Source organism: Nocardioides sp. JS614 (assembly GCF_000015265.1).
In the GTDB taxonomy this organism is placed as follows: Bacteria; Actinomycetota; Actinomycetes; order Propionibacteriales; family Nocardioidaceae; genus Nocardioides.
Window position 1 is genome coordinate 1,073,758 of record NC_008699.1, and the last position, 115,343, is coordinate 1,189,100.

The following is a 115,343-nucleotide window of genomic DNA, read 5'->3' on the forward strand; positions in this document are numbered from 1 at the left end:
AGCGCACCGGCCTGACCACGTTCACACTGGTGCCGCACCGCCACCGGATCGTCCTGGCCAAGGTCGCCGCGTCGGTCGCCGTCGGCATCTCGTCGATGCTGTTCGCCCTGGCCGTCGGGATCGCCGGCAACATCGTCGGGACCACCGTCGCCGGCACCGACCAGGTCTGGGACGTGTCCCTCGCCCACGGCGTGGAGATCATGGTCGGCAGCCTGCTGTGCCTGCTGACCGGGACCATGCTCGGCATCCTCTTCCGGAGCTCGCCGGTCGCCCTGGTGATGTACTTCGTCTCCTCGCTCCTCGTCCCCACCGTGTCCGGCATGCTGGCCACCACGCAGGGTTGGTACCAGGACCTGCAGCCCTGGGTGGACCTCAACCTGGCGCAGGGCACCCTCTTCGACGGGACCATCGCCGGCGACCAGTGGGCCCACCTCGCGGCCGCTGCGGCCGTCTGGTTGATCCTGCCGGGGCTCCTCGGGCTGCGCCTCGTGATGCGAGCCGAGGTCAAGTAGCGGTCGAGCGCCCGGGGAGGACTGCGGATCTGTCCGTGTCCTCCCCGGGTCTTGGCGTCCGGCCGAGGCACGTCCTCGCCTGGGCGCCTCTCCTCACCGTGCCTCGGCCGCACGGCTAGCGTGGCCAGGTGCCCAACCGACTGGCGTCCGCGACGTCGCCGTACCTGCTCCAGCACGCCGACAACCCCGTCGACTGGTGGGAGTGGGGGCCCGAGGCGTTCGCGGAGGCCCGGCGACGGAACGTGCCGGTGCTGCTCAGCGTCGGGTACGCCGCGTGCCACTGGTGCCAGGTGAGTGAGCTAGCGCTCATGAAGCGCTGACCGACCCAAACCTGCAGGTCAGCAACGCGGCGCCTTCGTTCCTTGGCGCACCGTGGTGCGCGAAGATTCGGCACGGCTTGCGCGTTGCAGTCCGCGGGCGAAGGGGCGGATGCTGAGGGGTTCGTCGTGGTCGACCCCGGATACTCTGTGGTGCTTGCGAGCCTGTAGGTCAGCATGGTGGTGGAGGGCTTCCACGGGAACCGTGGATTGGTGCCAGCGAGCCCGAGCGTCAGACTTTCGAATCTCCCTGCCCTCCTCACGACGGACGCCTGGATCCGATCGCGAGGAGGAGATGGCCATGGAAGTGATCCACGTCCGGTGTGCGGGCATGGACGTGTCGAAGAAGGACGCCAAGGTCTGCGTCCGACATGCGGGAGCAGGTCGGCGCAAGACCGTGGAAACGGTCACGACCTGGACCTCAATGACCGGCCAGATCCTGGCGCTGCGCGAGCATCTGATCGCCGAGCAGGTCACGTGTGTGGTGATGGAGGCAACCGGTGACTACTGGAAGCCGTTCTACTACCTGCTCGAAGACCTGCCCGGTGTCGAGGTGATGCTGGTCAACGCCCGCCATGTCAAGACCCTGCCGGGACGCAAGAGCGACGTCGCCGACGCGACCTGGCTGGCCCAGCTCGGTGCGCACGGCCTGGTCCGGGCCTCGTTCGTGCCACCCGAACCGATCCGGCAACTGCGGGACCTGACCCGGGCACGGACCGCGATCACCCGCGAACGTGGCCGGGAGGTCCAACGGCTGGAGAAGCTGCTGGAGGACGCCGGGATCAAGCTGTCCGCGGTCGCCTCCGACATCATGGGCGTCTCAGGACGGGCCATGCTCGAAGCGCTGATCGCCGGCGACCGCGATCCCGCCGGGCTTGCCGACCTGGCCAGGCGTCGACTGCGGTCCAAGATCCCTGAACTGACCGAAGCGCTCGCTGGCCGGTTCACCGAACACCACGCGTTCCTCGCCCGGGTCCACCTGGATCTCATCGACCGACACACCGCCGCCGTCGAGCAGTTGACTGAGCGGATCGAGGTGGTGATCGAGCCGTTTCAGGGCTTCCACGACCTGATCTGCACGATCCCGGGAATCTCCACGATCACCGCCGACATCATCACCGCCGAGACCGGCGCGGACATGACCCGGTTCCCCACTGCCAAGCACCTCGCCTCTTGGGCCGGGACCACACCCGGCAGCAACGAGTCCGCCGGGAAGGTGAAGTCCTCACGGACCAGGCCCGGGAACCCCTACCTGCAGGGCGCACTCGGGGCGGCCGCGATGGCGTGCTCACAGAACCGGACCACCTACCTCGGCGCGCGCTACCGGCGGATCGCCAGCCGGCGCGGCCCGCTGAAGGCCAACGTCGCGATCCAGCACTCCATGCTCATCGCGATCTGGCACATGGGCACCACCGGCACCCTCTACGACGACCCTGGAGGCGAGTTCTTCAACCGCCTCCACCCCGACCGCACCAAGATGCGAGCCATCAGCCAGCTCGAAGCCATGGGCTACCGCGTCACCCTCGACCACGCGAGCTGAAGACCTCTGACGCGAAGGCCCACCCGCTGGGGTGAATCTTCGCGTCAGCGGCACTGTTTCAGGTCTTTCGGGTTCGGCGTTGGCCGCGCTTGGCCGCGGATTACACAGTTCTTTGTATCAATTTCTTGTATCACGCCTTGTCGCCTTGAACGCTGCCTTGGACCACTAATTTGCCGGTGACGACGGCGCTCAGGAGGTTCAAATCCTCCCCTTGCATGCCCTTCGCGCGGACCCAACCAGAATCGGGAGCAGCAGTCGACCCGCTTTCGGAGACACTTGTCGCCGGCAGTCACCTAGTCGCGGATCTGCGGCCGATTCGTTGACATGGAGTTCAGAAGCGCTGCGCCTGAAGGCGTGTACGCCTGTTGTGCGGGATTCGGAGCCCAGCGGCGAGCACACTCGTCAATCAACTGGGTGGCGATGCCTTGGCGTTGACGATCAGGGCGGACGTACACGTTGACACTCCCGGCAACCTCGTCGTCGTTATCCATCGGGTAGTGGTTCAGGATCCCGATGAGTTCGCCCGTGGCGTCGTAGTAGAGGAGACAGTCGACCCAGACGGTTGGCGATAGGTCACCCTTGAAGTACTGGATGCCTGAGAGCCCAGGCTGGGGATACTGACGCACCTGCGACTCCCACGAATACGCGAGGAAGGGAATGGTTGGTTGGTACTGTTCCTCTTGGTTGACTGAACGTGTCGCTAGGGGCTGGCCCGTTGACAGGTCGAGGATCTCGATCCACTGACTACTTTCGATTGGGCGTTCGCTGACCCACCAAGTCCCGCTGCCGCCGGCACGAGCCAGTTCGTTCATCCAGTCGCTAGCGATGCCACGGGCCTTGGCCCACGCGCGCCATTTCTGGACTGAACGTCTGTCCACATCGACAGTGAACCGCACGCGCTTCTTGTCGTTCCTGGAACCGGAGAGTCCATGTCCAGCGGCCGGAGTCGGGGACGAGGTAAGCCATACGACATCCGGTCCCGCGTGCTCGCGCGATCGCGAGATGTTCGACTCAACCAACTTTAGGTATCCAGCCTCCACGATGAGTGGAAGGTGGTCGGGGGATGTGTAGTGATAGAGCTTCATAGACCAATTCCAAGCCGCATCGGGCGGAAAGCCACGAGAGGACCCCTGCGTGCCAACGAAGCACACCGGGTCCGAGTGGACCCGCATACGTGCGTCTTTGGGTGGAGCGAATACCGCCGCATCAAGTTTGGCCTAGAGCCATTGCACAGCAGCATTCTCGACCTCGATGTCCGGCGTCAAAGTTGGCCTGGATTCTGCCATGGCTAGAGGTCTCACCGACCGTCGCGGACAAACATGAGGTGACGTTCAGGCGTGGGATCTAGTCCGATCCCACGAATGAGAGCCTCGCGGCCGGCGGCCCGGAGCTTAGCCAGGGTCCGAAGACCGGCGTGCGGCTCGGCGTCCATAAAGTTGAGATGCAGCTGCGCGTGCGTCGTCGCAGCCCTGGAAAGAGCAGCGGAGCACCGCCCCAGGCCGGTGACCTGGTGAACGTGGAGCCCACGACGCCGAGCTTCGATCGCGAGGTCCTCGAACATGCCGTCGCCGCTCGCGATGACCACGCGGTCGAACCGGTCGGCCGCGTGCGTCAGATTTAGGCCATCTAGGAGTGCGAGTTCCGCGCCGTCCTCGCCATCCCGGACGAGTAGCTGGGCGCCTAAACCGGCGAGGGCCGGGAGGACGTTTCTGAAGAAGAAGGAGCTTCCCGCCAGAACGAACTGGTCACTCGTTGTGGAGACGATGCCTCCTCGGTAGACGCGCCACATCTCGATGAAGGCCTCGGGGGCTGCGTTCGGGCCGCCGAGCAGGTTTTCGGCGTCGATGAGGTGGATGGCGCGGCCGCTGAACGTGGACTGATAGCGGGGGATCTGGGTTGGGAACTTGCGGTTACGGGACATCTCGGCTCCTTCGGTTGAGGTGGACGTTGACGGAACCGATCCCGATAGACCAACGAGTCACCCGTTCGGATTCCCGAGTCGGGTTCCAGAGAAGGATCGGGAACGGTTAGAAGAGCGTCAGCCCGACAAGACGACGCAAAGGAAGAAGCAAATGGTCAGCCCAATCCTCTGTAGCTTCCGTGGCTACACCTGCCGTGGTTGCGGCACCGTCATCGCCTACCCCGAGCGTTTCAAGAAGTGCCCGGTCTGCGGCATCAAAGGTGGCTGGTAGGCACCATGCTCGTGAGGGCGGCTCGATAACGAGTCGTCCTCACCAGCGTCGACTGGATTCGGGGACGCGGGCCGACCGGAGGACTGGCCGAGGCACCCCGCGCAGCGCTCTGCGGCATCGGCCACGATCCACCCGCTGGTGGGAGACGGAGCTAATGCAGTCGACGGGTATCCCACCGCCCCTGACGTTGTGACACATCAAGGAGCCCTCAGCCGTGTCAGCCTGGGTGTTGCCCCTGGGTGGGACGAGTGCGTCCAGGCCGGCTGCAGGGGGTGCCGCGGCCCGAATCCGCGACACCCACCTGTCAGTCAGGCCTTTCCTTTCGGCTTCCCGCTCTGTCCTCGGCTGCCGCCGTTGTGGACGTTCGAGTTGCCCTTGAACTTCGCCGACCCGCGCTCCTGCTGCTTGCGCAGCCGCTCTGCGCTTTGCAGCTTGGCTTGCTGACTCTTGTTGCCCGCCATAACCATCACCCCCTCTCGGTAATGGAACCGATCCCGAACTGCGGTGGCGCGGTTGGGATCGCGGAGTTCGCTGACGACGCATCAGCTCGGCGCCGCAGTTGATCGCCGGTCGCCCGCCGCAGGGTCAGGGCGGTCCGCGTTCTGCCTGGCGATCCACTCGTCGAGGAACCTGCCGTCACCCCGCGCCGATGAGCGTTGCGTTGGCCCGTCGGCCCGAATGCGCGGGACCTCGTCGTCCGAAGACGTGTGCTCCGACTGGGCACCCAGTCGTGCGACGACGTCTGTGTCGGTGAGCGGAGGGGGACCTTCCGACGCGGCTCTGTTCGCACGCTCGGAACTCAAGAGTATTGAGGCTGCGACGCTTGAGCCGACTTTGCCGCGATTCTGGAGCTCGCGAAGGCGCTCGAAGTGATCGACATGCAGAGTGAACGGGTCGGTCACCACACCATCGCGGGAGAAGCTCGCGGCAGCAGTCAGGTTCGGAAGTCGCACGAGCTCCTGTACCGGCCACCCTTCCAGTCGCATGCTTGCTCGGCTAGCGGAGAGTAAGCCTGAGCGCAGACTGATGAACGTGCCCGTGTTGGACTCGAGCGCATCGGCGAGCTCGGCGGAGAGCTGTCCGATGTGCTGAGTGGCGATGACAACACCGACACCGAACTTGCGAGCCTGAGCGAGAAGTTGTGGCAAGGCGCCGTACTGGAACAGGTGTGCCTCATCTACGAGGAGGACGTGCGGCGACTCGCGGTTCGTCCGTTCGTGCAGGGCCGCCCAGTATCTGAGTAGCCACATCGCACCGACCATTCGCGCGCCGGATGTGCCGAGTCGGTGCATGCCCAGGTCGACAGCGAGCGAGCGGCCGGATTCCATGAGTTTGAGGACGTCCAAGCCGGCACCCGGAGTACCCAGCACAGCGCGGGTCGCAGTCGAGGAGAGGATGGGCTGGAACTTCGATGCCGCCCAGCTCGTCGTATCCCCAGCGGAGTCTTTGGACTGTCTGCCGTACTCCGAGAGCAGTCGCCTACCGATCTCGGAGCCACGTTCGATCAGCCGCTGGCTGAGCAGCCGAACACGCTCGGAGTCGCTCGCGACGGCCGCCACCGTGACCAACGTGGCCTCAGGACCGAAGTACTCCGCGACACCGTTCGCGATGAGTGCGAACCAACGTCGCCAGCGCGGACCTACGATTCCCGTGCCCTCGGGGTCCATCGCGTGCTGAACCATCTCGGCGAAGAGGTCGACCATCACGTCGTTGTCGACTGTGGTGCCGAAAATGTTCACGAGTACGTCGAGGCCCGCGATCCCGTGACGAACGACCTGGGTGGTGCCCGAGAGTCGTACAGGTGTGCGGCTGATGAGCGCCTCGACCGTGCTGCCCTCGGGATCGAGAATCGTGTAGCTGCCGCCCGCCTCCTGGATCGCGAGAGCGAGTGTCACGAGCAAGGTCGACTTACCAGAGCCGGAGCTACCCTGGATGAAGGCATGCTGAACGAGGTCGTTCAGGTCGAGCGAGCCGTCGATCCACAAGCCGCTGGCTGCCATTGCCTTGCCCACTCGAACGGCACGGTCGGGTTTGGGAGGCAGCGGGTCGAGTGGGCGCGATGGGACTGCGGTCGCCGTCGTAGCGAGGCCCGGGAACGGCTCATAATGGCTGACAGGCAAGCGCACCATCGCTGTCGCAGCACCGATCGGAACGGCGAAGCCAGCGAGGCTCTCGCCAGCCCACGCCTCGCTGCGTAGGTCGTCATCGACCTCAACCGCGGTGATACTCGTGGCCCAGCTCCGTAGGGTTGCACGCATCCGCGCCGGGAGCGGTTCCCTTGCGCCGATTAACGTCCGGACACGGAGCGCTTGTCCGAGGTAGTCCTGACGTGGGCCGCGAGCGTCAGGCCACGAGTTCTCCAGTGCATCGTCGAGCATTGTGTGCTCAATCGCCGACGCACCTTGCAACCGGTAACGGACAACGAGGCCGGGCACGCCGAGTTGGACCAGGTCCGCGAGCGGCGCGTAGTACGCCTGCGGCCACGGGCTGACCACACGGATACGGCGTTGGCGAGCGAGCTCCGCTGTGACGGTGTCCTGAGGAGTGGCGTCGGGGGCGTTGGAGTCGTACCAGCGGTCGGCACCTGGAAGATCGCGGCTCAGCCGCAGTTCGAGGAGGTGGGCCGGGGCTGCGACAACGCCGATGTTCCGTACCCTCCCGAGGTCGGCAATGCTCGCGAGTGCCCAGCGCACGTCGGCCTGCCAATGCTCGGGGATGTCACCTTGGGGGCTGATCTCAGCATGCGTCGGGCCGCTTGGCTTCGGGCGGCGGATAGTCACGTCGAGACCCGCAGTCGGGCCCCACTCCGACACGAGATCGATGAGCTTGCCCACCGCTGTCGCGTGGCGGCGCGAGGCGTCAGCGCCACGCACCAGAGTGCTCACTCGAAGGCTGGGCGCGCGGGTTCCGACGCTCATACGGCGACCACCGCCGGACTGACTGAGGAAGTGAACCAGATCAGCAGGCGTTCCCAATCGGCGGACTTCTCAAGACTCGCGCGGCCAGAGATCACGGCGTTCCTGTCGAGTTCGGTTGGCCCGCGGACGCCGTGCACGCACCTCTAACCGTGCCCTCGAGCCCTGCGGGTCGCCCAATCTCGTCCGCGAACCACGCGAGAAGGCCATCCCACTCGTCGCGCACCACCTGCTCGTATTGCGGAATGTGCTGGGCGAGGAACTCTTGGCACGTCTCGTCGTCGGCCTCGGCGTCGATGAGTGACTCGAACGCCGTGAGTTCGGGATCGGAGAGAAGGCCCGCGAGATGGTTCCCGACCCTGAGTTGCAAGCGCTCGAGCATCCCTGCGGCGAGCCTGCGGATGACATGTGGGTCGCTGTCGTCGCCGAGGATGTCCACAAGGTCCGCCTGGGGAGTGATCACGTTGGCACCGGGGCACGGCGCGCCGCGGGCAAAGGCAGGCCGTCGCGAAGGCCATATGCAACGAGGGCAGCCATCAGTGGGTGAGGGCGCTGAGAAGGCTGGACGAGATCCTTCTCGACGCCGGCCATGGCCTGTCGCGCCGGGTGTGCCGAGAGCTGCAACGCCCGCTCCCACGCCTCATCCGAGTTGACGAGGAGTGCGCCTCCCTCGCCGGCGTCAAGCGACTTCCCGGGACCGAAGGAGAGCACCGCGAAGTCACCGATCGCCCCCACCGGCGATCCGCGAAGCAAAGTGCCCAATGCAGTGGCGCAATCTTCGATCACCGGGATGCCAGGCGCGGCGAGGCGAATCTCATGAACTTGCGCCGGGTTGTCAGTGTGGTGGCGCGCGACGATGGCCTTGGTCGAATTGTTGGACCAGAAGGCACAGCCTTCAGGGATGATCGTGCGCGTCTCGGGGTCGATGGGGACGGAGATTGGCATAGCCCCGAGGAGGCGTACGACTGCCTCGGTCGCGGGCCAGTCACCCTGCGGGATCATCACTTCGTCGCCACGGCCCACCCCAATGACGCGCAACGCCGTGATGAGTGCGTACGTCGCCGACGGCGCCAGCAGGGTGTTGCGGCCCGCGTGGAGCTCGGAGATCCGTTGCTCCGCTGCGGCGATCGCGCCGAGTCCGGTGATGCTACTGGTGACGCCGTATGACGCCTCCTGGGCCTCCCACCATTCAAGTGCGGCTCGGACCCCGGTCAGCCAGATCGCGTCCGGGTGTGACTCGCCAGGAGTCCACCAGTGGGTCTCAGCCACGGTAGGCCCCCATCCGGTCGAGTTCGTCGATCCGCGCGACGATCCGCTCGCTGTCGAGGCGGCCGGAGTCCTTGAAGTAGTGATGGAGGTACATCGGCGGCTCGTACGACTCGCCCAACTCGGCCGAGGCGACCCACGGGAGCGCCCACTCCTTCTTGGCGGCAACGATCGATGTGAGAGTCGAATACTCGACGTCATGGGTCCAGTCGTCGCGGAACCGCTGTTGGAGAACGTGCGTGATGTCTTGGCCCTCGACCTTCTCACTTCCACGCGAGATGGCCGCGAAGTGCGCGTCGGCCACCACCTCGGTGGCGGTGCGATTGCTGATGACGCGTCCGTTCGCCATGTAGTCGTGGATGGCGCTCTGGATACCGTCGCCGAGGGGGACCTGCGTCTGGCGTGCGTTGATACGTACTACGTCGACGAGCTCGGACGTAGAGGCGGGGAGGACGGGGATGACCTCGAAACGGTCAAGCGCCGCCGAGTCGATGAAGCGTGGCGCGGGCACGTTCGTCGACGCGATCACGGTGAAGCCCGAGTCGTCGCTGGGGCTGGACAACGCGTCGAAGAACTTCGCGCGCTGTCCCTGGTAGGCCTCGTTGCTGGAGGACCCGGACGAATTGCGGGTCCCGCCGCCGGCCTGGTCGAACTCTCCCCACTCGACGCCGGAGGGCGACATCGCCGCAAGGGTCGCCAGCGCGGTGTCGGTGAACTCCTCGGTCTGGCCCATGAGCTCGCCTTGAATCTTCCCGAAACGTACGAGCGGAATCCCCATGAATCGGGCGATGGCCCGGGCGCTGTAGGTCTTGCCTGTTCCGGGAGGGCCTGCCAGCAGCACACGCGCGGTCGTCTTGCCGCGCGCTTGAAGGCGCGTGAGGTAGAACCGCACCGCGTGCAGACCGGCGACGTCGGTAGCGAAGTCGACCGGGTCATCGAGCAGCACGAGAGTGCCTTTGGACTGTTGCGCGAGCGCGGCGCCCTTCATTCGCGACAGGGTCAGCGGCTCCAATGGGCGCTCGGCTGAGGACAGCGCGGCGGCCTCGTTGATGCCGCGCAGCAGGAGGCCGCCAGCCAACCGGCTCGCCCGATCAACGGTCAGCGCCGGTGCGAGGTGCAGCCGATTGGTCGCGGTCGAGCTCGTCTTCTTGGCGATGAACACCTCGGCTTCGCGCTGGTCGGGTGCGTCGACGCGCACCGTGCGATAGCCAGCTTGGTGTGTGAGGTGCGGGGTGATGCCGCTACCGCGGTCTACCAGGACGAGCTGGTGGCCGTGCGTCCGCCAGTCGTGGTCGGATGCCAGCGATTGCAACTGCTCGAGGAGGGACGCGCGCAGGAGCTCGTGCCCGTCGAAGTCACTCGACAACACAAGGTCCATGTAGTCGATGACGAGGAGTGCGGGGTCTGCCTCGTCTGCGAGGTCGGTGAGGAGCCCGCGCACTGCATCGGCGGGATGTGACTGTGGGTCGACCGTTTTCACGGTCACCGAGCGTCCCTCTGGAAGCGTCGCCCGGCTTTCGGGCTCGCTCGCGAGCTGCCAGATGACGAGACCCTTCTGTCGGTCGGCGGCGTAGCTGGTGAGCAAGTCCGGTAGCCATAGTGCTCGATCCTGCGGGTCGATGAGGAGGTCGTGGACCCCCGAGCCGGTGATGACGACCTGGCATCCTGCTGCAGCGGCGTCGTCGAGCTCGCGAATGAGGCGCAGCGTGCGACGGTCTGCGGGCTGCTCGTACTCCGCAGTGGTCACTTGACCACCTGCTTCCCTGGCGCGGTCTGACGATCGCTCTCGTCGGTGATCCTGCGGATCGGTCGCCCTTCCCGTGCGCGGTGATCGAGCACCGCGCCGACGGTGGGGCTGTCCGGCGAGCTCGCGTCGGCCGGCTTGATAAGGCGCGCGCCATCGCGCTTGCCGTTGTGCTGGTCAACGCTCGTCGTCTCGAGCGCCCAGCCTCTCAGCCGGAGGCCGGCGACGACCTTCCTGTCGAGCTCGACGCAGGCGTCGCCCGAGCCGACCTCCCAGTCGCGCTCCATCTCCCCAGTTGCCCTGTCGACGCGGATGTCGAGGATGCCGTTACCGTCCGTGCTGGTCGCGCGGATCGTCGCTACGTCAGGCTCCAGGGTCCATGCGACGTGGGAAAAGCCGAGATCGGCGCTCTTCGTCACCGCGAGCGCGTCGTCGAAGAGACGTTTGGTGACTGCGCCTCGCACACGCGCCGCCGCCTTGTCGATAGTCAAATTGACGTCGGTGGTTGCATCGGGGACGAGCTGGCTCGTCGCGGCTTGGAGTGCATCGCCGTGCGTGGCGAGGAGCGCGTCGAGCTGGGTCACGTTGTTGTTCGCGCGCAGCTCTCCGGCGTGAAGCACGAGGTCCGACTGCTCAGTCGTCAGGCCGAGGCTCGTCGCGAGCTCGGCGCTGATCTGCGCCGTGACCAGCGTGCGCTGGGAGACGTACTTGCTCATGGTTTGTTCCTTAGCTGGTTTCGGTTCTCAGAGGGACTGATCGAGGTCATCGAGGTTGACCGAACGGGCGGCGTGGCGGTCGGGCATCCGAACCTCTTCGTCGACCACAGCCGGGAGGTAGCCAGTTCCCGGCGTGTTGTCGGCGGCGTACATGGCCTGCTGCTCGGCCGGGGGCGTCGGAGCAGGGGGCGTGCGATCGTCCACGACCTCGCCTGGCACGACCCGGGGTGTTGTGTCGTGGTCGTCCATCGCGTTGTCGGCCACGTTGGCGACCTCTTCTCCGGTCAGCAGCTCGCGGAAGAGGGTCAGGTCGCGCTGCCGCACGAGCGTGTCGGCGACCATCTGCTGAATCTCGGGTAGCCCGTGCCCACCTGCCGTCATTTCCCGTGTCATTGCGTCGGCGACGATCGTGACGTCAGTCCGGATGGCGTTCTCAACCTCGGCCGCGTTATCCTCCGCGTCCTGGATGCCGTGCTGTGCGAGGTCGACGTCGTACCGCAGCTGCTCGCGGCGTCGGATGAGTGGTGCAAGCATGAGCGCTTCGGCTGCGATGGCATCGCCGAGAGCTAGGACCAGGACGGCCCATTGCGCGGCGTGCTGGTAGTTCCTCTCGCGTGCCTGAAGTGTCGCGATCTGCCCAGTCTTCGGGTCATTCAGGGCGTCGATCTGAGCCTGCAGATCAGCGCTGTTCGGCTTCCGCTGGAGGTCGGCCACAGCTATCTGTGCGTCGCGAATCTGCGGGTCGTACACCTTGGCAGGGCCGGCGGGCGCCCAGTTCATCATCATCGCCGCGCTCCCGATGAAGAGCAGGGCACCGCCGGTCGCCGCGAGGCCGCGTGCGGAGGAGCTAAACGCCTTAGCCTGCTGATCGAACAGCGCGAGTCCCCAGCAGACGACGATAGACGCTAGGGCCATGAGGAGGACAAAGGCGGGTGCCAGGACGTACCCGAGCGGACCTTCGAATGCGGCTGTCGTTCCCCAGCCGTCGAGCAGGATCGCGAACCCGAACACGGGCAGGGCGAGGCGTTGGCCCCAGAGGACGACCTTCTTGCCGGTTTCGCTCGTGACCCAGCGGTTGGCCTCGTCGAAGTCGGCGAGTGCCTTAGACGCGGCCTGGTGCCTCCCTGTCGCGCGGTGGATTGCTACCGAGGCGGCCGCTTGGTCGCCGCGGCGGCGGATGATCCGCGGCAGAGCGGCGAGCATCATCCGGTAGAGGTAGCGGTGCGGGTCAGAGCGGATCTCGTCCAGCTCGAGTTGACGCTCGGCCGCAGCCGCACGGCGCGCGCGGCGGTCGACCTTCGCACTCTGGCGCTGGAGGCGGCGAGCCTCCTTGGCCTGCTGGCGTGCAGCGAGTTCTGCGTCTCGACGGCGCTTCTCGACTGCTTTCAGGAGTTCCGGTACGACAAGGCCGGTGCCCAGCACGGTAAGGCATGCGGCGAGGATGAGCAGGATCGGCATTGGGGTTCCCTTGGATAGTGAGGAGCAACTGCTGGCTTTCGAACCGTTCCCCGACGGTTCAGCGGCCGAGCCAGTCGTGCACGGCTTCGGAGGCCGCCTCGGGGCGGACGCTCTTCACCTGGTTCGAGGACATGCCGAGAGGGGTGAACCGGCCCAGGAAGGTCTCGAGCTGCTTCTGACATGCCTTCGGAACGCCGGACGGACATGCCTGCACGATCCAGAGGCGAACCCCCTTCATCGAGCCGGCGAGGTGGGCGGCACCGGGCGCTGTGAAGCGCGTGTCCTCCAAGTCGGAGGCCACGAGGATGTCGGAGTTCGGTCCGAGGATGCCCGCGAGCGCGAGCACGCAGCCGGTGACGTCGGAGCCACTGGACGTCTGCCCAACCAACCTGTCGATGGCCGAAGTGCCGCTCTCTACAGCCGACCTCGCTGCGGCGAGTTGCCGTTGAACAGTGCTGTGCTGTGCGCTGTACGTCTGACTGCGGTCGATGTAGTTCGGCTCCTCGGCCAGCGGCGCGGCCGCGTTGAGCCCAGCGACGGCAGGGATGGTCACCGATGCCGTGTGCACTGCCGCGTTCGCCGTGCCGAAGGAGTCCGCCTCGACCACACGAGCCACCAGAGTCAGACCCTGGTGAGCCGGCACCGCGACGTTGTCTGGGACGCTCCCAGGCGGCGCCCACGCTGAGACGATCTGTGCGGTCGTCTTCAGCGCCACCTTGGCCAGGGCGCCGTGGTCCCCGCCCGATCCAGAAGAGTCGATGCACTCGCCTTTCGGGCGGTCAGTCTCGGCTTTGACGATGTACGAGGCCCCAGCCACCGGCGGCGGAGCGTCGTGCTGGTATCGGTAGACCCCGTAGCCGCCGGCGATGAGCGCCAGCGCCCCGAGGAGCGCGATTGGGACAGCCGAGCCGGATCCCCTTTGCGGAGGAGGCGGCGACGTCGACGAGCGACGAGCCGTCGTGGCAGCAGGGGAGAGCTGCGGAGGATTGCCGCTCCCGGACTGGTCGTCGAAAATGTTGATCGGCACAAAAGAGTAACTGTTCCCAGAGCCGGGCCTACAAGGTGAATGACTCCAGAACGGCCATCCGTACCGGAAGCGCAAGGGCGCTTTGCTCCAGGAAAGCAAGGCGCGGGTCGCCCCGAATGTCGCGATCGACTTCGTCGATGACCGGCATGGGCGAGAACACCTTGCCTCGAGCGCTCAGGCGGGCGAGTACTCGTGCATCGACGCGCAGCCTACTGCGCACGTTCTCCTCGACGCTGCCGTTTGGGATCCCGATGGCATGGAGCGCGTCAATGCGCTCGAGATCGTCGTAGCTGTCAACCATTGGGGCCTCTCGGAGCGCGACAGGGAGCTCGAGACCCTCAGTGAGCGCCGGATCTGTGACCAGCACGAGGCCCCTTGGCGGTCTGCGAGCCAGCAGATTCAGCAGACTGCGTGCCGCACGCATTCGGAGATCGCCAGCGACAACGATGCTGAGGTCCTGAATCTCACCGACGAGTTGGCTCATCGCGAAGACGTCGATGAGAGCTTGGGTGGGGTGCTCAGAGCTCGGCCCACGATCGCCTGCGTTGATGACGACCGTTCCCTGGCGAACCAGCGGCACGACATCAGCAATGGCGCCATCGTGCCGAACGATGAGAGTGTCGAAGTACGCCGACACGACTCCAACAGTGTCGCGCAAGCTCTCGGGCATGGAGGATGCACTTGCCCGCCGCTCAAGAACCTCGATCGGCGTCGGCCACCCGAGTCGGTGCGCCGCGGAGACAAAGCCGGTCCGAGTCCGCAAGGACGTCTCGAAGAACAACAATGCCGCGTGGCGAACGGGCGCTCGAAAGCCCGGCCCTCCAGAGAGCTCCTGCGCGCGGACGAACAGAGCGTCCACGGCGTCGATCGCGAGGTCGTCGATCGAGAGCAGGTGCTGCTTCACGCCGCTCCCGTCAGCAGATTCGGCGTGTGAGCGTGCTTGCCACCTAGTGCGAACGTAAGCGTGTTGTGGGTGCAGGGATCGCAGGTTGGACCGAGGTATGCCTCGTATTTGGCCGCGATTTCACTTGCACGAAGGAACGCTTCACGCAGTTCAGCCGCGGTCGGTGGCCGATGCGCGGCCATCGGTGTCATCGGGTCGGGCCGGAATGGACTAAGGACCGGAACACACCCGCGCTGCGCGATGGCGGTCACGCCCGCAAGCGTGTCAGCCAGCGGCTCGATCCCGACCATTAGCATGGAGCGCACCCGGCTTCCACCCAGCTCAGCAGCGGCCAGTTCGAGGAAGTCGAGGTAGTGCTGCCTGCCCTGACGGAACTTGTGACGCATGACCGTGCTGGCGAGTTTCTCGCCCCAGAGTTCAAGGTTGATGGAGAGCTCATTGACACCGAGCGCGTCGAGCCGAGGCAACTCGAACAGTCCGTCGACCGGAACCATCATGATGTCGACGCCCAGGTGACCGAACTCCTTGAGCACCTGCTCGTAGGTCTCGCGGAGCGCGGCGACGTGCGACGGGCCAGGGGTCCCGCCCGAGATCAGCAGGTGGCGGGCGGGCTGGAGTGGATCCTCCACCGCCAGTCGAAGTGAGTGGAGCATGATGTCCAACGACTTGGGCCCGCCGTAGGCGATTTCATACGGCACGTCGCAGAACGTGCACTCGAAGGCGCAGCCGATGGTGGGTGAGAGACGTGCGCGATCGCCGTGGCTGACGACGTAGCTGCCGATCGGGATACCGTTCGGTGCCGTGCCACCGTGATAGCTCGGAAGTGGCCAGAACTCGGCCTGCGCCTCCTTGCCGTTTCCATGCACGAAGAAACCGTCATCGTTCAAGTCGAGAACGTAGATGCTCGAGGAAACGAAGTTGGGATTGTGGTCCTCGACCGGTGCGTTGACCCATTCCCTCCTATCGAGACGAAGGATTAGGCCAGACGTCGACGCATAGTCGGCGGGGGTGAGCTTACCGTCGTTCGTGAGGGCGCGGAGAGCCGATCGCGCTTCGTCGCTGAGCGTGACCCCGTTCGCCAGCAGCTCGAACTTGAGCTCTTGGGCACTGGTGAATGTGGTCACGCCGTTCCTCCTGATCTGCGGTACACATGAGTCTGGCAGGGTGGGGGCGACTCGATCGTACGCACGAGTCTGATCGAAGGGAGCAGCATGGCCGAGCGCGACTCAGGGGACTATACGAATCCGGTCGTCGAGACGATCCTTGGGCGGCGAACCATCCGGTTCGAGTATGACCGTTCCCGCGAAGTGCCGAGAACTGTGCTGGAAGTGGTCACGGCGTGCGGGCTCGCCGCTCCCTCATCGAAGAACGCCAAGCCGTGGCGATTCCATGTGGTCCAATATCCCAAATTGCTCGACGAGATCGCCGAGGCTGCCGAGGCTGCCCCTGACGTCGAGGCGTACGTCCCGCACGACCCGCGTACGGGGTTGCCGCATCCGCACTGGCCATCGAGCGTCGTTGAGTCGGCTGCCATGCTTCGCGAGGTGCCGGCCGCGATCTTCATCGAGAATCGTGGCGTATTCAGTGGCGGACGGAAGACACTGCGCACTGCTCACCCCGACGCGGTTCGTGAGTCGCTCACCAGCTATGCCTTCGAATGTATTGGGATCGGGACGGCGATCGAGAACATGTGGATCGCAGCGATCTCCCTCGGGCTCTCCGCGTTCTTCAGCGGTGACGTGTTGATCGCTGAGGCTGAGATTTCCAGCCGCCTCCACGTCGAGGGCGATATCGTGGGCGTACTTGGGTTGGGCTACTCGACTGCGGCACCATTACCCGCCCGGATGAGCCCAGCGGCGACACAGGTCGATGAGCCGGTCGTCTGGCACTGAGCCGTGTCAAAGAATCTCGTACGGGTGGAGCGCCCGCCCGCCAGCGTCCATGATGTCGGCGTTCCTGAACGCGACTTCCGCGACGTCGTCGCTGCCGGCCTGTTGAGCGATGGTCCCCAGGCGACTCGTGCCGGTTCCGTCACAAGTAGGTGCCCTCGTGGCGAGCGCTTCAAGGTAGTCGACCAGCACGAGTGCCAGGTTGACTTTGACCTTCCCGCGCTCGTTGGCCGCGACGGCCAGAGCTCGCTGGTAGGAGGCCCGAGCCTCCTCGAACTGATCTCTGAGCAAAAGTAGGAATCCCCGCTTCTCATGAAAGAGACGCTTCAGACTCGCCTGGCTCGGGGATCGAGGTGAGAGCTGATGACCGCTCCCCGGCCCCTGGGTGAAGCGCTCGATCTCATCCAGGATGGCGATCGCGGTCGGCGACGGCTCGATGAGGTCGAGGGTCCGGCCCGCTGCGTAATCGTGATTCACCCGAGCCAGCTCGCTGAAGGCCTCGCTCATCACGATGGCGCCGACGCCCTCGGTCCATCCGATCGCTGCGAACCGCACGAGGGCGCGTGAACGCCAGATCCGGAGTGAGTCGAAGTCGGCCTGCTTTGCTGCGGCGAGCATCGCTAGCCGGCAACTCTCGGCGTCGTAAGGGTTCGCTTCGCGTGCCCTCATCGAGTGCCACTCGGCATCTGCGAGCGCTAGGAGCGAGCGCCCGCCCTCTGGAGTGTGCGATTGCAGGTCGAGCCCAGCGACCTCCTCGTAGAGCGGCTCGGCGTCCACGTCACTCCTCCTTCGAGTCCACGGCGAGGTCGGGCACTGACTCCCGGAAGTCGATGTTTCTGCTCAGGCCCACCAGCTCAGGCGCCAAACCACCCAGAGTCTCGATACCCGCATCCGCGATCTCGATTGAGCCCTTGGGTTCCACCAGCAAATCCTTGGGAGTCTCAGCGTTGACCAAGCCGAAGTATCTTGATCGCAAGAGCGTTGGCGTAAAGGACTCGCTTGCGTTGACGAGTTGGAGAATGAGGCAGTCATCGAATGAGGCCTTGCCCTTGAGGTTTACACCGAACCAGGCATTGATTACCCGGGCACGATGAACATTGAGCGTGAACTGTCGTGGTCCGCCGCGGTTGGAGGAGGCGCCACTAGGTGCGGCTTCATCGAGGTCCTCCACGGGGCGGGTGACCGTTAGGCCTCGGATACCCGCTGCGAAGATGTCGAACGTGCCAACGCGCTGTTCGCAAATCTCCAAAGAAGTCCCCGCGATGTGGTGGAGGCTGACCGTCGCGTTGGGTCCAAGGAAGTCGCATGTGCGAAACGTGAGCGAACTTAGCCGGCCGCCGCAGACAGTGAGACCGCCGGGCTTGAGCGGAAGCGTCGGCTCCCTGGTGGGTTTTGGCGCTGGCGCCCTTCCCGACGCAGTGACTGCGGGGGTGCCAGACTCCCTTGCATACAGGTGGAAGTGAGTCGTTGAGGTTATGCGCGTCGAACTAGGAGCCTGCAGCGCGCGAAGCGCGTCAGTCAGCTCGCTCGGGGCAGCCAGTCTGAACTCGGGCGCCTTCGCGACAGCCTCGTCGGCAAGCCGGTCGAGCACTGCTTTCTCGGGCCAGGTCGGGCGCCCCTTGATGGCGCATCGCACGAAATCGACCTGGTCGAGGATGCAGTTGACGAATGTCGCTCCGTCGAAGACGCAACTCTCGAATGTTGAACCTGCAAAGTCGCAGTTCACGAAAGTCACGCCCGAGAAGTCTGTGTCGTGGATGGCGCACGAGCGCCAGTTGGCGTTCACAACTAGTCGGGTCGCGGCTGCAGAACGCACCTTTCCGCCCACATCGTGCCATGCCAGATCCTCGCCGCGGTGGGAGGCAAGACGTTCCACGGCTTCCTTGAAGCTGCCGACCTGGCTTCCGTGCCAGCGGGCAAGTCCGGCCGAGTAGCGATCGTGCGTCAGAATTACGATCTTGCTGTCGCGCTTGCTTTCTAACTGTGCGATCTTCGCGTGCTTCAGCCATTCGAGCGCGAAGAAATAGCACCGGAAGAGTTCGAACATCACATCGGTGTTTGTGAGGCCGGCCGCGGGCCCAGAACCAAGTTGGCGCGGCGACGGTCCGCCGTCGCGCATGTCGGCGCTGAAGGATGGGCGTTCAGCGCCAAGCCAGTCTGGCTGCAGGCCGTACTGATTTCCTTCGCCCGACGATGCCTCCGTCTGCACGACCTCGCGTGCACTAAGCCATTCGGGATCGAGTCCGTTGTAGAGCTTCTGAGCGACCGGCTGAACGGCAGCATGCGCAGGCCGGTGAAGGTGCCCGATGACCTCTCTCGAGAGTTCCCACATGTCTCGCGGAGTCTTGTAACCGCCGCTCGACAGATGCTCGGTGATGTCGCGGAAGATCCATTTGGTCTGATTGACGATTGCAGCCGGAACCCCCTGCCAGGTCCGCGTGCTCATGCACGCCGACTCGCAGTTCTCGACCTTCCACGACACGCTCAGCTCAAGCGCATATGCGAGCAGTGCCGCCTGTGCAGACGCGCGGCCGAGACCATGCCTCTTGGCTACTTCGCGGATGAGGCCCGTGACATCGGTGAGCGCGATGTGCCCAAGGCCATCGTCGCCGCCGGACTTTGCAGATCTACGCATCCAGAGGACATAGAGAGCGGCTTGGAGGTGCAGGAGACCGGGCCGATCCCACTTCGTTGAGTTCTCATCCGCCTGTGATGCTTGCCAGGCCTCTCGAAGAGCATCGATCGCGTCGTCCGCGATCGGAAGTCGGCGTCCTTCGGTGCTCTGCTCCGTGGACGAGTCACGGGGGCCCCCGATGATGAGTTCGATGATCCTTGGGTTCGTAATTGCCGGGATCTCGACGCGTCCGCGACGCGCGAACGGCTTGGTATACAGCCCGGCGAGCTCGTGCTCCTGCTCAGACCGAAGCGAAACGACGAATCTGGCCGAGGTCGTGCCGACTACGTCTTCGATCCAGCGAAGCACGCGTTGCGCGAACTCGGGATTGTTTCGAATCACTTCTTCGAACTGGTCCAGTACGATCACCAGTCGATCACCGAATCTAGATTCAAACTCGCCGTTCGGGAGTGAGAACGGGTCCGCCTCCAGCACACCTTCAGTGATGTGCGCAGACGGAGCCACGCTGTCATCAGGAGCATCCCAGCGATTGCAGTACACGACGGTCTTCCGTCGTCGCCTCAACTCAGGAATGAGCCCAGCTGTGAGGAGCGAGGACTTTCCGACCCCGGACGCTCCGTGGATGACAAGGAGGTCATTTGCTAGGCAGGCCACAGCGATATCGGAAACGTCGCGCTTGCGGCCACGCAACTGGGTCGGATCGTCGATTCGATTCGTGCCCGGCCAGGGCGTCTGATCGAGTTTCTCGAATGCTTGTCGCCACTTGCTCAAACTGGAGGCCATACTTGGTCGTCCAGTCATGCTGTCTCCGCCATGCTGTCCGACGGCGCGGGCAGCGAACCAGGCCAGCGCACGTCCTTGCACTTGCCGATCTTGAAGGACGCGGCGGCGTTCGCTCCCTTCAGGTGAACCGCGTAGTGGACCAGATCTGACGTGAGAGCGCTGTACTGCGCACGCACAGCGTCGAATCCCTGCCACGTCATGACGTCTGCTTCGGCAGGACTGAGGTTCCGGTTCACGATGACTCCGCGGTTCGAGGGGCTGGTACCGGTGCGGACGAGGTCGACGCCATCGCTGGAACTATCGAGGTATGAAGCAGCCATTAACCGAACAAGTGCGTCGTCGAACTGAACCCCCACGGACGTCCAGTAACGAAAGCCGTTGACACCACTTGGGTCGCGAGTCAGGTCCAGCGGAAAGGAACCGCTTGCCGACGCGAGAATGTGGTGCAACCCCGTGTACTCGTCCAGCACGAGCGACGGAATCAAGTCGACACCTTCACGCAGAGGCCCCTCCGGACCTATTTGTCCATACTCCGACTCGAGGAACTCGCGAAGTGTTGTCGGGAGATCGAATGGCTCGCCATCGACGTCGAACGCCGCGTCTTCGAGACTGGGCGCGGGCATCAGGGGGGATCCGACTAGCCGGACCACCACGAGTGGGTCATCCGACTTTGAGATGCTTCCCTTCACAAGACGCCAACGCGGAGTGAACGTTGCTTGTACCGGGCTGGGAAGAGAAGAATCGTCGCCCGCGTCGACGCGAGCGAATCCGACTTCCGACCACTTCACGTGCGTCGCGAGCCAGAGGGGCGTTGCTCGCTGAGTCGCAGCGGTGCCGTCCGACGCCTCGTGGACGTAGTAGTAGGGCATCAACACCGTGAAGTCGACTCGACGGCGTACCAACGCCATCTCCAGCTCCATGTCGAAGGAGGTCACAAAGGCGGTGGCGAGGAGGTCTTGGGGCGTGTCACGCTCCGCCTCAATTTTGAGGATCTCAGCGATCGCATCGAAGAATGCGTGGCGGTCACCGCCTTTCTCTTCGAACGAACTAAGTGTTGCTTCGCCGAGACCAGCGAGTCTGCTCCCGATGGTGCTAAGGGACTCGAGTGAGTTAACCCTCAACCGTGGCTGACGTACGTCCAACGCGTCGAGCGCACTGGTGATGTCGTCGCCGTCGCTCATCTGTACGGCCGCCGACGCCACAAGGTCACGCCATCCCGGATACACCCCAACGGGCTCGATCAAGAGGAGCCATGCGATCTCGACGAGCACGTCAAGGTCTCTACCTGAGAGGCGCATCCGGTCGTCCGTCGAGGTAGCTTCGAGTGTCGTCTTGAAGTGTTCCAGCAGCGTCCGACTTGCGGCCAAGACGGTGCTCCCTGACGTGTCGGCACCGCCTAGCGCAACTCCGAGATGGACGAGAGCGGGCTCCATCAGGTTGACTTGAATCTCGGCTGCCGCGTCTGGATTGGTCACCTGGAAGGTCGTTGTTGGGCCCACGGCGAGGCCGGACAGCGCGAGCGCCTCACGTTGCGCGCGTTGCAGCAGCGCCACGGCCTGGATGGTTTCAGCCACTGGGGACGACGCTCCGTGGCCGGCGCTATCCCATGGGGCGAAGTCGTCGAGAACCACGTCGGGAATTCTGCTTGTGATGAGCGAGGTGACCAGGCTTGCCACAAGATTCCTCGAGGACGAGCCATCGGCCAGGACTGAGTCTTCGAGTGCTTGAATCACCTCGCGTGGTCGGCGCTTCAGGCGCTGGCTCTGCTCAGGGGACAGGCCGCCAAGACACCCGCTCCCCAACACGGGAGTGAGCCAGGGAAGGCCGGTTGGCTCGGGAAGCGGCTTGACTCTCAGCTGCTTGCGCATGGGTTCAGCGAGACGACCGAGCAACGTGCAGAGATGTGCTTCGCCATCTCTGGTCAGGTTGGTCCTGTCCTTCAGCAGTGCGGTCCAGTTGTTGTTCGCGGTCGCGTAGAACTTGGACGATCCATCCGCCTTTTCGTAGAGGCGTGTCCTCGACTCGTTCGTCAAGATGCCTCCTCCGAGCGCCGCCAGCGGTCAATCAGTCGGTCTAGTTCAGGGGCAAGATCGTAGCCGGTATCGGTCACCCGCCTTCCAACGTTGAAACGGCCGACCAGGGAGCCTGGCTCGTTGGCGACGTCCGTTGCCACAACGCTGTCGCTGGTCGCTTTGGGATCGAAGTCATCCATCACCACACTGAAGAGAGCGGTTGCGTTGACCGTTGCGGCCTCTCGGCCGGTCCAGTGCACCGCTAGGTTCGCGAGATCCCGCACTGCTCGTGTGCGCTCGTACAAGCTCGGTGATTCCGGCATGGGTAGGCCCAACCAGGCGGCGACGTGCTCAAGCATCAGACAGGCTTCCCCCTGCTCGATCGAGAGTCGACACGACGAGTATGTAGAGCCTTGAAATCTCGCGTTGATCTCGGTGAACAGGGGCACTCCATCCTTGATCAGGTAGTCGACGCCAAACGTGCCGATGTAACCGTTCCCGCGCAACCAGCGCCCGACGCGCTTGGTGGACTGCTCGATCCGATCGATAGTGGACCGGTCGAGGTCGCGCGCCGCACCGAAGTCATTGCCGCAATAGCCGAACTCGCGGGTCACACATGACTTGATGCCGATGAGCTGGACCGACGGGTGGTGCACCGTCACGCAATCGTCGCCTCGAGAGTCCCGCCAAACAGTGGCACCGACATTCACGGGAATTGTGTCGGCTATGAAGGGCGCCACGCTCACGAACTCCTCGGTGCCCTTCGGCCAGTGTGGTCCAATCTCAGCGGCTGAGTCGACGCGCACGATGCCTTCACCACCCGACGTGCGACTGCGGCGCAGGACAAGAGGACCGGCGGAAACGAGGTTGCGCGCGAGGGGCTGTTCCTCGTCGGCGATATAGGTCCACGGGATGTGCGGGATTCCCAGTTGGGCGACTTCTGACTCGACGAAGGGCTTGTGCTCGAAGGCGGATTGGTGCGCGCCAAACAGGCCGAGGTTCACGCAGCGTTCCTGGCGAGCGAAGTGGATCGCCGAGAGGAAGCTTGACGGACGGTACGGAAGGAGTGCGCTTGGCTCGCTCATGGATCGGAGAAGTCCCCGCCGGAACTCCTCCGTAGCTCTTTCATGGTGGTGGAAGTCGATGTCCCAAACCTCCGGATCGACACGTACTCGAGTGAGCTGTTCGTAGGCCAGACCACGAACGTCAGAGCGACCGTTGTACGCCCCGGCGATCGAGAACGAGTACCCAAGTTGCGGTACGTCGCGTAGTGGCTCGATGTCGTCCCCACGGATCCCTGACCACACGAGTGTGCGGTCCCCGAGCTCCTCGGTCACCTTCTTGAGGACCGCCGCCCGTTCCGTCATGCGGATGCCTCGGCCCGAACGAATTCCTGTCCGGCGAACGACGGCGAAATGCTCCTTCGGTCCAGGAGCATCACACGCACTCGCCCGAGATTATTCCCCCCAAGAAACCTGGCCCTGGCAGCCTGAGCGGAGGTTAGAACAGCCCAATCTGCGAGCGCTCCATCCCGTCCGGCTCGGAGCAGGCGGGTGCCCGCCGGGCTGGTTACGACCACTAGGGCTCCGTCGGCATCGCCTGACTTCTTAACCGCGATCGCCTGCTCGCCGTCATGAAGCTCGAACTGGAGTCCCCACGGTTGCCGGGCGCCGGTAGGCCGAACAATCCCAGCCAGGCGGAAGTGACGTCCTTCCTGCTCCAGTTCGATCTCGCCGCTCGGGCCACAGAGAGGACCGGAGCTCTTGAACTCCTCCTCGCCTCCATGAGCGACCGAAGCGTCAGCATGTTTCGGCGGCGCACCCCATGCTCCGCGGGTTTCGGCGATTGCCGCGTGCACCCTTTCCTTTCCGAATGGCAGCGTGCGCTTGCGGTTGACGACGACAACTACCCCGCGGGACTCGCTAAGTTCGTATGCGTCGTAGAAGTCCGTGATCCAGGCTTGCACCTCAGGTCCGGTCCCGATGCCCTTGCAGAGCGCACCGAGGTTGTACATCGACTCGCGATCGAAGAAATCCTTTGCCTTCGGCCCCCGCCGGTAGAGCTTGGCCGACGCCGGATCCGACTTCCGCCTCGCGTCCACCTCCCTCGGTGACTTCGTATCCATCAGCCCGAAGCGCAAGAACTCGAAGGCGTGGTAGGGACCAGGGCAATCACCCCAGTCCAAGGTCCGTTCCCCCCGCTTGTCGCCTCTCCATGTCACCTTCGACTGCGGGACCTTGTCTGTCCCATTAGTCACCTTTGGGGTGCGGTCTGTGACCTGAGCGATCAAGTCGTCCGATGGGAAAGCGCCCATCGCCCACGAGATCACCTCACGAAGGGTGAGCAGGGCTGAGACGGCAGGACCGGGTTGGAAGGCCATGGACGAAGCATGGCAGGCCCAGACGCCTGGCGGCGCTCTTGCTGACCCCTCTAACCCAGGTTGCTGACCCTGCTTACCTCGCTGACCTACTCCTGCTGACCCCGGCCGCCTTCAGAGCCTCGAAGTACCGAGCGAAACACCTCGCTCGCGGTGATTTCGAGGAGCTGGAATGGAGCACAACAACACCCGCGGGAACGGGCCGGAGAGGCCCCAGAGGATTGCGGACATCATCAAGACGGCCATCGAGGCGGCCGTCAGCATGCCGGAGGTCACAGCCGAGGCGTCAATGTTGTCCAAGTCCATGAAGCCGTTCGTAGGCAGCCTCTGCCTAGGCGCCACCCGCGGACTCGGAGACTGCCCGGCCGATGGCACCGCCAGGGCCAGGCACCTCTACGTCGAGTCGCTCGGCCTTGCCCCGGCTCATGTCCGCGAGGCGCTGACCGTCGCCAAGAGCGATGGCGTCGACCCCGTCGCTCAGTCCGCCCTATACGAGGTCGCTCGACGGGCGATCGAGGGCCTCCTCCCGTTCGCGCTCGAGGCGTACAGCGAGGGCAAGGCGATCGAAGCCGCCACGTTGGCAGTGCTGCCCGCTGAACGGCGTGGTAGCTCGCACTCGACTGTCCGCGACACCAGCGCGACCCACGCCCGTGGGCGTCTCACTGCGCATGCCGCCGGGCTGAATGCTTGGCCGGTCCTGGCGTACTCGGAGACCACCCGACTACTGGGCGACGAGTCCGGGCTCCCGCTCACGGATTCGCAGGTCAACCCCGAGAAGAGGGCGAGGCCTCCAGCCACGTTCTTCGAGAAGATCGATCCGGCTGAGCTGGCCGTCCGTGGCCTGCGAGTCGCCCTGCCGCTGTGCCACAGGCGCGAGGATGCGGAGGACCTCGTCCAGGACGCTCTGGAGCGCATGTGCAAATACGGCGTCCAGCGCGATGACTTCACGTTCTCGTACTTCGCGACGACGATCCGCAATCTCGCCACCAACCGCGCGCTCGACGCGGCGAAGGGTCCGTTGACGCCTGGCGATGAGATCATCGAGATCTTCCAGCCGGCGCACGACGACCAGGAGCGCGTCGAACTCCTCGCCTGGAACGTCAAGCGCGAGATTCTCAACGAGGCCGGCTGCGGGCGCCGCTGCCGCGCCGCCAGCGTCTCCGTGTCAGGTACCCACTACGTCTCGCACCAGTCGGCGGACGTCGCGGTCGCGGCAATCCGGGAGCTCATCGCACGCGACGAGCTCGACGACCGTCCCACTAGCGGCAAGAGCCGCCGAACTGTGGCGGAGGTGATCGCCTCCGGCGCTGGCGCCTACAGCGTGGAGTTTTCCGACGAGATCGCTAAGCGAGCCACCCACCTACTCGTGACCGCTGCCCTCACTGTTGCAGGCCGTTGAGAACCCAGAGCCAGACACGGGAACGGTTAAGCAGGAGACAGCGTCCAACCCGACAGGAGACTTCCGTGAGCCTCACAACGTCTGCCCGTAACCAGTGGGAGACCTTGGTCCTCACCACTTCCGAGCATGACGTCCTCGCCGACGCGGGGGGCGCCTCGGCCCCGGACCCGTACACGGAGCCCGCGGCGTTCAGGCGCTACGCCACCGATGTCTGGGCACAGCTGAACGACAGTACCCGCGAGAGGGTACAAGCGCTGCGCCTCGGAATCTCGCCGCGGCCCGAGTTGTACATCGCGAACCTTCCTGCGGTCCCCAGTCTGCCGCCCACGCCGACGGACGGGCGGTGGGTGAAGACGACCTCAGGGCACCACAGCGAACTGCTGATGGTCGCGTTCGCCTCGGAGCTTGGATGCCCGATCTCGTACGCCGACCAGCGGTCGGGCGCGGTGTTCCACGACATCTATCCGACGCGCGCTAACGCAGCGGCCGTGTCGAGCCAGAGCCACCTCGTGGGTCTCGGCTTTCACTCGGAGATGTTCTTCCACCCGACCCCGCCGGATTTCCTTGTCCTCCACTGCCTTCGTCCCGATCCGGGGGGCGCCGCTCTCACGGGAGTCTCGGATATGGCAAGCGTCGAGTTGTCGCTGAGCCGCGCTGACATGAACGTTCTAAGCGCTCCGAGTTTCGCGCTGGATCTTGCACGGTTGCACGGCAGCTATACGTACCTCGGGCGGCCCATTGCCGAGGCGGATCCGCGGCCGTGCGTGCCTGTCGTGGGGCGCGACAGGATTCGCTTCGAGCCTGCCTTGACTACGCCGACCTCGGGAACTGCCCAGAGGGCGTTGGTGAGCGCCGAGCGCGTTGCGGAGCGCGAGGTTGCCTTTGGCGCTCTCGGTGATGGCGCCATGTTGCTTGTGGACAACCGTCGTGCGGTCCACTCGCGCACGTCTTTCCCTGCCCGGTACGACGGCACTGACCGCTGGCTCCGTCGGATGATGGTGGCGGCGGTCGATACGCCGCCTGCAGATGGCATCGTGCGGTTCTCCGACCTGGATCTCATGAGACCGTGGGAAGCGTGCGGAGCTGCATTCGCGGAGGTCCCGTACGGACGCGCTGAGGTGCTGGCATGATCACCTCGGACACCCAAGAGATTCCTGTTCTGGCGTGGAACGGCAATGCTCGCGGGGCGGTCGTCGACGCCGCCCGCGGGATACTGGCCACCGTAGGCCTCGTTCGGCTGACAGGATTCCCCGCTTCTGCAGCGCAGTTCGTGCAGTTCTTGCGCGCATTCGGACAGCCTCTCGGCTACTACGGAGACGATGCCGGGACCCACCCAGAGGACCGCGCCATCTGGCGGATCAAGTACGACCCCGCTGCGGCGTTCCGTGGCGAGACGCACGCAGTTGAAGGCCCACTGCATGCGCATTCGTCGCAGTCCATGCGTGACCCGCGGCCGCGCTTCTTCAGCATGCTGATGGTCGATGGCGGCTGGCAGGGCCGGCCATTCGGGATGAACGGAGAGTCGATTCTCGCGTCCTGGCGGGATGCACTGGAACGCATGCGGCACACGCTCGGAACCGAGTACGCAGCGACGATGGAGACCCTTCGCGCGCCGGTGCTATTCCCCGACGGCGTGCGCCGGCCGCTCGTTTACCCGCTGGCGTCGTCGAAGTCGGAGGATGACCTCGGCGTGCGTATGAAGAGCGACCTCATGCTCTTCCTCACCGGACATTGTCCCGAGGAACCTGCGGCGCAGGCTGTAGCGAGGTTGGCCGACGCCGCAGCACACACTGCCCTTCGTGTTCAGTTGCAGTCGGGAGACCTCGTCCTCCTCGATAACGACCGGTGGGGGCACGGGCGCGAGTCAGTTGTTGGTCGCGAAGCGCATGCCGACGGATCCGTTCACCTCAATCCGAGAGAGCTCTGGAGCGCTACGGTCGCGTGACGGCTCGGCCTCCCGAAGCCACGAGCAGTCGCGGACCCCGCGGTCGGTCAGCGATCTCGTGCGTGCGGAAAGGGCCCGGCGTAACACGCGCCGCGTAAGACATGGGAAGAGGCCCGGCACGGTCCTCGCCAGATCCAGTTGGCCCCTCGGTCATGGCAACGATCGCAGGTGCCCTAAGTCAGGCGCCGCTCGATGCCTTGATGACTCGTGGAGGTGCGGCGACAGAGGCGCCTCGACCTGCCGGGCCCACAGATCAGTGGGACTCGGAGGCGACCGCACGTACGCCGCGGAATGGCGGCCCGCGGTGCTCAGGTATCGCCGGCGGGAGGACGACACCGATGGCGAGCCTCGGCCCAGGGGCGACGAGCGTTCGCCGAGTTGCTTCAAGGTTCGGCTCCGTGCGGCGCGTGACCTCTCGCAATGCCTGGGTCACGCGGTCTTACGTGCGGTTCGCTTCGGCGGCGGCAGCAAGTCCGTGATCGAGGGAAACCGGGGCTGCGACAGCGCCTGCTCGGCTGACGCAATCCGGCGGTCTTCCCACGCCAACAGTTGATCGAGGCGCCACCGGTCTGGGTGAACCATGACCGGAGGCGGCACAAGGTCACGGTCCTTGAGGTTCTGGTAGCCCTTCGTCTTGCCCCAGCCGTAGCGGCGCATGACGTCGCGGGCCTCCAAGAACACGTGTCGTGGGTCGACCTGCTCAGAAAGAGGATCGGGACCCGAATCAACCTGGTTCACGGCGACGGCTCCTCTCGGGTTGACGGTTGTTGGCCCTACACGCCGAGGCCGCCGGACCGGGTCTCTGGGCGGTGGATGAGGGCGGAGTGGAGCTCGACTCGTGTCGGTCCCGGCGTGGCTGACGGCAGAGGTTCCCGAGGCCTAAGGCGCTCGCGGACAGTGCTAATGACTGCAACCTCCGCGGAATTGGCGACGGGTACGAAGCGTTCGCGAACCGGCCGGACGAGTTGCCCGCCACCGTCGACAAGGCGGGGGAGTGTGACGCGCTTGAAGTAGGCGCCACGTTCGACGCCGTCTTCGATGACATCGGCGATGCGGTTGTCGACTCGGTCAAAGAGAAGTTGGAAGCCGGAAAGAACGCGCGGTTCGACGATGGCGTCCCGGGGAATGGCACGCAGTCGCGCGACTGCGTGCTGCGGGCGATCGCGGGAGCCAAGTCCGTCCACCGTGACCTAACTCCGGTGTGGACCATGCCCGGCAACGAAGCCAAGGTCGGACACCTCACCGGGGAGTTCCACCGACTCGTCCAGGCCGCACGGATCTCAGTCACGTGTGCCACCTACAACTTCGAGAAGACCTCGCAGATGTGGACCGTACTCAAGGATGCAGCCGAACAGCCCGGCGTCGTGGTGACCGTCTACGTCGACGGCGATAAGGCCGACGCCACCAGAGTCCAGGCCCAGCTCCCGCGAGCGACAATCTACCGATCTGCGGAACTCCCATCGGGCAAGCGCGTGGTTAGCCATGCCAAGTTCATCGTCATCGACCACGAAGTCCTGCTGCTCACCAGCGCCAACTTCTCCTTCAGCGCGGAGAGCCGCAACGTCGAGTTCGGCCTGCTCGTCCGCGACGCAGCCCTCGCTGAGTCAGTCGAGTCCACCATGACGAGCAAGCATGGCTCCCTCTACGAGCTTGTTTGAGCCTTAGTCTCGGGATGACTTGCCCGTCAGCCGTTGGCGTCCGAGGTCGACGGCGGCGCGAAACTGCACCCGATTAGGGTGGTCCCTCGCTTCTAGCTCAAGGGTGAAGGACTCGGCGATCTCGAGCATCAACGCCGCGAGCAGCGCGAGGTTCGCCGGTGCCACGTTGGTCAGCACCACTACGCCACTGGCGTCAGGCACTCGCTTCCAGCTCAAGTGGGACACATTTTGGCTCGCCTCAAAACCAAAGCTCCTCAAGTTTCGCGCCTTCCCGCCCGACAGCGGGATTCCAGCGGGGCAAGTAATCGTGACGGTGAATGTCCCGCTTCTGGCGATCGTGAAGCAGGAATTCCACCAAGGTCCGCATGTGGGAGTGGTAGGACTCAAGGCAGGCGATGCCGGCCCTCGTCGGCAAAGACGAATCGTCAGTCAGTGGTACAAGGCTGCACGCCATGTCGATCGCGAAGGCAACGTGGAGTGCGCCCTGATCGAGTTGTTCCTGCGTCCGCGGCATGGACGCCAGTATGGGCGCCGAGCTTTCCTGGGGCTCGCTCGCGTTCATCGACGGCGGACCCGACACGGCGGCAAACACCGCGGATGTCCGGCTGCGTTGGCACCATAGAAGCCTGGTCACACGGCGTGACAGTTCGGGCGTGCCCTTCGGAGACAAGCATGGCGGCGAATGATTCCTTCTTCCAGAAGAAGAAGCCTGCTGCTGTGCTCAAGCACGCCGTCCTGGCCGAGTACTTGAACGTCTTCTGCGCGATGGTTGGCGGCTCGTTTTCCGGTCCCGTGTGGTTGGTGGATGGCTACGCCGGCCCCGGCACGTACGACGCGGACGACGACGGCGAGCCAGTCACTGGATCGCCGATCGTCGCACTGGAGATCGCGGAGAAGGCAGCGCAGTGGAAGTCGCCTCGCAACATCCGCTGCGCCTTCATCGAGCAGAAGCCGAACTACCTGAAGCAGCTCCGATCGAACGTCAAGCCGTTCCAGGATCGCGGCTGCCACGCCCTCGTTCTTGGCGGCGAGGTACAAGAGCAACTGCCCAAGGCGTGGGAGGAAGTCGGCACCAGCCCGGTGCTCACCCTGCTCGATCCGTTCGGAGTCTCGATGGCACGAGGCATGATGACCGGCACCCTGCTAGGGCGGAGCAAGCCACCGTCGGAGGTGCTGCTCAATATCAACGTCGAGGCTGTCTCCCGCCACGGCGGGTATCTCCAGCGTGGCGCAGGCGGCACGCCGGAGATCAAGCCGGGGCTCTCCAGCCAAGGCGTGGAGAAGGCTGACCTCTTCTTTGGCGGCGAGTGGTGGCGCGCACGGTTCCTGGATGCGCGCGACGAGACATCCTCTGCCGCTCTTGCCGCGGCCGCAGTGGTCGACGACTACCGAGCTGCGATAGCGAAGGAGACAGGGACACTCTCGATCTCTGTCCCGATCCGGCGCAGGGCGAACCGGGCGCCGCTCTTCCTCTTGACGCTCTTCTACCGACACGATGCAGCCGGATACAAGTTCGCGGATGCGGCCGCGCGGGCATCACGAAAGTGGCGGGACGCGTATCGCCGCCAGGACCTCGACGACTTCTTCGAGAAAGACGACGAGCAGGAGATGCTACCGATCATGGGCGACGTCATCCGCGATGACAGCGCGAGCAGATCAGCGGACGCCGAACGTCAGCTGGAACGTGCCAGCATCAGTGCCGTTGCCACGAACATCCAAGCGCTAGTCGATCAGTTGACCCAGGTAGCCGTCGGGCGCAACGTGGTACCGATCCTGGGGAACACCCTCTCGCTCGCTGGGGAGTCGACGATTCGGAAGGCCTGGGATCAGCTCGCTGATGCGGGCTCAGTTCATCCTCGGGACAAGAAGAAGGACCTGTGGAAGCAAGTCATCGTCACGCGGTGACGAGCTTGGGCATCTCGTCCCACAAGGTGCCATCGAGGTGACGACCGTGTTCCTTTGGTGTCCTGCCGCCCCATTGCTTGTGAAAGAACGGCACGCCTGACGCCACACAGTTGTCTCGGATCTCTCGTACCCAGTCGGGGTCGAGTGGACGTGCTCTCGGACCGGACTCGCCGCCCGTGATCACCCAGCCGATGCCATTCAGATCCAAGTCGGGCAGTGGGCCGATGAGCGGTTCGCACGAGAGGAACCGCACTGCCGCGGGCACCTGCCGGAGGTGGTCTACGCGGTAGACGTGGTCGGAGTTCTCAACGCTGACGCCCAACCAGAGGTTCGGCGGCCAATCGAGCTTGTCGGCGACCTTGGGTAGGCGCGCTGACCGCTTGGTCAGCAACTGATACGTGTGCTGCGGCGTGCGTGCGATGACATCGAAGACGTCGCGGACGAACGAGATCGGGACCTTCGCGTGGAACAGGTCGCTCATCGAGTTGACGAAGACCAATCGACTGCCGCCCCAGCGGAACGGCTGTGCGAGTGCGTCGGGGTGGAGGGTGAGTGCGAATCCTGGCCCGGAAGTGCGAGGGTCGCCGTCCGCTTGATAGCGCTCGGAGCCCATCGCCTTGAGCCGCTTGGCCATTGCGAGCGCGTAGCAGTTGTCGCAGCCTTCGCTGATCCGGTCGCAACCAGTGGTCGGGTTCCAGGTGACCTCTGTCCACTCGATCCCGGACTTGATTCGCATCGACTGCACCCTCCGTCACGTTACGTGAATCGCGTAACACGTTTCTTGTAAGATAGCACCCATGACGGTCGACACCGAGGGACTGCGTGCCATGTCGCGCGCTGCCTTCGGACAGACCTATCGTCTGGAGATCATGCTGGCCGTTGCGGAGGCCGAGGACGGCCTTGTAACCCTGACGGACCTCGCACGGTCACTGGAACTATCGACGAGCAACGTCCAAGTTGCGCTGAAAAGTCTGGTCGCCACCGGACTGTTGTCGGAGCTGCCCAAGGGCGACAATCGCCGAAGGTACCTGCTGCGGAACCCGAGCCCAGCGTGGGACTGGGCTCGGCAGATGCTCGACCAGGTGTCGGTAGTTCCGGCGGACCGATGAGCGCCCCCGGGCCGCGCGACTGAACGGTTTCACCACGATCTGTCGGTCGGCTCCCATACGGTTGCCTCGTGCTCGAGCGGACCACCATCGACGAGGTTATCGACGCTGCTTTCGCTCACGGCGGCGCGACCAAGGATGAGTTCCGCCGCCGTTACCTGTGGTGGGTTGAGGACGCATGACCGGGAGCACGGCACCCCACGAGGGCGGCGCGGAGGTCTCGGACAAGCAGATGAAGCTGCGCTACGCCGGCACGTGTCGAGTCTGCGGGACTGACCTGCCCGCCCGCGCCGAGGCGATCTATGAACGCACGACCAAGTCGGTGCGATGCGTTGCGTGCCCATCCGCCCCGCCTGAGTCGGGCGAACACGAGGCCGGGGTGACAGCGGAGGCGGAAGCAACGCCTGAGTCGGGTGTTGCTGGGTCTTCTGCGCGCCGCGAGTTTGAGCGCCGCAGAGCCAAAGACGAGGAACGGCTCCGCAAGAAGTGGGGTCGCTTCGGCGGGATCGCGGCTGCGCTTTCTGACGAGCGACAGAGTACGAAGGCTTGGGAGCGAGGAGCGGTCGGCGAGGAGCTTCTCGGTGCTCGGCTCGACTCTCTGGCTTCCCGCGACGTCGCCGTGCTGCACGATCGGCGCATCCCCAACTCGAAGGCCGACATCGACCACATCGTCATCGTGCGCAGCGGCATCTGGGTCGTGGATGCCAAGCGCTACCAGGGGCGACCCGAACTGAAGATCGAAGGCGGCATCCTGCGCCCCCGGGTCGAGAAGGTCCTTGTCGGCCGACGGGACTGCACGAAGCTCGTTGACGGGGTCATCAAGCAGGTCGACCTTGTGCGTGACCTAGTGGGGGACATGCCAGTCAACGCTGCGCTCTGCTTCGTTGACGCCGACTGGCCGCTGATTGGTGGTGCCTTCTCGACCCGTGGCGTGTACGTACTCTGGCCGAAGCGTCTCGGCAAACTATTGGCCGAGGCCCCGCCGGGCGAGCTCGACGTCGCTGCTGTGCGTGAGGCAGTGGCCTCACGGTTCAAGTCAGCCTGAGCGCCGGGGGCTAGAGCTTCGCCAACTTGCCGACTGAGTCGCGCAGCGCGTCTTCCCCGGCCCGGACGTAGTGATTAAGCACAGTTGTGAGTTTGTCGCCAAGGTACTGGGCGACGACCTCCCATGGCTCGCCCAACTCCTCGTGGAACCACTTGGTCGCGGCATGGTGCCGCAGGTTGCGGTAGACGATCGTGCGCGGCCAGGCGTTGTCCGGGTCGTTTTCGTCGACCCAGCGGCGGACACGATGCCAGCGCTCGTTGTGGAGCTCGGGCTTCACCGGGAGACCGGTCACGGTGTCGACGAAGAGCCACTGCTCCTCGGCCGCCGGCAAGGGGTAGTTCCACCACGCGATGTTCTTGTCGACACCACGCCGTGCGAGCTTGGCTCGGCGCTGGCGCTCCTCCTCCTGAGCGTTGACGACCCGCTGGAGGGAGGCGTCGGTAGGTAGCCCAAGGAGTTCTCTGACCCGCGGCAAGAGCTCGTCGTGCATGAGTGAGCGGGGGAGGGGGACCTCGTGGATGACATGGTTCTTCACCGGGCCGCGGAAGCCGTCGGAGTGGCGCGGCGTGATCCAGCTGCCGTTGACCTGCACGTAGCCGCGCTCGAAGAAGACGTCGATCGCGCGGAGACCGTTCTGCTCGCCGAGGCGCAGACCGCCGTATGCGGCGACGCGGATCTTGGTGCCGAACAGCGGCAGGCGCGTGAGCAACGGGTCGGTTCCGTCGGGCCCGCAGAGTGCGTCTGCCGCGTTGGCCATGGCCTTCACCTGCCGGGTCTCGGGTCGCAGCCGCGGGTCGACGTAGTGCGTCGTCGCGCCGTGCAGGACGGTCGAGCGGCCGATCTCAAGTCCGTCCAGCGGATCGATGCTGCGATCCAGCCAGCCGAGGCGCCAGGCCAGTTTGCGCATCGCAGCCAAAGCTCCACGCAGGTCTTCACGTCCTCGAGCTGAGTGGATCGTCTTGGATGCGTGCTCCAGGACCTTGCGGCTGTGCTCGACTCGCCACTTCGCGACCGGCACGTTGCCGATCGTAGGAACGATGTGAGCATTCACGCGGGACTCTCGACCCTGGATCGTTCGGGGCGCCTTGCCCCGCTGCTTGCTGTCTTCGATGTACTCGGCACCAAGCGCTTCGATCGTGCGGGTCGCACGAACAGCGGCGCTGGCAGGCGCGGCTTGCTCGGTGTCCAGCGCGGCCTCGGCCTGGGCGAAGATCTTGCGCGCCTCTGCCTCCGAGTTGGCGCGCCGAAGCACCTGCTTCCACGGTTCACCCTCGCCCGCCGGGACTTTGAACTTGACCTGGTACGACGTCCCGCCCGCGGGCGGGGCATAGAGCCGGACGCGCCACGGCCAGCCGGTACCGTCCAGGCGGCGGACCTTGCCCTGGGCGAGCAGCTGGGACTTCTTGCGCGTCGCCATCGCGGCCCCACCTCCTACGCTGGGAAAGGTGCGCTTCGCATGACGTCCAGCGGGGAAGCGACCGGAAGCAATTCGTATCAATAGTTTGTATCATCGGCCCCACATTGATACAAGCATCACTGGATCTGGAGCAACGCTGATGGTGAATCGTCTGGCAACCGCGACGAGCCCATACCTGCTCCAACACGCTCAGAATCCGGTGGATTGGTGGGAGTGGGGGCCGGAGGCGTTCGAGGAGGCCCGTCGGCGCGGCGTCCCGGTCCTGCTCAGCGTCGGCTACGCCGCGTGCCACTGGTGCCACGTGATGGCGCACGAGTCCTTCGAGGACGAGGCGACCGCGGCGTACCTCAACGAGCACTTCGTGAGCGTCAAGGTGGACCGCGAGGAGCGGCCCGACGTGGATGCGGTCTACATGCAGGCGACCACGTCGATGACCGGGCACGGCGGCTGGCCGATGACGGTGGTGCTGGACCACGAGGGCAGCCCGTTCTTCGCCGGCACCTACTTCCCGGACCGGCCGCGGCACGGGCAGCCCGCGTTCCGCCAGGTGCTGGAGGCGCTGGCCGACGCGTGGCAGAACCGATCCGACGAGGTGCGCCGGGTGGCGGCGAACCTGCGCGAGCACCTGTCGTCCACCAGCCTGGCCACGGCGGGCGCGCCGATCACGCGGGCGGTCCTCGACGGCGCGGTGCGCACGCTCGCGCTGGAGTACGACGCGGACGCGGCGGGGTTCGGCGGCGCGCCGAAGTTCCCGCCGTCGATGGTGCTCGAGTTCCTCCGGCGGCACGGCGAGCGCGAGATGCTCGGCGCGACCCTGGAGGCGATGGCCCGCGGCGGCATCCACGACCAGCTCGGCGGCGGCTTCGCGCGCTACAGCGTCGACACGGACTGGGTGGTGCCGCACTTCGAGAAGATGCTCTACGACAACGCCCTGCTGCTGCGGGTGTACGCCGAGTGGGACACCCCGGTCGGGGTCTGGGCCGCCGAGGGGATCGCCGACTTCCTGCTCGGCGAGCTCCGCACGCCGGAGGGCGGCTTCGCCTCGGCGCTCGACGCCGACTCCGAGGGCGCCGAGGGCACCTACTACGTCTGGACCCCCGCTCAGCTGACCGAGGTGCTGGGGCCCGAGGACGGTCCGTGGGCGGCCCGGCTGCTCGGCGTGACCGACGCCGGCACCTTCGAGCACGGCACCTCGACCCTCCAGCTGCGGCAGGACCCCGACGACCTCGACCGCTGGTTCGACTGCCAGCGCCGGCTGCGCGAGGCGCGGTCGCACCGCGAGCGACCGGCTCGCGACGACAAGGTCGTGGCTGCCTGGAATGGCCTGGCGATCAGCGGCCTGTGCCGGGCCGGCGCCCTGATCGGACTCCCGGAGTACGTCGCCGCGGCGACCGCCGCGGGCCAGCTCCTCTGGCGGGTCCACCTGGTCGACGGCCGGCTGCGGCGGGTCTCCCGCGACGGCGTGGTCGGCGCGCCCGCCGGCGTGCTGGAGGACAACGGCTGCGTCGCGGCCGGCTTCCTCGACCTGCTCCAGGCCACCGGCGACGCCGTGTGGCTGGAGCGCGCGGGCGCCATCCTGGAGCTCGCGCTCACCCACTTCGCCGCCGAGGACGGCGGCTTCTTCGACACCGCCGACGACGCGGAGGCCCTGGTCGCCCGGCCGCGCGACCCCTCCGACAACGCCAGCCCCTCGGGCCTCGCCTCGATGGTGCACGCGCTGTCGACGTACGCCGCGCTCACCGGCTCGGGCCGCCACCGCGACGCGGCCGAGGCGGCGCTGGCCTCGGTCGCCACCCTCGCGGAGCGGGCGCCCCGCTTCGCCGGCTGGTCGCTCGCCGCCGCCGAGTCGATGCTCGACGGGCCGGTGGAGATCGCGATCGTCGGCGACTGGTCCGAGCAGCGCGACCAGCTCGAGGCACGGGCCCGGCGGGAGCCCGGGGCCGTCGTCGTGGTCGCGGACCGGGCCGACGAGGCGATCCCGCTGTTGGCCGGGCGCACGCCGGTGGACGGTCGCGCGGCGGCGTACGTGTGCCGCCACCTGGTGTGTGAGCGCCCGGTCAGCACCGTCGAGGAGCTGGACGAGGCCCTGTCCCGCTGACCCCCGTCGGTTTCGGGTCGTGTGCCTGAGCACGCGCCATGGCGCGTGCTCAGGCACACGACCCGTTCCCGGGGCGACGCCGAACAGGTACCGTGACAGTGTCACTGTGACAATCGCGACGTCACCCCCAGGAGCACCCGATGACCCAGGCCCCCGCCCGCCCGCAGTCCCCTCAGCCCGCCGAGCCGGCCCCGTCCGGCTCGACGTTCGAGTCGCTGGACCCGGCGACCGGGGCGGTCGTCGGGACGTTCCCGGTGCACGGCGAGGCGGAGGTGCGCGCGGCCGTCGAGCGCGCCCGCACGGCCGCCGAGTGGTGGTCGGCGCTCTCGTTCAAGGACCGCAAGGTCTACCTGACCACCTGGAAGGCCGCGATCACCCGCCGGATGCCCGAACTCGCGGAGCTCATGCACCGCGAGACCGGCAAGCCCCGCTCCGACGCGATGCTCGAGGCGACGCTCGGGGTCGACCACCTCGGCTGGGCCGCCGGCCACGCGGGCAAGGTGCTGGGGCGGCACCGGGTCTCGCCCGGGATGTTGATGGTCAACCAGGCCGCGACCGTGGAGTTCCGCCCGCTCGGCGTCGTCGGCGTGATCGGCCCGTGGAACTACCCGGTGTTCACCCCGCTCGGCTCGATCGCCTACGCGCTCGCGGCCGGCAACGCCGTGGTGTTCAAGCCCAGCGAGCACACGCCCGCGGTCGGCGAGTGGCTGGCCCGCACGTTCGGCGAGTGCGTCGGGCGACCGGTCCTCCAGGTCGTCACCGGCCGCGGCGAGACCGGTGCCGCGCTGTGCCGCTCCGGGGTCGACAAGGTGGCGTTCACCGGCTCGACCGGCACGGGGAAGAAGGTGATGGCCGCCTGCGCCGAGACCCTGACCCCGGTCGTCATCGAGGCCGGTGGCAAGGACCCGCTGATCGTCGACGCGGACGCCGACGTCCCGGCCGCCGCCGACGCCGCGCTGTGGGGCGCCTGCAGCAACGCCGGCCAGACCTGCGCGGGCGTCGAGCGGGTCTACGTGCACGAGCGGGTGTACGACGAGTTCCTCGCCGAGATCACCCGCAAGGCGCAGGGCCTGAGCGCCCATGGCGGCGACGACGCGAAGATCGGCCCGATCACGATGCCGGGCCAGCTCGACGTGATCCGCCGCCACATCGACGACGCGCTCGAACGCGGCGGCCGCGCGGTCGTCGGCGGGGCGGACGCGGTGGGCGAGCGGTTCGTGCAGCCCACGATCCTCGTCGACGTGCCCGAGGACTCCGCGGCGGTCCAGGAGGAGACGTTCGGCCCGACCGTGACGATCGCGAAGGTGCGCGACATGGACGAGGCGATCGAGCTCGCCAACGGGACGCCGTACGGCCTCGGGGCGACGGTCTTCAGCAGGAGCAACGGGATGGCCATCGCCGAGCGGATCCGCTCCGGCATGACCGCGATCAACGCGGTGATCTCGTTCGCGGCGATCCCGAGCCTGCCGTTCGGCGGCGTCGGCGACTCCGGATTCGGACGGATCCACGGGCCCGAGGGCCTCAAGGAGTTCACCTACGCGAAGGCGATCGCCCGGCAGCGGTTCAAGCCGGCCCTCGCGCTGACCACGTTCGAGCGCACCGAGCAGGCCGACCGGCGGCTCGCCGCGATCGTCCGGGCGCTGCACGGCCGCGGCTGACGCACCGGCCCCGGACCCGGCCGGCTCGGTCGGGCCGGCGCGGTCAGGACGCCGCAGTCGCCGCGAGGAGTCGCGGCAGCAGCAGCGGCAACACGGCGTCGAGGTCCTCGTTGAACAGCAGGTGCTGGTCGGACTCGACCAGCAGCAGGTCCTTGGCGGGCGCCTCGATGCGCTCGTAGACAGCGCGCATGTAGGCGAGCGGGAACAGTCGGTCGCGGGTGCCGGCCACGACCGTCACCGGGCAGCGGGCGGGGCGCAGCGGGGTCGCGAGCAGGCCGGCGAGCAGGCCGAGCGGATAGCTGCGTCGGCCCAGCGGGTCGGCGAAGAAGCGCTCGACGACCGCCGGGTCGCCCGAGACCCGGGCCAGCTCGAGGTAGGCGCCGATCGGGACGGGTACGCCGGGCGCGAGCCGTCCGGCGAGCGCGAGCAGGCGTCGCGCCGCCGGGTAGGCCGGCCGCAGCGCTCGCGGCGCGCGCGTGACGTCCAGGGAGCCCGGCAGCGCCGGGTCCAGCGCGTTGTGCGCGAACACGTGGTCGGCGAGGTCGGTCTCGGCGGCCACCGCGAGCGCGAGGATGCCGCCCTGGCTGGACCCGATCAGCACGGTGTGCGGCGCCCCCATCGTCCGGACCGTCCAGGCGAGCGCGTCGGACGCGTTGGTCACCAGGTCGGCGAAGGCGGGGCGCCGGCGTACCCGCGGGCTCTTGCCGTGCGCCGCGGGATGGACGCCGACGACGCCGAACCCGGCCCGGTTCAGCGCGTCGAGGAAGTCCTCGTAGAACAGCGGGTGGGTCATCGTGCCGGGCAGGAAGACCACCGCCGGCGCATCCGGCTCGCCCTTCCACACGGAGAGGGCCACCGGGAACCCGGCGGAGTCGAGGAGCACCTCGCGATACGCCTCAGGGCGCTGGACGGCGTTCAGCGCCTGCTGCTCGTGCGTGCGCATGTCTCCGGCTTACCACTCGGGTGGCCGGCGTACGACGATCAGCGCAGGCTGTACGTTGCGAGCGACACACCCACGTAGTGGCTGACGAAGGCCAGGATCGTGAAGGTGTGGAACACCTCGTGGAAGCCGAACCAGCGCGGCCACGGGTTGGGCCGCTTGAAGCCGTACACGACGCCGCCCACGGTGTACAGGGCGCCGCCGACGACGATCATCACGAACGTCGCGACGCCGACGCCGAGGCCGCCCAGCCGGGTCGCGCCGTCGAGGAACGCCGGGATGAAGAAGACCGCGGCCCAGCCGAGGGCGATGTAGATCGGCACGTAGAGCCAGCGCGGTGCGTCGGTCCAGAACACCCGGAACAGCACGCCGAGCACCGCACCGCTCCAGACCGTGGCCAGCAGCGCGACCCGCGCCGTGCCCTCCAGGAGCAGCACGCTGAACGGCGTGTAGGAGCCCGCGATCAGCAAGAAGATGTTGGCGTGGTCGAAGCGCCGCAGGAACGCCCACACCCGGGGCGACCAGGTGCCGGTGTGGTAGATCGCCGAGACCGTGAAGAGCACCAGCGCGGAGCCGGTGAACAGCGCCGCCGCGACCCGGCTCGGGGTCGTGGGGGCCAGCGCGACGAGGACGATGCCCGCGGCGAGCGTCAGCGGCGCGATGCCGAGGTGCAGCCAGCCACGCAGCCGCGGCTTGAGGTCGGCTACGGCCTCGTGCAGGTGGTCGAGGCCTGCGCGCACGGCGTCCGCGCCGGTCAGGGCCCGGTCCATGGCCCGGTCCACTGCCCGCTCCATCGGCTGGTTCATGGGGGAACCGTACCCGCAGTACGGTCACGGCAACCCCGGATCCGGCCGGTCCGGGCGAGCGAGGCGGTGGACGTCACGTCGTCGAGAGCGCCACGAGGCGGCCTCGACCGCCGGTACCATCGCAGTCGTGGCGGACTGGAAGCGCGGGCTCCGGCGGGTGCTCTACCCGGCCTACGAGGCACGGATGCTGCGCCGGATGCCGTCGGAGAACCTGCCCAAGCACATCGGGGTGATGCTCGACGGCAACCGTCGCTGGGCCCGGGCTGTGGGCCGTGACACCGCCGACGGGCACCAAGCGGGCGCGGCCAACATCGAGCCGCTGCTGGGGTGGTGCGACGAGGTCGGCACCGAGGTCGTCACCCTGTGGCTGCTCTCCACCGACAACCTCAACCGCCCCGAGCGCGAGCTCGCTCCGCTGCTCGAGATCATCGCCGACGCGGTGGACTCGCTCGCCGACCAGCGACGCTGGCGGGTGCACCCCGTCGGTGCCCTCGACCTGCTGCCCGCGTCGGTGGCCGAGCGGCTCAAGGCCGCCGAGGAGGCCACCCGCGACGTCGACGGGATGCTGGTCAACGTGGCGGTCGGGTACGGCGGCCGGCGCGAGATCGCGGACGCCGTACGCTCCCTGCTCCAGGAGGCCGCCGTCAACGGCACCTCGCTCGAGGAGCTCGCTTCGGCCATCGACGTCGAGTCGATCGCCGAGCACCTCTACACCAAGGGCCAGCCCGACCCCGACCTGGTGATCCGCACCTCGGGGGAGCAGCGGCTCGGCGGCTTCCTGCTCTGGCAGAGCGCGAAGTCGGAGTTCTACTTCTGCGAGGCCTACTGGCCCGACTTCCGCCGCGTCGACTTCCTGCGCGCCCTGCGCGCCTACACCCTGCGCGAGCGTCGGTACGGCGCCTGAGAGTTTCATCGGCCGGCCGATGAAACTCGACCCTGGACGATGAAACTTCATCGTCCAGGCACGAGTTCTGTCGGCCGGCCGACGAAAGTGGGCGGCTCCTGCTCACCGCCGACCGACCCTCCGGACGCACGACGTTCACCCGCGCGTCCGGGCGTGTCGCCCGAAAACGCCGGGTCCGCGGCGTACTTTCGCCGTATCGGTGGGTGGGGAAGCTCGCCGTATCGGGAGGCCCGTTCGTGAGATCTCACGACTGCAGAGCACGGCGGCGAGACTGCCGTGCGACCGGGAGCCGGCACTCCGGCGCTCGGGCTCGTTCCGGTCCGTCTGCTTGAAGAACGGCCGGGGCGAGGAGTGCACGCGCCGGCCTGCGAAGGGGTTACCGTGCCGCAGGCTACGAAGTCACACCGCTCCGCTTCCACCGCCACGACCGCGAGCACCCGCGCGAAGTCCGCGCCGGGCGTGCGCACCTACGTGCTCGACACGAGCGTCCTGCTGGCCGACCCGGGTGCCTTGCGCCGGTTCGCCGAGCACGAGGTCGTGCTGCCGGTCGTGGTGATCACCGAGCTGGAGGGCAAGCGGCACCACCCCGAGCTGGGCTTCTTCGCGCGCACGGCGCTGCGGATGCTCGACGAGCTCCGGATCACCCACGGCCGCCTCGACGAGCCGGTGCCGGTCGGCGACGAGGGCGGCACCGTGCGGGTCGAGCTCAACCACACCGACGCCGAGTCGCTGCCGTCCGGCTTCCGGCTCGGCGACAACGACACCCGGATCCTCGCGGTCGCGCGCAACCTCGCCAACGAGGGGTACGACGTCACGCTGGTCTCCAAGGACCTGCCGCTGCGGATCAAGGCCTCGGCCGTCGGGCTGGACGCCGAGGAGTACCGCGCCGAGGCGATCAGCGACTCCGACTCCGGCTACTCCGGCATGGCCGAGCTGGACGTCGTCGCCGCCGAGCTCGACGAGCTGTACGACGACGGCGTGCTGGACCTCGAGGCGGCTCGGGACCTGCCCTGCCACCAGGGCCTGGTGCTGCTGTCGGATCGGGGGACCGCGCTGGGCCGGGTCGGCCCGGACAAGCGGGTGCACCTGGTGCGCGGCGACCGGGAGGCGTTCGGCATCCACGGCCGCTCGGCGGAGCAGCGGATCGCGTTGGAGATGCTGCTCGACCCGGAGGTCGGCATCGTCTCGCTCGGCGGCCGAGCCGGCACCGGCAAGTCCGCGATGGCGCTGTGCGCCGGCCTCGAGGCCGTGATGGAGCGCCGCCAGCACAAGAAGGTCGTGGTCTTCCGCCCGCTGTTCGCGGTCGGCGGCCAGGAGCTCGGCTACCTGCCCGGCTCGGAGTCGGAGAAGATGTCGCCCTGGGCGCAGGCCGTCTTCGACACCCTGGGCGCGATCACCTCGCGCGAGGTGATCGAGGAGGTCCTCGACCGCGGCATGCTCGAGGTGCTGCCGCTGACCCACATCCGCGGCCGGTCCCTCCACGACGCGTTCGTGATCGTCGACGAGGCCCAGTCGCTGGAGCGCAACGTGCTGCTCACGGTGCTCTCCCGGATCGGGGCGAACTCCAAGGTGGTGCTCACCCACGACGTGGCCCAGCGCGACAACCTGCGGGTCGGGCGGCACGACGGCGTGGTGGCGGTGGTCGAGAAGCTCAAGGGCCACCCGCTGTTCGCCCACGTCACCCTGACCCGCTCCGAGCGCTCCCCGATCGCGGCGCTGGTCACCGAGATGCTGGAGAACGTCACCCTCTGAGCTCCGCGGTGGCGGCGGGCGACGGTTTCCCCGGTTAACCGGGGAAACCGGAACTGTTGACCCGAAACTTCGGCCGAGAAGTTCCGGGATTGCCCGACCGCTGGGACCAGTGGTGCCCCTGTGACTGATGGGAAAGTCGACGAGGTGGGCCTCGGTCCCACTCCCGCCGGTCGCTTTCCACCATCTTCGCCGTTCGGTTTGCACGCGAGCGCCTCGTCCGGCATGGTGGCCCGTGATCTTTTCGTGACCTACCGACCTCGGGAGTCGGTGGTCCGGGGGGTACCACCGACGTCGTCTACCCGAGTAGCGAGCCCTTGTCGAAGCACGCGAAGTACGTTCCCAAGCACCGGCACGCCCCGGAACCGACCCTCACCGCCGCGCCGCGCAAGATCCTGCGCAGCACCGTGGTGATGTCCTCGGTCGCCGTGGCGGCCACCGGGGTGGCGGTGTCCGGCGGCGTGCTGAGCTCGCCGGCCGGCATCAGCGTCGCCGCGCAGGACCTCGGCGACAGCGTCACCGGATCGCTCTCGAGCGGCCGGGTCGCCGACCGGGAGCCGGTCGTCTCCCGCGGCTCGGTCTCGCGCACCTCGGCGGACCGCCGCGACGCCGCTGACCCGGCCAAGGAGGCCGCGCTCGCCGTCGACGGCGGCCGCGCGGTCACCCGCTCGGTGGACGTCGCGGACGGCGACCCGCGCGACATCGCCCGGGCCCTGATGCCGCAGTTCGGGTTCGGTGCCGACCAGTTCGGCTGCCTCGACTCCCTGTGGACGCGGGAGAGCAACTGGAGCCCGAGCGCCCACAACGCCTCCTCCGGCGCACACGGCATCCCGCAGGCCCTGCCCGGCTCGAAGATGGCCTCCGCCGGCCCCGACTGGGCCACCAACCCGGTCACCCAGATCACCTGGGGCCTCGGCTACATCCAGGACCGCTACGGCAGCCCGTGCGGTGCCTGGGGCCACTCCCAGGCCGTCGGCTGGTACTGACCCCGTCAGGGGTGGGTCATCGACTCCACGTCGAGGGCCTCGTCGAGCTGCGCCTCGGTGAGCTCGCCGCGCTCGACGTAGCCCATCGCGATCACGGTCTCGCGGATCGTCGCGCCCTCGGCGAGCGCCCGCTTGGCCACCTTGGCCGCGGCCTCGTAGCCGATGTGCTTGTTCAGCGGCGTCACCACGGACGGTGAGGTCTCGGCGTACTGCCGCATCCGCTCGGCGTTCGCGGTGATGCCGTCGATGCAGCGCTCGGCCAGCACCCGGGACGACGCGGCCAGCAGGCGCGCGGACTCCAGCACGTTGCGGGCGATGACCGGCATCGCGACGTTGAGCTCGAAGCTGCCGCTCGCGCCGGCGGCGGTGACGGCCGCGTCGTTGCCGATCACCTGGAAGCACACCATCAGGGTCGCCTCCGGCAGCACCGGGTTCACCTTGCCGGGCATGATGCTCGACCCCGGCTGGAGGTCGGGCAGGTGGATCTCGGCGAGGCCGGTCGTCGGCCCGGAGGACATCCACCGCAGGTCGTTGCAGATCTTGATCAGCCCGACCGCGATCGTGCGCAGCACGCCGCTCAGCTCGACCAGCGAGTCGCGGGTCCCCTGCGCCTCGAAGTGGTCGCGGGCCTCGGTGAACGGCTCGCCGGTCGTCTCGCCGAGTACGGCGATCACCCGCTCGGCGAACCCGGGCGGGGTGTTGATCCCGGTGCCGACCGCCGTACCGCCCAGGGGCAGCTCGCGCACCCGCGGCAGCACCGACTGGAGACGCTCCGCGGCGTACCGCACCGTCGCGGCGTAGCCGCCGAGCTCCTGCCCGAGCATCACCGGCGTGGCGTCCATCAGGTGGGTGCGCCCCGACTTCACCAGGCCGGCGAACTCGTCGGCCTTGCGCTGCAGGCTGGCCTGGAGGACGGCCAGGCCGGGCAGCAGGTCGCCGGTCACCGCCAGCGTCGACGCCACGTGGATCGCGGTCGGGAACGTGTCGTTGCTCGACTGGCTGGCGTTGACGTGGTCGTTGGGGTGCACGTCGGTGCCGGCTCGCTGGGCGAGGGTCGCGATCACCTCGTTGGCGTTCATGTTCGAGCTGGTGCCCGAGCCGGTCTGGAAGACGTCGATGGGGAACCCGCCGTCGTGTCGCCCCTCCGCGACCGCGTTCGCGGCCGCGACGATCGCCTCCGCCTGCTCCCCGTCGAGCACCCCGAGCTCGGCGTTCACCGTGGCCGCCGCCGCCTTCACCCGGCCGATGGCGTGGATCAGCGCCGGCTCGATCGGCGTGCCGCTGATCGGGAAGTTCTCGACCGCTCGCTGGGTCTGGGCCCGCCAGAGCGCGTCCGCGGGGACGCGGACCTCGCCCATGCTGTCGTGCTCGACGCGGAAGTCCGCGGTGTCGTCAAGGGTCATGCGTCGGACGTTACCCGCGCCGCGTAGAGCCAGTACTGCTCGTCGCGGTCCTGCAGCAGCACCTCGTACGGCGTCGCCTCGACGTTGCCGAACACCGAGTCCATCGTCCGGCCGAGGACCGGAGCCTCGGCCGCCGACCAGATCGCCAGGGCGCCGCCGGGCCGCAGCGCGCGGGCGGCGGCCTCGAGGAACGGCTGCTCGTAGAGCGCCGCGTTGACGTCGTGCACCAGGTAGCCCGGCCCGTTGTCGACGTCGAGGAGGATCAGGTCGTACGACGCCGGCCGGGCCTCGGCCATCGCCTCGCCGATGTCGGCGACGACCACCGTGACCCGCTCGTCCGCGAGCAGCCCCGGGCCGTGCGGGATCGTGCCGGCCCGCATCCAGTCGACCAGCGCCTGCTCGATCTCGACGACGGCGACCTTCTCCACCCGTTGATCGGCGAGCACCGCGTGCATGGTGAACCCGAGGCCGAGGCCGGCGACCACGACCGCCCGCGGCTGCTGGACCTGGGCGAGCGCGGCCTCCGCGAGCGCCTGCTCGGAGCCGACCTCGAGGGTGTCCATGACGAACACGCCGTTGGCGCGCAGCTCCAGGGAGGTCGGCGCGTTGTCCGCGCGGCGCTCGCGCAGGACCAGCTCGCCGCGCGCGGTCTCCGCGCGCGCGATCTCGACGTACTCCACGGCGCCCAGTCTTGCGGACGCGACCCGACGGTGGACCGTCGGTGTCAGTCGAACAGCTCGCTGAGCGACCGTTTCGTACGACGTCGCGATGGGGGCGCGTCGGCGTCGTCGGCCCGCCTGATCCGCACATCGCCCGGCCGCCCGGGAGCGTCGTACGACCGGTCGCCGGGGCAGCCACCTCGGATGAGGCACCACGGCGACCCCGATGACGTCCCACCAAGGACAGCCGCTACTCCGCGGAGCGCACCCGGATCCCGGCGGCGCCGATCGAGCTGAGCGGCACGGTGACGGCGCCGGAGGGGTCGGTGAAGAAGTCGTTGCCCTGGTCGTCGACCACGATGAACGCCGGGAAGTCCTCGACCTCGATCTTCCAGATGGCCTCCATGCCGAGCTCGGGGTACTCCAGCACCTCCTGGCTCTTGATGCAGTCCTGCGCGAGCCGCGCGGCCGGCCCGCCGATCGAGCCGAGGTAGAACCCGCCGTGCGCGGCGCACGCCTCGGTGACGGTCTTCGACCGGTTGCCCTTGGCGAGCATGACCATCGAGCCGCCAGCGGCCTGGAACTGCTCGACGTAGGAGTCCATCCGGCCGGCAGTGGTCGGCCCGAACGAGCCGGACGCCATGCCCTCGGGGGTCTTCGCGGGCCCGGCGTAGTAGACGGGGTGGTCGTGGAGGTACGCCGGCATCTCCTCGCCGGCGTCGAGCCGCTCCTTGATCTTCGCGTGCGCGATGTCGCGGGCGACGACCAGCGGGCCGGTCAGCGAGAGCCGGGTCTTGACCGGGTGCTTGCGCAGCTCGCCCAGGATCTCCGGCATCGGCCGGGTCAGGTCGATCGCGACCACCTCGCCGCCGGAGATGTCCTCGGCCACGCCCGCGTCGGGCATGTACTGCGCCGGATCGGTCTCGAGCTGCTCGAGGAAGACGCCCTCGGTGGTGATCTTGCCCAGCGCCTGCCGGTCGGCCGAGCAGGACACCGCGATCGCGACCGGGCAGGACGCGCCGTGCCGCGGCAGCCGCACGACCCGCACGTCGTGGCAGAAGTACTTCCCGCCGAACTGCGCGCCGATCCCGAACGACTGGGTGAGCTCGAAGACCTGCTCCTCGAGCTCGAGGTCGCGGAAGCCGTGCGCCGACATCGAGCCCGAGGTCGGCAGGTTGTCGAGGTAGTGCGCGGAGGCGTACTTCGCGGTCTTGAGCGCGAACTCCGCCGAGGTGCCGCCGATCACGATCGCGAGGTGGTACGGCGGGCACGCGGCCGTCCCGAGCGAGCGGATCTTCTCGTCGAGGAAGCTCAGCAGCCGCTGCGGGTTGAGGACGGCCTTGGTCTCCTGGAACAGGAACGACTTGTTCGCCGAGCCCCCGCCCTTGGCCATGAACAGGAACTTGTACTCCGGCCGAGAGATCCCATCGGGCCCGTGGGAGGCCGTCGAGTAGATCTCGATCTGGGCCGGCAGGTTCGTGCCGGTGTTCTTCTCCTCGTAGGTCGTCAGCGGCGCCAGCTGGGAGTAGCGCAGGTTGAGCTTGGTGTACGCGTCGTAGACGCCGCGCGAGATCGCCTCGCCGTCGTCGCTGCCGGTCAGCACGCCCTCGGACTTCTTGCCCATCACGATCGCGGTGCCGGTGTCCTGGCACATCGGCAGCACGCCGCCGGCGGAGATGTTGACGTTCTTGAGCAGGTCGAGCGCCACGAACCGGTCGTTTCCGGACGCCTCCGGGTCGTCGATGATCCGGCGCAGCTGGGCCAGGTGGGCGGGCCGCAGGTAGTGCGCGATGTCGTGCATCGCCTCGGCGGTGAGCCGCTGGATGGCCTCCGGCGACACCTCGAGGAAGGTGCGCCCGTTCGCCTCGAACGTCGAGACGCCCTCGGTGGTGACCAGGCGGTACGGCGTCTCGTCGGGGCCGGTCGGCAGGAGGTCGGAGTAGAGGAACTCGGGATCTTGCGCCACGGACCACGAGGGTAGCCCTCCGACTACGCTGACCGGCATGGAGGGACCTCTCGAGCACGATCCGGCCCGCCTCCGGATCTCGGACGCCGATCGGCACCAGGTGGCCGAGGTGCTGCGGCAGGCCGCCGGCGAGGGGCGCCTCGAGCTCGACGAGCTCGACGAGCGGCTGGAGGCGACGTACGCCGCCCGCACGTATGCCGACCTGGTCCCGATCACCCACGACCTCCCTGTCCGTGGGCCCGCCCGCTCGCCCGTCCAGCAGCCCCCGAGCTCGCCGGCCGTCCGCTACGAGTCGTCGGTCGCGGTGCTGAGCGGGACCTCCCGCAAGGGGGTCTGGGAGGTGGGGCCGACCCACAGCGTGTTCTGCGTGATGGGCGGCGTGGACCTCGACCTGCGGGAGGCGGTCTTCACCGGCCGGGAGACCGTGATCACCGCGAACACTCTGATGGGCGGCGTGGACGTGATCGTCAACGAGCACACGTTGGTGATCGTGGAGGGCATGGGCATCATGGGCGCCTTCGAGCAGGCGCGGGACCGGGTCGAGCCGCGACTCGACCCGGACTCACCGGTCGTCCGGGTCCGCGGCGTCGCGCTGATGGGGGCCGTGACCGTGGTGCGCAAGCCGCTGAGCCGCAAGCAGCTGCGCCGCCGGGACTAACGGCCCGGCGATCTCCTGACTCAGGTACTCCCCACGGGTACGCGCCTCCCGGTACGGTGACCGTGCTCACCTTTACGACGGATCGTCCGGCACGTACCTGCCGGTGAAGGAGTTGTTCAAGCATGGCCACAGTCAGGTTCGAAGAAGCACAACGGTGGTACCCCGGCACCGACAAACCGGCGGTTCCGGGCATCTCGCTCGAGATCGGTGACGGCGAGTTCGTCGTCCTGGTCGGTCCTTCCGGTTGCGGCAAGTCCACGACCCTGCGGATGCTGGCGGGGCTCGAAGAGGTCAACAAGGGCCGGATCTTCATCGGCGACCGCGACATCACCAACACGCCCCCCAAGGACCGGGACATCGCGATGGTGTTCCAGAACTACGCGCTCTACCCGCACATGTCCGTCGCGGACAACATGGCCTTCGCGCTGAAGATGGCCAAGGTGCCCAGCGAGGAGCGGAACAAGCGGGTCCAGGAGGCCGCGAAGATCCTCGGCCTGACCGAGTACCTCGACCGCAAGCCGAAGGCTCTCTCCGGCGGTCAGCGCCAGCGCGTGGCGATGGGCCGCGCGATCGTGCGCCAGCCGCAGGTCTTCTGCATGGACGAGCCGCTCTCGAACCTCGACGCCAAGATGCGCGTGCAGACCCGCACCGACATCGCCAAGCTCCAGGCCGACCTCGGCGTCACCACCGTCTACGTCACCCACGACCAGGTCGAGGCGATGACGATGGGCGACCGGGTGGCGGTCATGAACGAGGGCATCCTCCAGCAGGTCGACACCCCGCTCGCGCTCTACGACCGGCCGGTCAACCTGTTCGTCGCCGGCTTCATCGGCTCCCCGCAGATGAACCTGATGAGCGCCGTCGCCGAGAACCGGCAGGCGAAGATCGGGGACTTCCACGTCCCGGTCGACGACGCCGCGGCCTCGAGGATGAAGGGCAACATCACGGTCGGCGTCCGCCCGGAGGCCTGGCGTGTGGTCGGTGGCAGCGACGCCGGCCTGCCGGTCAAGGTCACCGTGGTCGAGGACCACGGCGCCGACGCGTTCATCCACGGCACCTGCGGTGTCGAGGGCACGCCGAGCAACATCGTGATCCGGGTCAGCGGCCGCGACCACCCCCAGAAGGGCGAGACGATGTTCGTGACGACCGACCCGAGGAACGTGCACGTCTTCGACACCGAGACCGGCGAGCGCCTCTCGGAATGAGCAGCGCCGGTGGCTGAGGCGCGAGCGTCGCGAGCCCTCGAAACCACCGGAACTCGCAGGGCGGTGATCCCAGGATCACCGCCCTGTTGCTCATTTCGCCCGGTCGGCGGTGCGGCGGATGGCGGCGACGAAGGTACGGAACAGCTCGGGGGGCAGGTCGTGGCCCATGCCGTCGATGAGCAGCAGCTCCGCGCCGGGTACGGCGGCCGCGGTGGCCCGACCGCCCGAGACGTGCACCATCTTGTCGGCCATGCCGTGCACGACCAGGGTGGGCACCCGGACGGCGCGCAGCCGGTCGCCGCGGCTGGGCTGGGTGAGCACCGCCAGCATCTGCCGCATCACGCCGCGGGGGTCGACCCCCCGGTCGTAGGTCTCCCCGGCCCGCTTCTCGATCTCCGCGAGGTCCAGGGGGAAGGCCGGCGAGCCGATCAGCGTCCAGACCATCGCACTGGTGCGGATGTAGGCCTCCCGGCCCGGCTTGCGCCGGGCGATCAGCGCGGGGAGCAGCGAGGGGTGCTGCCAGCCGACGGTGCGCTTGCCGGTCGTCGACATGATGCTCGTCATCGAGCGCACCCGGGCCGGCCGGGTGATCGCCATGGTCTGCACGATCATGCCGCCCATCGACACCCCGACCACGTGCGCCGACTCGAGGCCGAGGTGGTCCAGGAGGCCGAAGGCGTCCTCGGCCAGGTCGCGCATGTCGTAGGGCGCCCGGACCCGGCCGCCGGCGAAGGCCCGGACCAGGGTGGCGCGGCGGACCGGCGCTTGGAGGACCGTCGAGCGCCCCGTGTCGCGGTTGTCGTAGCGGATCACGTAGAACCCGGCCCGGGCCAGGGCGGCGCACAGCTCGGGGTCCCACCAGTTCATCGGCCCGCCGAGCCCCATCACCAGCAGCAGCGGGTCGTCGTCGGGGTCGCCGAAGGTCTGGTAGCACAGCTCGATGTCCGGGGTGACCGGGGCGAACAGCTCCTCCGAGACGGCCACGGGCGTCCGCGCGGCGGCGGGGGAGGGCGTTTCGGCACCGGGGTCGGGGGTACGTGGGCTGTGCGGCACCGATCCAGTCAACCAGGTACGACGCCGGGTGCGGACCGGTGCCGGCGGAAGGGACGACACGTGGCCGGATCGGCTCGGCAATTGCCCGCGAATCGACGGGTGGAGGCCGTACCGTGGCCCATGTGACCTCCAACACACTGGCCGACTTCCTGCTGCCGACGGGCTTCGAGTGCCCGCGGCCGTCGGCGGTCCTGCGCGAGGGCAGCGCGGTGCTCGAGGCCGGCCGCTACGCCTGGCGTGCCACGGCGGAGCGACGCGCCCGCCGGTCCACGCCGTACGCCGCCCGCCAGGTGTCCCGCCACGGTGACCCGGTGATCCTGGTCCCGGGGTTCCTGGCCGGGGACGGCACGCTCGCGCTGATGGCCAAGGCGCTGCGGGCGCAGGGGTTTCGCACGTACCGCTCCCAGATCCACGCCAACGTCGGCTGCACGCTCAACGCGGCCGCGCAGCTCGAGACCCGGCTGGAGTCGATCGCGATGCGGCGCGGCTCCCGGGTGCAGATCGTCGGGCACAGCCTGGGCGGGATGCTGGCCCGCGGGATCGCCGTACGCCGCCCCGACCTGGTGTCGAACATCGTCACGATGGGCAGCCCGATGCTGGCGCCCGGCGCTCACCACCGCTCCCTCGCGACCAGCGTCGACCTGCTGGTCCGGCTCAGCCGGGCCGGCGTCCCCGGCCTGATGTCCGAGGAGTGCGTGGCCGGCTCGTGCGCCCGGCAGAGCTTCGGCGAGAGCCGGCAGCCGCTCGCGCCGGACGTCGGCTTCACGGCCGTCTACTCCCGCCGCGACGGGATCGTCGACTGGCGGGCCTGCGTGGACCCGACGGCGCGCGCCGTCGAGGTGACCGCCTCCCACCTCGGCATGGCCTTCGACCCGCGGGTCATCGACGTGGTGCTCGGCTCGCTGCTGCGCAGCAGCGAGGTGTCAGCTCTCGAAGTTGACCGCGGAAAAAGCGCGTAGCTTCTGCGGCTGGTGCTCGGAGATGATCCGGCGGATCGTGCCGCTGCGCGCGCGCATCACGATCGAGTGCGTGGTCACGCTGTCGGACCGGTAGCGAACGCCGCGCAGCAGCTCGCCGTCGGTGATGCCGGTGGCGACGAAGAACGTGTCGTCGCCGGTGACCAGGTCCTCGGTGGAGAGCACGTGGTCGGGGTCGAGGTCGTGGCCGGCGTCGATCGCCTTCTGCCGCTCCTTGTCGCCCTGCGGCCACAGGCGGCCCTGGATGACACCGCCGAGCGCCTTCATGGCGCACGCGGCGATGATCCCCTCGGGAGTGCCACCGATCCCGAGCAGCAGGTCGATGCCGGTCTCGGGCCGAGCGGCCATGATGGCGCCGGCGACGTCGCCGTCGGTGATGAACTTGATCATCGCCCCGGTGGCCCGGATCTCGTCGACCAGCTGGGCGTGCCGCGGCCGGTCAAGCAGCACCACGGTGACGTCGGAGGGGAGCTTGCCCTTGGCCTTCGCGACCTGGTGGATGTTCTCGGCGACGGGCAGGCGGATGTCCACGACGCCGGCCGCCTCGGGGCCGGTGACGAGCTTCTCCATGTAGAACACCGCCGACGGGTCGTACATCGACCCGCGCGGCGCGACCGCGAGCACGGAGACGGCGTTGGTCATCCCCTTCGCCGTGAGCGTGGTGCCGTCGATCGGGTCGACGGCGACGTCGCACTCCGGGCCGGTGCCGTCGCCGACCCGCTCCCCGTTGTAGAGCATCGGGGCGTTGTCCTTCTCGCCCTCGCCGATCACCACGGTGCCGTCCATGCCGATCGTGGAGATCATCACCCGCATCGCGTTGACCGCGACGCCGTCCGCGCCGTTCTTGTCACCGCGGCCGACCCAGCGGCCGGCGGCCATCGCGGCGGCCTCGGTGACCCGGACCAGCTCCAGGGCCAGGTTGCGATCGGGCGACTGGTCGGACTCGAGTGCGAAACCGTGGGGCATGTCGGGGACTCTAGCGTCGCCGGCGAAGGTCAGGTGCGGTAGACGGACACCTCGTTCGCCTTGACGGCGAACACCACGCGTACGCCGGGGGCCAGGTCGAGCTCGGCCACGGAGGGCACGGTCACGTCCGCGGCCAGGTGGCCGGCCCGGACCCGGACCTGGTCGCCGTGCGGCTCGAGGTCGGTGATCGTCACCGGCAGGATGTTGCGGGGGCTGCCGCCGGGGTCCTCCCGGAACACCGAGACGGCGCTCGGCCGGAACACCGCGACGGCCGGATCCCCGGGCCCCGGCCCGTCCTCGGCGGCGAGCCCGCGGATCGCGACCCCGGCGGTGTCCAGCACCGCGCCGTCGCGCCAGGTGCCGGCGATCATGTTCAGCCCGGCGATGCGGGCGGCGAACCGGCTGCGCGGCCGGGCCAGCACCTCGGCGCTCGGCCCGTCCTCGACGACCCGGCCACCGTCGAGCACGACGACCCGGTCGGCGAGCAGCAGCGCGTCGAGCACGTCGTGGGTGACCAGGACGACGGTCCGGCCGGCGAGCACCCGGCGCAGCGTCTGGCGCAGCGCCGGGGAGACGGCCACGTCCAGGGCGGCCATCGGCTCGTCGAGCAGCAGCAGCTCCGGCTCCGCGGCCAGGGCGCGGGCCACGGCGACCCGCTGGGCCTGACCGCCGGAGATCGCCGCCGGCGGCCGGTCCGCCAGGTCTGCGGCGTCGACCTCCGTGAGCCAGTGCCGGGCGGCGGCTCGGGAGTCGTGCCGGCTGCGACCACGGCTGCGCGGACCGAAGGCCACGTTCTCGAGCACGCTCAGGTGGGGGAACAGCAGCGGGTCCTGGGCGAGCAGCGCGACCTGCCGGTCGTGCGGCGGCACGAACCGGCCCTCGCCGGTGAGCTCGCGCCCGCCGAGGCGCACCCGGCCGCGGTCGGGGCGCAGCAGGCCGGCGGCCACGGCCAGCGCCGTCGACTTCCCGGCCCCGTTGGGCCCCAGGAGCGCGACGGTCTCGCCGGCGGCGACCTCGAAGGCGACGTCGAGGTTCCGGTCGGCGACGGTGGCGCTGAGCTCCAGGCTCACAGCCTGCTCCGTCCCTGACGAGCGAAGCCGATGACGAGCACGGCGACCACGACCAGCACCAGCGAGAGGGCGACCGCGGCGTCGACGTCGGTCTCCCGCTGCTTGTAGATCTCCAGCGGCAGGGTGCGGGTGACGCCCTGCAGGCTGCCTGCGAAGGTGATCGTCGCGCCGAACTCGCCCAGGGACCGGGCGAAGGCGAGCACCGCGCCGGAGACCAGGCCGGGCAGCACCAGCGGCAGCGTCACCCGGCGGAACACCGTGGTCGGACGGGCGCCGAGGGAGGCGGCGACGACGTCGTACCGTCGACCGGCCGTGCGCAGCGCGCCCTCGAGGCTGACCACCAGGAAGGGCATGGCGACGAACGTCTGCGCCAGCACGACAGCCGCGGTCGAGAACGCGACCTGGAGGCCGAGCAGGTCGAGCTCCTCGCCGAGCAGTCCCCGGCGACCGAACGTGTAGAGCAGCGCGATGCCGCCGACCACCGGCGGCAACACCAGCGGCAGCAGCACCAGCGAGCGCAGCGCCCCCTGCCCGGGGAACGAGGTGCGCGCGAGCACGACGGCCATCGGCGTACCGAACAGGATGCAGAGCAGCGTGCTGAGCGCGGAGGTGCGCAGGCTCAGCCAGAGCGCGTCCTTCGACGCCTCGGAGGTGATCAGCGAGCCGAAGTCCGCCCAGTCCACGCGCACCACGATCGCGACGACGGGCAGCAGCACGAACGCCGCTCCGAGCGCCGCCGGGATGTAGAGCCAGCGGGGGATCACGGCGTGCTCACGGCCGGCCGAAGCCGTCGTCGGTGAGGATGCTCTGGCCCGTGCCGCCCAGCACGAACCCCACGAAGTCGGCGGCCAGGCCGGACTCGTCGGAGTCGGCGATCGGGGCGATCGGGTAGGTGTTCACGACCTTCCCGGACTCGGGGAACGTGACGCCCTGGACGTCGTCGCCCGCGGCGGCGATGTCGGTGACGTACACGAGACCCGCCTCGCCCTCGCCGGAGCTGATCTTGCCGAGGACATCGGTCACCGACTGCTCCTCGCTGACCGGGTCGAGGGTCACGCCGGCCACCCCGGCGACCGACTGCGCGGCAGCGCCGCACGGGACCTCGGGGGCGCAGATGACCAGGGCGAGGCCCGGCTTCGCCAGGTCCTGGAAGGTCCGGATGCCCGCGGGGTTGCCCGGGGGCACGGCGATCTCGAGCGTGTTCGTGGCGAACGCCTCCGGCTCGGCGCCGGTGAGGTCCGCGGCGACCAGCTGGTCCATGTTGGCGGTGTCGGCGGAGGCGAACACGTCGGCCGGGGCGCCCTCCTGGATCTGGGTTGCCAGGTCGGAGGAGCCGCCGAAGCTGAGCTGGACGTCGACGCCGTCGTGCTCCTTCTCGAACTCCGTGGCGATGTCCTCGAAGGCCGCGGTGAGCGAGGCCGCGGCGTACACGGTCAGGGTGGTCTGCTCGTCGTCCCCGCCGCAGGCGGAGAGCGGCAGCGCGAGGGCGAGGACCAGGGGCAGGACGAGGCGGTGCTGACGGCCGGTCACGGGCGCTCCACGACGACGTTGGTGGACTTGACCGAGGCGATCGCCCGGACGCCGGGCTCGAGGCCGAGCTCGTCGGCCGCCTCGCTGCTCATCAGCGAGACCATCCGGTAGGGGCCGCAGATCATCTCGACCTGCGCCATGACGGTGTCCTTCTTGACCTTCGTGACGATCCCGGCGAGCCGGTTGCGGGCGCTGACCGCCGCGGCGCGGGTGGCCTCGCGGTCGGGGTGGTCGGCCAGCGACTCCGCCAGGGCGGCCAGGTCCGCGCCCGGCACCACGCTCCGCCCGTCCTGCTGCCGGGTCGCGAGCCGGCCGGCCTCCACCCAGCGGCGTACCGTGTCGTCGCTCACCCCGAGCAGCTCCGCCGCCTCCGCAATCCGGTAGCTCATCACGGTCCGATTATGCCGCAAATACGGCTGATATCGCCACAATAACCCGCTTCTGCGATTCTTTTGGATCCTCCGGTCGGCTCGGGTCGGTTTCCCCGGTTCACCGGGGAAACCGGAACTGTTGGGCCGAAACTTCGGGCCAGAAGTTCCAACTTCCCCGGTGAACCGGGGAAACCGCCCGCCAGGTCACCGCGCCGGGTGCGGCGGGGCGGCTGAGAGGATGGGCCGGTGACGCAGACGGACACCGGGCGCCCCGGTCGCTACCCACGGACCACCGGGGGGCTGGTGGGCTCGATCATCGTGCTGGTGCTCGCGGTGGTCGCCATCGTGCTGGTGCGCGGGATGTTCCGGGAGACGCCGAGCTACGAGCCCGAGCACGTCGACTACCTCGCGCTGGTCACCAGCGTGCAGCAGGTCGGGCTGACGCCGGCCTACCCGGCCGAGCTGCCGGCGGGCTGGTACGTCAAGGACGCCACGTTCGCCCCGGGTGACCGGCCGGTGCTCGATCTCGCGATGACCACGGCCGATGGCCGCTTCGCCGGCCTGCACCAGGAGGACCGCGCCGTCGACGAGCTCGTCGGGAGGTACGTCGGCGGTGATGCGACCGAGGGCGACCCGGTGCGGATCGAGGGCGCCGTCGCCCCCGAGTGGCGGACCTTCTCCGACCCCGGCGGCGACCATGCCTTCGCGGCCGAGCTCGGGGAGGAGACGATCCTCGTCTACGGCTCGGCGAGCGAGGACGAGCTGCGCGACCTGGTCGAGTCGCTCACCACGGACAAGCTGGCGCCGTAGCAGCGAAGTCCCCCGCCCCGCGTGGATCGCGGGACGGGGGACTCGAGCGACCCCCCGGTCAGTCCAGAGTCACCGATGTGTTGGTCGTAGCGGTCGAGGTCCTCACCCTGACGGTAACGACGTCGTTGTGAGCGAGGTTCTTGCCGGCACTGGTCGTCGGCACGTACACCCACCGAACGTTGGGGGATGCCGCCAGCGACTTGGTCGCCTTCGCGACGACATTCCCGCCCTTGATCACCTTGACGGTGAATGCGCAGGCCGACGTGCAGGTGAAGCGCAGGCCGACCTTCTTGATGCTCCCGGGGTCTCCGGAGCGGTTGCCGTTCGGGCCGACCAAGACGCCGGCCGCCGGCTGCACCGCGTCGCCGACGATGGCGATGTCGGCCGACGACGAGCTGTTGGTCGGGTCGTCGGGCGAGCTCACCGTCGCGGTGTTCGTGATGTGGTAGTACTGCGGCTCGTCGGCCGTGCGCACGCCCACGCAGGTGACCTGGATGTCGGCGTTCCACGCCTGCGACCAGTCCTCGTTGTAGAAGCGGAACATGTAGTTGTTGCCGCGCTGCTCCTTGCCGAGCGAGAGGACGCTCGCGTCCTGGCCGGCGTAGCCGCCGGTGATCGCGTTGGCGCTCGACCCGCACTGCTCGATGCCCTCGTCCCGGCTCTCCGGACCCACCGAGATGGTGTCCTGCTGGGTGGTGAGGGGCAGGGTCGCGGTGTGGCCGTTGCTCGACGCCGTCTCGGGCGCCAGGCAGTCGACGTCGAACGTCGCGGCGGTGCCGACCTCGTGGTCGACCACCCAGCGCCACACGTTGGCGTCGGCGTACGACGAGCGGATCACGGCGATCCCACTGGTCACGGTGTGCTCGGGAGCGATCGGGGTGTACCCGGTCGAGCAGGACACGGTCACCAGCTCGCCGTTGGTGTCGGGCGATGAGGCGGAGATCGTGCCCTGGGCGGTCGAGTCGGTCAGGTCGATCGTGTGCGTGTGACCGTTGCTGGAACCGATCGTCTCGTCCAGGCAGGTCACCTTGACCTTGCCCTGGCCGCGCTGCTCGCCGAGGTTGCTCGCGGTCACCGTCCAGCCCTTGATCCCGGACTGGACCGTGGGCTTGCTCTTCGCGACGACGATGTCGGCGTAGTCACCACCCTGATCCACCGCGTCGAGCAGCAGCCCGCCGTCGGTCGGCACGTACCCGGTGGGGCACAAGACGCTGTAGGTCTTGGTCGCGCCGGCCGGGAGGTCGGCGAAGACCTCCTGCTTCTGCACGTCGACGATGTGGCCGGCCGTCGCCGGCAGGCCGGCGCTGCTCACCGTGTCGCTGATCGTGGCCTGGAGGTACACGTTGGAGCTCGTGCCGGGCGGGAGGACCCCGCCGGTGCAGCTCAGGGTCCGCCCGGTGACCGAGCACCAGTCGGGTCGGCTCAGGGAGCCGGGCACGTAGGTCAGGTCGCTCGGCAGCAGGTCGCTGATCGTGATGTTGCTGGCACCCGCGTCGCCGTTGTTGGCGATCGCGATCTTGTACTCGACGGTGTCACCGGGCGCCGCCTGGATCGAAGACTCGTAGTCGCGAGTCAGGTCGTAGTGCGTGCCCGCGAAGTCCAGCGCGGTGACGTAGCCCTCGCCGAAGACGCCCGATCCAAGTCCGAAGCCGAAAGCTGTGACGGTCGCCGTGGGGAATGCGGTCCGCCACTGGTCTAAGGTGCCGTGCCAGGTCGACCCGGAGCCGCCACCGACGACGGGCGCGCCCGCCACGAACGCGCCGAAGTCGCCAGGGTTGCCCAGCGGCTCGTTCAGCCACCAGTCGTTGCCGTAGAAGGTCGACTCGCCGATCAGCTCGCCGTCGCTGACCCCGTCGCCCGTGACATCGACCTTGAGCACGAAGCCCGGCGGGATCGTCCCCAGGATCGTGGTGTACGCAAGGCTCGGCTCGCCGATCGTCGCCAGTGGCTTGGACGTCGCGACGTACTCGCCGACCTTGTCGGTCGAGTTCCAGTCTTCCGTCCAGATGTGTAGGCCGTCTCGGGTCCAGTCCTCGTGGCCGGTCGCCCGCACGTCACGCAACGCCGGGTCGAAGGTGATCGGCGGCGCGACGCTCGCCACGGTCTTCTCGATCGACAGGTCGGCCGCGGGCGCCGCTTGGGCCGGCCCGATGGCGAGGAGCGGGAACACCAGCGTGGTCGCACCGACCACCGCCGCTAGTCCCCCCATTCGCAGCTTGCTGGACATGCGTCGCATGCTCGTTCCCTTCCCCCAGGGGTCACGCACCCGAGCACGCACCACAGCCGTTACTAACAGCCGAACGTTAGGGCCGGGTGCGGCTCAGATCACACCGAAATTCAAAAGAATCTCCACGGGAGATCCACGGGGCGGTAACAGCGGGCGGCTCACGCTCAACAGGACGGTAACGTCTGGTCCACAGGATCAGACATTTGGTAAAGACCGGACTAGCCCGGCCGATATTCATCGTCCGTCTTCACTGCCCTCGTCGTCGGCCTCGATCGCGGCATCCAGCCGCTCCCGAGCGCCGTCGAGCCAGTTCTGGCAGATGGTGGCCAGCCGCTCGCCGCGCTCCCACAGCGCCAGCGACTCCTCGAGCGTGGTGCCGCCGGTCTCGAGGCGGCGGACCACCTCGACCAGCTCCTCGCGGGCCGCTTCGTACGACGGGGTCTGGTCCGGCTCAGCCTTCTTGGACATCGAGCTCCTCGGTGCTGGTGGTGGTGGCGTGGATCCGGCCGTCGGCGACGCGCACGCTGACCTGCTGCTTCGGCGCGACGGCACCGACCGAGGTGACCACGTGGCCGTCGGCGTCCTGGAGCACGGCGTACCCGCGTTGCAGGGTGGCCAGCGGGGACAGCGCCCGGGCGCGGGCCCGGTGGTGGCCGATGTCGTCGGCCGCCCGGTCCAGCGCGTGGCCCAGGCAGCGCCGGGCCCGGTCGCGCAGCTGGTCGACCTCGTCGCGCCGGGCGTCGAGGAGCATCCGCGGGTCGGCCAGCGCCGGCCGGGAGCGGAGCCCGTCGAGGCCCGCCTGTTCCCGGGCGATCCACCTGGCCAGTGCGCCGCGCGCCCGCTCCCGGGCACGGCGCACGTTGCGCTGCTCCTCGGCCACGTCCGGGACCACGAGCTTGGCGGCATCCGTGGGCGTCGAGGCGCGGACATCGGCGACCAGGTCGAGCAGCGGGGAGTCGGGCTCGTGGCCGATCGCGGAGACCAGCGGCGTGCGGATCCGGTGCACCGCGCGGATCAGCGCCTCGTCGGAGAACGGCAGCAGGTCCTCGACCGAGCCGCCGCCCCGGGCGACCACGATCACCTCGACCGCCGGATCACGGTCGAGGCGCTCGACCGCCTCGATCACCTCGCTGGCCGACCGCGGCCCCTGCATCGCGGCGTACGCGATCTCGAAGGCGACGGCGGGCCACCGGCGGCGGGCGTTCTCGAGCACGTCGCGCTCGGCGGCGCTGTTGGGGGCGGTGACCAGGCCGACGGTGCCGGGCAGGAACGGCAGCGGTCGCTTGAGCTCGGCGGCGAAGAGTCCCTCGGCAGCCAGCAGCTGGCGCCGTCGCTCGAGCCGGGCGAGCAGCTCGCCCAGGCCGACCATGCGGATCTCGCGGGCGTACAGCGAGAGCGTGCCGCGGTTGGCGTAGTACGACGGCTTCGCGTGCAGGACCACGCTGGCGCCCTCGACCAGGGGCGGGTTCAGGCCGTCGAACAGCGTGCGCGAGCAGGTCACCGGCACCGAGATGTCGGCGACGGCGTCGCGCAGGGTGAGGAACACCGTGTTCAGGCCGGGTCGCCGGCTGACCTGCGCCACCTGGCCCTCGACCCACACCGCGCCGAGCCGGTCGACCCAGCCGGCGATCGCGTTCGCGATCTGCCGGACCGGGGCCGGCGACTCGAGCGAGCTCTCCAGGGCCATGGCCGGGACCCTACCGAGCAGCGCCGACAGACTGCTTCTTCCACGATGGGCCCGGGCCCGGGGCCGGGGCCGGGGCATGGCCAGTCTCGGGCACCGGGCCGACGGGCGGCGGGCGCTCTCCACAGGCCCGGTCCGTAGACTCGGGGTCATGACGGACCTCGCCACCCCACGCACGCTGACCGAGGCGGAGAAGTCGGTCCTGCTGGCCGCGCCGCGCGGCTACTGTGCCGGCGTCGACCGGGCGGTGATCACCGTCGAGAAGGCACTGGACCTGTACGGCGCGCCCGTCTACGTGCGCAAGCAGATCGTGCACAACAAGCACGTGGTCGCCGACCTCGAGTCCCGCGGCGCGATCTTCGTCGAGGAGCTCGACGAAGTTCCCGAGGGCCAGACCGTGGTGTTCTCGGCGCACGGCGTCTCGCCCGAGGTGCACCGGCAGGCCGAGGAGCGATCGCTGAAGACGATCGACGCGACCTGCCCGCTGGTGACCAAGGTCCACCACGAGGCGAAGCGGTTCGCGACCGAGGACTACGACATCCTCCTCATCGGCCACGCCGGCCACGAGGAGGTCGAGGGCACCGCGGGCGAGGCCCCCGGGCACATCCAGCTCGTGCAGGGTCCCGCGGACGTCCCGAACATCAAGGTCCGCGACCCGAAGCGGGTCGCCTGGCTCTCCCAGACCACGCTGTCGGTCGACGAGACCCTCGAGACCGTCGACGCGATCCGGGAGCGGTTCCCCGACCTGCTCGACCCGCCGAGCGACGACATCTGCTACGCCACCCAGAACCGTCAGCTGGCGGTCAAGGAGATCGCTCGTGACTCCGACCTCGTGATCGTGGTCGGGTCGGGCAACTCCTCCAACTCGGTGCGACTGGTCGAGGTCGCGCTCGAGGCGGGCGCCCGCGCGGCGCACCGGGTCGACGACGCCTCCGAGATCGACGAGGCCTGGCTCGACGGGGTGCGCACGGTGAGCGTCACCTCCGGCGCCAGCGTGCCAGAGGCGCTGGTCCAGGGCGTGCTCTCCTTCCTGGGCGAGCGCGGGTACCCCGACGCTCGGGCGGTGCACAGCGCCGAGGAGTCGCTGATCTTCGCGCTGCCCCACGAGCTGCGGCGCGACCTCAAGGCCGCCGGGCGGAGCTGAGCACCCGGATGGCCCGCTACGTCGACGTACACCCCGAGAACCCCCAGTCCCGCCTGCTCGACCAGATCGCCGACGCGCTGCGCGAGGACCAGCTGATCGCCTACCCGACCGACTCGGGCTACGCGCTCGGCTGCCGGCTCGGCAACCGCGAGGGTCGGGACCGGATCCTGCGGATCCGCCGGCTCGACGAGAAGCACCACTTCACGCTGATGTGCAAGGACTTCGCCCAGCTCGGGCACTTCGTGAAGTTGGACAACTCCGCGTTCCGCTCGATCAAGGCCGCGACCCCGGGGCCGTACACGTTCATCCTGCCGGCGACCCAGGAGGTCCCCCGCCGGCTGATGCACCCCAAGAAGCGCACCGTGGGCGTCCGGATCCCGGCGCACGTCTTCGACCAGGCCCTCCTGGGGACCCTCGGTGAGGCGCTGTTGACCAGCACCCTGATCCTGCCGGGGGAGACCGAGCCGCGCAGCCTCGGCTGGGAGATCAAGGAGGAGCTCGACCACCAGGTCGACGTGGTGGTCGAGGCGGGCGAGACGCTGGCCGAGCCGACCACCGTCATCGACTGGTCGGAGGGCTACCCCGAGGTGCTGCGGGTCGGCGCCGGCGACCCGGCCCGCTTCGAGGCCGCCTGAGACAGCACCCGCTGGCGTACGGCGAGGATCGCCAGGCAGAGCAGGTAGCCGGTGACCAACGCGCCCGCGTGGTGCGACAACCCGGAGACGACCGCCTGGATCACGCCGTCGCCCGGGTCGGCGATCAGCTCGGGCCGGGTTGCCCCGAGCATTGCGAAGACCACCACCATCAGCAGCGGTGGCAGCACGCCGACGGTGAAGAAGTCCGAGGGCCGCACGGCGAGCGCGGTCGCGATGCAGAGCAGGACGAAGCAGAGGTCGAAGAGCACGCCGACGTGCCCGACCAGCCACCGGTCGACGACGACCGCGGTCAGGGCGAGCGCCAGCCCGAGCGCGACGACCTGACGGCCCGGCTCGCGCCCCTCCTCCCAGAGGGTCCGGCGCTGGCTCGCGCGCTGAATCGCCCGCTGACTCACAGGGCCACGGTATGGTCCGCGCCCGGATCGTCGTCGGCGGCGCGCCGTTCCACCGAGCGCAGCCCGGAGGGTGATATGGACCGGGCCGTGGCGTCGATCTGGCGCGGGCTCGGCAGCTCCTCGTCGGTCACCGAGAGGTCCGCGAACCGGCGGCCGCTGACCAGCACCCGCGACTCCAGGGAGCCGACCGTCTGGTTGTAGTGGCCGACCGCGGCGTTGAGCGAGCGGCCGAGCTGGTCGAGGTGGCCGGTCATGCCGAGCAGCCGGCCGTGCAGCTCGCGCCCGAGGCGGTGGATCTCGCGCGCCTGGTCGGCGAGGGCCTCGTGGCTCCAGCCGTGGGCGACCGTGCGCAGCAGCGCGATCAGCGTCGTCGGGGTGGCGAGCACGACCTGGCGCGCGGCGGCGTGCTCGATCAGGGTCGGGTCGGTCTCCAGGGCCGCGGCCAGGAACGACTCGGCCGGCACGAACAGCACCACGAACTCCGGGCTCTCCTCGAGCGAGCGCCAGTACTGCTTGGAGCCGAGCGCCTCGACGTGGGTGCGCAGCTGGGTGACGTGGCGGCGCAGGTGGGCGCGGTGCTCCTCCTCGTCGTCGGTGGAGGTCGCGTCGAGATAGGCGTCCAGCGGCACCTTGGCGTCGACGACCACCCGTCGCCCGCCGACGAGGTGTACCACCAGGTCCGGCCGGCGCGCCCCGTCGTCGAGGCGCACCTGCTCGCTGAAGTCGCACCGGTCGACGAGCCCGGCCAGCTCGACGGCCCGACGCAGGTGCAGCTCGCCCCACCGGCCGCGGACCTGCGGCTTGCGCAGGGCGGTCGAGAGCGACCGGGTCTCGCGCTGGAGCTGGTCGACCTGGGTGTCGAAGTGACCCTGCCAGGTGGCGCGGGCCCGATCGAGGTGGTGCATCTGGTCGCTGAGCCGGTCCAGGCCCTGCATGACCTCGGCCTGGTCGACCAGGCCGTCGGTGAACGAGCGCCGGGAACGGGACCACAGCACGCCGAGCAGGGCACCGAGGAGGCAGCCGAGCGCCAGCCCGACGAGGAGGGCGAGGAAGAGGGTCACCGCGGTCATGGAGCCAGCATGGAGGCCACCGCCGACATCGCCCGGGGAACGCGCCGCCATCTGCTGTAACGCCGTGTTACCCCTTCTGCCCACCCTGCTGCAACACGGTCGATGGATGGGGTAACACGGCGTTACAGCGAATTCGCGCCGCCCACCCGCAACCTCAGGACAGGTCGACGACCACCGGGGCGTGGTCGGAGGCGCCCGTCCCGGCCCGCTCCTCGCGGTCGATGAACGCCCCGGTGACCCGGGCGGCGAGGGACGGCGAACCGAGGACGAAGTCGATGCGCATGCCGCGGTTGCGCTCGTAGCGCTGCCGGTAGTAGTCCCAGTACGTGTAGACCTCGGGTCCCGGCGCGTGCGGGCGCACCACGTCGACGTACCCGTCCTCGAGGAAGGCCTGGAAGGCGGCCCGCTCGGGCGGGGTGACGTGGGTGGACCGAGCGAACTGCGCCATGTCGAAGACGTCCTCGTCCGTCGGGGCGATGTTCCAGTCCCCGACGAGCGCGACGTCCTGGTCGCGCCAGGCCTGCGCGGCGTCGCGCAGCCGGGCCAGCCAGTCGAGCTTGTAGACGTAGTGCGGGTCGTCGGGCTTGCGGCCGTTGGGCACGTAGAGCGACCAGATCCGTACGCCGCCGCAGGTCGCGCCGATCGCCCGGGACTCGGTCTCCGCCGCTCTCTGCACGTCCTTGGCCCAGCCGGGCTGTCCGGGGAAGCCGACCGCCACGTCGCTCAGCCCGACCCTGCTGATCACCGCGACGCCGTTCCACTGGTTGGCGCCGGCGACAGCGACCTCGTAGCCCCGCGCCTCGATCCCCATCAGCGGCAGCTGGTCCTCGCGCGCCTTGGTCTCCTGGAGCGCGAGCACGTCCACCTCGTGGCGGTCCAGGAACGCCTCGACGCGGTCGATGCGGGAGCGGAGGGAGTTGACGTTCCACGTCGCGATGCGCACGGAAGGCAGCCTAGTGAGGCAGCCCGGTGATTCGGGCCGGCCCGCCGCCTCGCCGTAGACTCGCCGCCCGTGGCTCTCACCATCGGCATCGTCGGGCTCCCCAACGCGGGCAAGTCCACGCTCTTCAACGCCCTGACCAAGAACGACGTGCTCGCGGCGAACTACCCGTTCGCGACGATCGAGCCGAACGTCGGGGTGGTCGGCGTGCCCGACGACCGACTGCCCAAGCTCGCCCACGTGTTCGGCTCGGCGCGGATCCTGCCGGCGACGGTGGAGTTCGTCGACATCGCGGGCATCGTCCGCGGCGCGTCCGAGGGCGAGGGACTGGGCAACAAGTTCCTCTCCCACATCCGGGAGTCGGCCGCGATCTGCCAGGTGACCCGGGTCTTCCGTGACGAGGACGTCACCCACGTCGACGGCGAGGTGAACCCCGCCAGCGACATCTCCACGATCCAGACCGAGCTGATCCTCGCGGACCTGCAGACGGTCGAGAAGGCGATCCCCCGGCTGGAGAAGGAGGCGAAGGGCAAGAAGGAGCTGGCCCCCGTCGCCGCGGCCGCCAAGGAGGCGCTCGCCCACCTCGAGGCCGGTACGCCGATCATCGCGACCGACATCGACCGCAGCCTGGTCCGCGAGCTGTCCCTGCTCACGGCCAAGCCGTTCATCTACGTGTTCAACTGCGACGCCGACGAGCTCGGCGACGAGGCGCTCAAGGACAAGATGCGGGCCCTGGTCGCACCGTCCGAGGCGATCTTCCTCGATGCGAAGTTCGAGGCCGAGCTGGTCGAGCTCGGCGACGACGACGAGGCCCGCGAGATGCTGCACGAGATGGGCGTCGAGGAGCCGGGCCTGGAGGTGCTGGCCCGGGTCGGCTTCGACACCCTCGGCCTGCAGACCTACCTCACCGCCGGGCCGAAGGAGACCCGCGCCTGGACCATCCCCAAGGGTGCCACCGCCCCCGAGGCCGCCGGCGTGATCCACACCGACTTCCAGCGCGGCTTCATCAAGGCCGAGATCGTCTCCTTCGACGACCTGGTCGAAGCCGGCTCGCTGCTCAAGGCGCGCGAGGCCGGCAAGGTCCGCATGGAGGGCAAGGACTACGTCATGCAGGACGGCGACGTGGTCGAGTTCCGCTTTAACGTAACCTGAAGGTTCGGCGGCGCCGGACGCGAACCATCACTTTCCAGTGAAGGCAAGTCACTGAGTCGCCGATGGCCGCTACTGTCACCGAACAGATGGTCACCGCAAGCTCGGCGGTGACTCAACGACTGACTTGGGACGGGGGACGGCGTGGCGTACTCCTCCAAGAAGCCAGCGACCCCAGCCGAGCGGGCAATCGCATCCACCGGCATCCCGGCCCGCCTCGACGCGCTCCTTTGGCAGGCGCTTGGCAACGGCGAGACTCCCGCGCTCGCTGATCTGGTCGCGTCCGCACAGGGGAAGCCACGCGAACACGTGGTTGCCGAAACCCTCATCGTCCAAGACGCCAATCCACTGGAGGTGATTCACCCCAAGTCGTTCGTCACTTACGTGGAACGCACAGTCGGTGGCGTCTCGGCAATCAAGGTTGACGACGAGCGAGGCGACTTCGTGCTGTCGGCTTGGCCGACCGCTCATGAGGGCGTCTTCCACCTCATCGCGTCCATCCCGTCCACCGACCCTCGCTGGGGCAAGGTGGACCGGTGGGTGGGCAAGGCACGCCCGCATGCCGTCCGATGCTTCCTTGATCATGACGACTTCATAGCCATCGGCACGGCACTCTCGGAGCACGACGAAGTTGAGGTTCAACGAGTCTCTGGTCGCAAGCACGAGGACCGGTCAACGTGGAATCGAAGTTTCCGTGCGTACGACGATGACCACCTCCGTCCCGACCACCGGGAGATGGTCGCAGAAGCCGAGTCCGTCGGCGTTTCGCTTCGGACCCTCCACATGCACGTCGGGGACGTCATGGACGTTGTCGTACGACGCGTTGCTGGTGCCACCTTCAACAAGGGTGACTTTGAGGTCTTCGAGAACCGCGTCCTAAGCCGCCTCGCACACGCTGCCGCGCGGCGCCGAGACCTCTTCGTTGATCGTGAGCGCCGCCTGAACGAGCCGCCCAAGCGGCCCATCGAAGTCCGCCTCGCCGCGCCGCTCTTCACCGATCCTGAGGCGACCGGCGAAGTCATTCACATGCTGGAGCGCACGAGCGACGTCGCCTTCGCCGTGGTGCACCGAAATCCTTACCTTCATGTCGTCGTGACAGACAACACCGACGGATCGAACTACGACCTTTTCGTTACCAGCCCCAGCGCGATTGAGATCCACCCCGGATTCCGCGCGAGTCTGGGATCTCTCACGCGGCTCTCTCAAGACCTCGGCGACTATTTCGAGGCTGACAACCTCCGCGAGACTCCGTTGGCTGAACCGTCGTCCATCTTCGACCTCATCGGCTGACACCAGTGGCGAGGTCGAGGCCGCGCACCAGCGCCGTGACACAGCAGAGTCTCCTCGACGACTACGACCTCTACGACCAGTACGTCGACGTTGTGTCTGCTTTCGAGTGGCTCTTCACCGGGACCATTGAGCTGACACCGACTGTCCGGCACTTCGAGCGCTATCCCCGGATCACCACGCCTGACGGCACAGTGGTGACTCCTGACTTCACAGTGCTGTTCCACGACGGCACCGGACTTGTCGGGGAGGTCGCGAAGATCGCCTTGCACGAGAACAGCGTCGACAAGGTGTGCGATCAAATCGGCAAGTACGCCCAGCTCGCACACCTTCCCTCAGACAGCAGAGGTGGTACGGCTCCGGTCACCGATCTCGACGTCCTCCAACTGGTGCCCGCGGAGGTTGGCCTCTCAGCGGTCAACCGAATCATCAAGGAGCGTTACCTCAATCCGGATCATGCCTACGCGCCACCGAAACCGCCTGTGATTGCCCAGTTCAGCCGATCCATCTTCCGAGACGACTTCCGATACACCTTCCAGCGGATCCCCGATCCCGACAACGGCACACTGCCTGTGAGCGAGGACCCGGCCACTATCGGCCTGCTCCTCACGACGGATTCCAACGTTCCGGCGCGCAAGTTCAAGGACGTCAAGGCCCGCCGGAAGTTCATGAACGACCCAATCAAGCCGCTCTACTTGGCGACCCACCTATGGACATCGACGTGGCCGACAGAGTACGGCTCAGAGACTGCTGACATCGAAGTCAAGCCCGCTGATATCGCAAACACCCTCCGGAAGCAGTACGGCGTCGGACGCGCTGCCGAGGTGAAAGCCGCCCTCGAACTGCTGGCACAAGCCGGGCTAGCCGCCGACAATGGAGACGGCACATGGGTCGTCTCCCGCAAGACACTTCGGCTGCGCGGGGAACGCGACATTCACCGCGTCATCGCGATCAAGGCAGGTCGACGCGACAGTCCGATCGTCACCCCTCGGCACCGTCGTCCCAAGTCGCCTCCCGAGACTGAGCAGGGTTCGCTGTTCTAGTTGCTGACGCCTAACTCACCAGTGCGGGTCCGGCGAGCCGGCCATCCAGTGAATGCCGATCACTTCCGAGGTCTTCCTGTCGCGCGAGACCTCGAAGAAGGCGTCGCAACCGGTGCATGACTGTTCATCTGCATCGAGGAGGTTGACCTCGTCGCAGGACCGACACGCGCCAACCGCCGAGCCGCACGAGTCGCAGATACCTCCGTCGCGAATGTCGCTGGCAGGGTCCTCGTCCAGAATCCAGACCCGGTCCCAGCAGTTCGGGTTCGGACAAGGGACAGTCCCGAGGAAGCGGGGGAGCACTTCCTCCCATGGCTGCACGAGCGTCAGGTGACTCAAGTCTCGGACCTCGATCCTCGGGTTCGTCGAAACCCTCGCTCGCGCCTCGGCGCCAGCGTCAAAGCCTCCGAAGGCGTAGAGGACGCCATGTCCGATCTGCATGTCGATGCACTTACCCACGAAGGCATCCACCGCCCCGATGCCGACCTTGCGGGTGGTGTACCGCTTGCACTCGAAAGCCACCTCGATGTCGACGCTCGCGACACAGCCTGTGGCGATGGCGTCCATTTGCCGTTCACGACCACTCATCCCGAGGCGTTTCACGTTGTGTTCGACGGATGAGGCTGGATCCGCCTTGGCGATGAAGTCCTTAACATCAATCTCAAACTGCTTCCACAGTGGGTCTCCCGGAGTGATCTCGTCTTCCTTGGAAAGACCCTCCTCCTCCTCCTTCATCGGCGCTCCCCGAGGTCGCTCTTTCGGCCGGAGTCACTAGGAACTCTTGACCCCTCATGGCCGAACCGCCTCAAGTTGGGCAGTTGACTGTGCACGCGCTTAGCGTTCCGCTTCCGGCGAGCGGTGACAACCGACACGACGCCGATCACGCGACTACCCCGCCCGTTACGGCTTCTGGGCCGAGGGAATTTAGGAACTCCACCGTTGACGACGGAATCACGTCGTGCATGACCGCGCTCAGCAAGAGTTGCTCGGCTTCGACGCACGACTGGACGGCCTGCCGAAGTAGCCAGAGGGGGAGCAGCAGGGCTACCAGCCAGATCACTGAAACACTGCTGAGCAGCGCGGTAAGAACAACGAGAGGTACGACGATCGCCGAACGGAGTTCTGACTCTGCTCGAATCCGGTCATACTCGAGAAACAGCTGCTCTTGCTCGACCTGCAGCTTGAGTGGCAGTTCACTCACCAGCTCTTGCTCGACGGATGCCTCGGCCATTCCCCACATAAGCCACGTTCGCGGGTCCACCTCATCGTCCGACGCGAAGTCCGAGTTGCTCATGCGGCGACGTCCCATCTGAGCCGAGCCGCTCTCCTGAATGTCGCGTGCCCACACCTGCAAGTGGGGCGGACACCCTCGGCCTCCGAAGGCGGACCATGTCAGATCTTCGGGCGCCAGTGATGCCCGCCGATGAAGCCAATGGCTGAAGTCGCCTCTGAGGTTCGCCAAGTCAGGCTCAACGCCGAATAGACGACAGACAGCCAGACGCTTCCAGTCGCCCACGTTGATCGGCAGACGGTGAGCTACGGCTCGGGTCGGAATGCTCGGAATGGCGCCGCCTGCAAGGATCGCGAGCAAGCTCAGCGCAGCGAACAGCGCGGGTTGGCCAACTAGGGAGCCTAGGTCGTGCAAGCGGCTCTCGATCACGTCCCCATCCCGTTGTGGCATCACTGCGCGACCGAGCGCGAGCCAGAGGATTATCAGCCAGAGCGCCCCAGCGATGAGGGGGGTGCGGGTGTGCCGTAACCCGGGCAGGAGAGTGGCAAGCACACCGCATCGTAGGACGTACATGGCGCCTCAAGAGGGAAGGCGACCCGGCTCCCTTAGACGTCCGCTGACACTCGAATCGGCTCCCGCGCCCAGCACTTGGCCATCCGGCTGACGGCGTCATATGGAGGTCGGTAGCCTCAGGCAGTGACTCGTCTCGAACTCGCGTGGCCCAACAAGGACCGCTTTCTGCTCGTTCCGAAAGACGACGATGGCAAACCGATCTGGGTTGAGCGGGACCATCCGGCAGCCGCCGAGGTCCGAGTTTCGGACTTCAGCAGTTCCATCGGCGACGTGGACGAGTCGAATCCCTATGCAGGCAACTTGCTTTTCACCGGCGACTCGCTAGATGTCCTCCGCATCTTGACGACAGTGCCGGAGTACGCACGGCACTACAAAGGCAAAGTGCGGCTTGTCTACATCGACCCGCCATTCAACACCGGGCAGGCATTCGAGCACTACGACGACTGGCTCGAACACGCGACGTGGCTCTCCTTCATGCGCGATCGTCTTCGACAGATCCGCGAGTTGCTCACCCCGGACGGTTCGGTGTGGGTGCACTTGGACGACGCCGAGGCTCACCACATGCGTGTGTTGCTCGATGAGGTGTTCGGCCCTGCCAACTTCCTAGGCAACGTCGCGTGGAAGCGCCGCAACGACCCCCGGAACACCGCGCAGTTCATCTCCGCAGACCACGACCAGCTACTGATCTACGGACGGGACGCCGCACGAGCGCGGTTTAACAAGCTGGAGCGCACCGAGGCGATGGACTCGGCCTACACGAATCCCGACAACGACGAGCGCGGCCCGTGGAGACGAGGAGATCTCGCCGCGCGCAACTTCTACTCACGTGGCACTTATGCGATCACTACCCCGAGCGGGCGCGTAGTCGATGGACCCCCCAGCGGGTCGTACTGGCGCGTCTCCGAGGAGGAACTGGCTCGACTCGATTCCGATGGGCGCATCTATTGGGGGCCGAGCGGAGACTCGCGGCCGTACCTGAAGAGGTTCCTCACCGAGGTTCAGGGAGGGCGGGTTCCGTCATCGGTCTGGCACCCTGAGGAAGTCGGATTCGTACGGAACGGCAAGGAGGAAGTCCGCGCCCTCGTGGGCGATGTCTTCGCCACACCGAAGCCAGAACGGCTGCTCGAACGCGTGCTACACATCGGCTCGGACCCCGGCGACGTCGTGCTCGATTGCTTCGCCGGGTCGGGCACCACGGCGGCGGTGGCGCACAAGATGGGACGACGCTGGATCACCGCCGAAGTGCTGGGGGAGACCGTCAAGGAGTTCACACGCCCGCGGCTTGAACTGGTCGTGAAGGGTGAGGATCCGGGCGGGATCACAGGCGCAGTTGGCTGGAAGGGTGGCGGCGGGTTTCGCTGCGTTGAAGTGGGTCCGTCGATGTACGTCGATACACCGTTCGGCGTGCTGCTCTCAGACGAGGCGACGAACGGCACCTTCGCCAAGGCCGTCGCGGGTCAATTGGGTTACGACTTTCAGCCCGACGCAGCCCCACTCTGCGGCGCTCAGGGACGCATGCGTCTGGCTGTGCTCGACGGCACGGTAGGCGCCGAAGAAGTACAGGCCGTCGTCGCCGCTCTCGCTGACGGCGAACAAGTTGAGATTGTCGGCCGTTCCGTACTGGACGGTGCTGCGGCGACGTTGCGCACGATCGCGAAAGGCTCCAAGATCACGAAGGCGCCCCGCGACCTTCTGACGGCGGCCCGCCGTATCCGTCGCCACGCCGACCGGGGGGGTGGCGAGTGATCGAATACGACGAGAGCCTCGTCGAGCAGGTCGCTCACACGCTGGATCTGCGCAGGCCAAACCGGGACGCCCTCGACGCGCTGGCGCAGGCCCTTGCGGCCGCCGAGACAGGCGCGGAACTCGTAGCCGACCTCGCTACAGGGGTGGGAAAGACGTACATCGCCGGTGCCCTGCTGGACTATCTCTACGCGTCCGGGCTGAGCAACGTCGTGATTGTGACGCCGGGGTCCACGATTCAACGCAAGACCGTGGACAACCTGACGCCCGGGCATCGTAAATACCTGCGTGGGCTGCAATCGAACCCGCTGGTGGTCACCCTCGACTCTCTTGAACGTGGCGAAGTCGGTGCGGCCCTCCAAGACACTGACCGCTTCAAAGTCTTCGTGCTCACTGTTCAATCCTTGCTGCGTCCGAATACGAACGACGCTCGACGGGCCTACCGCGAGCACGAGACGACCGGCGTTGCCCTCTACGACTATCTTCAAGCTGCCGACGATCTCGTGGTGATCGCGGATGAGCACCACGTCTACTACTCGAACAACGCCAAGAAGTTCCGGCAGGCAATCGAGCAGATGCACCCGCAGGCACTGATTGGCCTCACTGCTACCCCGCACGAGGCCGCCGAGCCGAAGATCGTTTATCGCTATCCGCTCTCGTCAGCGATCGCTGACGGCTACGTGAAGATTCCAGTTCTCGTCTCCCGGCGCGACGGCATCTCCGACCTGCGCACACAGCTCGCCGACGGCCTCACCCTCCTTGCCGCGAAGGCCGCAACAATGCGCGCCTACTGCAACATGACCAAGCAGGCGTACGCGGAACCGATCCTCTTCATCGTCGCGTCCACGATTGACGAGGCCAACGAGATTCGCGACACCCTCGCGGGGTCGGACATGCTCGGCACAGCTGAGCAGGTGCTGTTGGTGACGAGCGAGGAACCGGACAAGACACTCGCGCTGCTCGACACGCTAGAGGACCCCGATTCTCCAATCCGTGCCGTGGTCAGCGTGGGGATGCTGAAAGAGGGCTGGGACGTCAAGAACGTCTACGTCATCGCGTCTGTGCGGTCGCTGGAATCAACGCTGCTCACGGAGCAGGTTCTCGGTCGCGGGTTGCGACTCCCCTTCGGCACCCGCACGGGCAACCCAATGCTTGACACCGTGGAGGTGCTGTCGCACCGCTCGTTCGCGGCCCTGTTGCGGCAGGCGAAGGTGTTGCTTGAAGAGACACTCGGCAAACGCACCGAGGAAGCGACAATCACAACCAACCCAGTCCCGGGGATTATCGCCCCCGGAGTTCCGCTAGGAGCGGGTGATGTCCTCCCGGTGAACCCCGACGAGGCCGGAAGCATCTCGGTAAACCTCCCCGGCGTTTCGGCCGCGTACGCCGAGGAACACGACGGTGACGGTCACGCTCAGGTGCCGGGCCAGACTCACACAGGAATCATCTTCGCCACGCCGGAAAGCCGTTCAGATGCCGCAAGGGCGTCTGAGCAGGCTGTCGCCCACACCGTCGGGCCGACGCCGCAGCGCAGCCACTCGCTACCCCTGTTCATCCCTCGCGTGATCCGCACGACGAGGCGCGCGCCGTTCTCACTCGCCGACCTGGACCTGACGCAGGTCGAGGCGTTGGGTCGGCAGTTCGCCAATGACGAGGGCGAGTCCCTGCGCCGGACGGCACTCAATGCTGAATACGACCTAACCGGTGAAGCGCACGTTGTCATAACCGAGCAGCGCGACCGAGTGGCGGCGTCAGCGCAGCTAATCCCGTACGGCTCGATCGAGACCGACCTCGTAGGCCGCCTGTTGCGCACCGATGGGATCGAGGCGTCGGTGCGCGAAGCGAACGCCGCCCAGAAGGTCGCGCAGGTGTTCCTAGACGGTGCTCGCGTCACCGAGAGCACCCCGTGGCGGGTTGAGCACGGTCGGCTCGCGACAGCTCGCCTGACGGAATGGATCAAGCAGCGGCATGCTGCCACCCGGACGTGGATCGAGACCTCGGTGCTGCTCGACCGCTGGCCTGATCCGCAGGAGCGCATCGAGGTACAGCCGCCTGCCGACCGGCACCTCGTCACCTCTTCGTCCGTGTTTGCGCGGGGCTACCCGTACTCGGGGTGGGAGCGGTCCTTCTACGACGTGGTGCGCTTCGACGCCTACTCGACAGAGTTTCGGTTGGCTGAGCTGTTCGACGCCTCAAGCGGTGTCGAGTCTTGGTTGCGAGTTGACGAGCACGTACCGCTACGCATCGACTACTCGATGGGCGCCTATGGGCGGCAGTACGAACCCGACTTCGTGGTGATCGACGACGAGCGTGTCCACTGGATCATCGAAGGTAAGCGCGACAGTGAGGTGACGTCCGCAGTGGTGGAAGCCAAGCGCGACGCCGCCCGGGAGTGGCTGCGCGCCGTCAACGAGGACTCGGCGGTCTCAGACCGATGGGGTTACCTCCTTGCGTCCGAGTCTGTCGTTGCCAACTCGTCATCGTGGTTCGCCCTACGGAGGGGCGCTCAGACCTTCTCGTGACTGGAGTGTTGCCTTGGCGCGCGTGCGCGCGCGAAGGCGACACTTGCAAAAGTCGCAGAACTACTAGCCCCTTACGCGTGCGCGTGCGCGCGTAGGGCGTACTCCCAAAAGTCCCCAAAGCACTCGGCGGGCAACCTCGTCGTATCGCACGACCGGGCGCTCTTGCTGGAGCGGAGCGCGCGCTGCCCCAGTCGTCAGTAGATCGCGCCGCGGAGGGCGACACCCGCCTGACGAGGCAGGACGCCCTCCACGACGATCACAGTAGTGAACGTTTGCAGCGCAGCCAGCACGGACAGCGGATCGTCTAGAGCCAGTCTCACGGCCCCGTGTGTAGGACTCTGCTGCACCCAGTCGCCGACGTGCAGGGAGAGCAGGGCTGTTGCATGGGTAGACCCCATCACGCACCCGTGAAGTTCGCCTTCTAGTGCGGCGGGATGGATGCCAACACGGTAGAGGATTGAGTCGATCGTGCCCGTCACAGTGAACATGATTCCCGTTCGGTTGGTGTCGGCCTCACCTTGTGGTCGTACTTAGAGCATCGTCCAGCTTCATCGACTCCAAGGCGGCGCGAACCGTTGACGGGTACCACTTGGCTCCCCCGCGCGTGGTTGGGACTCCGTCCCGGTTAAGCCCGCCAGCGATCGCTGCTAGCGTCTCGCCCGCGTCCCGTTGGCGTGCTATCCGGCTCAGGGTTTCGATGGACGTCTTGCGGGGCCGGCCCAAGCGGACTCCTTGCATCTTCAGTTGCTGGAGGGCCGCGCTTGTTCTGGTGCCAATGAGTTGGCGCTCGTACTCGGCGAACGACGCCATGACGTTTGCCATGAGCGCTCCGCTCGGGGTTGTCGTGTCGATCGCCAGATCGAGGACTACCAGTTCCCAACCCTCTCGACGCGCTCGTTCCATGAGCATGGCGAAGTCCAGCAGCGACCGGGAGAGGCGGTCAAGCTTCGCGACTACGAGCACGGATGCTTCCCCCCGCGCGAGGGCTGTCAGCACCGCCGAGATTCCCGGGCGCCCAAGACTGCGGGCCGAGTGGCCTTCGTCTGAGATGTAGGTGACAGCAGGCCAGTTCCGGGCGGCGGAAGCCGCCTCAATCGCCGACCTCTGGTCCGCCAAGCCGAGGCCAGAGACCGCCTGCTCCTCTGTGCTCACCCGCAGGTAGCCGATGACAGCATCACTCCGGCGGCGTTTTCCCATGGACTCAGAATACATGAAACGGTCGTTTTGTGTATGCGTCTCGCCGAACTCCGAGCCGCTCTGCACCGTGCACGCCGCATCCAGAACGGTCTTAGGAACTGTGTCGCCGCTGCGATGCTCCACCTGCGATCTCGCTTCCGGGACGAGCTGTCCCGCTGGCACGCGCGCAGTCTTGGGGTACCGCCCACGACAACTCGCCCGGCCACACGAACGCACCATGCCGCGCCGCAGGTTCTGTGACTCGACCTCGACGAACACGCCGCATCCCTCGCAGCGACAGCGCCAGTACGTCGCGCCCGACGGTCGCGTCGCCGCCCGGTCGACGACGACCAGCCCGCCGAACGTCCGGCCACGGAGGTCGATGAGGACGCCCACGTCAACGCTCCTCGTTCGTGACGTCGCCGACCGCGCGCAGGTGGCGTATCTCGCCGGGCGCCTGCTGGGCCTCCAGCACGGCGAGCGCGGCCTCGCCCAGCGCATGCACAATCTGCTCACGCGTCAGCACGATCTTGTCCATGTCCTCGGTCTCCTCAGGGATGGATGGGGCACCGCTAACGAGAGCAGGGGCACCGTCGGCGCCCGGTCTAGGGGCACCGCTACTCAGAGCAGGGGGCACCCCTACTCCGCTCTCGGGGTTAGGTCGGCAGTTGAGGCGGTAGACGTTCGACCGCCGGGGCCGACCCTTCTCGCGAGGGCGCCCTGCCTCGACAAGCACGAGCAGCCCCCGGGCGTCGAGGTGGCGAAGCGCCGTGCGCAGGGCCGTCAGCCCGAGGCCGCTCGCTTCGAGTAGGGCGGCGCGGGGGAGCGTCAGTCGGTCACTGCCTCGGTCATCGGCGATCGTCGCAACGGCGGCGAGCAACGTCCGCTCGCTGTCGGTCAGGTCGGCGTCGGGGTCGGCCGCACGGTCTCGCGCCGCTTGGGCGACCTCTCGGGCACGTTCGTGCGCTTGGTCGCGAGTCCAGCGCGGCGCCTCAGCGACCTTCCTCGCTCCGCTCTCCCACGCGCGGGCAAGCCGGTCACGCGTGCGTTTGGGAGCCTCCTCGGTCCCGTTTCGCCGCGTGCGGGCTTGGCGCCCCAACGTTGACCTCGACTCGGCGAGCAGGCCGCACCAATCAGCCTCGCTCAAGCCGCGCTGCTGTGCCCACATGGCCGACGAGACGAGGGCACCGAACAGTCGAGCGCCGCTGCCCTTGGCAACCAACAGCTCGGCGGGCAGACCGTCGCGGACTAGGTCGATGCCCGTGGGCTTCACCGTGCGCCGCCGAGGGCAGACGAGACGATCTGGCGCTGCTCGTCGGTGAGTTCCGGCGCCGACCCGACGAGGCGCTCGACGTAGGCGTCGACGCTCTCCTCGGTGGTGCTGGTCATCTCGGTTCCCTTGCTGGCGAGTCCTACAGGCGGTGATGCTGGGTGGTGCGTCCTGTGTGGACCCGGGTCGCTCTCCGGGAACCGTCTTGCTGCTGACTACTAAAGCACGACCAGAAACGTCATGGAGAGATGAACATTGGCCTGACCTGCGCATACACGCTAAGCGTGTATGCAGCGGCGCCTACGTGTCGGCCCTTCGCGGGTGTCGTCGGGGCCAACTGATGGTCACGCGGGCGTCGAAGTGCTGGGTGCGCTCGGCGCTCGCCACTCGATGTGGACGGAGTCTGGGTTGAACGTCCTACTTCCGACGGGGGCACGCATGAGGCGGACCGAGAGTAGGGCGTCGATGACGGTGCGCCGTGCCCCTAACGAGGCACTGTCGAAGGCGGCGACCGGGTCAGGGGCATCGAGGATGCCAGAGGCGGCAGAGCCTGCCGTCAGGGCCGTCCGGCGGGCCTGCGCGGCGTCGAGTCGGGCGCGGGCCTTGCCCGACGCCTCGGCGTAGCGGCGCCCGTCGATGTGGCCCTCGTCGTAGTCGTGCTCAATCGCTGCGAGACGGCGGCGCTGGTCCTCGATCTCGGCAGTGAGAGACGCACTCTCGTCGTCGTTGGATGAGGCGAGCAGGTCACGCAAGTCAGGGCGGGCAAGCCGAGCACGGACTACTCGCAGCACGAAGTCATCGACCTGCCCGCGGGAGCGCATCAGGTGGGCGTCGGGGCAGCGGTACCGGGAGTTGTGGGTGCGCATTGGCTTGTCGCACTCGCCGCAGAGAAACAGGCCCGACCCGAGGTGGCGACGATGGGTGCCCTTGCGGTTTGACTTACGTGCAGGGTCGGCGAGTCGCGCGCGCACGGCGTCATACGTCGCCTCGGTGACGATCGGCTCCCACGCGCCGGGAACGCGCTCGCCGTCCTTCACGACCGGCGCGCCCTTGTACACCGACAGACCCGCGTATCGAGGGTTGAGCAGCACCGTGCGGACGCTGCTCGGGTTCCACGGGCGCCCCGACCGGGTCACGATCCCGCGGCGCTCAAGATCGGCTGCGATGGCCTTCAATGAGTCGCCCACGAGGAAGCGCTCGAACATCTCGCGCACGACGCTCGCCTCGACCTCATCAACGGTGCCGTCGGTCGCGTAACCGGTGAGCCGAACGCCCGCGGGCAGGCGTCCTCGCTCGGCGCGCTGACGCAGCGCTCGTGTCTGGCGGGCCGACTTGCGCTCGACCTCCGATCTGGCCACGGCTGCCTTGACCCGCGCAAACATGCGGCCTCCGTCGGTGCCGAGGTCAGCTTCGCCATTGGCCGTGACGAGTCGCAGCCCGCGCTCCTCCGCGGCGTCGATCCAATCTTCCAACTGGCGAGGCTGGCGCGTTAGGCGGTCGAGGTCCCAGCACACAAGAGCGTCGAAGGCGCCAGCATCGAAGTCGCTCACGAGGCGCTCGTAGCCGGGCCGTACCTTGGCCGCGTTGCTCGCGCTGATGCTGTTGTCGACGTACTCGCCGACCACGGTCCACCCCCGCAGGCGGGCAATTTCGAGACAGTCCTCGCGCTGGCGGTCGACGGCGAGGTGGTCACCGGTGCGGTCGAGGCTCACGCGCAGGTAGAGGGCGCAGCGGGTTGTCATGTCTAGAGGTTACATAATCGCGGCATCGGGTGGAGTTCCGCTTCAACGTGTGAATCGGCGCGTTTGCGCAGGTCAGACGGGGTGTGACACCTCCCAGTCCGCACGGAGTCCGCAAGAGTTTCAGCACGGTTCGCTGGATCGCGCTGTCCCGCCGGGCCGATCTCCGAACGCGGTGGTGAAGCGCCTCAGGTTCTGTGCCGCTCCTATGCGGGTTGCGGCTCTCGGTTGAGAGTCGCGTAGTGGGCCTGCTCGAACTCCACTGGGGTCATCATCCCAAGCGAGCCGTGCAGGCGCCTGTTGTTGTACCAGTCGACCCAGCCGGCGGTGGCGTACTCGACGTCGCCGATGGTCCGGTAGGGGCCGGCGTGGAAGACCGTGGTGCGGATGCACTCGGTCTTGTAGAGCCCGATCACGCACTCCATCAGGGCGTTGTCATAGGCATCGGCAACCGTCCCGATCGAGGGCCGGATGCCTTCCTCGGCGAGGTGTTCGGTGAAGGTGATCGAGGTGTATTGCGATCCGGCGTCGGCGTGGCCGATCAGTTCGCCGGGCACGATCGGGTGGCCCTCGCGGTCGCGTTGCCACAACGCCATTCGCAGCGGGACGTCGACCAACTCGACGGCCTTGGTGGGCGCGACGTTCCAGGCGACGATCTTCTGGGCGAACACGTCGAGGATGAACGCGACGTAGACGAACCCGGCCCAGGTTCTCACGTAGGTGAAGTCCATGACCCAGGTCCTGTTCGGCGCTTCGGCGGTGAAGTCGCGATCCAGCAGGTCACCGGCTCGCTTGCCGTCCTTGGCCGGGATCGTGGTCCGGATCCCCTTCGAACGCCGAACCCCTTGCAGGGACAGGGTTCTCATCGCCCGGTCCACGCTGCCGGGCGATGCCTCGGGCGACGTGCGCTGCACCAGCGCGGTCATCTTCCGACGCCCGTAGAGCCCCTCGGGTGTCATCCGGCGCACCCCTTCGTGGTCGACGGTCCAGGCCAGGTCACGGACCTGGTTGGTGACCTGAGCGTCGGTGATCGTCCGGGCTGCGACAAGGCAGTTGGCTTGTGCCCAGTCGCGGTAGGTCCGCGCGGCGATCTGGCAGCCCTGCTCGCGCAGGACCCGGCAGATCGACTCGACCGCGTGGCCCTCGGCCCGCAGCTCGTCGATGAACGCGACGATCAGCGATTGCGGGGGTCGAGTTCCCCCGCGAAGAAAATTGAGGCCCGGCGGAGGATCTCGTTGTCTTCCTCGAGCCGACGGACCTTGGCTTTGAGCTCCTTGATCTCAGCGAGCTCCTCGCTGGTTGCGCCCTGGCGCTGGCCGCCGTCGATCTGGGCCTGGACGACCCACCGGCGCACGGTCTCCTTCCCGAGGCCTTCGCGGCGTGCGACGGACTCGGCGGCCGCGGTCAGCGACGGGTACTCCGGCAGGTGCTCCAGCACCTGCCGCACGCACCGCTCCTTGACTGCGGGATCGATCTTCTTCGGCATGGTTCGCATCCTTCCAACTCAAAAGGATGCGGCATCAAACCTGGGGCGCTTCATGGAGCCAGACGGAACGTTTGTTCAGTGTGTTCGCGCGCTCGGACCCGAGGCCCTGACCCACCACAAACAAAGAACCGAGCGTGAAGTCAGCCCCGACCTCTGAAACTCGGGTCTGTGATGTGATCCGTTGGATATGACGCAGCGCGCCTCGTCCGCGACGACGTCGCGGACGCTAACGCCCGTTGGCTACCCCAGGGCGATTGCCGGACGGCGAGCATCGGCCAGCGATGGGCGCGAGCCCCCAGCTGAACGAGCGTGCAGCACGGACCAACGCCACAGCACCACGTCTACTACTGCGACCGGGTCACCGATCCAATCGGAGATCTCTGAGCACAGGCGGTCGACGTCATTACGCCCGGTTGCGGCGGCAAACCTCACCATGTGCCGGTCTGCCTTCGCGACAGATACGCCGATGTTCTTCGCAAGATGCCGCCAAGTAACCGGGCCGATGTAGGGCAACGAGCGAAGGAACGGTTCCAGGTCGAGGAGGGCCTTGCTAAGCCCAGCGTCGCCAAGCATCCTCACTGTCTCCGCGATCTCAAGGATCGCGTCGATCTTCCGTTCGTGCCCGAACACGTCGAGGCAGTGACGGCGGACCTCGGGTTTGTTGGCGGCCATTCGCTCAAGATCAAAGCCATGACACGCATCTTCTAGTCTGGGGAAGAGGCGACGTACAACGGCTTCCCTCATGCCCGCTGACAGCACGACCCAAGAAGCCTCGCTTACGAACTGTCGGGGTGTGACGGAGGACTGGGCAGTCTCAAACTGCCAGGCGACCTCATGGGCGAAGCCTCCGTCCAGGACTTCTCGCTTGGCCTTCAGGTAGATCCTGACTAGTTCGTCCGTCCCGACTACCTCCACGGGGTTCACAGGGTCATCCTGCCCCTTCGAGGGACTTGTTGGTCGGAAGCTGGACCGAGGCGCGGTCACGGAAGTCGCTGCCGCACTCTTCGACGCGCACGAAGGGCACCCATCCCGGGATGCTGGCTCAATACGCGGCTGACTTCCAGCTTGCGAAGGTGTGCTGACTTCAGCGGATTGAAGAGGACGTTCGGGATCTCTGGGAGACGTCCGGTGACGTCCCGATACTTCTGCGAGAGCAGCGCTTGGACCTCAGGACTGACCCCTGCGGCTGCCGCGTCGCGATAGTCATTCTTGAGCACGACGAGCTCCTTCACAGCTTCGCCTCGCCGTCGGGACGCACCTCTAGGATCCAGAACAATGTCCACCAGCGTGAGCGAGAACGTCGCAACTGCGAGCCAGCCAAGCCACGTCGTCCGACGGGCCTCCAAACCGAACAACTCGACGGAGTCATCGCCACCAGCGAACGCAAAGGCAACGCCGACGACGGACAGAACTAGCACGACGACTAGAAAGCCGGTGCCGAGTGCGCCGTACCAGTCGCGAAGAGATGCCTGCATGCTGATTGCCTGGTCGATAAGGCGAGCCTCCTTCTCCGTGTTCGATTCACGCCGTGACGGCGAATCCTCTACCGCGTCACTCATGAAGGATGGCTCGTAGATCATCAGCGTTCGTAACTTGGGCGAGGCGCGATGCTAACCGGCGGATACCCTGTCGGACCGTCTCGCGTAGAGGGCTGCCAGCCGGGCCCAAGTGACTGTCAATGTGAACCGACTGGCCGGTGATATCGCCGGTCGGGCGCATTACAACATCGGCGGTGTGCTCTATCAGGTGACGCAGCATTGACATGCGGTCACGCCGCCCCGAATAGCCCTTGAAAGCGTCAACCGCGATGGCTTCAACGTGGTATCCGGACAGGCGCTGCCCGTCCGGCAGCCCCGCCATCGCGGCCTTTGCAAGCTTGATAGTCGGAACGATCGCGCCACCGTTTGCCCTGTTCACTTCTGTCAACTTTTCAGCGAACTTGTGTGGACGGATATGACGCCAACGACTTCCGTCCTCAGACGCGATGGAGGTGTGGCCGTCCCGTTCAACCGCCGGCAGGAGCTGAATCTGTGAACCGTCGCGGTAAGTGATCGTGACCGCGAGGACGCCAGCGTCCACCGAAAGTGCGTCGCCAGCGGGGAGGCTGCCGGCAAGTGCCTGCCGTAGGCGCTCGACCAGTTCATGCGGAGCGGCCCCCTGATCGTTCAGTACGACCAGTGCATCCACGTCGCTCAGGCCGTCAACGTACGTGTGTTTCGCAACGCTGCCGCCGAAGAGAAGTCGATCCATCTCGAGTGCTCCCCCGGCCAAGGCCTCCGAGATTGCGTCTAGACGTTCCTGAACCAGCCCGACGTCTCGGTCGTTGTATGCCGCCAGCTCTTGCGCGAGCACGGCGTTGAGCTCGGCCTCGGTCTCCTGGCGGCGCAGATCTTCGCGGACACGTTGCCGGACGGCCTCCATCTCGCTGTCGCTGGGTCGCGAGCTCGATCCGCCGCTGCCGCCCATACGTCAGCCCTCCAACGCGAGCCTGGCTCGCAAGTCGTCGTAGACTTCTCGGATCCTGACGTGCCTGCTCCCGAGATGCTCATATCGTTCGGGCTCGGCCGCCCAACGCGCCAGGCTTCTATGCATCGAGCCTAGGGCCGCCAAGTTTGACATCAGCCGTCGCATCTCGCGTGTCTCCTCACCGTCGTCGGTGTTGCCTGTCAGCACGGCGAGCTGGTCGGGATGGGCGGATAAGTCCTCAACGTAGGCATACCGTAGCCAACTCAGCCCGTCGAAAATCTCCCCACCGGCCATGAAATACAAAGGTGTGTAGAGGGGATCGAGACTCCCGAAGACGTGGATCGGCGTTTCGCGACAGCCGCTGCCATCTAGCAGAATCCGTAGACGAGCAAGTGTGACGAGCCGGTCGAGCACGGTGCGGCCAAGTTCTTTTTCTGTCACGCCGATTACATCGAACGCCCGAAGATTTGGGGCGTCAAGCGTCAACGCGACAACGTCCAAGAACGGCTTCCGACCTTCGGGCTTGAGCAAGAAATCGCTCTTTAGGTGGGGCCTAGCTGCGAAGAAGCGCTGGGCGGTCTCACGCTGGGTTTGGTAGGTCGCCCGGCCGCTGTCCGGGTCTGCGAGGTCGATTGGCTCGTCGTAGCTGACCACAAGTAGCTCCCGATCGCGCGGGAGTCGGTCGGCGACCTCTTCAAAATCCTCGCGCGTAAACGTTCGGGGGGAGTAATGCCCGCGCCGAGTCTCGCCGGCCTCAAATTCGTAGGAGTTGAGCTCGTAGCCGCCGCTGTCGACGACCAGCAGTTCCGGCGTTTCGTAGATCGTCTGCCGGTGATTCTCTCCAAGAAAGAGTTTCGCTTCCGGCATTAACTGGTGGGCCAGGTCGTAAGCCGACACAAGCAAACTGTCAGTGAGATCCTGCGCAACTGACCGGAGCGACGTACCGGCTTCAGAAACTCCGTCGATCAGAGGGAACCCCTTGCTGGAGACGCTTGGGACGAGCAGCGGTCCTCGGAGCGGCCTGTCGGTGAGCCGGAGGTTTCGACTACGCGCCAGCATCGAGCAGTCTCCTATCTGCACAAGACGAGCAAGATCCACAGGGAGCCGCCGTCGTTTCACAGCTGTGCGTGAGCTCAATGGGCACCCCGTTTGCCACTGCAAGCTCGTATACCTGGGCCTTGTCCAGGTTGGAAAGCGGCGCGAGAAGCCCAGCGGTGCCACCGTGCTGTGCGTCCAGCAGTGCTTGCCACGAGCCCGCCCACGCTAGAGAACAGTCGGCGTATCCAGTTCCGGCGTGGGTACCGATCGCAACGAAGCCACCGCCTGCAACGCTCAACGCTGCGGCCACGAGTAGGTCGTTGCGTCCGAGAAATTCGCCGGAGGCGGGCGGAGCCAAACCTTTGATGACCACTTCCATCCATGGACTGCCGAAGTGGTTCGCGATGGCGCGGCTCGCTTGCCGTTCGACGTCGGCGACTGGTTGTCCGTAGTCGACCCAAACGCTGACCGGGCTGCGATTGCTGAGCATGGCGAGTACCAACGCACTGTCGACACCGCCGCTGAGCAAGACGCAAATGTCAGTCGCTGGGCGCTTCACGTCAGCACAATGTCATGAACCGAGGGCCCACGATGGACCAACTCGCAAGCAGATGTTGGATCCCCTCATCGACCCCGGTCATTCCCCCACATGATGACCTGGAGCCGACTGCTCAGCGACCAACCCCTGGATGCGACCGGACCCGTGAGCTCAGCCATCCTTGCCAGCACGGTTTCCCGCTCCGTCCCTTCTGGCATGATCCAGACCCTTTCAGGCTTCGTTTGTAGCCGGGATGTGATCTCGTCAACCTCGGCCAATTCCTCTGGCGACGCGACGACGAATTTGAGAACGGAATGAGGGAGGACGGAGATCGCCTCTAAGACCGGCCAACGAAGACGTGCCTGAGGTCGGCCACCGGCGTTCGCCAGCTTCGGGCTAACGACGATCAGTCGCACCGCATCCGCGAGCGGGCCCAATGGAAGCGAGCCGCTAGTCTCGAGCTCAACGGCGCTGCCGCTCCGAGTGACGGCCTCCGCGAGACGGGCAGCTTCGACGGCTTGGAGTGCTGGCTCGCCACCGGTGATGACGACAAGCGGGACCCCGAATGAGAGCGCTTTGTCGGCTACTTCGGCCGTCGGTTTGGCAACGAGCTCCGACGCGAGATCGTAACGACTGCTGTCCCATGTGTAGGAGGTATCGCACCAGACGCACGCAAGATTGCACGCGCCGAGTCGCACGAATGCGGCCGATTTGCCCGCGCTTGGACCCTCCCCCTGCAGCGTTGGGCCGAAGATCTCACTGATCAGCAGTTCTCCTCGCCCGGGGCGTCCGACGCCGCGCCACGTAGAGTCAGCTTTCGATGACAACGGACCCATCCTCCGTCTCCCACAACCGCAGCATGGTCCACGACAACCCTGCGGCGTCGAGCCGCTCCCCGATATGGACAGCGACCAACTCGGCAGTTGGATTCTCAAGCAGGGCATTCAAGTCGACGTGGTCCAAGCCGGCAGGGCCCTCTAGCACGTGTTGATCCACGATGGCGTCGACCTCGGCGAAGTCCATCACAACGCCGCGATCATCCAGTTCGCCAGTCACATGGACTTCGAGTACATACGAGTGGCCATGAATCCGGCTGCATTTCCCGGGATGCCACGGCAAGGTGTGGGCGGCCTCGAAACGGTACCGGCGAACGATGCTTATCCGCATGTCCGCAGGCTACGGCCGGTAGATGGCTCGACTGGGAGGGCGCGCCCTTCGACTCGGGCGTCGGAGGCGACTGGCGACTCGGGCGCACCGTGGCAGCAGTAATGGTTGCCGACCCTTGCTGCTGCTGCAGGTCGATCCGCCATCTATCTCGACGATTTGGGCGGCCAGAGTGGAGCGCTGTGACCGTTACCGGCTGATAGACGAGGCGACGCTCAAGTACATCTGCGATCAGATGCATGGCTCACTGACCCGTACTCGCCTCCAACCTCGGCGAGGATCGCGGCCGGCTTGCCCAGCGACGCGGCCATGATCGACTCCGCAGCCTTACGTGTGCGGTCCTCAGCGGTCGGCCAGAGGTGTGCGTAGGTGTTGAGCGTCGTAGTCGCTTTCGCGTGCCCGAGCGATCGTTGGACGGTCACAACGTCGCACCCGGCCGCGATGAGCCCGGAGGCGTAGAAGTGCCGCAGGTCGTGGAGTTTGATGCCGGACAGGCCGGCGTCGCGCAGCGTCTTCCGCCACCAGTAGCCGATGGTGTTCTGGTGCGGTGGGTCGTCGCCCTCCCCGGCGAAGAGCCACCGAGCCTTGCCGGTGGTGCCGTGAGCGCCGACGTGCTCGGCGAGCACGTTGACGAGACTGTCGGCGAGGTAGACGACGCGCTCTGAGCCGTACTTCGGTGCCCGTACGTCAATCGCCCCACCATTGACGCGCTGCACCTGGCGGGAGACCTTCAGCGACCTGCGGAGGAAGTCGACGTCGCCGAGCTGGACCCCGGCGGCCTCACCCAACCGCAGCCCGGCGAAGGCGCAGAGGGCGATGAACGGCTGGAAGCGTTCGTCAGCCACGGCCATGAGCTGCCTCACCTCCTCCGGCGCGGGGATCGACATGCCGACGTCCGCGCGACGGCCGCGGGGAAGGCGTACGCCGTCGGTCGGGTCGGAGCCGATCACCCGGTCCTTCACGGCGGCTCGGAACACTGATCTGACGTTGACGTAGCGCGTCTTGATCGTGCCGGGGGCGAGTCCGGCGGCGTTCATCTGCTTGATCCAGGTCTCGACGTCCGAGCGCCGGACCTGCTTCATCGGCTTCCCCGCGAAGGGCACGGATCTCGCCGCCAGTGACATCGCGAGCACGGTGCCGGGTGCCCAGACCTGGCGGGCCGACCACTCGCCGAAGAAGGCCGCGAACGTGATCCGGCCGGCCTTGGGGTCGGCGTACGTGCCGGTGACTACCGCCGAGGTGACTTGATCCAGCCACTGCTGGGCGTCGATCTTGCGGTCGAAGTGCCGGGCGCGTTCGTTGCCGGCCTCGTCGCGGTACCGCGCACGCCACTTGCCGTTGGCTCGCTTGGCGATGTTTCCCGCCATGGTGATGCTCCTTCCAGGATCGCGCCATCGTCTCTCTGAGATCCGACGGTGGGGCAGGGTCAGCGGTGGTTCTGGGGACGGTTGGTCTGCTCGGTGAGCCAGAGGATGAGGTCGGTGCGCCAGTAGCGGACGTGGCGGCCGACCTTGAAGCTGCGGGGTCCGGCGCCGAGGTGGCGCCAGTAGCGCAGGGTGCCTTCGGGAACGCGGAGGAAAGCGCAGGCCTCCTGGAGGCTGAGCATCTCGTCGCCGAGGCTCTTCGACGGGCGGCGGTTGTCGTCGGGGTTCATCTGCTGTGCGGTCATGGTGGTGCTCCTCGCTGGTCGATGAGGCCAAGCGGTTCTCGACCTCATCCAGTAGGTGTGCAGGCCCTCCCAATCGATGATCGGCGATATCCTGTGGCTGTGGACCCGCCGAAGACGGTCATCGAGATCGCCCGCAAAGCCGCGGGTGTCTCGCAGGCGCAGCTGGCGGTGTGGGCGGGGACCCAGCAGTCGTCGATCTCGGAGTACGAGTCGCGTCGCAAGTCGCCGACCCTGGAAGTGGTGGAGCGGCTCCTGGAGGCCGCCGACGCCGAGCTCACGATCAAGCCGATCATCGACTTCGACACTCGGCAGGACCCCGAGATCGGCCGGTACGTCGTGCCCGAAAAGCTCTGGTCGGTGCCAATGCCGGACTGCTTCAGCAAGATCCAGGTTCTGGGATACCTCGCCAAGTCCCGCCGACCGCTCGTCTGGGACCTGTCGAACGAGGCCGAGCGCATCGACTACTACCAGTGGGTCATCGGGCTCGGCGTCATCGACCTCATGCTCGACTCCGTCGATGGCATCCTGTTGATGCAGGTCTGGGATCGGCTGAACCTCCCAGAGGTGATCCGCGAAGCCTGGCAGCCCGTCATCGACGCGGCCACCGCCCCACAGGACATGCAGCCGCGCGACCCGGCCGGATTCAGCGCCTGGATCGCAGGAGAGATGGGCGTCGAGTGGCGGCCGGTCCGCCGGCGCAAGCGGCATCACTAACCTCAGATGCCGATCCCGCCGCCGGATGCCGGGGCCGGTCGACGCGGTTCCTCCACCGTCTCCTGCCGTGACAGGCGACGCTTCTGGGTGCCGTAGCGATCGACCGCCTCGATCGCCTGCCGCTTCGCGTGGGCCGGGCCGAGGTCGGCGCGGTCCCGGCCGAAGACCTCGACCCACAGCTTGCGGGCGTCCTCAACGGACTCGGCCACCAGGTGCGCGGTGTTGTCGAGTCGGCCTCTGGTCATTGCGACGTAGGCTGCGGCGGCGCCGGTGGTGTCGCCGATGGCGACGTGTGCTCGGTCGACGGTCTCGCCTTGTGCTCCGTGGACGGTGGTGGCGTAGGCGAGCTCGACGAACCTGTTCGCGTACTCCGTCGGGACCACTCGGTCGCGTCCCCGTCCGCGGAGTACAAGGCTGCCGTCCTCGCCGAAGCCGATGGCGGTCCAGGTCTGCCGGTTCGCGACTCCGAGGTCGGGGTCGTTGCGTCGGGTGGCGACCCTGTCCCCGACCCCGATCCGTTCGCCGCGAGCGGTCACCATCGACTCCGCCGGGTCGCGCGCGGGGTCGGCGCGGCGTTGGTCGCGGATCGCGGCGTTGAGGCTAGCCACGTGCTCGCGGGTGTCGGCGAGGACGAGGTCGCCGGCCGCTCCCGCTTCGGCGAGGGCGGCGGTGCGTTCGGCCTCGCTGGGATGGATCAGGATCGATCCGCGGCGGTGGAGCGCGTCGAAGACCGCGGCCGGGTGGTTGCCGGTGCGCATGCGCAGGGAGAGTGCGGCGTAGTCGGGGTCGGTGAACCGGTGCACCTTCTGCAGCGATACGACCGAGGTCGGGTGGGACCACGCGAGCGCGTGGTCCAGCACGCCTCCGCGGCCGACCGCCGGGAGCTGGTGTCGGTCGCCGACGAGGGCGACCCGTGCCCCGGCCTCGTCGGCGATCGTGAGGAGCGCGCGGGCGGTGTCCTGGTCCAGCATCCCCGCCTCGTCGATCAGCAGCAGGTCCCCTGGCCGCAGGCGCGCGGCCGCGTCAGGCGTGGTGTCGGGTCGGCGTGCCCAGTGCCCGTCGGCGTCCCAGCGCCAGCCGTGCTGGTGGATCAGCCAGGCCGCGGAGCGCCCGTCCGCGCCGGTCTCTGCGGCGGCGACCTCGGCGGCCTTCAAGGTCGGTGTCACCACCACGAGACGGTGCCCATGTCTTGCCAGCAGCTCCCGAGTCGCCCTCAGCGCCGTGGTCTTCCCGGCGCCGGCCGCGCCCTCCACGACCACGAGCTGGCCGTCACCGGCCAGGGCACCGACGACGGCGGCCTGGGTGGGGTCGACCCGCACCAATCCGCGACCTTGAAGACGGACCCGCCTGGCGGGCTTCTCGGCACGGCGAGCGAGGCGACCGACGACGTCAGCCTCGACGTTCACCACCTGCTGGGAGGTCAGCGACCGGACGTGCTCGGGCAAGTCGGGCGTCGCGAGCAGCCGAACACAGCGTGCGGCGGCGCGGGCGGTCACGTCCTCGGCGAGCTCGATCCGCGCTGCGGGCGTGGTGACCAGGTTGGTCTGGGCCAGCAGGAGCTCGACCTTGCCGCGGATGTCGGCGGTGTTCCACGCCGACCGCTTCGCCCCGAGCTGGGATACGACCCACTCCGCGGCACCGTCGCGGTCGATCCGGCCGACCTGCGTTGTCTCCAGCACGGCAGGGGCGGCTGGGTCGCGGTAACCCAGGGCACGCAGCTCGTCGTTCCATCGTGCGACCAGGTCAGCGCCGCCCGTGGGGACGACCTTGTCCGGCCGCGCATCGGCCCACGCCCGCCGGTCCCAGGCCTCACGCAGCCGCGGCCCCGGTTCCTCGCCGGGATGCTCGCGTCGCCACTCAGCTTCGTACCGGTCGATGTTGCGGTGGATCTGACTGGTCCGTGCGCTGAACGCCCCGACGTACGGCGCGAGCTGCTCGATCTCCCCGGTCTCGGGGTCCAGGGTGAAGCCGCGTGCGGCGAGGACCGCCCGGAACTCCGGGTCGGTGGCGACCGCGGCATGCCCGATGCCGTTGATCGCCTCGATCATGTCGCGCACACCCACCGAGTGCAGGCCCCGCCAGGCGCCGGCTGCGAACACGCGAGCGTTGACCTGGAGGTGCAGATGCCGGTGCGGGTCGCCTGCCCGCGACGTGTAGTGCCGGATCACCGCCGCCTCGATCCGCTCGACCGGTACCTGGACTTGCCGTCCGCGGGGCCCGACCCGGGTGGTCGCGTGCAGCGCGAGCCACCCCACGATCTGTTCCGCAGCACGATCCTGAGCTCCGTCAAGCGCCTCGGACACCTCGGGGTGCAGCGCAGCGGCCAACGACCAGGTCTTCGGGCCGTTGACGGTGACCTCGACGAACCGCAGCGCGTTCGCGTCCTCACGGACCCGACCCTTCTTGCACCCGGTGTCGATGTCGATCCCGGCGACCCACTGCTCGTACTCGTCGCCGTCCATCGAGCCAGCTCCCGCGACGCCAGCCGGGGTCGCGGTGAGCCGCTCGGCGACGCCGGTGCCTTCGCCGAGGTAGTAGTCATCGGCACGCGAACAGTCGCGCTCGACGTAGGCGCGCGCGGCCTTCGCCGCGCCGTTGTAGAACTTCACGCCGCCGTGCACCCGGACCACCGCCTCCACGACGTCCGTCGATAACCAACGGACCCCTAGAAATGCCGCGTGGGCCGCCCGATCACGGGCGACCCATCTACGAACCTTCGTAGCATGTGTGCCGCCTGAAAGGGAGGGGTGAAGGCAAGCGAGGGGGCGGGAATCTTGAGTGGATTCTGGAGGCCGTGAAGAGTCAATGGTTGCCAACGGGCTGGGGTATGGACGCGGGGCAGGGGACGATCACATGAGGACGTCTCTCCCCGACCTGGCCCGTTCCGTCGGCAGTGGACGGCAAGATGGCCATCGTGGAGACCTTCAAGCGAACGCCGCTCCAGCTGTTCAACCTGCCCCAGCACTTCGTCATCCCGCTGTTCCAACGTCCGTACGTTTGGAAGGAGGACGAGCAGTGGGAGCCGCTATGGAAGGACATCCGACGGGTCGCCGAGCTCCGAATGAATGAGCCGCACCTGAACCCGCAGCACTTCCTAGGTGCAGTCGTGCTTCAGGCGCACGACGCCGGCAGTAACCGGGTCACCACGTGGAACGTCATCGACGGGCAACAGCGGCTGACGACGCTTCAGGTGCTCATGGACGCCACCAGCGCGGTTCTCGCCCAGGCCGGCGCCGACCGATACGCCAGTCAGCTCGAGTCGCTGACCCACAACTCGGCGAACTTCATCCCGGAGGAGGAGAGCGGGCTGAAGGTCCGGCACCTCAACAACGACCACGAGGCCTTCGACGAGGTCATGGACGCTGAGTCCCCGGTGGATTACGCCAGCCTCAAGCACTCCGAGTCCCGGATCGTGAAGGCGCACCGGTACTTCACGACCGCGGTGTCCCAATGGCTCGGCGCCCCGGATGGCGATGACTTCGGCATCAAGGCCGAGCAGTTGGCGAGCGTGCTCCAGGCGGACCTCCAGCTCGTGACGATCGAGCTGCTGTCGTCGGAGAATTCACAGGAGATCTTCGAGACGCTGAACGCTCGCGGAACTCCGCTCACCGCTGCCGATCTCGTTCGCAACTTCGTCTTCCAGCGTCTCGAGGCCGAGGGTGGTGACACCAAGAAGGCCTACAAGGAGGACTGGCCGTTCGAGACGAAGTTCTGGACCAGGGAGATCAGCGTCGGGCGCTATCTCGTGAGCAGGAGCTCGCTGTTCCTCAATCAGTGGCTCATCGCCAGACTCGGTGAGGAGATTGGTCCCCAGTCGACCTTCAGTCGTTTCAAGTCGTACGTCGAGCACGATGCCGGCCACAAGATGGCTGACCTCCTGCCTGTCATCAAGGAGCAGGCGGAACGGTACGAGGCCTGGACGGAGGTTGCCGCCAAGCCGAGCGGCAACCTGAGCGTGGTCGAAATGGCTGTCTACCGCATGCAGGCCAGTGGGGTGGAACTGCTCAAGCCGCTTCTGATCTGGCTGCACGAGCCAGGCCGGAACCTTCCGCAAGAGACGATCGAGCGCATCGTCGAGGCGGCCGAGAGCTGGATCGTGCGGCGGCAACTCCTGAGGCTGACAGGTTCAGACCTCGGCCGGGTCGTGGCTGACATCATCAAGAGGCACAGCGGCTCGCCGGCCGACGATTTGGCCGATCGGGTCGTCACCTACCTGTCTCGCCTCAACGTAGCCAGCACCTACTGGCCAGGGGACAACGAGATCCGTGTCGCGCTGACGACCGAGTCGGCCTACCGCCGATTCCCACGTGCCCGGCTGCGCTCCTTCCTGGAGGCGATCGAGAACCACTACCGGGCCGAGACCAAGCAGCCACAGGCTGAGCGTTCTGGCTTCCCGATCGAGCACATCCTGCCGCAGAAGTGGCGGGAGAACTGGCCGGTCAGCTCACCCCAAGAAGAGCAGGAACGTCAGGAACGTGTCCACAAGCTGGGCAATCTGACCCTCCTGACGGGTCCGCTCAATTCGAAGGTCTCCAACGGTCCTTGGGACACGAAGCGCAGGGCCCTCTTGCAGCACAACACGATCAAGCTCACCGGAAGGCTCCTCGACTGGGTCGGCGACGCCGATTGGTCGGAAGCACAGATCGACCAGCGAACAGCAGCGCTCATCGACGTCCTGCTGGAAGTCTGGCCGGTCCCCGAGGGACACAACGGTCAGGTGGTGGACCCCCAGGCCAAGGCGCAAGACTGGATCGAGCTGAAGCATTTGGTCGATGCGGGCCTGATTGCACCGGGGGACAAGTTGATCGCCACTCACCGCGACTTCGCCGGGCGTGAGGCCGAGATCGGTGACGACCTCCGCATCCACTTGGACGGCAAGGCCTTCAGCACCCCGTCCGGAGCAGGACAGCACCTTCGCAAGAAGGCGACGAACGGCTGGTACTTCTGGGCTCTGGCAGACGGACGCCGGCTCCGGGACGTTCGGGCGGAGTTCTTGAGTGCCGCTTCCACCGACGAGGGACAACTCGAGCTGATCGGTGGCGAGCCGGAACCGGCCCCCGACGTACGGAGTTGAGAGAATCCGCCAGTGAGCCAGATGACCAAGGAAGTAGAGCGCACGGAGCTCCATCGGACCATCTGGCGCATCGCCAACGACCTCCGCGGGAGCGTCGACGGCTGGGACTTCAAGGCCTACGTGCTCGGGATGCTCTTCTATCGGTTCATCTCCGAGAACCTCACCGCCTACCTCAACAAGCAGGAGCGAGCGGCGGGCAACCCCGACTTCGACTATCGCCACCTGTCGAACGCCGACGCCGAGTTCGGTCGCGAGGAGACGGTCAAGGAGAAGGGCTTCTACATCCTTCCCCAGGACCTCTTCGCCAACGTCCGCGAGCGCGCCCGCCACGACGAGAACCTCAACGAGACGCTGGCCCGGGTGTTCAGGAACATCGAGGCGTCCTCGATCGGCGCAGACTCCGAGGAGGACTTCAAGGGCCTCTTCGACGACCTCGACGTCAACAGTTCCAAGCTTGGGTCCACGGTCGCGAAGCGCAACGAGAAGCTCGTCAAGTTGCTCGACGCCGTCGGCGACCTCAGGCTCGGCCACAACGGCAACACCATCGACGCCTTCGGTGATGCCTACGAGTACCTCATGGGAATGTACGCTGCGAACGCCGGCCGCTCCGGTGGCGAGTACTACACCCCGCAGGAGGTCTCCGAGCTCCTCGCCCGGATCGCCGTCGTGGGTAAGACCGAGGTCAACAAGGTCTACGACCCCGCCTGCGGCTCCGGATCACTCCTGCTGAAGTTCGACAAGGTCCTCGGCCACGAGAACGTCCGTCAGGGCTACTTCGGCCAGGAGATCAACCTGACCACCTACAACCTGTGCCGGATCAACATGTTCCTGCACGACATCAACTACGAGAAGTTCGACATCGCCCACGGCGACACGTTGACGGACCCGGCTCACTGGGACGACGAGCCGTTCGAGGCGATCGTGTCCAACCCGCCCTACTCCACGAAGTGGGCCGGCGACGCTGATCCGCTCTTGATCAACGACCCACGTTTCGCCCCCGCCGGAGTGCTGGCACCGAAGTCGAAGGCCGACCTGGCGTTCACGATGCACATCCTGAGCTGGCTCGCGGTCAACGGCACCGCGGCGATCGTCGAATTTCCTGGTGTGCTCTACCGCAGTGGCGCGGAGCAGAAGATCCGTAAGTATCTCGTCGACAACAATTACGTCGACACGGTCATCCAGCTCCCGCCGGATCTGTTCTTCGGTACGACGATCGCGACCTGCATCATCGTGCTCAAGAAGTCGAAGGCCGACAACAAGACACTCTTCATCGACGCTTCCGCAGAGTTCATTCGGCAGGGCAACAAGAACAAGATGCCCGCCGCGAACCAACAGAGAATCCTTGACGCCTTCAGCGCGCGAGAGGACGTCGCTCACTTCGCGAAACTCATCGAAAACGCTGCCCTGGAGGCAAACGGCTACAACCTCGCTGTCAGCTCCTACGTCGAAGCCGAATACATCCGCGAAGCCGTTGACATCCGCGAGCTCAACGCGGAGATCGGGCGGATTGTGAGCCGTCAGTGTGAGCTGCGTGCGGAGATCGATGCTGTCGTTGCGGACCTTGAGGAGCGCCGGTCGTGAGTCGCATCGATCGCCTCATCGCGGAACTCGCGCCGCAGGGGGTGCCGCTTATGCCGCTGGGTCAGCTTGGTGAGTTCATACGTGGCCGTCGATTCACGAAAGCCGACTACGTCGACTCCGGACTCGGCTCAATTCACTACGGCGAGATTTACACCGACTACGGCACGACCGCGTCATCGGTACATCGGTTCGTTCGTCCCGAGTTGAAGGGAAGCCTCCGCCTGGCTCGCCCAGGTGACTTGGTCATCGCGGCAACGGGCGAGAACGTACAGGAAGTATGCAAGGCGGTCGCTTGGCTGGGCGACGAAGAGGTTGCCATCCACGATGATTGCTACATCTTCCGTCACCAGATGGATCCGACGTTTGTCTCGTACTTCTTTCAGACCGCCCACTTCCACGAGCAAAAGGCACGGCTGGCCTCCGAGTCGAAGCTTGCGCGGGTGTCCGGTGCGAACCTGGCCAGGATCGTTGCTCCCGCTCCGCCACTGGAGGTGCAGCGAGAGATCGTCAGCGTCCTGGACAAGTTCAGAGCTCTTGAAGCCGAGCTCAAGGCCGAGCTTGAAGCACGGCGTGAGCAGTACAGGTACTACCGCGACGCGCTGGTGGCGTTCGACGCGCCTGACTCTCTCTCTCTCTCTCTCTCTCGCAGAGCAGGCTCAGATGGGCGAGACTGAGTGATGTTGCGACACTTCGGCGCGGCTCAGCCATGACAGCGACGTCTGCAGCTCTCGGCGACGTGCCCGTGGTCGCGAATGCTCCTGAGCCTGCGTACTTCCACAACGTGAGCAACCGCGACGGTGAAACAGTGGTGGTCGCCCGCTCTGGGGCATACGCCGGCTTTGTCAGCTATTGGCGGGGACCGATCTTCTTGACCGACGCGTTCAGTGTCCATCCACACGATGGGGTCTTGATGCCGCGATTCGTCTTCCACCTTCTCCGGGCCAGACAGGCTCAGTTGCACGCGTTCAAGGCAGGAGCCGGTGTGCCCCACGTAAGGGTCAAGGACGTCGAATCGTACGAGGTGCCAGTGCCCCCGCTGGATGTGCAGGCGCGGGTAGTGGAGATTCTCGACAAGTTCGATGCCTTAGTGAATGACGTGTCGGTCGGTCTTCCTGCTGAGATCGCGGCGCGGCGCAAGCAGTACGAGTACTACCGCCACAAGCTCTTGACCTTCCCGGAGCGAGCCGCGTGAACCTCGACGAGCTCGGCGTTCCCGGCAGCGCACCGCACTTTGAGCCGATCTCGGTCAGTGACGAGAGCACGGTCGTTGCTGAGTTCGTCCCTGACCCGAGCAAGGAATCGACGTATCAGTCGGAGGCTGAGCTCGAAGCCGCGTTCATCCGGCTGCTTCAGGAACAGGCTTACGAGTACCTGCACCTCACCTCGGCCGCCGCGTTGGAGGCCAACCTGCGCGTGCAACTGGAAGCCGTCAACGGCATCACGTTCTCCGAGGCTGAGTGGCAGCGCTTCTTCACCGAAACGATCGCCGGCCCGAACAAGGGGATCGTGGAGAAGACTGCGCTGGTTCAGGAGGACCACGTCCAAATCCTGCGGCGCGACGACGGGACGACGAAGAACGTATATCTGATCGACAAGCGGAACATCCACAACAACCGGCTCCAGGTGATCAACCAGTACGAAGCAGCCGGAGCCCACGCCACGCGTTACGACGTGACGATCCTGGTCAACGGCCTACCGATGGTGCACGTAGAACTGAAGCGCCGGGGCGTCGACATCCGTGAAGCCTTCAACCAGATCAACCGCTACGCCCGCGACAGCTTCTGGGCCGGCTCGGGGCTGTTCGAGTACGTGCAGCTGTTCGTGATCAGCAACGGCACGCTGACGAAGTACTACTCCAACACGGTCCGCGACTCCCATCTCGCCGACCAGAGGCAAGGCAAGCGGTCACGTCGGAAGACGTCGAACAGCTTCGAGTTCACCAGCTGGTGGGCGGATGCCAACAACCGGCCGATCGCCGACGTAGTTGGCTTCACCAAGACGTTCTTTTCCAAGCACACGGTGCTCAATATCCTCACGAAGTACTGCGTCTTCGACGTCGACCGCAAACTCCTGGTGATGCGCCCGTACCAGATCGTCGCCGCTGAGCGGATCCTGCAGCGTATCGAGACGTCGACGACGTACAAACAGTTCGGCTCGTTGGCTGCCGGGGGTTACATCTGGCACACGACCGGGTCAGGCAAGACGCTGACCAGCTTCAAGGCCGCCCAGCTCGCGAGTCGTCTCCCGTTCGTGGAGAAGGTGCTCTTCGTCGTCGACCGCAAGGACCTCGACTACCAGACCATGCGGGAGTACGAACGCTTCGAGAAGGGCGCGGCCAACTCCAACACCTCCACCAGCGTCCTGGCCAAGCAGTTGGAGGGCCCGAACGCGCGGATCATCATCACCACGATCCAGAAGCTCGCCAGGTTCGTCAGCTACAACCGGCAGCACTCGATCTACTCCTCGCACGTCGTGGTGATCTTCGACGAGTGTCACCGCAGCCAGTTCGGCGACATGCACTTGGCGATCACCAACGTCTTCCGCCGCTACCACCTGTTCGGCTTCACCGGCACACCGATCTTCGCCGAGAACGCCGGCACCAGCGGCAGCCCGCGACTGCGCACAACCGAGCAGGCCTTCGGGGAGAAGCTGCACACCTACACGATCGTCGACGCCATCAACGACCGGAACGTGCTGCCCTTCCGGGTCGACTACGTCAACACCCTCAAGCCCGCCGAGAAACTGACGGACGCTCAGGTCGCGGCCATCGACACCGAGCGAGCACTGCTGGCTCCGGAGCGGATCAACCAGATCGTGGGCTACATCCGCGAGCACTTCGACCAGAAGACCAAGCGCAGCTCCGCGTATCGGCTCGGCGATCGCCGGCTCGCAGGGTTCAACTCATTGTTCGCCGCCGCCTCGATCGACGCCGCGAAGCGCTACTACGCCGAATTCGCCCGGCAGCAGTCAGACCTGGCGTCAGAGCAGCGGCTCAAGGTCGGCCTCATCTTCAGCTTCACCGCCAATGGGGAGGAGGCCGACGGCCTGCTGGCCGAGGAGGAGTTCGAGACCGGCGACCTCGACGCGACCTCACGTGACTTTCTGGAAGGCGCGATCCGCGACTACAACGCGCTGTTCGGCACCAGCTTCGACACCTCGGCCGACAAGTTCCAGAACTACTACAAGGACCTCTCCGAGCGGTTGAAGAGCCGCGAGCTGGACCTCGTCATCGTGGTCAACATGTTCCTCACCGGCTTCGACGCCACCACCCTGAACACTTTGTGGCTGGACAAGAACCTGCGCTCCCATGGGCTGATCCAGGCGTACTCGCGCACGAATCGCATCCTGAACTCGGTCAAGACCTACGGCAACATCGTGTCGTTCCGCGACCTGGAGGACGCCACCAATGACGCACTGGCGCTGTTCGGCAACAGGGACGCCCGCGGCATCGTCCTGCTGCGGCCGTACGCCGACTACTACGCGGAGTACGAAAATGCCGTCGCCGAGCTCACCGAAGTCTTCCCGCTCGGGGAGCAGATCATCGGCGAGGCGGCGCAGAAGCAGTACATCGCCCTGTTCGGAGTGATTCTACGACTGCGAAACATCCTCACCTCGTTCGACGAGTTCGCCGGACACGAGCTGCTGACCGAGCGCGACTACCAGGACTATCAGTCGATCTACCTCAACCTGTACGCCGAGTTCCGCGGCGCCAAGGAAGCGGAGAAGGAGTCGATCAACGACGACGTCGTCTTCGAGATCGAGTTGATCAAGCAGGTCGAGGTCAACGTCGACTACGTGCTGATGCTCGTCGAGAAGTGGCGCGACGCCAGGGGCAACGGTGCCGACCGAGAGATGGACGCGCTGATGAAGATCCAGCGTGCGATCGACTCCAGCGTCACTCTGCGCAACAAGCGCGACCTGATCATGGACTTTGTAGAGACAATGACTGTGACCGGCGACGTCAACGACGACTGGCGGCGCTTCGTCGCCGCGAAGCGGGCTGAGGAGCTGACGAGCATCATCACTGAAGAGAACCTCAAGCCCGACGAGACTCACGCCTTCGTTGAGGCGGCCTTCCGGGACGGCGCCATCCCGACCATGGGCACCGCGATCACCCGTATCCTCCCGCCCATCTCGCGGTTCTCTCCGAGCGGCGGCCATACCGTCAAGAAGCAGGCCGTGATCGACCGGCTGCTCGCCTTCTTCGACCGCTACTTCGGGTTGGCCTGATGGCCCTTCCCGAGACTGATGTCCACCGCATCCGCCTCTGGGCCCTCGAGCGCGTGCCGAGCACCTGTGGGATCAAGTCAACGTCGAGGCTGACGTCTTCGAGCGCCATGTCGACATCGTCGAGGTGCGGCCGCCCTGGGATGGAGTCGGAGAGCGCACCCGGTTCCCCATCGCACGGCTGCGCTACACAAGGGCGACCGGCCTTTGGGCGATCTACTGGCGCGACCGCAACCTGAAGTTTCACGAGTACAAGCGCAAGCGCCCGACCAAGAACGTCCAAGCGCTCCTCGAGCACATCGAGAGGAGCGGCGACCCGATCTTTTGGGGTTAGCCAGTTGGTGGCACCGAGAGGGCCAGCTATCTCGGTTGCCCGAGAAGAAGTCCCCTGGACCTCTTGTCGCTGGCCTGTGACGCCATCGTAGTCCGGGTCTATGGCACTCGATCCCAGCCGGCATCTCTGCAGTTGGGCTCAGTATTGCTCGGTACGGTAGGCGCTGGTACTTTGGTACCCGAGAAGGAGGGCAGCGTTATGGCTACCGCTACCGCGCCGATCAAGGTCGACGCCGCCACTGACGAGCTCGTGTCGCACGCAGCTCACTTCATGTCCCGTTCGAAGAAGGACATCGTTGACGCTGCCGTGCGTGAGTACATCGATGCCCACCGCGACGAGATCAACGCCGGGATCAAGGCTGCGCTCGGCCAGCTCAACGGTACTGACGCCGCTGCTGTGTCGCTGATGACCGGCCTCAACGCCGACGAGCTCGACGACCTCGGCGGCCTACCGAAGTAGCCGTCGCATGGCCGTCCGCTGGAGCGTCGGACCTGGTCGCTAGATTCGCCACATGGTCTCGGAACCGATCGGCGTGCGCCCAACGAAACGCTGCCTCGGTGACCTCGGTGTTGAGACGCCAGACCTCGGGGTCCGCCTGGAAGAGATCGATCAGCCGGTCATCGTGAGCGCCCAGGCGGTCCCCGAACAGCGGGACGCAGGCGGCGCGGAGCGCGTCGTCGCGCTCACTGACCGCGTCTGGTTCAAGGTCAAGACCAGCGACAACCGCGCTGCCGTGACCGAACTCCGTGGCACTGATCTCCCGGACTGGGTGCGCCCGAGCCGAGGAGCCTGGTGGATCGGCGCCGCTGGCCGGCGTCAAGCGGACAGTGCTCAGCGCGACTTCTACGCCACGCTGCAGCGAGAGTGCACGACGGGGAAGACCGTCTCCTCGGCTCACCTGCTCCCGGCCGAGTGGGACTGGAAGCGCCTCGCTGCAGAGCAGGCCGTCGCGTGGCGGCGCGAGGTGAGGAGCATGGTCATTGAGCTCGTCGCGATGTCGCTGAAGAGCGGGCATCTCGCCGTCGCCGAGTTCCGGAACCATCGGATCAAGGCGCTCGTCCGGGCGGCGAACGGGCACGAGGCCTACCTCGCGATCATTGCCGAGGGAGTGCCCGACCCACAGATGTTCGCGTTGCTTCTCGACTGCGTTCCTGGAGTTGCGCCCGAAGACTGGCAGCCCGAACCTTCGCCCTTGGCGGAGATGAACCCCGGCTCGGGCGAGATCATCTGGTCGACGCTGTTCCCGTCCGAGATCGCTCGCGCGATCCTCGACCTGGACGGCGATGACTGAGGGCCAGCGGTCCGCAAATAGTCCGCAAGAAGTCCGGCGGAGACCGATCCTCGCCGGCGACGTCCAACGGTCCGATGATCGCGTTTCCGCAGGTCAGGCCGTGTTTTCCGGTGTCAGTCGCCGCTGTCCAACGACAGCCGAAACCCCGCGTGATCGTTCCGCTTCAACGTGTGAGTCGGCGCGTTTGCGCATCAGAGGGGTCGCCGCTGAAGACTTCGAAGTCGTCAACCTTGACGTCGGCAGACTTCGCGCGCATGGCGGGGGCTCAGCGTCCGCGAGATCGCCACGTTGGACCGCCGCGACTTCACCCGCCGTCCGGCCTCGTCACATCGGTGCTTTTCCCCTCCTGCCCGAGACGCTCGGGTGACCCCAGCAGTCCGCAAGTAGTCCTCAAGAAGTCCGGCCGGGACCGACGATCGCCGACGACGTCCAACGGTCCTGTCATCGTGTTTCCGCATCAGACTGTGTTTCTTGCGTCGGCGAGGAACTCCACCGCCGAGGTAGCCACCCACAGGGCGGCCAGGTCCGCGGTGGACTTCAGGCTACGGCCGGTGATCACTTCGACCTGGCGGAGGCGATGGCCGAGTGTCTGCCGGTGGATCCCCAACGCCTGGGCGGTCTCGGTCCACTTACGGTCGTTGGTGAGGTAGGCAGTCAGGGTCTCCAGCAGGCGCTGACTGCGCTCGGTCGGCTCGAGCAGGTCGCCGAGGACGCCGCGGCTCACTTCACGTGCGGCTTGGCTGTCGCGCGGTACGACGGAGCCACGTACCTCGTCGTAGTGAACGATCCGCTTACGTTCGAGGGTCGCGCCGAGGGCCCAACCTGCTTGCCGGCTGGCTTCGGCCAGTTCCTCGAGGGAGCGGAAGGATGTCGACACGCCAACGCGGGACGAGTCCAGAGTCGGGAGATCGAGCGCGCGCTCGAGGTCGGCGGCGTTGAGGCAGCAGGTGAGGCGGCCGGGCCTGCGATGCGGGAGATGCAGGATGCCGGCGGTGGTCAGGACCACGAGCGGGTCGCTCGGCTGGTCAGTTGCGACGGCGATGACGACGTACTCGGTCCCCGCAAGGCCGAGCTCGCGACTTTGGGCCAGGAGGTGCTCGATCGGCATCCGTCCGGCGAAGACCGATGAGACGAGCTGCTCGCCTCTGGCGGCCAGCGCCATCGCATTGGTGATCACGTTGTTGACTGCCGCGGTCACCGCCTGCTGCAGGTGGCCGACCGTGAAGGAGTCGAGCATCGGGGAGTCTTCTCCGACGAGCAGCAGCGCGGGACGACCGCTGGGCAGCGTCCAGGCCTTGACGGTGCCGGTCGACGAGGGGTGCATGGAGCCCGGATGCGCGTCGGGCCGGGATGCGGCCTGCCTCAGCTCCTCGACGACGGCGGGATCGGGGGCGAGCGATCCGGGGACGATGGGCGCGCCCGTTGCCACGTCGACGACCGACATGCGGACCCCGAAGATCCCCTCCATCCCGCTGGATCGCCGCGGCGGGCTCGGTGGCGACGGCCGTCAGTGACCGGTAGAGCCTGCTGAGCAGCAGCAGTTGCTGGCTCTGCTGCGCGTCGTTGGCCATGGAGACGGTCCGCGCGAGGCGGACGAAGGGGACCGGGTGCGACGTGGTCAGCACGGGGAAGCCGAGCAGCTCGGCCTCTTGCAGCATCGCGGGGTGCAGGGGCGGCGCCATCTCCTCCTCGCCGACGGTGATGCCGGCCAGACGTGCGCGATCGAGCTCCCGGATGAACTCGACCTGCGCGTCCTCCTGTGCGGGGATGCACAACCCCGTGGTCATCAGCAGCTCGTCGGGTCCGAGCCATCTCCACGGATCGGGCATCTCGCAGCTGTGCGCCCACAGCACCACCCGGCCCAGTCCCTGCTCGCCGGCGAGCAGGGACTGGCCGAGGGTGGGCATCGAGACGAGGTCCTTGACGGTGAGCAGCGCCGGCACGCCCCGAACGCTATACCGCAGTATCTTTCTCGGCCAGAAATTGATCATCGAGTCCGATAGTGAGACCTGCGTCACTCCCCCTACGGTTTCGCAACAGCGAGCGGCCGCCGTGCCGCGAACCGGATGGCGAAGGGATGTGGGAAGTGGTGAGCCTCGGGATCCGCGACGAGCTCGGACCGCTCAGTCGAACCTTCGTCAACGGCGAGGTCTCCTTCTGGCACCGACAGGCGGGCATGCCCGCAGCGCGACCGGCCCTGCCCGGTGATCGCCAGTACGACGTGGCCGTCGTGGGTGCCGGCTACACCGGGCTGTGGACGGCGTACTACCTCAAGAAGGACCAGCCGGACCTGAGGATCGCTGTGTTGGAGAGTGAGTTCGCCGGCTTCGGTGCGTCCGGCCGCAACGGCGGCTGGCTCAGCGCCGAGCCTCCGGGTCAGCTGCGCCGCTACGCCGCCGCGGAGGGCTGGCCCGCGGCTCGCAACCTCCAGCGCCACATGTTCGCCGCCGTGGACGAGGTCATCGGGATCTGCGCGGCCGAGGGGATCGACGCCGACATCGACAAGGCCGGCGTCATCCACGCGGCCACCAACCCGGCCCAGGAGAAGCGGCTGCGTGACCACGTCCGGGCTCAGCGTGCCGCGGGTTGGGGCCAGGACGACCTGGTCGAGCTCGACCGTGCCGAACTGGCAGAGCGGATCCGGATCGAGGGCGCGCTGGCGGCCCAGTGGAGTCCGCACTGTGCCCGCATCCAGCCGGCGAAGCTGGCCATCGGCCTGGCCGCGGCCGTCGAGGCGTTGGGCGTGGACATCTTCGAGGGCACGCGGGTCACCCAGATCCTGGCCGGGCGGGCCGTCACGGACCACGGAACCGTGAGCGCGGACCATGTGATCCGCGCGACGGAAGGGTTCACTGCCGGGCTCAAGGGGCAGCGTCGGGTCTGGTTGCCGATGAACAGCAGCATGGTGGTCACCGAACCGATCCCGGAGCACCTCTGGGCCCGGATCGGTTGGGATGGCGGCGAGGTCGTCGGTGATGCTGCGCACTCCTTCTGCTACATGCAGAAGACCGCTGACGGCCGGATCGTCATCGGTGGCCGGGGGATCCCCTACCGCTTCGGCTCCCGCACCGACAATCGGGGTGTCACGCATCCCACCACCCACCACCAGTTGCGGGACATCCTCGAGCGGTACTTCCCCGCGGCCCGCGACCTCGCGCTGGACCATGCGTGGTCGGGTGTTCTCGGCGTGCCCCGCGACTGGTGCGCCAGCGTCCATCTGGACCGGGCGACCGGGCTGGGTTGGGCTGGTGGCTACGTGGGGCACGGCGTCGCCGGAACGAACCTGGCCGGCCGGACGCTTCGCGATCTCGTCCTGGGACGGGACACCGAGCTGACCCGGCTTCCGTGGGTGGGACACAGGGTCCGCGGCTGGGAACCGGAGCCGCTGCGCTGGATCGGCGTGCGGAGCCTGTACGTCGCCTACCGTGCCGCCGATCGGCGCGAGTTCGCCGGCTCGCGCCGTACGGCGGCGATCGCCCGCGTCGCCGACCGGATATCGGGACGTTAGGAGCCGCCGCTCAGCCGTGACAGGGCCCCCAGGGGCCGGAGCACTAGGGAATCGTCTACGCCCGACCGTGAACCTTCACACGGTCGTCTGGAATGAGGAGTCTGATGGCAAGGTATGACGTGGCACCTTCGGAGGCGCCGACTGGTGGTGGCTCGCTGCGCTGGAACAAGGTCGAGTCCCGCTCGATCGACTACGTGCCGCTCTCCGAACGGCACGGTCGGCTGACTGATCAGTTCACGATCTGGTTCGCGGGCAGCGCGATGTTGTTGAGCCTCGCCACCGGCGTCATCGGCATCGGTCTGGGTCTCAACCTGATCTGGACGCTGATCGCGTTGGCGGTGGGGACGTTCCTGGGAACTCTTCCTGTGGCCGCGCACGCCAGTCAGGGCCCTCACCTGGGGCTTCCGCAGATGATCCAGAGTCGTCCCCAGTTCGGACGCTATGGCGCTCTGTTCATCTGGGTCGTCGCGTTCGCCGTCTACTGGGGCTACGTCGTGCTGGACGTGAACCTCTTCGGGCCCACGGCAACCCAGGTCGTGGGTGGCTCCAGGCCGGTCTGGGCGATCGTGATCGGCCTGATCTCCATGGTGATCACGATCTTCGGCTACCACTGGATGCACGCCGGGCAGCGCTGGGTCACGGTGGTCCTCGTCGTCGTGCTGGCGGTCTACGCGGTCGGCATCCTCACGGGAGGCGAGCTGCCCGCGGGTGCTCTCAGCCTGTCGACCGGGTTCCAGTTCGCACCGTTCTTCATGGTGATGTCGGCCGCCTTGGCCTACCAGCTCTCGTGGGCGTTCTTCGTCTCGGACTACTCCCGCTACATGCCGCCGACCACCAGCCACCGGGCGATCATCTTCTTCACGGCATCGGGTGCCGGCCTGGGCGTCTTCTCGATGGAGGCGGTCGGAGCCGTCGGTGCTGCCCTGTTCCCGTCCGAATCGGTCACCGTCGCGCTGGCGGAGTCGGGCGACACGGTCTTCAACGGGCTGGGCACCATCGTCCTCCTCGTCGGCGGTCTGGCGCTGGTCGTCTTCAACGCCATGTGCATCTACGGCGGAGCGTTGACCGCGATCACCGCGCTGGACAGTTTGCGGCCGGTGGCACCGACCCACCGGGTCCGCACGGGCGCGATCGTCGCCGTGGGGGTGACGGCCACGCTCGTGGGGGCCTTCCTGCCAGACGACTTCATCGGCACGACCTTCTACACGATCCTCGCCGTGCTGGCCTACCTGATGGGTCCGTGGACCGCGATCAACCTCACCGACTACTTCCTGGTGCGGCGCGGCCGCTACTCCATCACCGAGATCTTCAACCCGAACGGGATGTACGGGCGCTGGCACGCTGCAGGCATCGTCGCCTACGTCCTCGGGTTCGTGGTCATGGTGCCGTTCATGTACCTGTCCTTCTACGAGGGCTTCGCGGCGAAGTGGCTCAACGACGTGGACATCGCCTTCTTCGTCGGTATCCCCGTTGCCGCGATCGTCTACTACGCGCTCTCCCGCAACCTCGACCTCGACAACGAGCGCGCCGTCATCCGGCAGGCAGACGCGCACCTCGAGGAGCTCGGCGAGCCCATCGAGTAGTGCCGCCGCCCGGCGTGGCCGCCAATGGCCGACACCGCGCCGTACCACCGACGACAGCACCCGAAAGCAGGAACAGCACCATGGACCAAACGACGGAGTTCGAGCGCCTGAGCGGGACCTACTTCCACGAGGGCAAGCACCTCCCCAGCGGCTCCGCTGTCCATCGACCCGTGATCGATCCGGCGACCGGCATGACCCTCGGCTCCTTCGCGATCGTCACCCCAGAAGAGGTCGACGCGGTCGTCGAAGCAGCGAACCGGGCACAGCAGGGGTGGTGGAAGGAAAGCGCCCTGCACCGTGCCGAGGTGCTCCACGACGTGGCCCGCAGGTTGCGTGCCCTCAAGCCGGAACTGGCCGAGATCCTGACCCGGGAGACCGGCAAGCCGTTCAAGGAGAGCGCCGACGAGGTCGACTGGTCGGTCAGCAACCTGGATTACTACGCCGAGCTCGGACGGCACTCCATCGGGTCGGTTCTCGGGCCATCGATCGCCGGACAGACGCACTACACCCTCAAGGAGCCGATGGGCACCGTCGTCGTCATCCTGCCGGCGAACTATCCACTCCTCCTCCTGATCTGGGAGGCCGCGGCCGCTCTCGCCGCCGGGAACGCCGTTGTCGTCAAGCCCTCGGAGTGGGCATCTCTGACGACGCTGAAGCTGATGGAGATCTTCGAGCCGCTCCCGGCCGGCCTCGTGGGCTGTGTCACCGGAGGAGGCGGTGTAGGTGCTCGGCTGGTGGAGCACCGCAACACCCACCAGGTCTGTTTCACCGGGAGCGTTCCCACCGGCAAGGTCGTCGCCGAAGCCTGTGGCCGCCGGTTCAAGCCCACACTGATCGAGGCGTCCGGCAACGACGCCTTCATCGTGATGCCCTCGGCCCCGCTCGAGGTCGCTGCGCGAGCAGCGACCTTCGCCGCCTTCTTCAACTGCGGTCAGGTCTGTACCTCCGCGGAGCGGGTCTTCGTCCACGAAGACATCCACGACCAGTTCGTCGAGCTCTTCGTCGCCGAGGCCGCCAGGTTGCGCATCGGCAACGGCCTCGACCAGGTCGACATCGGCCCGATGGAGCACGCCGGCGAACGTGACCGGTTCGAGCAGGTCGTCACCCGGGCCATCGAACAAGGCGCCAAGGTCGAGATCGGCGGCGGCAGACCGTCCGACCTGCCGTCGGAACTCGACGGTGGCTTCTTCGTCGAACCGACCATCATGACCGGGGTCACCCCCGATATGGACGTCGTCAACGGTGAGGTGTTCGGGCCCCTCGCACCCATCGTCAAGGTGTCGAGCCTCGATGAGGCCATCCGCCTGACCAACGACTCCGACTTCGGGCTCGGGGCCACCGTGTACACCACCGACGCGGCCGAGATCCACCGCGCTACGAATGAGATCGTCTCCGGAATGGTGTGGATCAACGCGCCGATCCTCGACAACGACGCAGGGCCGTTCGGTGGCCGCAAGATGTCGGGAATCGGTCGGCAGCTCGGGAGCGAAGGCTTGGACACCTTCCGGCACACCAAGCTCGTCATGATCGACCCATTCGCTTCCCAGCATGACTTCTGGTGGTTCCCGTACGCCTCGGACGAGGCATGGCCGAGCTCCTGATGCCCTGGGCTGCTGGGCGGGAGGTCAACGCGCGTGACCGGACCGGTACCAACCTCGTGAACGGCAATCGCACGTTCGCAGTGGAGGACCCCGCCACTCTCGAGCTCATCGCAGAGGTGGCCGACCACGGCGAGACCGAGGCGCGGGCCGCGGTCGATCGTGCGCACGAGGCCTTCGCGGGGTGGTCAGGCACCTCTCCGCGGCAGCGTTCCGATGTGCTCCGACGCGCCTATGAGCTGATGCTGCGCGACGAGGGACGGCTGAGCGCTCTGATAGCTCGCGAGAACGGCAAGTCGCTGGCCGACGCAGCGTCCGAGGTTGTCTATGCCGCCGAGTTCTTCCGGTGGTACGCCGAGGAGGTGGTGCGCACTGAGGGCTCGTACGGCGAGGCGCCGGCCGGCGGTGTACGGACCATCGTGCACCACAAGCCCGTCGGGGTGGCGGCCCTGGTGATTCCGTGGAACTTCCCCGCCGCGATGGCCACCCGCAAGATCGCCCCAGCCCTTGCCGCGGGATGCACCGTTGTTCTCAAGCCGGCCGCCGAGACCCCGCTGACCGCGATCGCGATCGCCGACTTGCTCGCCGAGGCCGGCCTACCGGCCGGCGTCGTCGAGTTGGTCACCACCACCCACGCCGGCGCCGTCGTGACCGCGTGGCTCGAGGACGACCGGGTGCGCAAGGTGTCCTTCACCGGCTCCACCGGCATCGGCCGGTTGCTGCTGCATCAAGCCGCCGACCGTGTCGTCAACACCTCCATGGAGCTCGGCGGCAACGCCGCTTTCATCGTCACCGAGGATGCCGACCTCGTCGACGCCGTCGCCGGGGCGATGATCGCCAAGTTCCGCAACGGCGGGCAGGCGTGCACCGCTGCGAACCGGATCTACGTGCACCGTGACGTCGCAGACGCCTTCGTCGCGCTGGTCGGTGCCCAGGTCGAGAAGCTGAGCGTCGGTGCGGCGAATGACGGCAACATGATCGGCCCACTCATCAGCGCCGCGGCGGTGAGCCGCGTCGGTGCAGCCGTGGACCGGGCGATCGAGGAGGGCGCACGGGTCGCTGCGCGAGCACAACTGCCCGACGCACCCGGGTACTTCTACCCGCCGACCGTCCTCACCGACGTGCCCTCTACCTCCTCGATCCTGGCTGAGGAGATCTTCGGTCCAGTGGCTCCCATCGCGACCTGGGACGACGAACAGGAGCTGCTTCGCCAAGTGAACGGTACTGAGTACGGCCTCGCCGCGTACGTCTACACCGGTCACCTCGAACGAGGGCTCCGCCTCGGCGAGCGTATCGAGGCTGGCATGGTCGGCATCAACCGCGGCATCGTCTCCGATCCCTCTGCGCCGTTCGGTGGCGTCAAGCAGAGCGGCCTGGGCCGTGAAGGCGCTCGCGAAGGGCTCCGTGAGTTCCAGGAGACCCAGTACCTGAGTATCAGCTGGGACGACTGACCAGGCTCTCACGTCGGCCGGTGGGATCCGGTGCGCCGGGACGGGTTGCGACCGACGCGGCGGTCCTGGTCCTGGTCCTCGTCCGGGTGCCGCTGGTTCAGGTGCTGGTGGCCCAGCGGCTGAGGACGGTTTCGAGGGTGTGGGGGTTGACGGGTTTGGAGATGTAGTCGTCCATGCCGGCGGCCAGGCAGCGGTCGCGGTCGTCGTTGGTGGCGGAGGCGGTCATGGCGATGATGGGGGTGTGGTGGACGTCGCCTTCGAGGCGGCGGATCTCGCGGGTGGCTTGGTAGCCGTCCATGCCGGGCATCTGGACGTCCATGAGGACGGCGTCGTAGCGGGTGCGGCCCATGGCGGAGAGGGCGGTGACGCCGTTGTCGGCGACGTCGGTGGTGTAGCCGAGGTGTTCGAGGATGCCGACGGCGACGAGTTGGTTGATCTCGCCGTCTTCGACCACGAGGATCCGGCCGCGGCCGGCGGGGGTGGTGGGGATGTGGAGGGGGGTGTGGGGGCGGCGGGTGCCGATGATGTCTTGGAGGGTGGCGCGCAGGCGGGAGAGCTGGACGGGTTTGGTCATGGAGGCGGTGATGCCGACGGCGCGGGCGTCGGTCTGGCTGATCTCGCCGCCGGAGGTGAGCAGGGCCATGGCGAGGCCGGTCAGGGTGGGGTCGCTGCTGATCCGGTGGGCCAGCTCGAGGCCGTCCATGTCGGGCATGCACAGGTCCAGGACGGCCAGGTCGAAGGGGTGGTGGGTGCGGTGGGCGTCGGCGAGGGCGGCCAGGGCGTGGGGGCCGTCTTCGGCGAGGTCAACGTGCAGGCCCCAGGCGGTGAGCTGGTCGTGCAGGATCATCCGGTTGGTCTGGTTGTCGTCGACGACCAGGACCCGGAGGCCGGCGATGTCCTCGGTGCCGCGGGGGGTGCTGGCGGAGAGGTCTTCGGCCAGGCCCAGGGGCAGGGTGAACCAGAAGGTGCTGCCCAGGCCGGGGCGGCTGTCCACGCCGATCTGGCCGCCCATGGCGGTGACCAGGTGTTCGCTGATGGCCAGGCCGAGGCCGGTGCCGCCGTAGCGGCGGGTGGTGGAGGAGTCGGCCTGGGAGAACGGTTCGAAGAGTCGTTCCCGGTCGGCCTCCTCGACCCCGATCCCGGTGTCGGTGACCTCGAACCGCACCACCACACCGGCTTCGGCGCCGGCTTCGGGACCGTCTTGGAGGCTGGCTTCGAGGCTGGCGCGGACCAGGACCTCGCCGCGGGCGGTGAACTTGACCGCGTTGGAGGCCAGGTTGAGCAGCACCTGCCGTAGCCGGCTCGGGTCCCCGCGCAGGCAGGTCGGTAGCTCGGGGGAGCAGTAGGCCAACAGCTCCAGCCCCTTCGACTGGGCCGGCTCGGCGATCAGCTCGGCGACCTCCTCGACCACCTGGACCAGGTCGAAGTCGATGGTCTCCAGGTCCAGCCGGCCCGCCTCGACCTTGGAGAAGTCCAAGATGTCGTTGATGATCGTCATCAACGCGTTCGCGGCGCTGCTCACGCCCTCGGCGTACTGACGCTGCCGCTCGTCGAGATCGGTGGCCTCCAACAACCCGGTCAACCCGATCACCCCGTTCATCGGGGTCCGGATCTCGTGGCTCATCGTGGCCAGGAACGTCGACTTCGACCGGGACGCCTCCAACGCCACATCCCGCGCCGCCGCCAACTCCCGACGCGCGACGACCTCCCACTGGAGCATCCGGCCCATCCGCACGAAGGCGATGGCGACCAGCGCGGTCATGCCTACCGAGACCTCGACCACGTGCGGCGACCGCCCGATGGCCTGGTTGACGATCATGATGGCCGGCGGGACCAGCAGCGGCACGATGGCGATCCCGAGCCGACCCAGCGGGGCCCGGTGGGACGGCGGCTCGGCGGTCTCGGGTGTCGGGGGCGACACCGGGCGGAGCGTCGCGGTCGACATCAGGATCGCGCCGACCATCCAGCCGATGTCGTTGGATCCGGCGACCGGCTCGGTGACGTCCAGCCCGTAGTACGCGACGTCGGAGATCAGCCAGCAGACCGCTCCGAGCGCGAGCCCGAACCCGAGCCGCTGCCGGCTGTGGCGCACGGAGATGGCGCGCAGCAGCAGCGCCAGCAGCACCGCGTCGGCGATCGGGTAGGCGGCGAGGACGGCCTGCGTCAGCCGCGGCATGGTGTCGTCGGCCATGATCTCGCGGATCGACACGGTCCAGAACACCATCATGCTCACCACCACGATGGTGAGCGCGTCCAGCGCGGACTCGACGTCGGTGCTGGGCAGGCCGCGACGGCCGAACATCACGATCGCGACCGCGCCGCCGATGCCGAGGTAGCTGAGAAAGTACGGGATGTCGGCGAGTGAGACGTCGGGCTCCAGGCCGGACCACGCGTACAGGTCCCACACGAGGTCGCCGACGGCGGAGGCGGTGAGGCCGGCCGCGATGAGGCCCGGCACGAGCCGGGCCCCGGGCGGCCTCCTCGCGGTGCCGATCCAGGCGACCACGGGAGCGAGCCAGACGGCGGCCAGGTAGGTGACGTCGAACGCGGTGCCGTAGCCGACCATCAGGTGGGCGAACACGAGGACGGTCATCGCCACCCACAGGGCGACGACTGCCGGTGACGGACGTTCGACTCGCACGGTTCCCCCTCTCGGGGGAGCCTATCGGCCGGCAACCGGTCGAGCCCTGGGATATGCGGACCCGAGATCGCGGAACTGCGAGTCGGACACGTCGCCCCGGATCAGCCGGCGACCTGGAGCAGCTTGCGCCGCAGCGCGAGCGTCGCCCGGCTGTGCAGCTGGCTGACCCGCGACTCGCTCACCCCGAGCACCTGGCCGATCTCCGCGAGGGTGAGCCGCTCCCAGTAGTACAGCGCCACGACCACCTGGTCGCGCTCGGGCAGCTCCCGGACCGCGGCCAGGAAGCCCGGCGGGATGTCGTCGTCGGCGCCGGGCAGGTCGGTGGTGGCCCGCGGCGTGTCCTCCTCGTCGAGCACCGTCTCGAAGCTGACGACGCTGGTGTGCGCCGTCTGGCTGTAGATCTTGCGGAGGTCCCCGACACTGATGCCGAGCCGGTCGGCCACCTCGGCGTCCTTGGGTGCGCGTCCCAGGCGCCGCTCGAGCTCGGTCTGGGCGGTGTTGATGTCGCGGATCTTCTCGCGCACCGAGCGCGGCACCCAGTCCGCGGCGCGGAGCCCGTCGACCATCGCGCCGCGGATCCGGGAGACGGCGTAGGTCTGGAACTGCAGGCCGCGCTCGGGGTCGAACTTGTCCAGCGCGTCCAGCAGGCCGATCACCCCGTCGGAGACCAGGTCGGCGTGCTCGACCGCGGGCGGGAGGCCCGAGCGGACGCGGCCGGCGACGAACTTGACCAGCGGTGAGTAGTGCACGACCAGGCGGTCGCGGGCCTCGCGGTCGCCGTCCTGCTTGAACCGTTCCCACAGGCCGTCGACGGTGTTGTCGGTCTGCACGCGCACCTCCGGTGGTCGTGCTGGACAGGCTATCGGCTGCCCCGCCGATCTCGGCTCAGGCCACCCCGCCGGCGTACTCGAAGTGCCACGGCTCCGGGCGGCTGCCGCCGGCGGCGGCCCAGCCCGGGTGCACCCAGCCGTAGCCGGGGCCGTGCCCGAGCAGCCAGTCGTTCTCGGTGCTGCCGAACCGCTCGACGCCGCCGCACAGGTCGACCGCGAGCCCGAGCCCGTGCACGGAGGTGCCGGGGGAGGCCGCCAGGCCGGGCTTCGTCGCGGACACCCGCTCCTGCCCGGCGCGCGAGCGGTAGGAGTCGGTGATGCACAGCGAGGCGCCGAGGTCGTCGGCGTACGCCGCCGCGAGCAGCCGGAACGCGACCGCCGCGTCGCAGCGCAGCAGCTGCGCGCCGTCGGCGGTCGCGGGGCAGAGCGCGTCGGCCGGCATCTCGCCGTTGGGGTACGACGGGCGCGGCCGCTCGGGCAGGTCGAGGACGAGCGCCGGGTCGTAGGCGGCGCCGTCGAGCCGCACCTCGAAGTGCAGGTGCGGGCCGCTGGCGTTGCCGCGGGCGCCGACCAGGCCGACCGGGTCGCCGGCGCGGACCAGCTGGCCGGAGGTCACGTCGACGCGCGAGAGGTGGGCGTACCACGTCTCGACCCCGCCGCCGTGGTCGATCCGGACCAGGCTCCCGGCCCAGGCCGGGTGTTGCACGGTGACGGTGCCGGCGCCGGCGGCGACCACCGGGGTGCCGACCGGCGCGGCGAAGTCCAGGCCGGTGTGGACGCCGTCGGACCAGAGCGGTCCGGCGGTGCCGAACCCGGCGGTCAGCTGGTAGCTGCCCGGCGCGACCGGCAGGCCGAGCGGCCCGCCCGTGACGGTGTCCGGCGCCAGGCTGGTCGCTCCGCAGCTGCCGCCGGCCGGGGGCGCGGCGTGGTGGCCGCCGCTCTCGAGGCCGGCGCGGCGCACGCCCAGCACGGGCTCGGTGAGCGGCCGCACCGCCGCGACGCCGGTGGTGGGGTCGGCGGCGACGACCTGGTCGCGGCCGACGTACACACCGCTGGTGCCGAGGCCGTCGCGGCGGCTGCCGAGGACGACGACGTCGCCCACCTGCACGGACGCGCCGGGCACGGTGCGCAGGGCGTCCCACTGGCCGGGGACGTCGGCGGGCAGCGGCGCCACGGTCGCGGACGCCCCCCAGGCGTTCGCGACCAGGCCGCCGCAGGCGTACGCCGTGGGCTCGATCGCGCCGGGCACGTCCGGGAGCCCGACCCGGTGGAACGCGTCCGAGACGGCGCGGATCGCCTCGGCGGACAGCACGGTGATCGCCGGGGAGCCCGGCGGGTCGAGGACCGCGACACCGGGCGAGACGTCGTTGCGCGAGTCGCGCAGCGGCTCGAGCGGCTCGATCGGCCCGCGGGCGAGGTCCGCGAGGCGGGGCGGGACGACGGCGTTGGCGGCCAGCAGCCGGAGGTAGCGCTCCCAGGCGCGCAGGGCCCGCTGGTTGCGCCGGTCCTGGGCGGGGTCGGTGACCTCGTACGCCGGCTGGAACTGGGCCCGCCGGATCGCGGCCTCCGCGGCCTGGCCCGCGGTCCAGGCCGCCTCGACCCGCGCCTGGCGGCGCTCGGCGCGCTCCCAGGCGACCCGGGCGCGCTCGGTGTCGGCGATCCGCTCGGCGAGCGCGGTGTCGACCAGGTCGACCAGGTCGCGCGCGAACGCCGCGTCGTCGGCGGCCTCGGTGGCGCGGTCCAGGTCGGAGGGGCCGGGCCGGACCAGGTCGCCGACGGCCTGCAGGAAGCCGTGGTCGTCGTCGGCCACCTCGGCGCGCAGCCGCGCGGCCTCGGCCTCGGCGCCGGCGGCCGATTCAGCCAGCCGGTCGTGCTGGGCGCTGAGCGCCGCGACCTCGGCGCGGAGCTGCTCGTAGGTGGCCCGGGCGTCGTCGACCGACTGCTGGGCCGTGCTGCTCGTGGGCGTCGCGGCCGCCGCGGGGGCGGGGCTCGCCAGGAGCGTGGACCCGAGGGTCCCGACCGTCACGACGCAGGCCGCGATCCGCAGCAGGGGGCGTGAGGTCATGGTCCTGGGTCTATTCGTCGAGGAAGGCGATCTCCTGGAGCGCGGCGAGCGAGCGGCGCTCCTCGGGGTCGGCCGAGAGGCTGGCGGGGGAGGGAACGGGCAGGGAGGGCACCGGGAGCCCGGCCAGCGGCGGTGGCGCCGGAGCGACCGGTGCGGCGGGCACGGGTGAGGGTGCGGGTGAGGGTGCGGGTGCCGGGGGATCGGTTCGCGTCACGGCGGCGACGGGCGCCGGGGCACCGAGCAGGGTGCGGACCACCGCCGCCATCTCGCGCAGCAGCCGGGCCGCCTCGTCACGTTCGACGGTCGGTGCCGGCTCGCCGGTCACGATCTCCATGAGGTGTCCTTGGGTGTTGACAGGGGGTGGACCGCTCGTCGAGCGGTCCACCCCGCAACGTCAGAGGCTCGGCTGGATCAGCAGCCGGCACCCTTCGCGCTCTGGAGGCCACCGGAGGCCTCGAGGTACTTCCACTCCGTGCCTGCGGCGTTCGCCGTGGCGCCGGCGTTGTAGCCGGAGATGCAGAAGTTGCCCGCTGCCGGCGTCCCGGAGATCGTGAACTGGGTGTTGGCGTCGTGCTTCCAACCCGCGGTCTCCAGTGCGAGCTTGTCGAACGCGACCGTGCTGGTCGGCGAGTCCGTGGTGATGGTCGCGGCGACGGTTGCGGCGTTCTTCAGGTCCGACTTGATGCTGGAGTCGACACCCTTCTGGCGCTGGTTGAGGAACACGGGGATGGCGATCGCGGCCAGGATGCCGATGATCACGATGACGACGAGGAGCTCGATCAGGGTGAAGCCCTGGTCCTTCTCCTTCAGGGACTTCTGCATCCGAGCAAGCATGGTTGTTCTCCTGTGGGGGAAAGGTCGTGCTGGGGGTCGTGCGGGATCCGTACCGGCAGGCCGGCGGGCCGCTTTTGTCACCCACTGCTTCGGTGGCCGGAGCGACCGGCTTGAGGGCCGACCCAGAAATTTCCCGGCGCCGCCCCGAATCCCACGCCGCGACCTCAAGAGGGACCCCCGCGGCGCCGATGACCAGAGGTCAGGGACATTCCGCGGAGGGTGTCCGCCATCGGTGCTCGGAGGGTCCGTCGGTGTCGCAGCCTGACCGGGACAGCGGGTTCACGCTGATCGAGGTGATCGTCGTCGTGGCGCTCCTCGGTGCCCTGATGGCGATCTCGGTGGGTGGCTACGACCGCTGGTCCCGGGCCAGCGAGCAGTCCGGCACCGCTCGCGAGCTGCAGACCCTGCTCCGCTCGACCCACCAGCGTGCGATCACCGAGGGCACCGCGATGTGCGTGCTGTTCGACACCGCCAACGACGAGTACGCCGTGCACCGCGGCACCTGCGCCACCCCCGGCACGCAGGTCGACGGACCGTACCGGACCGACGGCGCCCAGGTGCACCTCGTCTCCCCGACCTTCACCGGCTCCGGCGGACCCGGCGTCACGTTCTACTCCCGCGGGACCGCCACGAGCGGGAGCGTCCAGGTGACCCGGACCGGCTCCGCGAAGGTCTACACCCTCCACGTCGAACAGCTGACCGGCCGTGTCTCGATCAGCTGACCGCCGCCGCGATGACGGGTTCACCCTCATCGAGATCATCGTCGCGCTCGGCGTGATCATGACGGTGATGGCCGCCGTGCTGCCCCAGCTGCTGGTCGGCATCAGGTCC

The 115,343-nt window shown here is 67.4% G+C and carries 105 protein-coding genes, 1 pseudogene and 1 other annotated feature (2 of these 107 only partly in view); of the genes and pseudogenes, 43 read left to right on the forward strand and 63 right to left on the reverse strand.

Annotated features, from left to right (window positions below; translation table 11 throughout):
* From NOCA_RS06610 to NOCA_RS06620, 3 genes are all read left to right on the forward strand, one after another.
* A protein-coding gene (locus NOCA_RS06610; protein ID WP_011754490.1) for an ABC transporter permease subunit crosses the window boundary here: on the forward strand, positions 1-512 show its 3' portion. The gene continues 286 nt to the left of window position 1, outside the view; 512 of the gene's 798 nt are visible here — the last part of the coding sequence; the start codon falls outside the window, past its left edge; the stop codon is at positions 510-512.
* A gap of 128 nt (positions 513-640) precedes the next feature.
* Positions 641-832: a DUF255 domain-containing protein gene (locus tag NOCA_RS06615; protein ID WP_011754491.1), complete on the forward strand. Its 192-nt coding sequence runs from the start codon at positions 641-643 to the stop codon at positions 830-832.
* Positions 833-1,130: 298 nt separating this feature from the next.
* Positions 1,131-2,369 carry an IS110 family transposase gene (locus tag NOCA_RS06620; RefSeq protein WP_011754492.1) on the forward strand — a complete coding sequence of 413 codons (1,239 nt, stop codon included), beginning with the start codon at positions 1,131-1,133 and terminating at the stop codon, positions 2,367-2,369.
* 293 nt (positions 2,370-2,662) lie between these two features.
* On the opposite strand, the gene NOCA_RS06625 is transcribed toward NOCA_RS06620, so the two are convergent.
* The 12 genes from NOCA_RS06625 to NOCA_RS06680 all read right to left on the reverse strand — a co-directional run bounded on the left by NOCA_RS06625 (position 2,663) and on the right by NOCA_RS06680 (position 15,715).
* A complete protein-coding gene (locus NOCA_RS06625; protein WP_158305633.1) occupies positions 2,663-3,454 on the reverse strand; it encodes a GNAT family N-acetyltransferase in 792 nt (263 codons plus the stop codon).
* Between the two features lie 212 nt (positions 3,455-3,666).
* Complete coding sequence (locus NOCA_RS06630) at positions 3,667-4,290, reverse strand: NYN domain-containing protein (RefSeq protein ID WP_011754494.1); 624 nt, start codon at positions 4,288-4,290, stop codon at positions 3,667-3,669.
* Between the two features lie 579 nt (positions 4,291-4,869).
* Positions 4,870-5,022 carry a hypothetical protein gene (locus NOCA_RS27440; RefSeq protein WP_158305634.1) on the reverse strand — a complete coding sequence of 51 codons (153 nt, stop codon included), beginning with the start codon at positions 5,020-5,022 and terminating at the stop codon, positions 4,870-4,872.
* A gap of 81 nt (positions 5,023-5,103) precedes the next feature.
* A complete protein-coding gene (locus NOCA_RS06635; RefSeq protein ID WP_158305635.1) occupies positions 5,104-7,395 on the reverse strand; it encodes a type IV secretion system DNA-binding domain-containing protein in 2,292 nt (763 codons plus the stop codon).
* Positions 7,396-7,570: 175 nt separating this feature from the next.
* The gene (locus NOCA_RS06640; RefSeq protein WP_041546313.1) at positions 7,571-7,939 is read right to left on the reverse strand and encodes a DUF5663 domain-containing protein; all 369 of its coding nucleotides are present in this window, start codon (positions 7,937-7,939) and stop codon (positions 7,571-7,573) included.
* On the reverse strand, positions 7,936-8,745 hold the full coding sequence (locus NOCA_RS25520; RefSeq protein ID WP_011754496.1) for a DegT/DnrJ/EryC1/StrS family aminotransferase: 810 nt from the start codon (positions 8,743-8,745) through the stop codon (positions 7,936-7,938). Before NOCA_RS25520 ends, NOCA_RS06640 begins: the two co-directional genes overlap by 4 nt.
* A complete protein-coding gene (locus NOCA_RS06650) occupies positions 8,738-10,489 on the reverse strand; it encodes an AAA family ATPase (RefSeq protein ID WP_011754497.1) in 1,752 nt (583 codons plus the stop codon). Before NOCA_RS06650 ends, NOCA_RS25520 begins: the two co-directional genes overlap by 8 nt.
* On the reverse strand, positions 10,486-11,202 hold the full coding sequence (locus tag NOCA_RS06655) for a hypothetical protein (RefSeq protein ID WP_011754498.1): 717 nt from the start codon (positions 11,200-11,202) through the stop codon (positions 10,486-10,488). Before NOCA_RS06655 ends, NOCA_RS06650 begins: the two co-directional genes overlap by 4 nt.
* 27 nt (positions 11,203-11,229) lie before the next feature.
* The gene (locus NOCA_RS06660; protein ID WP_011754499.1) at positions 11,230-12,660 is read right to left on the reverse strand and encodes a hypothetical protein; all 1,431 of its coding nucleotides are present in this window, start codon (positions 12,658-12,660) and stop codon (positions 11,230-11,232) included.
* Positions 12,661-12,718: 58 nt separating this feature from the next.
* Entirely contained in the window at positions 12,719-13,687 is a 969-nt protein-coding gene (locus tag NOCA_RS06670) for a hypothetical protein (protein WP_011754500.1), read from the reverse strand.
* Between the two features lie 28 nt (positions 13,688-13,715).
* Positions 13,716-14,591: an aspartate carbamoyltransferase gene (locus tag NOCA_RS25525; RefSeq protein ID WP_011754501.1), complete on the reverse strand. Its 876-nt coding sequence runs from the start codon at positions 14,589-14,591 to the stop codon at positions 13,716-13,718.
* A complete protein-coding gene (locus NOCA_RS06680) occupies positions 14,588-15,715 on the reverse strand; it encodes a radical SAM protein (protein ID WP_011754502.1) in 1,128 nt (375 codons plus the stop codon). The genes NOCA_RS25525 and NOCA_RS06680 overlap by 4 nt, the downstream gene beginning before the upstream one ends.
* An 87-nt stretch (positions 15,716-15,802) precedes the next feature.
* Between NOCA_RS06680 and NOCA_RS06685 the strand changes: the two genes are divergently transcribed.
* The gene (locus NOCA_RS06685) at positions 15,803-16,483 is read left to right on the forward strand and encodes a nitroreductase family protein (RefSeq protein ID WP_011754503.1); all 681 of its coding nucleotides are present in this window, start codon (positions 15,803-15,805) and stop codon (positions 16,481-16,483) included.
* Positions 16,484-16,489: 6 nt separating this feature from the next.
* On the opposite strand, the gene NOCA_RS06690 is transcribed toward NOCA_RS06685, so the two are convergent.
* Genes NOCA_RS06690 through NOCA_RS26985 form a run of 5 tightly spaced genes read right to left on the reverse strand, consistent with a single transcriptional unit; the run spans position 16,490 to position 24,290 of the window.
* Positions 16,490-17,257 (reverse strand): hypothetical protein, encoded by a 768-nt coding sequence (locus NOCA_RS06690; protein ID WP_011754504.1) that lies wholly within the window; start codon positions 17,255-17,257, stop codon positions 16,490-16,492.
* A 1-nt stretch (position 17,258) separates the two neighbouring features.
* Entirely contained in the window at positions 17,259-19,898 is a 2,640-nt protein-coding gene (locus NOCA_RS06695; protein WP_140404186.1) for an nSTAND1 domain-containing NTPase, read from the reverse strand.
* A 14-nt stretch (positions 19,899-19,912) separates the two neighbouring features.
* Positions 19,913-21,931 carry a hypothetical protein gene (locus NOCA_RS06700; protein ID WP_011754506.1) on the reverse strand — a complete coding sequence of 673 codons (2,019 nt, stop codon included), beginning with the start codon at positions 21,929-21,931 and terminating at the stop codon, positions 19,913-19,915.
* Positions 21,928-23,277 carry an ATP-grasp domain-containing protein gene (locus tag NOCA_RS06705; protein WP_011754507.1) on the reverse strand — a complete coding sequence of 450 codons (1,350 nt, stop codon included), beginning with the start codon at positions 23,275-23,277 and terminating at the stop codon, positions 21,928-21,930. Before NOCA_RS06705 ends, NOCA_RS06700 begins: the two co-directional genes overlap by 4 nt.
* The gene (locus NOCA_RS26985) at positions 23,274-24,290 is read right to left on the reverse strand and encodes a hypothetical protein (protein ID WP_140404185.1); all 1,017 of its coding nucleotides are present in this window, start codon (positions 24,288-24,290) and stop codon (positions 23,274-23,276) included. Before NOCA_RS26985 ends, NOCA_RS06705 begins: the two co-directional genes overlap by 4 nt.
* A 169-nt stretch (positions 24,291-24,459) precedes the next feature.
* Between NOCA_RS26985 and NOCA_RS06710 the strand changes: the two genes are divergently transcribed.
* From NOCA_RS06710 to NOCA_RS06720, 3 genes are all read left to right on the forward strand, one after another.
* Positions 24,460-25,686, forward strand: a complete 1,227-nt coding sequence (locus NOCA_RS06710; protein WP_011754509.1) for a sigma-70 family RNA polymerase sigma factor — start codon at positions 24,460-24,462, stop codon at positions 25,684-25,686.
* Between the two features lie 65 nt (positions 25,687-25,751).
* Positions 25,752-26,816: a TauD/TfdA family dioxygenase gene (locus NOCA_RS06715; RefSeq protein ID WP_011754510.1), complete on the forward strand. Its 1,065-nt coding sequence runs from the start codon at positions 25,752-25,754 to the stop codon at positions 26,814-26,816.
* On the forward strand, positions 26,813-27,631 hold the full coding sequence (locus NOCA_RS06720) for a TauD/TfdA family dioxygenase (RefSeq protein ID WP_011754511.1): 819 nt from the start codon (positions 26,813-26,815) through the stop codon (positions 27,629-27,631). The genes NOCA_RS06715 and NOCA_RS06720 overlap by 4 nt, the downstream gene beginning before the upstream one ends.
* A gap of 429 nt (positions 27,632-28,060) precedes the next feature.
* Here the strand turns inward: NOCA_RS06720 and NOCA_RS06725 are convergent, their stop codons facing one another.
* Positions 28,061-28,369, reverse strand: a complete 309-nt coding sequence (locus NOCA_RS06725) for a hypothetical protein (RefSeq protein ID WP_011754512.1) — start codon at positions 28,367-28,369, stop codon at positions 28,061-28,063.
* Between the two features lie 227 nt (positions 28,370-28,596).
* Between NOCA_RS06725 and drmC the strand changes: the two genes are divergently transcribed.
* Positions 28,597-29,289: a DISARM system phospholipase D-like protein DrmC gene (drmC, locus tag NOCA_RS06730; RefSeq protein WP_011754513.1), complete on the forward strand. Its 693-nt coding sequence runs from the start codon at positions 28,597-28,599 to the stop codon at positions 29,287-29,289.
* 3 nt (positions 29,290-29,292) lie between these two features.
* On the opposite strand, the gene NOCA_RS27445 is transcribed toward drmC, so the two are convergent.
* Both NOCA_RS27445 and NOCA_RS06735 read right to left on the reverse strand, forming a co-directional pair.
* Positions 29,293-29,466 (reverse strand): hypothetical protein, encoded by a 174-nt coding sequence (locus NOCA_RS27445; protein WP_158305636.1) that lies wholly within the window; start codon positions 29,464-29,466, stop codon positions 29,293-29,295.
* A 61-nt stretch (positions 29,467-29,527) separates the two neighbouring features.
* Complete coding sequence (locus NOCA_RS06735; RefSeq protein WP_140404184.1) at positions 29,528-29,803, reverse strand: hypothetical protein; 276 nt, start codon at positions 29,801-29,803, stop codon at positions 29,528-29,530.
* Between NOCA_RS06735 and NOCA_RS27450 the strand changes: the two genes are divergently transcribed.
* Complete coding sequence (locus tag NOCA_RS27450) at positions 29,802-29,975, forward strand: hypothetical protein (protein ID WP_158305637.1); 174 nt, start codon at positions 29,802-29,804, stop codon at positions 29,973-29,975. The two genes, NOCA_RS06735 and NOCA_RS27450, sit on opposite strands and share 2 nt — an antisense overlap.
* A complete protein-coding gene (gene tcmP, locus NOCA_RS06740; RefSeq protein WP_011754514.1) occupies positions 29,962-31,194 on the forward strand; it encodes a three-Cys-motif partner protein TcmP in 1,233 nt (410 codons plus the stop codon). Before NOCA_RS27450 ends, tcmP begins: the two co-directional genes overlap by 14 nt.
* Here the strand turns inward: tcmP and NOCA_RS06745 are convergent.
* A complete protein-coding gene (locus NOCA_RS06745; RefSeq protein ID WP_011754515.1) occupies positions 31,184-31,930 on the reverse strand; it encodes a DUF5131 family protein in 747 nt (248 codons plus the stop codon). The genes tcmP and NOCA_RS06745 overlap by 11 nt on opposite strands.
* A 61-nt stretch (positions 31,931-31,991) precedes the next feature.
* Here NOCA_RS06745 and NOCA_RS06750 point away from each other — a divergent pair, with 61 nt between their 5' ends.
* Both NOCA_RS06750 and NOCA_RS06755 read left to right on the forward strand, forming a co-directional pair.
* Positions 31,992-32,303 carry a MarR family transcriptional regulator gene (locus NOCA_RS06750; RefSeq protein WP_041546325.1) on the forward strand — a complete coding sequence of 104 codons (312 nt, stop codon included), beginning with the start codon at positions 31,992-31,994 and terminating at the stop codon, positions 32,301-32,303.
* Positions 32,304-32,478: 175 nt separating this feature from the next.
* Positions 32,479-33,345, forward strand: a complete 867-nt coding sequence (locus tag NOCA_RS06755) for a nuclease-related domain-containing protein (protein ID WP_011754517.1) — start codon at positions 32,479-32,481, stop codon at positions 33,343-33,345.
* 10 nt (positions 33,346-33,355) lie between these two features.
* Here the strand turns inward: NOCA_RS06755 and NOCA_RS06760 are convergent, their stop codons facing one another.
* The gene (locus NOCA_RS06760; protein WP_011754518.1) at positions 33,356-34,762 is read right to left on the reverse strand and encodes a tyrosine-type recombinase/integrase; all 1,407 of its coding nucleotides are present in this window, start codon (positions 34,760-34,762) and stop codon (positions 33,356-33,358) included.
* 139 nt (positions 34,763-34,901) lie between these two features.
* On the opposite strand from NOCA_RS06760, the gene NOCA_RS06765 reads away from it, so the two are divergent.
* Positions 34,902-36,860, forward strand: a complete 1,959-nt coding sequence (locus NOCA_RS06765) for a thioredoxin domain-containing protein (protein ID WP_011754519.1) — start codon at positions 34,902-34,904, stop codon at positions 36,858-36,860.
* Positions 36,861-37,000: 140 nt separating this feature from the next.
* Entirely contained in the window at positions 37,001-38,518 is a 1,518-nt protein-coding gene (locus NOCA_RS06770) for an aldehyde dehydrogenase family protein (RefSeq protein ID WP_011754520.1), read from the forward strand.
* Between the two features lie 43 nt (positions 38,519-38,561).
* On the opposite strand, the gene NOCA_RS06775 is transcribed toward NOCA_RS06770, so the two are convergent.
* Together NOCA_RS06775 and trhA are read right to left on the reverse strand one after the other, a co-directional pair.
* Positions 38,562-39,461: an alpha/beta fold hydrolase gene (locus NOCA_RS06775; protein WP_011754521.1), complete on the reverse strand. Its 900-nt coding sequence runs from the start codon at positions 39,459-39,461 to the stop codon at positions 38,562-38,564.
* Positions 39,462-39,499: 38 nt separating this feature from the next.
* A complete protein-coding gene (gene trhA, locus NOCA_RS06780; protein ID WP_011754522.1) occupies positions 39,500-40,264 on the reverse strand; it encodes a PAQR family membrane homeostasis protein TrhA in 765 nt (254 codons plus the stop codon).
* A 127-nt stretch (positions 40,265-40,391) separates the two neighbouring features.
* On the opposite strand from trhA, the gene NOCA_RS06785 reads away from it, so the two are divergent.
* From NOCA_RS06785 to NOCA_RS06795, 3 genes are all read left to right on the forward strand, one after another.
* Entirely contained in the window at positions 40,392-41,168 is a 777-nt protein-coding gene (locus tag NOCA_RS06785) for an isoprenyl transferase (protein ID WP_011754523.1), read from the forward strand.
* Positions 41,169-41,627: 459 nt separating this feature from the next.
* Complete coding sequence (locus NOCA_RS06790) at positions 41,628-42,920, forward strand: PhoH family protein (protein WP_238383483.1); 1,293 nt, start codon at positions 41,628-41,630, stop codon at positions 42,918-42,920.
* Between the two features lie 314 nt (positions 42,921-43,234).
* Complete coding sequence (locus NOCA_RS06795) at positions 43,235-43,903, forward strand: lytic transglycosylase domain-containing protein (protein ID WP_011754525.1); 669 nt, start codon at positions 43,235-43,237, stop codon at positions 43,901-43,903.
* Between the two features lie 5 nt (positions 43,904-43,908).
* Here the strand turns inward: NOCA_RS06795 and NOCA_RS06800 are convergent, their stop codons facing one another.
* The 3 genes from NOCA_RS06800 to NOCA_RS06810 all read right to left on the reverse strand — a co-directional run bounded on the left by NOCA_RS06800 (position 43,909) and on the right by NOCA_RS06810 (position 47,931).
* Entirely contained in the window at positions 43,909-45,306 is a 1,398-nt protein-coding gene (locus NOCA_RS06800) for a class II fumarate hydratase (RefSeq protein WP_011754526.1), read from the reverse strand.
* On the reverse strand, positions 45,303-45,986 hold the full coding sequence (locus NOCA_RS06805) for a spermidine synthase (RefSeq protein ID WP_011754527.1): 684 nt from the start codon (positions 45,984-45,986) through the stop codon (positions 45,303-45,305). Before NOCA_RS06805 ends, NOCA_RS06800 begins: the two co-directional genes overlap by 4 nt.
* A gap of 229 nt (positions 45,987-46,215) precedes the next feature.
* Complete coding sequence (locus NOCA_RS06810) at positions 46,216-47,931, reverse strand: fumarate hydratase (RefSeq protein ID WP_011754528.1); 1,716 nt, start codon at positions 47,929-47,931, stop codon at positions 46,216-46,218.
* Between the two features lie 37 nt (positions 47,932-47,968).
* On the opposite strand from NOCA_RS06810, the gene NOCA_RS06815 reads away from it, so the two are divergent.
* Together NOCA_RS06815 and NOCA_RS06820 are read left to right on the forward strand one after the other, a co-directional pair.
* A complete protein-coding gene (locus tag NOCA_RS06815) occupies positions 47,969-48,589 on the forward strand; it encodes a DUF1707 SHOCT-like domain-containing protein (RefSeq protein WP_011754529.1) in 621 nt (206 codons plus the stop codon).
* Positions 48,590-48,711: 122 nt separating this feature from the next.
* Positions 48,712-49,794, forward strand: coding sequence for an ABC transporter ATP-binding protein (locus NOCA_RS06820; RefSeq protein WP_011754530.1), 1,083 nt, complete (start codon positions 48,712-48,714; stop codon positions 49,792-49,794).
* Between the two features lie 90 nt (positions 49,795-49,884).
* On the opposite strand, the gene NOCA_RS06825 is transcribed toward NOCA_RS06820, so the two are convergent.
* Positions 49,885-50,847, reverse strand: a complete 963-nt coding sequence (locus NOCA_RS06825) for an alpha/beta fold hydrolase (RefSeq protein ID WP_238383426.1) — start codon at positions 50,845-50,847, stop codon at positions 49,885-49,887.
* Positions 50,848-50,969: 122 nt separating this feature from the next.
* On the opposite strand from NOCA_RS06825, the gene NOCA_RS06830 reads away from it, so the two are divergent.
* Positions 50,970-51,806, forward strand: coding sequence for an alpha/beta fold hydrolase (locus tag NOCA_RS06830; RefSeq protein WP_049774255.1), 837 nt, complete (start codon positions 50,970-50,972; stop codon positions 51,804-51,806).
* Here the strand turns inward: NOCA_RS06830 and glpX are convergent.
* The 5 genes from glpX to NOCA_RS06855 are packed head-to-tail and all read right to left on the reverse strand — an operon-like array spanning position 51,771 to position 55,779.
* Positions 51,771-52,790, reverse strand: a complete 1,020-nt coding sequence (gene glpX / locus NOCA_RS06835) for a class II fructose-bisphosphatase (RefSeq protein ID WP_011754533.1) — start codon at positions 52,788-52,790, stop codon at positions 51,771-51,773. The genes NOCA_RS06830 and glpX overlap by 36 nt on opposite strands.
* Before the next feature lie 29 nt (positions 52,791-52,819).
* On the reverse strand, positions 52,820-53,860 hold the full coding sequence (locus tag NOCA_RS06840; protein ID WP_011754534.1) for a sulfate/molybdate ABC transporter ATP-binding protein: 1,041 nt from the start codon (positions 53,858-53,860) through the stop codon (positions 52,820-52,822).
* Complete coding sequence (locus tag NOCA_RS06845; protein ID WP_011754535.1) at positions 53,857-54,624, reverse strand: ABC transporter permease; 768 nt, start codon at positions 54,622-54,624, stop codon at positions 53,857-53,859. The genes NOCA_RS06840 and NOCA_RS06845 overlap by 4 nt, the downstream gene beginning before the upstream one ends.
* Positions 54,625-54,631: 7 nt before the next feature.
* A complete protein-coding gene (modA, locus tag NOCA_RS06850) occupies positions 54,632-55,390 on the reverse strand; it encodes a molybdate ABC transporter substrate-binding protein (RefSeq protein WP_011754536.1) in 759 nt (252 codons plus the stop codon).
* Complete coding sequence (locus NOCA_RS06855) at positions 55,387-55,779, reverse strand: TOBE domain-containing protein (protein WP_011754537.1); 393 nt, start codon at positions 55,777-55,779, stop codon at positions 55,387-55,389. The genes modA and NOCA_RS06855 overlap by 4 nt, the downstream gene beginning before the upstream one ends.
* 228 nt (positions 55,780-56,007) lie before the next feature.
* On the opposite strand from NOCA_RS06855, the gene NOCA_RS06860 reads away from it, so the two are divergent.
* The gene (locus NOCA_RS06860) at positions 56,008-56,571 is read left to right on the forward strand and encodes a DUF4245 domain-containing protein (RefSeq protein WP_011754538.1); all 564 of its coding nucleotides are present in this window, start codon (positions 56,008-56,010) and stop codon (positions 56,569-56,571) included.
* A 58-nt stretch (positions 56,572-56,629) separates the two neighbouring features.
* On the opposite strand, the gene NOCA_RS06865 is transcribed toward NOCA_RS06860, so the two are convergent.
* The 3 genes from NOCA_RS06865 to xseA all read right to left on the reverse strand — a co-directional run bounded on the left by NOCA_RS06865 (position 56,630) and on the right by xseA (position 60,485).
* Positions 56,630-58,798 (reverse strand): DUF11 domain-containing protein, encoded by a 2,169-nt coding sequence (locus NOCA_RS06865; RefSeq protein WP_140404148.1) that lies wholly within the window; start codon positions 58,796-58,798, stop codon positions 56,630-56,632.
* 234 nt (positions 58,799-59,032) lie between these two features.
* Entirely contained in the window at positions 59,033-59,266 is a 234-nt protein-coding gene (locus tag NOCA_RS06870; RefSeq protein WP_011754540.1) for an exodeoxyribonuclease VII small subunit, read from the reverse strand.
* A complete protein-coding gene (xseA, locus tag NOCA_RS06875; RefSeq protein WP_011754541.1) occupies positions 59,250-60,485 on the reverse strand; it encodes an exodeoxyribonuclease VII large subunit in 1,236 nt (411 codons plus the stop codon). The genes NOCA_RS06870 and xseA overlap by 17 nt, the downstream gene beginning before the upstream one ends.
* 148 nt (positions 60,486-60,633) lie before the next feature.
* Between xseA and NOCA_RS06880 the strand changes: the two genes are divergently transcribed.
* Positions 60,634-61,626 carry a 4-hydroxy-3-methylbut-2-enyl diphosphate reductase gene (locus tag NOCA_RS06880; RefSeq protein WP_041546329.1) on the forward strand — a complete coding sequence of 331 codons (993 nt, stop codon included), beginning with the start codon at positions 60,634-60,636 and terminating at the stop codon, positions 61,624-61,626.
* An 8-nt stretch (positions 61,627-61,634) separates the two neighbouring features.
* The gene (locus NOCA_RS06885) at positions 61,635-62,261 is read left to right on the forward strand and encodes an L-threonylcarbamoyladenylate synthase (protein ID WP_011754543.1); all 627 of its coding nucleotides are present in this window, start codon (positions 61,635-61,637) and stop codon (positions 62,259-62,261) included.
* Here the strand turns inward: NOCA_RS06885 and NOCA_RS06890 are convergent.
* From NOCA_RS06890 to NOCA_RS06900, 3 genes are all read right to left on the reverse strand, one after another.
* A complete protein-coding gene (locus NOCA_RS06890; RefSeq protein ID WP_086000399.1) occupies positions 62,204-62,677 on the reverse strand; it encodes a DUF6542 domain-containing protein in 474 nt (157 codons plus the stop codon). The genes NOCA_RS06885 and NOCA_RS06890 overlap by 58 nt on opposite strands.
* Positions 62,674-63,747 (reverse strand): DNA recombination protein RmuC, encoded by a 1,074-nt coding sequence (locus NOCA_RS06895; RefSeq protein ID WP_041546331.1) that lies wholly within the window; start codon positions 63,745-63,747, stop codon positions 62,674-62,676. The genes NOCA_RS06890 and NOCA_RS06895 overlap by 4 nt, the downstream gene beginning before the upstream one ends.
* A 154-nt stretch (positions 63,748-63,901) precedes the next feature.
* On the reverse strand, positions 63,902-64,690 hold the full coding sequence (locus NOCA_RS06900) for an exodeoxyribonuclease III (protein ID WP_011754545.1): 789 nt from the start codon (positions 64,688-64,690) through the stop codon (positions 63,902-63,904).
* Between the two features lie 69 nt (positions 64,691-64,759).
* On the opposite strand from NOCA_RS06900, the gene ychF reads away from it, so the two are divergent.
* The 3 genes from ychF to NOCA_RS06915 all read left to right on the forward strand — a co-directional run bounded on the left by ychF (position 64,760) and on the right by NOCA_RS06915 (position 68,166).
* Positions 64,760-65,839: a redox-regulated ATPase YchF gene (gene ychF / locus NOCA_RS06905; RefSeq protein ID WP_011754546.1), complete on the forward strand. Its 1,080-nt coding sequence runs from the start codon at positions 64,760-64,762 to the stop codon at positions 65,837-65,839.
* A 141-nt stretch (positions 65,840-65,980) separates the two neighbouring features.
* On the forward strand, positions 65,981-67,126 hold the full coding sequence (locus tag NOCA_RS06910; RefSeq protein WP_011754547.1) for a hypothetical protein: 1,146 nt from the start codon (positions 65,981-65,983) through the stop codon (positions 67,124-67,126).
* Between the two features lie 35 nt (positions 67,127-67,161).
* On the forward strand, positions 67,162-68,166 hold the full coding sequence (locus NOCA_RS06915) for a hypothetical protein (RefSeq protein WP_041546334.1): 1,005 nt from the start codon (positions 67,162-67,164) through the stop codon (positions 68,164-68,166).
* Between the two features lie 15 nt (positions 68,167-68,181).
* Here the strand turns inward: NOCA_RS06915 and NOCA_RS06920 are convergent, their stop codons facing one another.
* Together NOCA_RS06920 and NOCA_RS26990 are read right to left on the reverse strand one after the other, a co-directional pair.
* On the reverse strand, positions 68,182-68,901 hold the full coding sequence (locus NOCA_RS06920; RefSeq protein ID WP_011754549.1) for a restriction endonuclease: 720 nt from the start codon (positions 68,899-68,901) through the stop codon (positions 68,182-68,184).
* A 145-nt stretch (positions 68,902-69,046) separates the two neighbouring features.
* Complete coding sequence (locus NOCA_RS26990) at positions 69,047-69,826, reverse strand: hypothetical protein (RefSeq protein ID WP_140404146.1); 780 nt, start codon at positions 69,824-69,826, stop codon at positions 69,047-69,049.
* Between the two features lie 267 nt (positions 69,827-70,093).
* On the opposite strand from NOCA_RS26990, the gene NOCA_RS06930 reads away from it, so the two are divergent.
* Positions 70,094-71,716 (forward strand): site-specific DNA-methyltransferase, encoded by a 1,623-nt coding sequence (locus NOCA_RS06930; protein ID WP_011754551.1) that lies wholly within the window; start codon positions 70,094-70,096, stop codon positions 71,714-71,716.
* Entirely contained in the window at positions 71,713-74,235 is a 2,523-nt protein-coding gene (locus tag NOCA_RS06935) for a DEAD/DEAH box helicase (protein WP_011754552.1), read from the forward strand. Before NOCA_RS06930 ends, NOCA_RS06935 begins: the two co-directional genes overlap by 4 nt.
* Before the next feature lie 194 nt (positions 74,236-74,429).
* On the opposite strand, the gene NOCA_RS06940 is transcribed toward NOCA_RS06935, so the two are convergent.
* The 14 genes from NOCA_RS06940 to NOCA_RS06995 all read right to left on the reverse strand — a co-directional run bounded on the left by NOCA_RS06940 (position 74,430) and on the right by NOCA_RS06995 (position 86,781).
* Positions 74,430-74,723, reverse strand: coding sequence for a hypothetical protein (locus NOCA_RS06940; protein WP_011754553.1), 294 nt, complete (start codon positions 74,721-74,723; stop codon positions 74,430-74,432).
* A 25-nt stretch (positions 74,724-74,748) separates the two neighbouring features.
* Positions 74,749-75,807: a recombinase family protein gene (locus NOCA_RS27920; protein ID WP_197687781.1), complete on the reverse strand. Its 1,059-nt coding sequence runs from the start codon at positions 75,805-75,807 to the stop codon at positions 74,749-74,751.
* 1 nt (position 75,808) lies between these two features.
* A complete protein-coding gene (locus tag NOCA_RS27455; protein ID WP_158305638.1) occupies positions 75,809-75,949 on the reverse strand; it encodes a hypothetical protein in 141 nt (46 codons plus the stop codon).
* Positions 75,950-77,025: 1,076 nt separating this feature from the next.
* On the reverse strand, positions 77,026-78,423 hold the full coding sequence (locus NOCA_RS06955; RefSeq protein ID WP_011754556.1) for a recombinase family protein: 1,398 nt from the start codon (positions 78,421-78,423) through the stop codon (positions 77,026-77,028).
* A 203-nt stretch (positions 78,424-78,626) separates the two neighbouring features.
* Positions 78,627-79,906 (reverse strand): IS3 family transposase gene (locus tag NOCA_RS06960; RefSeq protein WP_086000400.1). Its coding sequence is split into 2 segments (ribosomal slippage): positions 78,627-79,633 and positions 79,633-79,906, totalling 1,281 coding nucleotides; the frame shifts between segments, so codons are not numbered across the junction.
* Positions 79,503-79,637 (reverse strand) — a sequence feature (AL1L pseudoknot). Its footprint overlaps the gene before it by 135 nt.
* A 240-nt stretch (positions 79,907-80,146) precedes the next feature.
* The gene (locus NOCA_RS06970) at positions 80,147-80,830 is read right to left on the reverse strand and encodes a hypothetical protein (RefSeq protein ID WP_011754557.1); all 684 of its coding nucleotides are present in this window, start codon (positions 80,828-80,830) and stop codon (positions 80,147-80,149) included.
* A gap of 56 nt (positions 80,831-80,886) precedes the next feature.
* Complete coding sequence (locus NOCA_RS26995; protein WP_011754558.1) at positions 80,887-81,486, reverse strand: hypothetical protein; 600 nt, start codon at positions 81,484-81,486, stop codon at positions 80,887-80,889.
* Positions 81,458-82,372 carry a CBASS oligonucleotide cyclase gene (locus NOCA_RS06975; protein ID WP_011754559.1) on the reverse strand — a complete coding sequence of 305 codons (915 nt, stop codon included), beginning with the start codon at positions 82,370-82,372 and terminating at the stop codon, positions 81,458-81,460. The genes NOCA_RS26995 and NOCA_RS06975 overlap by 29 nt, the downstream gene beginning before the upstream one ends.
* Before the next feature lie 3 nt (positions 82,373-82,375).
* Positions 82,376-83,431 carry a hypothetical protein gene (locus NOCA_RS06980; RefSeq protein WP_011754560.1) on the reverse strand — a complete coding sequence of 352 codons (1,056 nt, stop codon included), beginning with the start codon at positions 83,429-83,431 and terminating at the stop codon, positions 82,376-82,378.
* Positions 83,418-83,939, reverse strand: coding sequence for a 7-cyano-7-deazaguanine synthase (locus NOCA_RS26400; protein ID WP_158305639.1), 522 nt, complete (start codon positions 83,937-83,939; stop codon positions 83,418-83,420). Before NOCA_RS26400 ends, NOCA_RS06980 begins: the two co-directional genes overlap by 14 nt.
* Before the next feature lie 95 nt (positions 83,940-84,034).
* On the reverse strand, positions 84,035-84,784 hold the full coding sequence (locus tag NOCA_RS28620; protein ID WP_083768083.1) for a 7-carboxy-7-deazaguanine synthase QueE: 750 nt from the start codon (positions 84,782-84,784) through the stop codon (positions 84,035-84,037).
* A complete protein-coding gene (locus NOCA_RS26410) occupies positions 84,759-85,115 on the reverse strand; it encodes a 6-pyruvoyl trahydropterin synthase family protein (protein ID WP_011754563.1) in 357 nt (118 codons plus the stop codon). Before NOCA_RS26410 ends, NOCA_RS28620 begins: the two co-directional genes overlap by 26 nt.
* A 212-nt stretch (positions 85,116-85,327) precedes the next feature.
* Entirely contained in the window at positions 85,328-86,479 is a 1,152-nt protein-coding gene (locus NOCA_RS06990) for a tyrosine-type recombinase/integrase (protein ID WP_011754564.1), read from the reverse strand.
* 59 nt (positions 86,480-86,538) lie between these two features.
* Positions 86,539-86,781 (reverse strand): helix-turn-helix domain-containing protein, encoded by a 243-nt coding sequence (locus NOCA_RS06995; RefSeq protein WP_238383427.1) that lies wholly within the window; start codon positions 86,779-86,781, stop codon positions 86,539-86,541.
* Positions 86,782-86,880: 99 nt separating this feature from the next.
* Between NOCA_RS06995 and NOCA_RS25535 the strand changes: the two genes are divergently transcribed.
* Positions 86,881-87,495, forward strand: coding sequence for a helix-turn-helix domain-containing protein (locus tag NOCA_RS25535; protein WP_049774258.1), 615 nt, complete (start codon positions 86,881-86,883; stop codon positions 87,493-87,495).
* A 2-nt stretch (positions 87,496-87,497) separates the two neighbouring features.
* Here NOCA_RS25535 and mobF read toward each other — a convergent pair whose 3' ends face one another.
* Entirely contained in the window at positions 87,498-90,134 is a 2,637-nt protein-coding gene (mobF, locus tag NOCA_RS07005) for a MobF family relaxase (RefSeq protein ID WP_238383428.1), read from the reverse strand.
* 266 nt (positions 90,135-90,400) lie between these two features.
* Here mobF and NOCA_RS07010 point away from each other — a divergent pair, with 266 nt between their 5' ends.
* From NOCA_RS07010 to NOCA_RS07040, 8 genes are all read left to right on the forward strand, one after another.
* Complete coding sequence (locus NOCA_RS07010; RefSeq protein ID WP_041547197.1) at positions 90,401-92,569, forward strand: GmrSD restriction endonuclease domain-containing protein; 2,169 nt, start codon at positions 90,401-90,403, stop codon at positions 92,567-92,569.
* Positions 92,570-92,590: 21 nt separating this feature from the next.
* Positions 92,591-94,150, forward strand: a complete 1,560-nt coding sequence (locus NOCA_RS07015; RefSeq protein ID WP_011754568.1) for a type I restriction-modification system subunit M — start codon at positions 92,591-92,593, stop codon at positions 94,148-94,150.
* Positions 94,147-94,824: a restriction endonuclease subunit S gene (locus NOCA_RS25540; RefSeq protein ID WP_011754569.1), complete on the forward strand. Its 678-nt coding sequence runs from the start codon at positions 94,147-94,149 to the stop codon at positions 94,822-94,824. Before NOCA_RS07015 ends, NOCA_RS25540 begins: the two co-directional genes overlap by 4 nt.
* Positions 94,825-94,856: 32 nt before the next feature.
* On the forward strand, positions 94,857-95,342 hold the full coding sequence (locus NOCA_RS25545) for a restriction endonuclease subunit S (RefSeq protein ID WP_011754570.1): 486 nt from the start codon (positions 94,857-94,859) through the stop codon (positions 95,340-95,342).
* The gene (locus tag NOCA_RS07025; RefSeq protein WP_011754571.1) at positions 95,339-98,380 is read left to right on the forward strand and encodes a type I restriction endonuclease subunit R; all 3,042 of its coding nucleotides are present in this window, start codon (positions 95,339-95,341) and stop codon (positions 98,378-98,380) included. The genes NOCA_RS25545 and NOCA_RS07025 overlap by 4 nt, the downstream gene beginning before the upstream one ends.
* A gap of 37 nt (positions 98,381-98,417) precedes the next feature.
* Positions 98,418-98,711, forward strand: coding sequence for a DUF3024 domain-containing protein (locus tag NOCA_RS07030; RefSeq protein WP_443189694.1), 294 nt, complete (start codon positions 98,418-98,420; stop codon positions 98,709-98,711).
* A gap of 198 nt (positions 98,712-98,909) precedes the next feature.
* Entirely contained in the window at positions 98,910-99,170 is a 261-nt protein-coding gene (locus NOCA_RS07035; protein WP_011754573.1) for a hypothetical protein, read from the forward strand.
* A gap of 52 nt (positions 99,171-99,222) precedes the next feature.
* On the forward strand, positions 99,223-100,002 hold the full coding sequence (locus NOCA_RS07040) for a hypothetical protein (protein ID WP_011754574.1): 780 nt from the start codon (positions 99,223-99,225) through the stop codon (positions 100,000-100,002).
* A gap of 457 nt (positions 100,003-100,459) precedes the next feature.
* On the opposite strand, the gene NOCA_RS27460 is transcribed toward NOCA_RS07040, so the two are convergent.
* Both NOCA_RS27460 and NOCA_RS28625 read right to left on the reverse strand, forming a co-directional pair.
* On the reverse strand, positions 100,460-101,446 hold the full coding sequence (locus tag NOCA_RS27460; protein ID WP_011754575.1) for a PucR family transcriptional regulator: 987 nt from the start codon (positions 101,444-101,446) through the stop codon (positions 100,460-100,462).
* 139 nt (positions 101,447-101,585) lie between these two features.
* Positions 101,586-101,993, reverse strand: a pseudogene (locus tag NOCA_RS28625) (PucR family transcriptional regulator ligand-binding domain-containing protein); the annotation flags it as partial.
* Positions 101,994-102,091: 98 nt separating this feature from the next.
* On the opposite strand from NOCA_RS28625, the gene NOCA_RS07050 reads away from it, so the two are divergent.
* From NOCA_RS07050 to NOCA_RS07065, 4 genes are all read left to right on the forward strand, one after another.
* Complete coding sequence (locus NOCA_RS07050; RefSeq protein WP_238383429.1) at positions 102,092-103,510, forward strand: NAD(P)/FAD-dependent oxidoreductase; 1,419 nt, start codon at positions 102,092-102,094, stop codon at positions 103,508-103,510.
* 104 nt (positions 103,511-103,614) lie between these two features.
* The gene (locus NOCA_RS07055; protein WP_011754578.1) at positions 103,615-105,093 is read left to right on the forward strand and encodes a purine-cytosine permease family protein; all 1,479 of its coding nucleotides are present in this window, start codon (positions 103,615-103,617) and stop codon (positions 105,091-105,093) included.
* A gap of 80 nt (positions 105,094-105,173) precedes the next feature.
* Positions 105,174-106,694: an aldehyde dehydrogenase family protein gene (locus NOCA_RS07060; protein WP_011754579.1), complete on the forward strand. Its 1,521-nt coding sequence runs from the start codon at positions 105,174-105,176 to the stop codon at positions 106,692-106,694.
* The gene (locus NOCA_RS07065; protein WP_238383430.1) at positions 106,679-108,142 is read left to right on the forward strand and encodes an NAD-dependent succinate-semialdehyde dehydrogenase; all 1,464 of its coding nucleotides are present in this window, start codon (positions 106,679-106,681) and stop codon (positions 108,140-108,142) included. Before NOCA_RS07060 ends, NOCA_RS07065 begins: the two co-directional genes overlap by 16 nt.
* A gap of 97 nt (positions 108,143-108,239) precedes the next feature.
* Here the strand turns inward: NOCA_RS07065 and NOCA_RS25550 are convergent, their stop codons facing one another.
* The 5 genes from NOCA_RS25550 to NOCA_RS28425 form a co-directional block, all read right to left on the reverse strand.
* On the reverse strand, positions 108,240-110,783 hold the full coding sequence (locus NOCA_RS25550; protein ID WP_011754581.1) for a hybrid sensor histidine kinase/response regulator: 2,544 nt from the start codon (positions 110,781-110,783) through the stop codon (positions 108,240-108,242).
* A gap of 101 nt (positions 110,784-110,884) precedes the next feature.
* On the reverse strand, positions 110,885-111,613 hold the full coding sequence (locus NOCA_RS07075; protein ID WP_197687671.1) for a FliA/WhiG family RNA polymerase sigma factor: 729 nt from the start codon (positions 111,611-111,613) through the stop codon (positions 110,885-110,887).
* A gap of 55 nt (positions 111,614-111,668) precedes the next feature.
* Positions 111,669-113,678: a peptidoglycan DD-metalloendopeptidase family protein gene (locus NOCA_RS26420; protein WP_011754583.1), complete on the reverse strand. Its 2,010-nt coding sequence runs from the start codon at positions 113,676-113,678 to the stop codon at positions 111,669-111,671.
* Positions 113,679-113,688: 10 nt separating this feature from the next.
* A complete protein-coding gene (locus NOCA_RS07085; RefSeq protein ID WP_011754584.1) occupies positions 113,689-114,012 on the reverse strand; it encodes a hypothetical protein in 324 nt (107 codons plus the stop codon).
* Between the two features lie 77 nt (positions 114,013-114,089).
* Positions 114,090-114,500 (reverse strand): prepilin-type N-terminal cleavage/methylation domain-containing protein, encoded by a 411-nt coding sequence (locus tag NOCA_RS28425; RefSeq protein ID WP_197687672.1) that lies wholly within the window; start codon positions 114,498-114,500, stop codon positions 114,090-114,092.
* 263 nt (positions 114,501-114,763) lie between these two features.
* On the opposite strand from NOCA_RS28425, the gene NOCA_RS07095 reads away from it, so the two are divergent.
* Positions 114,764-115,234 carry a GspH/FimT family pseudopilin gene (locus NOCA_RS07095; protein WP_011754586.1) on the forward strand — a complete coding sequence of 157 codons (471 nt, stop codon included), beginning with the start codon at positions 114,764-114,766 and terminating at the stop codon, positions 115,232-115,234.
* Positions 115,218-115,343, forward strand: partial view of a type II secretion system protein gene (locus NOCA_RS07100; protein ID WP_011754587.1) — the start only. It continues 1,632 nt past the right edge of the window; the window shows 126 of its 1,758 coding nt (coding positions 1-126); the start codon lies at positions 115,218-115,220; the stop codon falls past the right edge of the window. Before NOCA_RS07095 ends, NOCA_RS07100 begins: the two co-directional genes overlap by 17 nt.

What these genes read in the sequence shown, in the direction of transcription:
- NOCA_RS07015 (WP_011754568.1), top strand. Translation starts at nt 92,591, where the DNA reads ATGACCAAGGAAGTAGAGCGCACGGAGCTCCATCGGACCATCTGGCGC.
- NOCA_RS06655 (WP_011754498.1), bottom strand. Translation starts at nt 11,202, where the DNA reads ATGAGCAAGTACGTCTCCCAGCGCACGCTGGTCACGGCGCAGATCAGC.
- NOCA_RS07065 (WP_238383430.1), top strand. Translation starts at nt 106,679, where the DNA reads ATGGCCGAGCTCCTGATGCCCTGGGCTGCTGGGCGGGAGGTCAACGCG.
- NOCA_RS06710 (WP_011754509.1), top strand. Translation starts at nt 24,460, where the DNA reads ATGGAGCACAACAACACCCGCGGGAACGGGCCGGAGAGGCCCCAGAGG.
- NOCA_RS06820 (WP_011754530.1), top strand. Translation starts at nt 48,712, where the DNA reads ATGGCCACAGTCAGGTTCGAAGAAGCACAACGGTGGTACCCCGGCACC.
- NOCA_RS07055 (WP_011754578.1), top strand. Translation starts at nt 103,615, where the DNA reads ATGGCAAGGTATGACGTGGCACCTTCGGAGGCGCCGACTGGTGGTGGC.
- NOCA_RS28425 (WP_197687672.1), bottom strand. Translation starts at nt 114,500, where the DNA reads ATGCAGAAGTCCCTGAAGGAGAAGGACCAGGGCTTCACCCTGATCGAG.
- NOCA_RS06995 (WP_238383427.1), bottom strand. Translation starts at nt 86,781, where the DNA reads ATGACCGCACAGCAGATGAACCCCGACGACAACCGCCGCCCGTCGAAG.
- NOCA_RS06770 (WP_011754520.1), top strand. Translation starts at nt 37,001, where the DNA reads ATGACCCAGGCCCCCGCCCGCCCGCAGTCCCCTCAGCCCGCCGAGCCG.
- NOCA_RS06955 (WP_011754556.1), bottom strand. Translation starts at nt 78,423, where the DNA reads ATGACAACCCGCTGCGCCCTCTACCTGCGCGTGAGCCTCGACCGCACC.
- NOCA_RS06620 (WP_011754492.1), top strand. Translation starts at nt 1,131, where the DNA reads ATGGAAGTGATCCACGTCCGGTGTGCGGGCATGGACGTGTCGAAGAAG.
- glpX (WP_011754533.1), bottom strand. Translation starts at nt 52,790, where the DNA reads ATGCCCCACGGTTTCGCACTCGAGTCCGACCAGTCGCCCGATCGCAAC.
- NOCA_RS06990 (WP_011754564.1), bottom strand. Translation starts at nt 86,479, where the DNA reads ATGGCGGGAAACATCGCCAAGCGAGCCAACGGCAAGTGGCGTGCGCGG.
- NOCA_RS06745 (WP_011754515.1), bottom strand. Translation starts at nt 31,930, where the DNA reads ATGCGAATCAAGTCCGGGATCGAGTGGACAGAGGTCACCTGGAACCCG.
- NOCA_RS07085 (WP_011754584.1), bottom strand. Translation starts at nt 114,012, where the DNA reads ATGGAGATCGTGACCGGCGAGCCGGCACCGACCGTCGAACGTGACGAG.
- NOCA_RS06885 (WP_011754543.1), top strand. Translation starts at nt 61,635, where the DNA reads ATGGCCCGCTACGTCGACGTACACCCCGAGAACCCCCAGTCCCGCCTG.
- NOCA_RS06750 (WP_041546325.1), top strand. Translation starts at nt 31,992, where the DNA reads ATGACGGTCGACACCGAGGGACTGCGTGCCATGTCGCGCGCTGCCTTC.
- NOCA_RS07060 (WP_011754579.1), top strand. Translation starts at nt 105,174, where the DNA reads ATGGACCAAACGACGGAGTTCGAGCGCCTGAGCGGGACCTACTTCCAC.
- NOCA_RS06880 (WP_041546329.1), top strand. Translation starts at nt 60,634, where the DNA reads ATGACGGACCTCGCCACCCCACGCACGCTGACCGAGGCGGAGAAGTCG.
- NOCA_RS06870 (WP_011754540.1), bottom strand. Translation starts at nt 59,266, where the DNA reads ATGTCCAAGAAGGCTGAGCCGGACCAGACCCCGTCGTACGAAGCGGCC.
- NOCA_RS06815 (WP_011754529.1), top strand. Translation starts at nt 47,969, where the DNA reads ATGGAGGGACCTCTCGAGCACGATCCGGCCCGCCTCCGGATCTCGGAC.
- NOCA_RS06685 (WP_011754503.1), top strand. Translation starts at nt 15,803, where the DNA reads ATGGCCGAGCGCGACTCAGGGGACTATACGAATCCGGTCGTCGAGACG.
- NOCA_RS06980 (WP_011754560.1), bottom strand. Translation starts at nt 83,431, where the DNA reads ATGCTGGCGCGTAGTCGAAACCTCCGGCTCACCGACAGGCCGCTCCGA.
- NOCA_RS06775 (WP_011754521.1), bottom strand. Translation starts at nt 39,461, where the DNA reads ATGCGCACGCACGAGCAGCAGGCGCTGAACGCCGTCCAGCGCCCTGAG.
- NOCA_RS28620 (WP_083768083.1), bottom strand. Translation starts at nt 84,784, where the DNA reads ATGGGTCCGTTGTCATCGAAAGCTGACTCTACGTGGCGCGGCGTCGGA.
- NOCA_RS06630 (WP_011754494.1), bottom strand. Translation starts at nt 4,290, where the DNA reads ATGTCCCGTAACCGCAAGTTCCCAACCCAGATCCCCCGCTATCAGTCC.
- NOCA_RS06865 (WP_140404148.1), bottom strand. Translation starts at nt 58,798, where the DNA reads ATGTCCAGCAAGCTGCGAATGGGGGGACTAGCGGCGGTGGTCGGTGCG.
- NOCA_RS27455 (WP_158305638.1), bottom strand. Translation starts at nt 75,949, where the DNA reads ATGGACAAGATCGTGCTGACGCGTGAGCAGATTGTGCATGCGCTGGGC.
- NOCA_RS06855 (WP_011754537.1), bottom strand. Translation starts at nt 55,779, where the DNA reads ATGAGCTACCGGATTGCGGAGGCGGCGGAGCTGCTCGGGGTGAGCGAC.
- NOCA_RS06975 (WP_011754559.1), bottom strand. Translation starts at nt 82,372, where the DNA reads ATGGGCGGCAGCGGCGGATCGAGCTCGCGACCCAGCGACAGCGAGATG.
- NOCA_RS07040 (WP_011754574.1), top strand. Translation starts at nt 99,223, where the DNA reads ATGGTCTCGGAACCGATCGGCGTGCGCCCAACGAAACGCTGCCTCGGT.
- NOCA_RS06800 (WP_011754526.1), bottom strand. Translation starts at nt 45,306, where the DNA reads ATGACCCTTGACGACACCGCGGACTTCCGCGTCGAGCACGACAGCATG.
- NOCA_RS25545 (WP_011754570.1), top strand. Translation starts at nt 94,857, where the DNA reads ATGACAGCGACGTCTGCAGCTCTCGGCGACGTGCCCGTGGTCGCGAAT.
- NOCA_RS06755 (WP_011754517.1), top strand. Translation starts at nt 32,479, where the DNA reads ATGACCGGGAGCACGGCACCCCACGAGGGCGGCGCGGAGGTCTCGGAC.
- NOCA_RS26410 (WP_011754563.1), bottom strand. Translation starts at nt 85,115, where the DNA reads ATGCGGATAAGCATCGTTCGCCGGTACCGTTTCGAGGCCGCCCACACC.
- tcmP (WP_011754514.1), top strand. Translation starts at nt 29,962, where the DNA reads ATGGCGGCGAATGATTCCTTCTTCCAGAAGAAGAAGCCTGCTGCTGTG.
- xseA (WP_011754541.1), bottom strand. Translation starts at nt 60,485, where the DNA reads ATGGCCCTGGAGAGCTCGCTCGAGTCGCCGGCCCCGGTCCGGCAGATC.
- NOCA_RS06695 (WP_140404186.1), bottom strand. Translation starts at nt 19,898, where the DNA reads ATGGCCTCCAGTTTGAGCAAGTGGCGACAAGCATTCGAGAAACTCGAT.
- trhA (WP_011754522.1), bottom strand. Translation starts at nt 40,264, where the DNA reads ATGAACCAGCCGATGGAGCGGGCAGTGGACCGGGCCATGGACCGGGCC.
- NOCA_RS07010 (WP_041547197.1), top strand. Translation starts at nt 90,401, where the DNA reads ATGGCCATCGTGGAGACCTTCAAGCGAACGCCGCTCCAGCTGTTCAAC.
- NOCA_RS06920 (WP_011754549.1), bottom strand. Translation starts at nt 68,901, where the DNA reads ATGAAGGAGGAGGAGGAGGGTCTTTCCAAGGAAGACGAGATCACTCCG.
- NOCA_RS27450 (WP_158305637.1), top strand. Translation starts at nt 29,802, where the DNA reads ATGGACGCCAGTATGGGCGCCGAGCTTTCCTGGGGCTCGCTCGCGTTC.
- NOCA_RS06765 (WP_011754519.1), top strand. Translation starts at nt 34,902, where the DNA reads ATGGTGAATCGTCTGGCAACCGCGACGAGCCCATACCTGCTCCAACAC.
- NOCA_RS06660 (WP_011754499.1), bottom strand. Translation starts at nt 12,660, where the DNA reads ATGCCGATCCTGCTCATCCTCGCCGCATGCCTTACCGTGCTGGGCACC.
- NOCA_RS26985 (WP_140404185.1), bottom strand. Translation starts at nt 24,290, where the DNA reads ATGGCCTTCCAACCCGGTCCTGCCGTCTCAGCCCTGCTCACCCTTCGT.
- NOCA_RS06940 (WP_011754553.1), bottom strand. Translation starts at nt 74,723, where the DNA reads ATGTTCACTGTGACGGGCACGATCGACTCAATCCTCTACCGTGTTGGC.
- NOCA_RS27440 (WP_158305634.1), bottom strand. Translation starts at nt 5,022, where the DNA reads ATGGCGGGCAACAAGAGTCAGCAAGCCAAGCTGCAAAGCGCAGAGCGG.
- NOCA_RS26420 (WP_011754583.1), bottom strand. Translation starts at nt 113,678, where the DNA reads ATGACCTCACGCCCCCTGCTGCGGATCGCGGCCTGCGTCGTGACGGTC.
- NOCA_RS06895 (WP_041546331.1), bottom strand. Translation starts at nt 63,747, where the DNA reads ATGACCGCGGTGACCCTCTTCCTCGCCCTCCTCGTCGGGCTGGCGCTC.
- NOCA_RS06720 (WP_011754511.1), top strand. Translation starts at nt 26,813, where the DNA reads ATGATCACCTCGGACACCCAAGAGATTCCTGTTCTGGCGTGGAACGGC.
- NOCA_RS06760 (WP_011754518.1), bottom strand. Translation starts at nt 34,762, where the DNA reads ATGGCGACGCGCAAGAAGTCCCAGCTGCTCGCCCAGGGCAAGGTCCGC.
- NOCA_RS07035 (WP_011754573.1), top strand. Translation starts at nt 98,910, where the DNA reads ATGGCTACCGCTACCGCGCCGATCAAGGTCGACGCCGCCACTGACGAG.
- NOCA_RS06735 (WP_140404184.1), bottom strand. Translation starts at nt 29,803, where the DNA reads ATGCCGCGGACGCAGGAACAACTCGATCAGGGCGCACTCCACGTTGCC.
- NOCA_RS26995 (WP_011754558.1), bottom strand. Translation starts at nt 81,486, where the DNA reads ATGATCTACGAGCCATCCTTCATGAGTGACGCGGTAGAGGATTCGCCG.
- NOCA_RS27460 (WP_011754575.1), bottom strand. Translation starts at nt 101,446, where the DNA reads ATGTCGGTCGTCGACGTGGCAACGGGCGCGCCCATCGTCCCCGGATCG.
- NOCA_RS06625 (WP_158305633.1), bottom strand. Translation starts at nt 3,454, where the DNA reads ATGAAGCTCTATCACTACACATCCCCCGACCACCTTCCACTCATCGTG.
- NOCA_RS06705 (WP_011754507.1), bottom strand. Translation starts at nt 23,277, where the DNA reads ATGACGGAACGGGCGGCGGTCCTCAAGAAGGTGACCGAGGAGCTCGGG.